Source organism: Microbacterium songi, assembly GCF_042747925.1.
GTDB lineage: Bacteria > Actinomycetota > Actinomycetes > Actinomycetales > Microbacteriaceae > Microbacterium.
On the sequence record NZ_JBHZIE010000005.1, the window covers coordinates 1 to 111,236 of the forward strand.

The 111,236-nt window shown below is 69.4% G+C and carries 104 protein-coding genes and 1 tRNA gene; 37 read left to right on the forward strand and 68 right to left on the reverse strand.

Annotation, left to right across the window (positions count from 1 at the left end; all coding sequences use genetic code 11):
• Nucleotides 1-92 precede the first annotated feature (92 nt).
• Complete coding sequence (locus tag ACFM35_RS08120; protein ID WP_378840716.1) at nucleotides 93-1,046, reverse strand: FKBP-type peptidyl-prolyl cis-trans isomerase; 954 nt, start codon at nucleotides 1,044-1,046, stop codon at nucleotides 93-95.
• Nucleotides 1,047-1,255: 209 nt separating this feature from the next.
• Between ACFM35_RS08120 and ACFM35_RS08125 the strand changes: the two genes are divergently transcribed.
• Nucleotides 1,256-1,972, forward strand: coding sequence for a lysophospholipid acyltransferase family protein (locus ACFM35_RS08125; RefSeq protein ID WP_378840952.1), 717 nt, complete (start codon nucleotides 1,256-1,258; stop codon nucleotides 1,970-1,972).
• A gap of 16 nt (nucleotides 1,973-1,988) precedes the next feature.
• Here the strand turns inward: ACFM35_RS08125 and ACFM35_RS08130 are convergent, their stop codons facing one another.
• On the reverse strand, nucleotides 1,989-2,471 hold the full coding sequence (locus tag ACFM35_RS08130; protein ID WP_378840719.1) for an OsmC family protein: 483 nt from the start codon (nucleotides 2,469-2,471) through the stop codon (nucleotides 1,989-1,991).
• Nucleotides 2,472-2,528: 57 nt separating this feature from the next.
• Here ACFM35_RS08130 and ACFM35_RS08135 point away from each other — a divergent pair, with 57 nt between their 5' ends.
• A complete protein-coding gene (locus tag ACFM35_RS08135; RefSeq protein WP_378840721.1) occupies nucleotides 2,529-3,518 on the forward strand; it encodes an asparaginase in 990 nt (329 codons plus the stop codon).
• A gap of 32 nt (nucleotides 3,519-3,550) precedes the next feature.
• On the forward strand, nucleotides 3,551-4,666 hold the full coding sequence (ald, locus tag ACFM35_RS08140; protein WP_378840724.1) for an alanine dehydrogenase: 1,116 nt from the start codon (nucleotides 3,551-3,553) through the stop codon (nucleotides 4,664-4,666).
• Between the two features lie 61 nt (nucleotides 4,667-4,727).
• Here the strand turns inward: ald and ACFM35_RS08145 are convergent, their stop codons facing one another.
• The 18 genes from ACFM35_RS08145 to prmC form a co-directional block, all read right to left on the reverse strand.
• On the reverse strand, nucleotides 4,728-6,269 hold the full coding sequence (locus ACFM35_RS08145) for an APC family permease (protein ID WP_378840726.1): 1,542 nt from the start codon (nucleotides 6,267-6,269) through the stop codon (nucleotides 4,728-4,730).
• A gap of 22 nt (nucleotides 6,270-6,291) precedes the next feature.
• The gene (locus ACFM35_RS08150; protein ID WP_378840729.1) at nucleotides 6,292-9,159 is read right to left on the reverse strand and encodes an FtsK/SpoIIIE domain-containing protein; all 2,868 of its coding nucleotides are present in this window, start codon (nucleotides 9,157-9,159) and stop codon (nucleotides 6,292-6,294) included.
• A gap of 98 nt (nucleotides 9,160-9,257) precedes the next feature.
• Nucleotides 9,258-10,046: a PP2C family protein-serine/threonine phosphatase gene (locus ACFM35_RS08155; RefSeq protein WP_378840731.1), complete on the reverse strand. Its 789-nt coding sequence runs from the start codon at nucleotides 10,044-10,046 to the stop codon at nucleotides 9,258-9,260.
• Nucleotides 10,047-10,160: 114 nt separating this feature from the next.
• Nucleotides 10,161-11,141, reverse strand: coding sequence for an aldo/keto reductase (locus ACFM35_RS08160; protein WP_378840734.1), 981 nt, complete (start codon nucleotides 11,139-11,141; stop codon nucleotides 10,161-10,163).
• Between the two features lie 75 nt (nucleotides 11,142-11,216).
• Nucleotides 11,217-12,020, reverse strand: coding sequence for a DUF5684 domain-containing protein (locus tag ACFM35_RS08165; protein ID WP_378840737.1), 804 nt, complete (start codon nucleotides 12,018-12,020; stop codon nucleotides 11,217-11,219).
• Nucleotides 12,021-12,191: 171 nt separating this feature from the next.
• Complete coding sequence (locus ACFM35_RS08170) at nucleotides 12,192-12,941, reverse strand: YaaA family protein (protein ID WP_378840739.1); 750 nt, start codon at nucleotides 12,939-12,941, stop codon at nucleotides 12,192-12,194.
• Between the two features lie 81 nt (nucleotides 12,942-13,022).
• Nucleotides 13,023-13,283 carry a F0F1 ATP synthase subunit epsilon gene (locus ACFM35_RS08175; protein ID WP_378840742.1) on the reverse strand — a complete coding sequence of 87 codons (261 nt, stop codon included), beginning with the start codon at nucleotides 13,281-13,283 and terminating at the stop codon, nucleotides 13,023-13,025.
• Between the two features lies 1 nt (nucleotide 13,284).
• A complete protein-coding gene (gene atpD, locus ACFM35_RS08180; RefSeq protein WP_378840744.1) occupies nucleotides 13,285-14,751 on the reverse strand; it encodes a F0F1 ATP synthase subunit beta in 1,467 nt (488 codons plus the stop codon).
• Nucleotides 14,752-14,782: 31 nt separating this feature from the next.
• Nucleotides 14,783-15,682 (reverse strand): F0F1 ATP synthase subunit gamma, encoded by a 900-nt coding sequence (locus tag ACFM35_RS08185; RefSeq protein WP_378840747.1) that lies wholly within the window; start codon nucleotides 15,680-15,682, stop codon nucleotides 14,783-14,785.
• A 20-nt stretch (nucleotides 15,683-15,702) separates the two neighbouring features.
• On the reverse strand, nucleotides 15,703-17,340 hold the full coding sequence (gene atpA / locus ACFM35_RS08190; protein WP_378840749.1) for a F0F1 ATP synthase subunit alpha: 1,638 nt from the start codon (nucleotides 17,338-17,340) through the stop codon (nucleotides 15,703-15,705).
• A 77-nt stretch (nucleotides 17,341-17,417) separates the two neighbouring features.
• A complete protein-coding gene (locus ACFM35_RS08195; protein WP_378840751.1) occupies nucleotides 17,418-18,209 on the reverse strand; it encodes a F0F1 ATP synthase subunit delta in 792 nt (263 codons plus the stop codon).
• On the reverse strand, nucleotides 18,209-18,775 hold the full coding sequence (locus tag ACFM35_RS08200; RefSeq protein ID WP_378840753.1) for a F0F1 ATP synthase subunit B: 567 nt from the start codon (nucleotides 18,773-18,775) through the stop codon (nucleotides 18,209-18,211). Before ACFM35_RS08200 ends, ACFM35_RS08195 begins: the two co-directional genes overlap by 1 nt.
• A 25-nt stretch (nucleotides 18,776-18,800) precedes the next feature.
• Nucleotides 18,801-19,037 (reverse strand): F0F1 ATP synthase subunit C, encoded by a 237-nt coding sequence (gene atpE / locus ACFM35_RS08205; protein WP_127095047.1) that lies wholly within the window; start codon nucleotides 19,035-19,037, stop codon nucleotides 18,801-18,803.
• A gap of 40 nt (nucleotides 19,038-19,077) precedes the next feature.
• Nucleotides 19,078-19,893 (reverse strand): F0F1 ATP synthase subunit A, encoded by an 816-nt coding sequence (atpB, locus tag ACFM35_RS08210; protein WP_378840955.1) that lies wholly within the window; start codon nucleotides 19,891-19,893, stop codon nucleotides 19,078-19,080.
• A 117-nt stretch (nucleotides 19,894-20,010) separates the two neighbouring features.
• Nucleotides 20,011-20,520, reverse strand: a complete 510-nt coding sequence (locus tag ACFM35_RS08215) for a Cg1360 family ATP-synthase-associated protein (RefSeq protein WP_378840756.1) — start codon at nucleotides 20,518-20,520, stop codon at nucleotides 20,011-20,013.
• Nucleotides 20,517-21,674 (reverse strand): MraY family glycosyltransferase, encoded by a 1,158-nt coding sequence (locus tag ACFM35_RS08220; protein ID WP_378840759.1) that lies wholly within the window; start codon nucleotides 21,672-21,674, stop codon nucleotides 20,517-20,519. Before ACFM35_RS08220 ends, ACFM35_RS08215 begins: the two co-directional genes overlap by 4 nt.
• Complete coding sequence (locus ACFM35_RS08225) at nucleotides 21,671-22,369, reverse strand: L-threonylcarbamoyladenylate synthase (RefSeq protein ID WP_378840762.1); 699 nt, start codon at nucleotides 22,367-22,369, stop codon at nucleotides 21,671-21,673. Before ACFM35_RS08225 ends, ACFM35_RS08220 begins: the two co-directional genes overlap by 4 nt.
• Before the next feature lie 68 nt (nucleotides 22,370-22,437).
• Nucleotides 22,438-23,340 carry a peptide chain release factor N(5)-glutamine methyltransferase gene (prmC, locus tag ACFM35_RS08230; protein WP_378840765.1) on the reverse strand — a complete coding sequence of 301 codons (903 nt, stop codon included), beginning with the start codon at nucleotides 23,338-23,340 and terminating at the stop codon, nucleotides 22,438-22,440.
• A 117-nt stretch (nucleotides 23,341-23,457) separates the two neighbouring features.
• Between prmC and cysK the strand changes: the two genes are divergently transcribed.
• The gene (cysK, locus tag ACFM35_RS08235) at nucleotides 23,458-24,396 is read left to right on the forward strand and encodes a cysteine synthase A (RefSeq protein WP_378840767.1); all 939 of its coding nucleotides are present in this window, start codon (nucleotides 23,458-23,460) and stop codon (nucleotides 24,394-24,396) included.
• A gap of 4 nt (nucleotides 24,397-24,400) precedes the next feature.
• Nucleotides 24,401-24,979, forward strand: a complete 579-nt coding sequence (gene epsC, locus ACFM35_RS08240) for a serine O-acetyltransferase EpsC (RefSeq protein ID WP_378840770.1) — start codon at nucleotides 24,401-24,403, stop codon at nucleotides 24,977-24,979.
• Nucleotides 24,980-25,015: 36 nt separating this feature from the next.
• Here the strand turns inward: epsC and ACFM35_RS08245 are convergent, their stop codons facing one another.
• From ACFM35_RS08245 to ACFM35_RS08290, 10 genes are all read right to left on the reverse strand, one after another.
• Nucleotides 25,016-25,414: a hypothetical protein gene (locus tag ACFM35_RS08245; RefSeq protein WP_378840773.1), complete on the reverse strand. Its 399-nt coding sequence runs from the start codon at nucleotides 25,412-25,414 to the stop codon at nucleotides 25,016-25,018.
• 261 nt (nucleotides 25,415-25,675) lie between these two features.
• A complete protein-coding gene (gene prfA / locus ACFM35_RS08250; protein ID WP_378840775.1) occupies nucleotides 25,676-26,755 on the reverse strand; it encodes a peptide chain release factor 1 in 1,080 nt (359 codons plus the stop codon).
• Nucleotides 26,756-26,775: 20 nt separating this feature from the next.
• A complete protein-coding gene (gene rho, locus ACFM35_RS08255) occupies nucleotides 26,776-28,917 on the reverse strand; it encodes a transcription termination factor Rho (RefSeq protein ID WP_378840777.1) in 2,142 nt (713 codons plus the stop codon).
• A gap of 179 nt (nucleotides 28,918-29,096) precedes the next feature.
• Nucleotides 29,097-30,023, reverse strand: a complete 927-nt coding sequence (gene thrB / locus ACFM35_RS08260) for a homoserine kinase (RefSeq protein ID WP_378840957.1) — start codon at nucleotides 30,021-30,023, stop codon at nucleotides 29,097-29,099.
• Nucleotides 30,024-30,052: 29 nt separating this feature from the next.
• The gene (gene thrC, locus ACFM35_RS08265; RefSeq protein ID WP_378840779.1) at nucleotides 30,053-31,141 is read right to left on the reverse strand and encodes a threonine synthase; all 1,089 of its coding nucleotides are present in this window, start codon (nucleotides 31,139-31,141) and stop codon (nucleotides 30,053-30,055) included.
• A gap of 1 nt (nucleotide 31,142) precedes the next feature.
• Nucleotides 31,143-32,456, reverse strand: coding sequence for a homoserine dehydrogenase (locus ACFM35_RS08270; RefSeq protein ID WP_378840782.1), 1,314 nt, complete (start codon nucleotides 32,454-32,456; stop codon nucleotides 31,143-31,145).
• Nucleotides 32,453-33,904: a diaminopimelate decarboxylase gene (lysA, locus tag ACFM35_RS08275; protein WP_378840783.1), complete on the reverse strand. Its 1,452-nt coding sequence runs from the start codon at nucleotides 33,902-33,904 to the stop codon at nucleotides 32,453-32,455. The genes ACFM35_RS08270 and lysA overlap by 4 nt, the downstream gene beginning before the upstream one ends.
• A gap of 126 nt (nucleotides 33,905-34,030) precedes the next feature.
• A complete protein-coding gene (locus tag ACFM35_RS08280) occupies nucleotides 34,031-34,804 on the reverse strand; it encodes an LmeA family phospholipid-binding protein (RefSeq protein ID WP_378840785.1) in 774 nt (257 codons plus the stop codon).
• Nucleotides 34,805-34,946: 142 nt separating this feature from the next.
• Complete coding sequence (gene argS / locus ACFM35_RS08285; protein WP_378840786.1) at nucleotides 34,947-36,614, reverse strand: arginine--tRNA ligase; 1,668 nt, start codon at nucleotides 36,612-36,614, stop codon at nucleotides 34,947-34,949.
• A gap of 77 nt (nucleotides 36,615-36,691) precedes the next feature.
• Nucleotides 36,692-37,531, reverse strand: a complete 840-nt coding sequence (locus ACFM35_RS08290; protein ID WP_378840788.1) for a transglutaminase-like domain-containing protein — start codon at nucleotides 37,529-37,531, stop codon at nucleotides 36,692-36,694.
• A gap of 135 nt (nucleotides 37,532-37,666) precedes the next feature.
• Between ACFM35_RS08290 and ACFM35_RS08295 the strand changes: the two genes are divergently transcribed.
• Entirely contained in the window at nucleotides 37,667-38,464 is a 798-nt protein-coding gene (locus tag ACFM35_RS08295; RefSeq protein ID WP_378840789.1) for an SGNH/GDSL hydrolase family protein, read from the forward strand.
• Between the two features lie 6 nt (nucleotides 38,465-38,470).
• Here the strand turns inward: ACFM35_RS08295 and ACFM35_RS08300 are convergent, their stop codons facing one another.
• The 6 genes from ACFM35_RS08300 to ACFM35_RS08325 form a co-directional block, all read right to left on the reverse strand.
• Nucleotides 38,471-39,463 carry a hypothetical protein gene (locus tag ACFM35_RS08300; RefSeq protein WP_378840791.1) on the reverse strand — a complete coding sequence of 331 codons (993 nt, stop codon included), beginning with the start codon at nucleotides 39,461-39,463 and terminating at the stop codon, nucleotides 38,471-38,473.
• A 180-nt stretch (nucleotides 39,464-39,643) separates the two neighbouring features.
• Nucleotides 39,644-39,719 (reverse strand) — tRNA-Arg (locus ACFM35_RS08305).
• Between the two features lie 51 nt (nucleotides 39,720-39,770).
• Entirely contained in the window at nucleotides 39,771-41,063 is a 1,293-nt protein-coding gene (locus tag ACFM35_RS08310; RefSeq protein WP_378840793.1) for a hypothetical protein, read from the reverse strand.
• A gap of 99 nt (nucleotides 41,064-41,162) precedes the next feature.
• Nucleotides 41,163-42,047: a CPBP family glutamic-type intramembrane protease gene (locus tag ACFM35_RS08315; protein WP_378840959.1), complete on the reverse strand. Its 885-nt coding sequence runs from the start codon at nucleotides 42,045-42,047 to the stop codon at nucleotides 41,163-41,165.
• 10 nt (nucleotides 42,048-42,057) lie between these two features.
• Nucleotides 42,058-42,747 carry a tRNA (guanosine(46)-N7)-methyltransferase TrmB gene (gene trmB, locus ACFM35_RS08320; protein ID WP_378840962.1) on the reverse strand — a complete coding sequence of 230 codons (690 nt, stop codon included), beginning with the start codon at nucleotides 42,745-42,747 and terminating at the stop codon, nucleotides 42,058-42,060.
• A 113-nt stretch (nucleotides 42,748-42,860) separates the two neighbouring features.
• Nucleotides 42,861-43,694, reverse strand: coding sequence for a DUF3097 domain-containing protein (locus ACFM35_RS08325; protein ID WP_378840796.1), 834 nt, complete (start codon nucleotides 43,692-43,694; stop codon nucleotides 42,861-42,863).
• Between the two features lie 164 nt (nucleotides 43,695-43,858).
• On the opposite strand from ACFM35_RS08325, the gene ACFM35_RS08330 reads away from it, so the two are divergent.
• The 4 genes from ACFM35_RS08330 to ACFM35_RS08345 all read left to right on the forward strand — a co-directional run bounded on the left by ACFM35_RS08330 (nucleotide 43,859) and on the right by ACFM35_RS08345 (nucleotide 48,140).
• Entirely contained in the window at nucleotides 43,859-45,883 is a 2,025-nt protein-coding gene (locus tag ACFM35_RS08330) for a TPM domain-containing protein (RefSeq protein ID WP_378840799.1), read from the forward strand.
• Nucleotides 45,884-45,981: 98 nt separating this feature from the next.
• Complete coding sequence (locus ACFM35_RS08335) at nucleotides 45,982-46,725, forward strand: PspA/IM30 family protein (protein WP_378840801.1); 744 nt, start codon at nucleotides 45,982-45,984, stop codon at nucleotides 46,723-46,725.
• Between the two features lie 111 nt (nucleotides 46,726-46,836).
• Nucleotides 46,837-47,688 (forward strand): arginase family protein, encoded by an 852-nt coding sequence (locus ACFM35_RS08340; RefSeq protein ID WP_378840804.1) that lies wholly within the window; start codon nucleotides 46,837-46,839, stop codon nucleotides 47,686-47,688.
• Nucleotides 47,685-48,140 carry a Fe-S oxidoreductase gene (locus tag ACFM35_RS08345; protein WP_378840806.1) on the forward strand — a complete coding sequence of 152 codons (456 nt, stop codon included), beginning with the start codon at nucleotides 47,685-47,687 and terminating at the stop codon, nucleotides 48,138-48,140. Before ACFM35_RS08340 ends, ACFM35_RS08345 begins: the two co-directional genes overlap by 4 nt.
• 23 nt (nucleotides 48,141-48,163) lie before the next feature.
• Here ACFM35_RS08345 and ACFM35_RS08350 read toward each other — a convergent pair whose 3' ends face one another.
• The 3 genes from ACFM35_RS08350 to ACFM35_RS08360 all read right to left on the reverse strand — a co-directional run bounded on the left by ACFM35_RS08350 (nucleotide 48,164) and on the right by ACFM35_RS08360 (nucleotide 49,889).
• The gene (locus ACFM35_RS08350) at nucleotides 48,164-48,625 is read right to left on the reverse strand and encodes an SIP domain-containing protein (protein ID WP_378840808.1); all 462 of its coding nucleotides are present in this window, start codon (nucleotides 48,623-48,625) and stop codon (nucleotides 48,164-48,166) included.
• A gap of 65 nt (nucleotides 48,626-48,690) precedes the next feature.
• Nucleotides 48,691-49,416: a tyrosine-protein phosphatase gene (locus tag ACFM35_RS08355; RefSeq protein WP_378840811.1), complete on the reverse strand. Its 726-nt coding sequence runs from the start codon at nucleotides 49,414-49,416 to the stop codon at nucleotides 48,691-48,693.
• Nucleotides 49,413-49,889 (reverse strand): carboxymuconolactone decarboxylase family protein, encoded by a 477-nt coding sequence (locus ACFM35_RS08360; protein WP_378840813.1) that lies wholly within the window; start codon nucleotides 49,887-49,889, stop codon nucleotides 49,413-49,415. The genes ACFM35_RS08355 and ACFM35_RS08360 overlap by 4 nt, the downstream gene beginning before the upstream one ends.
• 124 nt (nucleotides 49,890-50,013) lie before the next feature.
• Here ACFM35_RS08360 and ACFM35_RS08365 point away from each other — a divergent pair, with 124 nt between their 5' ends.
• The 8 genes from ACFM35_RS08365 (at nucleotide 50,014) to ACFM35_RS08400 (ending at nucleotide 57,571) form a co-directional block, all read left to right on the forward strand.
• Nucleotides 50,014-50,976, forward strand: a complete 963-nt coding sequence (locus ACFM35_RS08365; RefSeq protein ID WP_378840816.1) for an alpha/beta fold hydrolase — start codon at nucleotides 50,014-50,016, stop codon at nucleotides 50,974-50,976.
• A 132-nt stretch (nucleotides 50,977-51,108) separates the two neighbouring features.
• Nucleotides 51,109-52,620, forward strand: coding sequence for an ABC transporter substrate-binding protein (locus tag ACFM35_RS08370; protein WP_378840818.1), 1,512 nt, complete (start codon nucleotides 51,109-51,111; stop codon nucleotides 52,618-52,620).
• Nucleotides 52,617-53,567 (forward strand): ABC transporter permease, encoded by a 951-nt coding sequence (locus ACFM35_RS08375; protein ID WP_378840821.1) that lies wholly within the window; start codon nucleotides 52,617-52,619, stop codon nucleotides 53,565-53,567. The genes ACFM35_RS08370 and ACFM35_RS08375 overlap by 4 nt, the downstream gene beginning before the upstream one ends.
• Nucleotides 53,564-54,442 (forward strand): ABC transporter permease, encoded by an 879-nt coding sequence (locus ACFM35_RS08380; RefSeq protein ID WP_378840824.1) that lies wholly within the window; start codon nucleotides 53,564-53,566, stop codon nucleotides 54,440-54,442. The genes ACFM35_RS08375 and ACFM35_RS08380 overlap by 4 nt, the downstream gene beginning before the upstream one ends.
• On the forward strand, nucleotides 54,439-55,236 hold the full coding sequence (locus ACFM35_RS08385; protein WP_378840826.1) for an ATP-binding cassette domain-containing protein: 798 nt from the start codon (nucleotides 54,439-54,441) through the stop codon (nucleotides 55,234-55,236). The genes ACFM35_RS08380 and ACFM35_RS08385 overlap by 4 nt, the downstream gene beginning before the upstream one ends.
• The gene (locus ACFM35_RS08390) at nucleotides 55,233-56,057 is read left to right on the forward strand and encodes an ATP-binding cassette domain-containing protein (RefSeq protein WP_378840828.1); all 825 of its coding nucleotides are present in this window, start codon (nucleotides 55,233-55,235) and stop codon (nucleotides 56,055-56,057) included. The genes ACFM35_RS08385 and ACFM35_RS08390 overlap by 4 nt, the downstream gene beginning before the upstream one ends.
• A 10-nt stretch (nucleotides 56,058-56,067) precedes the next feature.
• Nucleotides 56,068-57,132, forward strand: coding sequence for a M4 family metallopeptidase (locus tag ACFM35_RS08395; protein WP_378840831.1), 1,065 nt, complete (start codon nucleotides 56,068-56,070; stop codon nucleotides 57,130-57,132).
• Nucleotides 57,116-57,571, forward strand: coding sequence for a protealysin inhibitor emfourin (locus tag ACFM35_RS08400; protein ID WP_378840833.1), 456 nt, complete (start codon nucleotides 57,116-57,118; stop codon nucleotides 57,569-57,571). Before ACFM35_RS08395 ends, ACFM35_RS08400 begins: the two co-directional genes overlap by 17 nt.
• 77 nt (nucleotides 57,572-57,648) lie before the next feature.
• Here the strand turns inward: ACFM35_RS08400 and ACFM35_RS08405 are convergent, their stop codons facing one another.
• The 4 genes from ACFM35_RS08405 to ACFM35_RS08420 all read right to left on the reverse strand — a co-directional run bounded on the left by ACFM35_RS08405 (nucleotide 57,649) and on the right by ACFM35_RS08420 (nucleotide 60,343).
• Nucleotides 57,649-58,260, reverse strand: coding sequence for a GNAT family N-acetyltransferase (locus ACFM35_RS08405; RefSeq protein ID WP_378840835.1), 612 nt, complete (start codon nucleotides 58,258-58,260; stop codon nucleotides 57,649-57,651).
• A gap of 35 nt (nucleotides 58,261-58,295) precedes the next feature.
• Nucleotides 58,296-58,988 (reverse strand): uracil-DNA glycosylase, encoded by a 693-nt coding sequence (locus tag ACFM35_RS08410; RefSeq protein ID WP_378840837.1) that lies wholly within the window; start codon nucleotides 58,986-58,988, stop codon nucleotides 58,296-58,298.
• 1 nt (nucleotide 58,989) lies between these two features.
• Entirely contained in the window at nucleotides 58,990-59,481 is a 492-nt protein-coding gene (locus tag ACFM35_RS08415) for a phosphoribosyltransferase (protein ID WP_378840840.1), read from the reverse strand.
• Nucleotides 59,482-59,551: 70 nt separating this feature from the next.
• A complete protein-coding gene (locus ACFM35_RS08420) occupies nucleotides 59,552-60,343 on the reverse strand; it encodes an SDR family oxidoreductase (protein WP_378840843.1) in 792 nt (263 codons plus the stop codon).
• A gap of 127 nt (nucleotides 60,344-60,470) precedes the next feature.
• On the opposite strand from ACFM35_RS08420, the gene ACFM35_RS08425 reads away from it, so the two are divergent.
• A complete protein-coding gene (locus ACFM35_RS08425) occupies nucleotides 60,471-61,793 on the forward strand; it encodes a bifunctional o-acetylhomoserine/o-acetylserine sulfhydrylase (RefSeq protein ID WP_378840846.1) in 1,323 nt (440 codons plus the stop codon).
• Between the two features lie 64 nt (nucleotides 61,794-61,857).
• On the opposite strand, the gene ACFM35_RS08430 is transcribed toward ACFM35_RS08425, so the two are convergent.
• Together ACFM35_RS08430 and ACFM35_RS08435 are read right to left on the reverse strand one after the other, a co-directional pair.
• Nucleotides 61,858-62,385 (reverse strand): hypothetical protein, encoded by a 528-nt coding sequence (locus ACFM35_RS08430; protein WP_378840848.1) that lies wholly within the window; start codon nucleotides 62,383-62,385, stop codon nucleotides 61,858-61,860.
• A gap of 122 nt (nucleotides 62,386-62,507) precedes the next feature.
• A complete protein-coding gene (locus ACFM35_RS08435; RefSeq protein WP_378840851.1) occupies nucleotides 62,508-63,206 on the reverse strand; it encodes an SDR family NAD(P)-dependent oxidoreductase in 699 nt (232 codons plus the stop codon).
• Between the two features lie 104 nt (nucleotides 63,207-63,310).
• Here ACFM35_RS08435 and metX point away from each other — a divergent pair, with 104 nt between their 5' ends.
• On the forward strand, nucleotides 63,311-64,516 hold the full coding sequence (gene metX / locus ACFM35_RS08440; RefSeq protein ID WP_378840854.1) for a homoserine O-acetyltransferase MetX: 1,206 nt from the start codon (nucleotides 63,311-63,313) through the stop codon (nucleotides 64,514-64,516).
• Between the two features lie 3 nt (nucleotides 64,517-64,519).
• Here metX and ACFM35_RS08445 read toward each other — a convergent pair whose 3' ends face one another.
• From ACFM35_RS08445 to ACFM35_RS08460, 4 genes are all read right to left on the reverse strand, one after another.
• Complete coding sequence (locus ACFM35_RS08445) at nucleotides 64,520-65,713, reverse strand: MFS transporter (protein ID WP_378840965.1); 1,194 nt, start codon at nucleotides 65,711-65,713, stop codon at nucleotides 64,520-64,522.
• A 116-nt stretch (nucleotides 65,714-65,829) separates the two neighbouring features.
• On the reverse strand, nucleotides 65,830-66,150 hold the full coding sequence (locus tag ACFM35_RS08450; protein ID WP_378840856.1) for a thiamine-binding protein: 321 nt from the start codon (nucleotides 66,148-66,150) through the stop codon (nucleotides 65,830-65,832).
• A 3-nt stretch (nucleotides 66,151-66,153) separates the two neighbouring features.
• Entirely contained in the window at nucleotides 66,154-67,419 is a 1,266-nt protein-coding gene (locus tag ACFM35_RS08455) for a hypothetical protein (protein ID WP_378840859.1), read from the reverse strand.
• 83 nt (nucleotides 67,420-67,502) lie between these two features.
• Nucleotides 67,503-68,423, reverse strand: coding sequence for an ADP-dependent NAD(P)H-hydrate dehydratase (locus ACFM35_RS08460; RefSeq protein ID WP_378840861.1), 921 nt, complete (start codon nucleotides 68,421-68,423; stop codon nucleotides 67,503-67,505).
• A 33-nt stretch (nucleotides 68,424-68,456) separates the two neighbouring features.
• Between ACFM35_RS08460 and ACFM35_RS08465 the strand changes: the two genes are divergently transcribed.
• Nucleotides 68,457-69,530 carry an NADH:flavin oxidoreductase/NADH oxidase gene (locus ACFM35_RS08465; RefSeq protein WP_378840864.1) on the forward strand — a complete coding sequence of 358 codons (1,074 nt, stop codon included), beginning with the start codon at nucleotides 68,457-68,459 and terminating at the stop codon, nucleotides 69,528-69,530.
• An 8-nt stretch (nucleotides 69,531-69,538) separates the two neighbouring features.
• Here the strand turns inward: ACFM35_RS08465 and ACFM35_RS08470 are convergent, their stop codons facing one another.
• The 3 genes from ACFM35_RS08470 to guaB1 form a co-directional block, all read right to left on the reverse strand.
• The gene (locus ACFM35_RS08470; RefSeq protein ID WP_378840867.1) at nucleotides 69,539-70,594 is read right to left on the reverse strand and encodes a hemolysin family protein; all 1,056 of its coding nucleotides are present in this window, start codon (nucleotides 70,592-70,594) and stop codon (nucleotides 69,539-69,541) included.
• Nucleotides 70,587-71,927 (reverse strand): hemolysin family protein, encoded by a 1,341-nt coding sequence (locus ACFM35_RS08475; RefSeq protein WP_378840967.1) that lies wholly within the window; start codon nucleotides 71,925-71,927, stop codon nucleotides 70,587-70,589. Before ACFM35_RS08475 ends, ACFM35_RS08470 begins: the two co-directional genes overlap by 8 nt.
• A 145-nt stretch (nucleotides 71,928-72,072) precedes the next feature.
• Entirely contained in the window at nucleotides 72,073-73,539 is a 1,467-nt protein-coding gene (gene guaB1, locus ACFM35_RS08480; protein ID WP_378840869.1) for a GMP reductase, read from the reverse strand.
• 179 nt (nucleotides 73,540-73,718) lie between these two features.
• On the opposite strand from guaB1, the gene ACFM35_RS08485 reads away from it, so the two are divergent.
• Both ACFM35_RS08485 and ACFM35_RS08490 read left to right on the forward strand, forming a co-directional pair.
• Nucleotides 73,719-77,483, forward strand: a complete 3,765-nt coding sequence (locus ACFM35_RS08485) for a multifunctional oxoglutarate decarboxylase/oxoglutarate dehydrogenase thiamine pyrophosphate-binding subunit/dihydrolipoyllysine-residue succinyltransferase subunit (protein WP_378840872.1) — start codon at nucleotides 73,719-73,721, stop codon at nucleotides 77,481-77,483.
• 72 nt (nucleotides 77,484-77,555) lie between these two features.
• On the forward strand, nucleotides 77,556-78,446 hold the full coding sequence (locus ACFM35_RS08490; protein WP_378840874.1) for a diacylglycerol kinase: 891 nt from the start codon (nucleotides 77,556-77,558) through the stop codon (nucleotides 78,444-78,446).
• A 31-nt stretch (nucleotides 78,447-78,477) separates the two neighbouring features.
• Here ACFM35_RS08490 and ACFM35_RS08495 read toward each other — a convergent pair whose 3' ends face one another.
• The 4 genes from ACFM35_RS08495 to ACFM35_RS08510 all read right to left on the reverse strand — a co-directional run bounded on the left by ACFM35_RS08495 (nucleotide 78,478) and on the right by ACFM35_RS08510 (nucleotide 83,313).
• The gene (locus tag ACFM35_RS08495) at nucleotides 78,478-79,770 is read right to left on the reverse strand and encodes an alpha/beta hydrolase (RefSeq protein ID WP_378840877.1); all 1,293 of its coding nucleotides are present in this window, start codon (nucleotides 79,768-79,770) and stop codon (nucleotides 78,478-78,480) included.
• Nucleotides 79,767-82,307 carry a bifunctional lysylphosphatidylglycerol flippase/synthetase MprF gene (locus ACFM35_RS08500; protein WP_378840879.1) on the reverse strand — a complete coding sequence of 847 codons (2,541 nt, stop codon included), beginning with the start codon at nucleotides 82,305-82,307 and terminating at the stop codon, nucleotides 79,767-79,769. Before ACFM35_RS08500 ends, ACFM35_RS08495 begins: the two co-directional genes overlap by 4 nt.
• 104 nt (nucleotides 82,308-82,411) lie before the next feature.
• Nucleotides 82,412-82,654 (reverse strand): zf-HC2 domain-containing protein, encoded by a 243-nt coding sequence (locus tag ACFM35_RS08505; protein ID WP_378840881.1) that lies wholly within the window; start codon nucleotides 82,652-82,654, stop codon nucleotides 82,412-82,414.
• Entirely contained in the window at nucleotides 82,651-83,313 is a 663-nt protein-coding gene (locus ACFM35_RS08510; protein ID WP_378840884.1) for a sigma-70 family RNA polymerase sigma factor, read from the reverse strand. The genes ACFM35_RS08505 and ACFM35_RS08510 overlap by 4 nt, the downstream gene beginning before the upstream one ends.
• A gap of 53 nt (nucleotides 83,314-83,366) precedes the next feature.
• Here ACFM35_RS08510 and aroA point away from each other — a divergent pair, with 53 nt between their 5' ends.
• From aroA to bcp, 3 genes are read left to right on the forward strand one after another with little or no spacing between them, the layout of a single operon-like run.
• The gene (aroA, locus tag ACFM35_RS08515) at nucleotides 83,367-84,728 is read left to right on the forward strand and encodes a 3-phosphoshikimate 1-carboxyvinyltransferase (RefSeq protein ID WP_378840887.1); all 1,362 of its coding nucleotides are present in this window, start codon (nucleotides 83,367-83,369) and stop codon (nucleotides 84,726-84,728) included.
• A gap of 31 nt (nucleotides 84,729-84,759) precedes the next feature.
• Nucleotides 84,760-85,800: a ribosome small subunit-dependent GTPase A gene (gene rsgA / locus ACFM35_RS08520; RefSeq protein WP_378840890.1), complete on the forward strand. Its 1,041-nt coding sequence runs from the start codon at nucleotides 84,760-84,762 to the stop codon at nucleotides 85,798-85,800.
• A gap of 44 nt (nucleotides 85,801-85,844) precedes the next feature.
• Complete coding sequence (gene bcp / locus ACFM35_RS08525) at nucleotides 85,845-86,336, forward strand: thioredoxin-dependent thiol peroxidase (protein WP_378840892.1); 492 nt, start codon at nucleotides 85,845-85,847, stop codon at nucleotides 86,334-86,336.
• Here bcp and ACFM35_RS08530 read toward each other — a convergent pair.
• Nucleotides 86,323-86,709 carry a histidine kinase gene (locus ACFM35_RS08530; protein WP_378840895.1) on the reverse strand — a complete coding sequence of 129 codons (387 nt, stop codon included), beginning with the start codon at nucleotides 86,707-86,709 and terminating at the stop codon, nucleotides 86,323-86,325. The two genes, bcp and ACFM35_RS08530, sit on opposite strands and share 14 nt — an antisense overlap.
• A gap of 250 nt (nucleotides 86,710-86,959) precedes the next feature.
• On the opposite strand from ACFM35_RS08530, the gene ACFM35_RS08535 reads away from it, so the two are divergent.
• A complete protein-coding gene (locus tag ACFM35_RS08535; protein WP_378840897.1) occupies nucleotides 86,960-87,208 on the forward strand; it encodes a WhiB family transcriptional regulator in 249 nt (82 codons plus the stop codon).
• 66 nt (nucleotides 87,209-87,274) lie between these two features.
• On the opposite strand, the gene ACFM35_RS08540 is transcribed toward ACFM35_RS08535, so the two are convergent.
• From ACFM35_RS08540 to ACFM35_RS08550, 3 genes are all read right to left on the reverse strand, one after another.
• The gene (locus ACFM35_RS08540; protein ID WP_378840900.1) at nucleotides 87,275-88,768 is read right to left on the reverse strand and encodes a sensor histidine kinase; all 1,494 of its coding nucleotides are present in this window, start codon (nucleotides 88,766-88,768) and stop codon (nucleotides 87,275-87,277) included.
• Nucleotides 88,769-88,833: 65 nt separating this feature from the next.
• Nucleotides 88,834-90,147 (reverse strand): CpaE/TadZ family protein, encoded by a 1,314-nt coding sequence (locus ACFM35_RS08545; protein WP_378840902.1) that lies wholly within the window; start codon nucleotides 90,145-90,147, stop codon nucleotides 88,834-88,836.
• Complete coding sequence (locus ACFM35_RS08550) at nucleotides 90,144-90,773, reverse strand: SAF domain-containing protein (RefSeq protein ID WP_378840905.1); 630 nt, start codon at nucleotides 90,771-90,773, stop codon at nucleotides 90,144-90,146. Before ACFM35_RS08550 ends, ACFM35_RS08545 begins: the two co-directional genes overlap by 4 nt.
• A 97-nt stretch (nucleotides 90,774-90,870) precedes the next feature.
• On the opposite strand from ACFM35_RS08550, the gene ACFM35_RS08555 reads away from it, so the two are divergent.
• The gene (locus ACFM35_RS08555) at nucleotides 90,871-91,152 is read left to right on the forward strand and encodes a helix-turn-helix domain-containing protein (protein ID WP_378840907.1); all 282 of its coding nucleotides are present in this window, start codon (nucleotides 90,871-90,873) and stop codon (nucleotides 91,150-91,152) included.
• A gap of 28 nt (nucleotides 91,153-91,180) precedes the next feature.
• Here ACFM35_RS08555 and ACFM35_RS08560 read toward each other — a convergent pair whose 3' ends face one another.
• Entirely contained in the window at nucleotides 91,181-91,792 is a 612-nt protein-coding gene (locus ACFM35_RS08560; protein WP_378840910.1) for a hypothetical protein, read from the reverse strand.
• Nucleotides 91,793-91,915: 123 nt separating this feature from the next.
• Here ACFM35_RS08560 and ACFM35_RS08565 point away from each other — a divergent pair, with 123 nt between their 5' ends.
• Nucleotides 91,916-92,353 carry an Rv3235 family protein gene (locus ACFM35_RS08565; protein WP_378840912.1) on the forward strand — a complete coding sequence of 146 codons (438 nt, stop codon included), beginning with the start codon at nucleotides 91,916-91,918 and terminating at the stop codon, nucleotides 92,351-92,353.
• A 15-nt stretch (nucleotides 92,354-92,368) separates the two neighbouring features.
• Here ACFM35_RS08565 and ACFM35_RS08570 read toward each other — a convergent pair whose 3' ends face one another.
• Nucleotides 92,369-93,595, reverse strand: coding sequence for a pyridoxal phosphate-dependent aminotransferase (locus ACFM35_RS08570; RefSeq protein ID WP_378840915.1), 1,227 nt, complete (start codon nucleotides 93,593-93,595; stop codon nucleotides 92,369-92,371).
• A 99-nt stretch (nucleotides 93,596-93,694) separates the two neighbouring features.
• A complete protein-coding gene (gene secA, locus ACFM35_RS08575) occupies nucleotides 93,695-96,508 on the reverse strand; it encodes a preprotein translocase subunit SecA (RefSeq protein WP_378840918.1) in 2,814 nt (937 codons plus the stop codon).
• Nucleotides 96,509-96,729: 221 nt separating this feature from the next.
• Between secA and ACFM35_RS08580 the strand changes: the two genes are divergently transcribed.
• Both ACFM35_RS08580 and ACFM35_RS08585 read left to right on the forward strand, forming a co-directional pair.
• The gene (locus tag ACFM35_RS08580) at nucleotides 96,730-97,329 is read left to right on the forward strand and encodes a PadR family transcriptional regulator (protein ID WP_378840920.1); all 600 of its coding nucleotides are present in this window, start codon (nucleotides 96,730-96,732) and stop codon (nucleotides 97,327-97,329) included.
• Between the two features lie 80 nt (nucleotides 97,330-97,409).
• On the forward strand, nucleotides 97,410-98,726 hold the full coding sequence (locus ACFM35_RS08585) for a hypothetical protein (RefSeq protein ID WP_378840922.1): 1,317 nt from the start codon (nucleotides 97,410-97,412) through the stop codon (nucleotides 98,724-98,726).
• A 96-nt stretch (nucleotides 98,727-98,822) separates the two neighbouring features.
• On the opposite strand, the gene hpf is transcribed toward ACFM35_RS08585, so the two are convergent.
• The 5 genes from hpf to mtrA form a co-directional block, all read right to left on the reverse strand.
• Nucleotides 98,823-99,482 carry a ribosome hibernation-promoting factor, HPF/YfiA family gene (gene hpf / locus ACFM35_RS08590; protein WP_378840925.1) on the reverse strand — a complete coding sequence of 220 codons (660 nt, stop codon included), beginning with the start codon at nucleotides 99,480-99,482 and terminating at the stop codon, nucleotides 98,823-98,825.
• 89 nt (nucleotides 99,483-99,571) lie between these two features.
• The gene (locus ACFM35_RS08595; RefSeq protein WP_378840928.1) at nucleotides 99,572-100,264 is read right to left on the reverse strand and encodes a ComF family protein; all 693 of its coding nucleotides are present in this window, start codon (nucleotides 100,262-100,264) and stop codon (nucleotides 99,572-99,574) included.
• 95 nt (nucleotides 100,265-100,359) lie between these two features.
• Complete coding sequence (locus tag ACFM35_RS08600) at nucleotides 100,360-102,045, reverse strand: LpqB family beta-propeller domain-containing protein (protein ID WP_378840930.1); 1,686 nt, start codon at nucleotides 102,043-102,045, stop codon at nucleotides 100,360-100,362.
• Nucleotides 102,042-103,793 carry an MtrAB system histidine kinase MtrB gene (gene mtrB / locus ACFM35_RS08605; protein ID WP_378840933.1) on the reverse strand — a complete coding sequence of 584 codons (1,752 nt, stop codon included), beginning with the start codon at nucleotides 103,791-103,793 and terminating at the stop codon, nucleotides 102,042-102,044. The genes ACFM35_RS08600 and mtrB overlap by 4 nt, the downstream gene beginning before the upstream one ends.
• Nucleotides 103,794-103,800: 7 nt before the next feature.
• On the reverse strand, nucleotides 103,801-104,481 hold the full coding sequence (gene mtrA / locus ACFM35_RS08610) for an MtrAB system response regulator MtrA (protein ID WP_378840937.1): 681 nt from the start codon (nucleotides 104,479-104,481) through the stop codon (nucleotides 103,801-103,803).
• A 163-nt stretch (nucleotides 104,482-104,644) separates the two neighbouring features.
• Here mtrA and ACFM35_RS08615 point away from each other — a divergent pair, with 163 nt between their 5' ends.
• The 6 genes from ACFM35_RS08615 to aqpZ all read left to right on the forward strand — a co-directional run bounded on the left by ACFM35_RS08615 (nucleotide 104,645) and on the right by aqpZ (nucleotide 111,158).
• Nucleotides 104,645-105,994: a DUF7847 domain-containing protein gene (locus ACFM35_RS08615; protein ID WP_378840939.1), complete on the forward strand. Its 1,350-nt coding sequence runs from the start codon at nucleotides 104,645-104,647 to the stop codon at nucleotides 105,992-105,994.
• Nucleotides 105,991-106,692 (forward strand): DUF4129 domain-containing protein, encoded by a 702-nt coding sequence (locus ACFM35_RS08620; protein ID WP_378840942.1) that lies wholly within the window; start codon nucleotides 105,991-105,993, stop codon nucleotides 106,690-106,692. Before ACFM35_RS08615 ends, ACFM35_RS08620 begins: the two co-directional genes overlap by 4 nt.
• A gap of 44 nt (nucleotides 106,693-106,736) precedes the next feature.
• On the forward strand, nucleotides 106,737-107,894 hold the full coding sequence (locus ACFM35_RS08625) for a DUF4350 domain-containing protein (protein WP_378840944.1): 1,158 nt from the start codon (nucleotides 106,737-106,739) through the stop codon (nucleotides 107,892-107,894).
• Between the two features lie 74 nt (nucleotides 107,895-107,968).
• Entirely contained in the window at nucleotides 107,969-108,892 is a 924-nt protein-coding gene (locus ACFM35_RS08630; RefSeq protein WP_378840969.1) for an AAA family ATPase, read from the forward strand.
• A gap of 59 nt (nucleotides 108,893-108,951) precedes the next feature.
• Nucleotides 108,952-110,259, forward strand: a complete 1,308-nt coding sequence (locus tag ACFM35_RS08635; RefSeq protein WP_378840947.1) for a DUF58 domain-containing protein — start codon at nucleotides 108,952-108,954, stop codon at nucleotides 110,257-110,259.
• 107 nt (nucleotides 110,260-110,366) lie between these two features.
• A complete protein-coding gene (aqpZ, locus tag ACFM35_RS08640; protein ID WP_378840949.1) occupies nucleotides 110,367-111,158 on the forward strand; it encodes an aquaporin Z in 792 nt (263 codons plus the stop codon).
• The last annotated feature ends 78 nt before the right edge of the window (nucleotides 111,159-111,236 follow it).

Here is a 111,236-nt window from a genome sequence, read left to right on the forward strand (position 1 = left end):
CCCCCTGCCGCGTCGAGACCTGCCCTGAGCGGGCAGATCTCGACGCGGCACGGGGGTCTCACTGAGGTCGTCGCCCGCGCGCAGAGCCTGCGCTACTGAGCGGCAGCGGCGGCGTGCTGGACGCCGAGGATGTCGACCACGAAGACGAGCGTCGATCCGCCGGGGATCTTGCCGCTGTCGGCGTCGCCGTAGCCGAGCGCGGGCGGGATGACGGCCAGAACCTGCGATCCGACGGTCTGACCCTCGAGCGCCTGCTGGAAGCCGGGCACGACTCCGGTGGTCTGGAACGATGCCGGAGCGCCGTTCTGCCAGCTGGAGTCGAAGACGCTGCCGTCACTCCACAGGACGCCCGTGTACTGCACGAGAACGGTGTCGCCGGATGCGACGACCTCGCCGTCGCCCTTCTTCAGGTCGGCGAGCTGCAACTCGGCGGGGGCGTCACCCTCGGGGATCTCGATGGTCGGCGCCCCGGTGTCGTCGAGCGTCACCGTGGGGAGGCCGGCCACCGCCGGCTGGGGGTCGCCCCATGCCGCGTTGGGCACGGTCGCGAGGAGGTCGACGATGTAGACCTCGCTGGAGGTGTCTTCCGATGCGGGGAAGGTCGCGACGATCCGCGTGCCGGGCGTCGCACAGCCGATGATCTGCCCGAGCGGGTTGTCGGGCGAGATCTGAGCGGGCAGCACCTCGCCGGGCGTGTATCCGATCGAGCCGAGCTTCTCCCCCGTGTCGGCGCTGAACGCCGTCAATGCGTAGGAGATGAGCTCGCCGGAGGCCACGGGGTCGCCCTCGCCTTCGGTCACGACCGTGCGCTGCAACTCGGTGACGTCGATGGGCGACGTGAACGTCGCGGTCGACTCCGTACCGAAGTCGCCGGTGACGGAGACCGCATCGGATGCCGCGCCGGAAGGCGCCGCCGTCGAGCAGAGATCGGCGGCCGAACCGCTCGGACTGGCGCTCGCGTCGGGAGACGACGATCCGGAGCAGCCGGCGAGCAGAAGCACCGCGGCGGCGGCGACGGACAGGGTGGCAAGCGGGCGGAAGCGCACGATGAAACCTCGAGAAAGATGGGGGAAAGGACCTCCATCCTCCCTCATCCTTCCTCTGACCTGGCTGGGAACGGACCATGCCGATGACGGAATGGAAACGGGAGTACCCTCGACGGGTGACATCCGAGGAGACGCCCGTGCCCGAGAACGGTCACGACTCCCCGGCGGAATCGGCTGATGCCGCGTCCCCTGCGACGCCCGCGACGCGCATGGGCGCGACCTACTTTCTCGGACGCTTCATCATCCGCCCGCTCGCACGGGTGATCTACCGACCGCGCGTCGAAGGCACCTCGCTGGTTCCCAAGACGGGACCCGTCATCTTCGCGAGCAACCATCTCTCCTTCATCGACTCGATCGCGATCCCGGTGGCTGCGCCCCGGCCCGTGCACTTCCTCGCCAAGTCGAGCTACTTCGACGGCAAGGGTGCTTCGGGGTGGGTATCGCGTGAATTCTTCACCGCGATCGGAGCGATCCCCGTGAAGCGTGGCGCGGGTCAGGCCGCGTTGGACGCTCTCGAGCAGCAGCGTCAGCTGCTCGCCGACGGCAAGACGGTCGCGCTCTACCCGGAAGGCACGCGGTCGCTCGACGGGCGCCTGTACAAGGGCCGTACGGGCGTCGCGTTCCTCGCCCTCCAGACCGGCGCCCCGGTCGTGCCCGTCGGCCTCATCGGCACCGACGAGGTGATGCCGGTCGGCGCGAAGCGGCCCGCGATGAACAAGCGCATCACGGTGCGGTTCGGCGAGCCGCTCCACCTGGCGCACCACGGCGCGGCCGAATCGGGTAAGGCGCGCCGCCTGGCCACGGACGACATCATGGCGGCGATCCACCGACTGTCGGGCCAAGAGCTCGCCAACGCCTACAACGAAGTCCCCGCGGCGACGCCGATCGAACGCATCAAGCAGGTGCTGCCGCACGAACGGCTCTGACTCGCGCGCCCCGGGGTCAGTTCGCCGACGACGCGACGAGTATCGTCGGCTCGTGGCGCACGGGGAAGTTCACCGAGTTTGCGATGAAGCACAACGCGTTCGCCTCCGCATGGGCAGCGGTCGCGGCATCCGTCATCGATTCCTCTGCGATCGTCACCCGCGGGCGGAGCATGACCTCTGTGAAGGCGCCTCCGCCGTGACCGTCTTCCTGCATGACCGCGGATGCCTCGTCTTCGTAGGCGACCACCACGACGCCGGTCTTCACGCAGGCGTAGAGGTAGGAGAGCAGATGGCATTCGCTGAGGGAGGCGAGCAGGAGGTCCTCGGGATTCCAGCGGGCGGGGTCGCCCCGGAACGGCCTGTCCGCAGAGGCGAGCAGCTGCGGCTTGCCGTCGACCTCGATCGTCACTGACCGGTCGTAGTCGCGGTACCCGGTGGTGCCGGTGCCGCGGTCACCCGTCCACGTCGTGCGCAGGGCGTATCTGTGCTCTCCTGACATGCCCTCAGTGTGGCATGGGCACCCGGCCGCGGGGATGCCCGGCGCTAGGCTGAGCGGGTGCCACAGACCTTCGCCGTCGCTGATGCCGTCGAACTCGCCGTGGTCGAACGGAGCGGCTTCGTCGAGTCGCGGCATGCCGGGAGCGCCGTCGTCCTCGCGCCGGACGGCACCGTCGCAGCCGAGATGGGCGATGTCGGCACGCCGATCCTCCCGCGCTCCAGCATGAAGCCGCTGCAGGCCCTGGGCTGCTTGACAGCGGGAGCACCGCTCGCGGACGAGCGACTGGGTCTGGCCACGGCCAGCCACTCCGGCACTGATCGCCACGTCGCCGTGGTGCGGGACATCCTGGAGAGCGCCGGGCTCAGCGAAGACGCGTTGGCGTGCCCTGCCGCGTGGCCGGGCGACCAGCCGACGCGCGACGACATGGTGCGGGACCTCGCGCAGCCGGCCCGCATCCGCATGACGTGTTCGGGCAAGCACGCAGCCATGCTTCTGACGTGCGTCACGAACCAGTGGGACACCGACGGATACCTCGACCCCGGGCATCCGCTGCAGTCGCATATCCGCGAGGTGGTCGAGCGCCTCGTCGGCGAGCGCTCCTCCACGGTGGCGATCGACGGATGCGGCGCGCCGATCTACGCGATGAGCCTCTCGGGCCTCGCCCGGGCGATCCACCGCGTCGGCACCGCGTCGGAGCGATCGCCGTTCGCGTTGCACCGCAGCGCGGGAACCCTGGTGCGCGCCGTGCGCGAGCACCCGTGGACGATCGCAGGCCCCGGCACACCGGACACGATCGTCATCGAACGTCTGGGCGTCTTCGCGAAGTTCGGCGCGGAGGGGATCATGGTGATGACCGCCCCCGACGGCACGACCGTCGCCGTCAAGATGCTCGACGGCGCCGGACGAGCGGTCACCGCCGTCGCGCTGCGGCTGCTCGAGCGGGCGGGCGCGCTCGCGCCCTCGGACGTCGCCACAGCCCTCAGCGCGCTCCCCCTGACCGTCCGTGGCGGCGACACAATCGTCGGGGCCATCCGTCCCGCGTTCTGAGACGCTCCCACGAGGAGCGGAAAGGAAGTCCGGTGAAGATCTCCGTCCCCTCCGAGGTGAAGAACAACGAGTACCGGGTCGCCCTGACGCCCGCCGGCGTGCACGACCTGACCCTCGCAGGCCATGATGTGGTCGTGCAGCGCGGCGCCGGTGCCGGCTCGTCGATGCCCGACGCCGAGTACGCCGCAGCGGGCGCCACCCTGCTCGACGATGCGGCCGACGTCTGGGAGCACGCGGACCTGCTGCTGAAGGTGAAGGAGCCGGTCGCCGGCGAGTACGACTACTTCCGCGACGACCTCGTGCTGTTCACCTACCTGCACCTCGCCGCCGATCGCCCGCTCACCGACCGGCTCCTCGGCGAGCGGGTGACTGCGATCGCCTACGAGACCGTGCAGGTGGCGGGCGGTGGCCTCCCGCTGCTGGCCCCCATGAGCGAGGTCGCGGGACGCCTGGCCCCGACGGTGGGAGCGGCGACGCTGATGCGCTCGGCGGGCGGGCTGGGCCTTCTCATGTCGGGCGTTCCGGGAACGCGACCGGCGACGGTCACCGTCATCGGCGGCGGTGTCGCGGGAGCGAACGCGGCGGTCATCGCGGTCGGGCTGGGCGCCGACGTCACGGTGTTCGACACGAACATCCAGCGCCTGCGGTACCTCGACGATCACTTCCAGGGGCGGGTGAAGACCGCGGCATCCAACCCGCTCGATCTCGACCGCGCCGTCGTGAACTCCGACCTCGTCATCGGGTCGGTGCTCATCCCCGGCGCGAGGGCGCCGAAGCTCGTCACGAACGACATGGTGGCGCGCATGCGCCCGGGAAGCGTCCTCGTGGACATCGCCGTCGACCAGGGCGGATGCTTCGAAGACACACACCCCACGACCCACGCCGACCCCACCTTCGCGGTGCACGACACGGTGTTCTACTGCGTGGCGAACATGCCCGGTGCGGTGCCGAACACGTCGACCTCCGCTCTGGTGAACGCGACTCTGCCCTACGTCCGTCAGATCGCCCGGCGCGGGTGGAAAGACGCGTTGCGGGCGGATGCCGCGCTCGCGCTCGGGCTGAACACGACCGCCGGTGAAGTCGTCAACCGCGGGGTGGCGGCCGCGCACGGGCTGATCGCGACACCCATCGAGGACGTTCTGTCCTGACCGCCCGCCCGCCACGCGTCGGCACCCCGCCGTGGGATGCCGACGCGGCGGCTCGTTGGCCTCAGATGCCGCCGTCGATCGAGCGGGTGTACTCGGATGCGTCGTCGGGCACGAGCACTTCGGTGTCGCGATTCAGGCTCTCCCCCCGGAAGAACTTCTTCGAGCGGGGGAACATGAACCAGATGAGCATCAGCACGATGCCGAACGCGAGCGAGCCGATACCGAGTACGAAAGTGCCGCCGATGCCGAACAGCACCGTGTAGCCGTAGTCGACGTCGAACATGTCGATCGCCGACTGCACGAATGCGAACGTCAGCATGAGCGCGCCGAGGAGCGGCAGAAGTCCCTTGTAGAAGAAGTTTCGCGCCGATGTGAACAGCTGGCGTCGGTAGTACCAGACGCAGGCGTAGCCCGTCAGGGCGTAGTAGAACGCGATCGCGAGACCGAGCGACAGGATCGAGTCCTGCAGGATGTTGTCGCTGATCAGCGTCATGCCGACGTAATAGACGATCGCGACGCCGCCCATGACCAATGTCGAGAACGACGGCGTCTTGTACGTGGGGTGCACGGTGGCGAACCTGCGGGGCAGGGCTTTGTAGGCGGCCATCGCGAGAGTGCCCCGGGCCGTGGGCAGGATCGTCGTCTGGGTAGAGGAGATCGCCGAGATCATCACCGAGACGACGAGCACCCAGCCGAAGGGACCGAGCAGCCCGTCCTTGATGGCGAGGAAGAAGTCGTCGGCGTTCGCCTCGTTGCCGAGCCCGGTGCCGGTCTCGCCGAGGCCGGCGTACATCATCGCCGCAACGGTGACGCCGACGTAGGTCACCAGCAGGATGACCGTCGTCAGGAGCGCGGCGCGGCCCGGGATGCGCTTGGGGTCCTTGGTCTCCTCGTTCAGGGCCAGACAGGTGTCCCACCCCCAGTAGATGAAGATCGCCAACAGGACGGCTTCGGTGAAGGCGTGCCAGTCGGTGAACGCGAGCGGGTTGAACCAGTTCCAGTCGAACGGTGTGGGGTCCGGGGCGGTGCCCGCGAAGAACTGCCACAGTGCCGCCACGACGAAGATCGCCAGCGCCGCGTACTGGATGGTGAGCAGGATGTTCTGGATGCGCTCGCCGATCTCCACTCCGCGCCAGCTCACGTAGGTCATGGCGGCGATGAACACGACGCCTGTCGCCGTGACGAGCGGGACGTTCTCGGCGAGCGTCCCGTCGCCGAACAGCGACCAGAAGTAGATGGCCGCGATCTGCGCGAGGTTGGCGAGGACGACCATCCCCGCCACGGCGACACCCCATCCGCCCATCCACCCCACCCACGGCCCGAACGCCTTGGTGCCCCACGTGAACGTGGTGCCGCAGTCGGGGACCTCGTTGTTCAGCTCCCGGTAGGCGAACGCGATGAAGATCATCGGAATGAACGCGAGCACGAAGGCGATGGGTGCTTGGGCGCCGACGGCGAGCACCACGAATCCGAGGGTCGCAACGAGCGAATAGACGGGTGCGGTCGATGCGAGACCGATCACGGTGGAGCCCCACAGCCCCAGGGTGCCGGCTGCGAGACCTTTTCCGTCGGGTCGGGTGAGGTCGATCGGAGTGGTTGCCATCTGCCGAAGGTAAGGGGCGCGGTCACACGAGGTCAAGAACGGCTGCCGCCGAGCCGTCCGGAAGGATGATGCGTTCGGACGGTCCGTCCGCCCGTCGCAGCCAGGCACGCGATCGACCCGGTGCGCAGTAGGGCGGCAGTTCGCGCTCGCCGGTGAGGATGCGGTACTCCGGCGCGCAGGTCGCATCGATCACGAGGTCGTGTTCGCCGCGCACCACCGCGAACACGCTCCAGTGCCGCTGCCACTCGTCGGGGTCGCCGGCCACGACCGTCGGGGCAGCCACGGGCCCGCCCTCGATGACTGACAGGGTGGCCGCAGCATCCGCTAGCGGCACGATGCGAGCACCTCCGCCCCGCCACGCCTCGAGCACGGCCCTGGTGGCCGCAGAGCGTCGGCCGACGTATCCGGTGACCGGCATCGACGGATGCCACGCAGGAGCCTGCTCGGCCGGCGGCACGCGGTGCGGGCTCGATGCCACCGGCGCCGAAGGCACGAGCGCGAACTGGATCGCCTGCCCGTCGAGTCGTCCGCGGCCGGGCGGAGTGCGCGACGTGAAGTGCGACGGATCGCCGCCCGCCGCGATGTGGTCGGCGCGGGTCGGCAAGCCGAGGATTGCGCGGTGCGTGAGCAGGTCGGTGACGCGCGCGGTCGCCGGAGACGGGCGCTGCGCGGTGACGACGATCGACGTGCCGCGAGAGCCCGAAGCCCGCACCACCTCCTCCACCCGCTCGAGGACCGTCCGCCCGTACTCGTGCGGAAAGCGCGCAGCGAGAGCGTCGATGTCGTCGATGAGGAGGACTTCGGGGATGCCGCGACCCTCGCGCAGGTGGGACACGGCATCCCATGCCCTCTCCGGATCGCTCGGCAGCCAGACAGCCTCGCACTGCGCTGCAATCGTCTGCAGCACAGCGCTCTTGCCGCTCCCCCGGGCGCCGACGACGAGGAGCCCGCGCCCGACCTCGGTGAGCTTCGCCGGGCGCTGACGCTGCCTGTCGGGCTCATCGATGAGGCCCAGTACGACGAGACCACTCTCGCCGTGCCCGCGCAGCTCGTCGAGGCCGATCCGGTCCGGCAGGTCGGGGAGCCAGGGGCGCCGCGGCCGCGGACCCGCGGCTTCGCCGACCCCGTCGATGTCTTCCGCGGTGCTCAGCGCAATGCGGATCGGGTGCGGGGCCGCGTCGGAGGCCCGGCGGACGAGAGCGAGACCACGACCCTCTGCGCTGCCCGGCAGAGCTGCGGCCTGATCCGTCCCGACGACCGCCCGACTGTCGGCGGCGTCGGTGACCCGCAGACTCAGCCGCAGCGGGCAGTTCGTGAGGAGCGCGTCGCGGATCACGCCGGCGACGCGCTGGGTGCCGAGGATGAGGTGCATGCCGAGAGCGCGCCCGCGCGCCGCCACGTCGGTGAAGACCGCCTGCAGCTCGGGGTGTGCGTCCACGAGCGCAGCGAACTCGTCGACGACGATCACCAGCCGCGGCAGTCCGACGCGATCATCGGAGACGTCACGAGCGCCGGAGCGTGCCAGCTCCGTCTCCCGCCACCGTACTTCCGCTCGAAGACTCTCGATGGCCCGCCTGGCACCGGAGCCGTCGAGGTCGGTGATCACACCCGTGACGTGCGGCAGGCCGGCCAGTGCGTCGAACGCCGTCCCGCCTTTGAAATCGGCGAGGAGGAAGGTCACCTCGCCGATCGTGCGTGTCGCGCACATCGAGAGCACCCACGTGATGAGCAGCTCGCTCTTGCCCGATCCCGTCACCCCGGCCACGACCGCGTGGGGCCCGTCGGCGAGCAGATCGACACAGAACGGTCTGCCCGCCTGTACGCCGATCACCGCCTCGAGTCCCGCCGTCGTGGGCGTCGAATCCGCCAGCAGGTCCGCCAGCGCGATCGGCGCCGGGCCGTCGCGCGCCGTCGTCGCCTCCACCGCCCATCGCTCGGCCAGTGCGTCGCCGATCTGCGCGGCTTGAGCGGCCGCCAACGCCTCCGGCCGCACATCGACGACCTCGCCCACGTAGTCCAGTCGCCCATGATCGGGAGAGGCGACCGTCAGGAGAGCCGTGCAACGCGGCGCCCCGTGCGGCGTGAGCGCTCGCTGAATCACCAGGTCGGCGTCGGCCGGGACGGGGTCATCCGGCCCGAGCACGGCGAGCGTCGTGCCACCCCGTGAGCCATGATGCGGCATCCGCTCGATCCACACGTCATCACCGGGCGTGCCGACGACGCGCAGCGCGGAGGGCGGGCTCGCCAGACACAGTTGCGTGGCGAGCGCGCGCACCACCGCCGCGGCGAGGATCGGAGGACCGAGGACCGCGACCCCCTCGCTGGCCGCGACCACGATCGGCGCGCCGTCCAGCCGCGCCGCGTCGGCGCGCAGCTCCGCGGAGGCGGCATCGCCGATCCCCCCGGTGACCCGCACGGCGCTGGCGCCAGCACCCGCCCCCACGACGAGCGCGTCCGTCCTGCCGGGAACCGCACGCCAGATCTCCTCCGCTCGAGCGAGGTACAGCGCGACATCCGGGTGGCCGTCCCACAGGCCCGCTCGCTCCCGACCGTGTCGTTCGCGGACGACCTCGGTCAGGCGTGCCCGGGCGGCAGCGGCATCGGATTCCGCCCTCCGCCGCGACCGCCGGGCGGCTCGTCCCGCGTCGACGACGGACGCGAGGGCGATGAGGGGCCCGAGCGCAGCGAACCACAGGGAGAGCACCGAGCCCGTGACGACCCAGAGCCCGATGGCTCCGACCACCGGTACGGTCGCGGCGAGGATCGGCAGGGGTGCCCGGGCCGGCGGTGTCCACGCCGGAGGGAGGCTGAGGGGCTCATCGTCCCCGGCCATCGCCACGGCCGTGTGCGGGGAAGAGGCTCGGGCGCGTGAAGGGGAATCCGTGTGCACGCCGTCAGTCAAACGTGCGCGACACCGGGTCGGTGCGCTCCGGCTCCGGATCGGGCACTACGTCTCGCAGGGGCTCCGTGGGGAGGAACGGCGGGGCCTCAGCCCGCAGGCGCCTCGACGGGATGCCGCGCCACATTCACGACGATGATCGAGATGTTGTCGCGGCCGCCGTTCTCCAGCGCCGCATCGAGCATCGCGGAGACCGCTTCGGCCGGATCTGCATGCTCGTTCAGAAAATGCTGGATGCCGTAATCGGTGAGCTCTTTCGTCAGCCCGTCCGAACAGATCACGAAACGATCGCCGTCGATGACATCGAGTCGCACGTAGTCGGGCGTCACGCTCTCGCTCGGGCCGACCGCCCGCGTGATGACATTGCCGTACGGGTGGTTCTCGGCCTCTTCCGGACTGAGTCTGCCCGCGGCCATGAGCTCCTGCACGACGGAGTGGTCGGTCGTGATCTGCACGATCGCGTCGTCGCGCACGAGGTACACCCGGGAATCTCCGATGTTGAGGGTCACCCAGTTGACCGTGGCATCGAGCACGTCGAGGAAGACACCGGTGACCGTCGTCCCCGTCCCGTCGTCGGTGGTCCCGGTGTGCGACGAGATATCTTTGACGGCTTTGCCGAGGGCCTTCTCGATGGCCTTGGTGGTCACGGTGCCCGACTCGGCGACCGGACGCAGGCGATCGACGGTACTCGCACTCGCGATCTCTCCCCCGATGTGGCCGCCCATGCCGTCTGCGACGACGAACAGCGGATAGATCGCCAGCACGGCGTCCTGATTGGCCTCACGACGGCGGCCGGTATCGGTGGCTGCTGCCCACGAGAGGTCGATCGTCTCATCGCGCACTATGGAGGAACGGGAGTGGGTGACAAGATCCGGCACGCCGTCATCCTCCCTGTTTTCGCGGCTTCAGCTCACGCACCGACAGCGGGCGCAAGTGCTCACATCCTAGTAGACCGGGAATGCCCCGCCCGTGACCGCGGCCGCGCAGCACCCTCACGCGGCAGGGTCTGCCGGGAGGGGGAAGAGGTCGTCCACGGCGTTCAGGTCCTCGGCCGTGGGCGTCCACCGCGTCGCGGCCTGCGCGTTCGCGGTGACCTGTTCGGCCGACGTGGCACCCGCGATGACACTCGACAAACCCTCCTGCGCGAGCAGCCAACCGAGCGTCGCGTCGAGCATGCTGATCCCGCGATCGTCGCAGAACCGCTGGTAGGCCTCGAGCGCGTCCCAGGGCGCGTCGCGCCAGAGGTGCGGTCGCTGCATCATGATGCGGCTCGACTCCGGTCCGCCCTGGCGGGTGAACTTGCCGGTGAGCAGCCCGTTGTAGAGAGGGAAGAAGGGGAAGAAGCCCAGACCGTAGCGCCGCACCGCCGGAAGCACTTCGCGCTCGGCTCCACGCGCGAGGAGCGAGTAGTGATTCTGCGCCGAGACGAAACGCAGCCCGGGAGAGCCGGCGTGGGCGGCTTCGGCGATCTGCCATCCCGCCAGGTTGGAGTGCCCGTAGTAGCAGATCTTGCCCTCACGGACGAGGTCATCCAGAGCGGCGATCGTCTCCTCGACGGGGGTGTCCGGATCGGGGACATGCAGCTGATAGAGGTCGATCCGATCCGTCTGCAGGCGAGTGAGCGAGGCATCCACCGCCCACCGGATGTAGGACCGAGATCCCTTCGCCTGGGAGATCGGGTGCCCCATATCGCGGCCGGGGTGCCCGAACTTGGTGGCGAGCACGACCTGGTCGCGGCGCCCGCGGAGCGCCTCCCCCATGAGGCGTTCGCTCAAGCCCGGCTCACCGCCGTACATGTCGGCGGTGTCGAGGAACGTGACCCCGGCGTCGATCGCGGCATCCAGGACGGCTCTGGTGCCCTCGAGACTCTCCGTGCGCGTTCCGGGTCGACCGAAATTGTTGCAGCCCAGCCCCACCGCGGAGACGAGGAGACCGGATGCCCCGACCCGGCGGAGCGGTGAAGTTGTCGTCATCACCCCACGCTAACGCCGACTCACCATCATGCGACGACGAGCCCCTCGCATTCGCGAGGGGCTCGTCTTATCAGCTCACTGCTTGGGCTGGTCGTCCGCGGACGGCGGCGGCGTGTAACCGGCCGGCGGTGCAGGCGGTTCCGCGGGCGCCGCGCTCGGCGGAGGTGCGTATCGGGCGGGCGGAGCCGGCGGAGTCTGTCCGGCAGGCGGAGCGGGCGGGGTCGATCCAGCGGGCGGCGCGGGCGGGCTCGTCGGAGCGTTGTATCCGGCAGGCGGGGCAGGCGGTTCGTATGCCGCCGGCGGCGGCTGATAACCGGCCGGCGGCGCCTGGTAGCCGGCGTACGGATCGGTGATGGGGTTGGCTGCGTACCCGCCGGCCGCGGCCTGCACAGGAACGCCCTGCCAGACCGTCTTGTCGGCGAGGAAGTTGCCGGCCCAGGGGGCGGCGGGCACCGCTGTGTTCCAGCGCGACTTGTCGAAAGCATTGATACCCATCCACACGATGGCGAGGAAGAAGTACAGGATGAGCCAGACGGCCTCCTTCTGCAGTTTCAGCCCCACGCGCCAGGCGGCCATCAGCGTGTAGACGAACGCCGCGAGACCGATGAGCTGTCCGACGACCGGGATCCACCCGAGGACGCCGGCACCCAGCCAGAGGACGAGGAGCCACCACGGATTCAGGTCGCCGAGCTTGACGAAGATGAGGGTGTTGTAGATGGGCACCCATGCGCGCCACTTCCCCTGCACCCCCGCCTTCTCGAAGATCTTCATCAGGAACCATGACGAGATCAGGTAGCCCGCGATGGCGAGGATGAACAGGAAGCCGTAGAAAACGGCGAGCGCTGCGAGAACCGCGGCGTCGCTCGGATCGGAGTTCATGCGAGTCTCCTTCAGTGAAAACGTCGATCGGCTTCAGTCGAAGACGTCGATCGGCGGAGCCTGTGCCCCGCGTCACCACATGTTAGCGATATCGATCGACGCGTGGTGTTCACCCTGGAGCGGCCGAATGCCGTGTCGAACACGTCTGTGCTCGAGCTGCATCTGCCGAGCTCAGACGACCAGCTCGGTGACGCCGTCACCTCGTGATCGCAGAACCACCCCGCTCGCGTCGGCCCACGTCCTGAGATCATCGAGCGTCCGGACCCGCGGGCGGTCGACGGCGAGACGTCGCACCAGCGCTCCCTTGGCGTGCTTGTTGAAGTGGTTGAGCGCCCGCGTGCGGCCGTCGGACTCCGCGCTCACGACGCGGAGGTACGTGGCTCGCACGCCGGCCGGGACCGGTCCGAGCGCGACATAGGCCTCGGAGCGCAGATCGAGGACGAAGGACGATCGCCGTGCCGCGATCGCCGCGGACACCGGCGCCGACCAGAGCCGGGTGAGCGGGCGAAGTCCGGGGAGCGAGATCCCCGCCCCGAGTCGGTACGAGGGGATGCGGTCGAGCGCACCCACGGGCCCGAACGGCGCGGAGTGGATGAGGACATGCCTGCCCAGCCATCGCCGGGCGGCGGGAGGGAGGGATGCCGCGTCCAGGGCGTCGTAGAGCACACCGGTGTACCGGTCGATGGCCGGCAGCGTCGGTGCGGAGACGAGCTCGGCATTCGCGCGCACCTCGCCGCGCCGGCCGGGGCCGAGGCGCAGCACGCGAGCCGCCTGTTCCTCGTCGTCCGAGAGCGCCACCAGAGCTCGCACGACCTCCTCCCGCTGGAGGGTCAGCTCGGGGAACGCGAGAGACGCCAGGTCGAGCGTCCGTGCACTGCCTCCGGGACGCTTGGTCTCGGAGGGTGGCAGGAGAAGGAGCAAACGCGGCCTCCTTCGGACTCGACGGGCGGGAAGACGAACGCACCGTGGATGCAGCATCCACGGTGCGTTCACACGCTGCTTCTAGGAGACGAGCGCTGCGTTTCCCGCCACGATGGTTAGCTCATCGCTCTCCATGGACAAGAAGCCGTCCTGAGCGTTCGCGACGATCTTCGCGCCGTTGGTCTGCGTGATGCGCACCTGGCCTTCGGCGAGGATCGCGAGCACGGGCTCGTGACCCTGCATGAAGCCGATCTCGCCCTCGACGGTCTTGGCGATGACGATCGACGCCTCACCCGACCAGACCTCCGCGTCTGCGGAGACGAGGCTCACCTTGATGGGCATGTCAGCCGTTTTCCTTCTGGATCTTCGCCCACTGCTCTTCGACGTCGCTGATCCCACCGACGTTGAAGAAGGCCTGCTCGGCCACGTGGTCGAAATCGCCCTTCACGATGGCGTCGAAGGACTCGATGGTCTCCTTGATCGGGACCGTCGACCCCTCCACACCGGTGAACTTCTTCGCCATGTACGTGTTCTGCGAGAGGAACTGCTGGATGCGACGCGCACGCGACACGACGATCTTGTCTTCTTCGGAGAGCTCGTCGACGCCGAGGATCGCGATGATCTCCTGCAGTTCCTTGTTCTTCTGAAGGATCTGCTTGACGTTGGTCGCAACGCGGTAGTGGTCCTCGCCGATGTAGCGGGGGTCGAGGATGCGGCTCGTCGAGGTCAACGGATCGACGGCCGGGTACAGGCCCTTCGACGCGATCTCGCGCGAAAGCTCGGTGGTCGCATCGAGGTGCGCGAACGTGGTCGCCGGAGCCGGGTCAGTGTAGTCGTCGGCAGGCACATAGATCGCCTGCAGCGAGGTGATCGAGTGACCGCGCGTCGAGGTGATGCGCTCCTGAAGCACACCCATCTCGTCGGCGAGGTTGGGCTGGTAGCCCACCGCGGACGGCATGCGACCGAGCAGCGTCGAGACCTCGGAGCCGGCCTGCGTGAAGCGGAAGATGTTGTCGATGAACAACAGCACATCCTGCTTCTGCACGTCACGGAAGTACTCGGCCATCGTCAGCGCCGACAGGGCGACGCGCAGACGCGTTCCCGGCGGCTCGTCCATCTGGCCGAACACGAGTGCCGTCTTGTCGAAGACTCCCGCCTCCTCCATCTCGGCGATGAGGTCGTTGCCCTCACGCGTGCGCTCGCCGACACCGGCGAACACCGACACGCCGCCGTGGTTCTGCGCGACGCGCTGGATCATCTCCTGGATGAGGACGGTCTTTCCGACGCCCGCACCTCCGAAGAGGCCGATCTTTCCGCCGAGCACGTACGGCGTGAGCAGATCGATGACCTTGATGCCGGTCTCGAACATGGTGGTCTTGGACTCGAGCTGGTCGAAGCTCGGGGCCTTGCGGTGGATGGGCCAGCGTTCGGTGATCTCGACCTGCTCGCCGGGCTCGGCGTTGAGGACCTCGCCGATGACGTTGAAGACCTTGCCCTTGGTGACGTCGCCGACCGGAACTGTGATCTGATCGCCGGTGTTGCGCACTTCCTGACCGCGGACGATGCCGTCGGTGGGCTTGAGCGCGATGGCGCGCACGAGGTCGTCGCCGAGGTGCTGTGCGACCTCGAGCGTGATCTCGTTCGACTCGTCGCCGATGGTGATCGTCGTCTTGAGGGCGTTGTAGATGTCGGGCAGCGAGTCGTGCGGGAACTCGATGTCGACGACGGGCCCGGTGACGCGGGCGACGCGGCCGACGGCCGGAGACGTCGTCGTCGATGCGCTTTCCGTGGGGATGGCGGTGATTGTCATTGTCTTGTCTCTCTCGATCTGGATCGAAGGTCTATTTGCTCGACGACAGGGCGTCGGCACCGCCGACGATCTCCGCGATCTGCTGCGTGATCTCGGCCTGGCGCGCGTTGTTGCGCAGACGGGTATAGGTGGTGATGAGCTTGTCGGCGTTGTCGCTGGCGGACTTCATCGCCTTCTGGGTGGCCGCGTGCTTGGCCGCCGAAGACTGCAGAAGCGCATTGAAGACGCGGCTCTGGATGTACACGGGGAGGAGGGTGTCCAGGACAGTCCCTGCCTCGGGCTCGAACTCGTAGAGCGGGTACACCTGCGCAGGTCCCGAGGACTCCTCCGCCTCTACGACCTCGAGAGGCAGAAGACGAACGGTCTCGGGGCTCTGCGTCATCATGCTCACGAAGCGGTTGTAGACCAAGTGGATCTCATCGACGCCGCCGTCCGACCCGCTGCGCTCGTAGGCGTCCAGAAGCACGCCGGCGATCTCCTCCGCGGTGCGGAAGTGCGGCTGATCCGTGTCGCCCGTCCATTCGGCGGCACTCTCGATCCGACGGAACTGGAAGAAGCCGACGGCCTTGCGGCCGATCAGGTAGTAGACCGGCTCGCTGCCCTGCTTGCGGACCAGCTCCCCCACTTCGAGCCCCTCGCGCAGGATCTGGGAGTTGAACGCCCCGGCGAGGCCGCGGTCGGAAGCGAAGATGACGACCGCGGAGCGGCGGATGGTCTCCCGCTCCTGCGTGAGCGGGTGCTCGACGTTCGAGTGCGTCGCGACGGCCGACACCGCGCGCGACACCGCGCGCGAGAAGGGCGAGGAGGCGCGCACGCGCGCCATCGCCTTCTGGATACGCGAAGCCGCGATGAGTTCCATCGCCTTCGTGATCTTCTTGGTCGTCTGAGCAGTGTTGATCTTCTGCTTGTAGACCCGGAGTTGTGCGCCCATGGTGTGGAGTCCGGTTCCGCCTAGCGGCGGCCCTTGACGATCTTCTCCTGGTTGACGTCTTCGACCTCGGAAGCGGCGTACTGCTCGCTGCCGGGGCCCGTGATGCTCTGACCCTTGCCCGCCTGGAACTCCAGGACGAAGGCATCGGTCTTCGCGGTGAGCTCGGCGAGGGTCGCGTCGTCCAGCACGTTGGTGTCACGCAGCGTGTCGAGCACCGTCGTGTTGCGACGCAGGTAGTCGATCAGTTCGCGCTCGAACCGCAGCACGTCCTCCACCTCGAGGGTGTCGAGCTTGCCGTTGGTGCCTGCCCAGATCGAGACGACCTGCTCCTCGACGGGGTACGGCGAGTACTGCGGTTGCTTCAGCAGCTCGGTCAGGCGCGCACCGCGGGAGAGCTGACGACGGGATGCCGCATCCAGGTCGCTCGCGAACATCGCGAACGCCTCGAGGGAGCGGTACTGCGCCAGTTCGAGCTTCAACGTGCCGGAGACCTTCTTGATCGACTTGACCTGCGCGTCACCACCCACGCGCGACACCGAGATGCCGACGTCGACCGCCGGACGCTGGTTGGCGTTGAACAGGTCGGACTGCAGGAAGATCTGGCCGTCGGTGATCGAGATCACGTTGGTCGGGATGTACGCCGACACGTCGTTGGCCTTCGTCTCGATGATCGGAAGACCGGTCATCGACCCCGCACCGAGCTCGTCGGAGAGCTTGGCGCAACGCTCGAGCAGACGGGAGTGTAGGTAGAACACGTCACCCGGGTAGGCCTCGCGCCCCGGCGGCCGACGCAGCAGAAGGGACACGGCGCGGTAGGCCTCGGCCTGCTTGGTCAGGTCATCGAAGATGATCAGGACGTGCTTGCCGTCGTACATCCAGTGCTGCCCGATGGCCGATCCGGTGTACGGAGCCAGGTACTTGAAGCCGGCGGGGTCGGATGCCGGAGCCGCGACGATCGTCGTGTACTCCATGGCGCCCGCGTCCTCGAGCGCGCCCTTGACGGCGGCGATCGTGGACCCCTTCTGGCCGATGGCGACGTAGATGCAGCGAACCTGCTTGTTCGTGTCGCCCGACTCCCAGTTGGCCTTCTGGTTGATGATCGTGTCGATCGCGATCGCCGTCTTGCCGGTCTGGCGGTCGCCGATGATCAGCTGACGCTGGCCACGCCCGACGGGGATCATGGCGTCGATGGCCTTGATCCCGGTCTGCAGCGGCTCGTGGACCGACTTGCGCTGCATGACGCCGGGCGCCTGCAGCTCGAGCGCACGCCGACCGTCCGTGGCGACCTCGCCGAGGCCGTCGATCGGGTTTCCCAGCGGGTCGACGACACGTCCGAGGTAGCCGTCTCCGACGGCGACCGAGAGCACTTCGCCGGTGCGCGTGACCTTTTGGCCGGCCTCGATGCCCGAGAACTCGCCGAGGACGACGACACCGATCTCGTGCTCGTCGAGGTTCAGCGCAAGACCCTGCGTGCCGTCCGCGAAGAGGACGAGCTCGTTGGCCATGACGCCGGGGAGTCCCTCGACGTGCGCGATGCCGTCGGCGGCATCGATGACGGTGCCGACCTCGGTCGCCGCGGCGCCGGTGGGCTCGTATGCAGCGACGAAGTCCTTCAGCGCGTCGCGGATGGCGTCGGGGCTGATGGTGAGTTCTGCCATGGTCTTCCTTCGTTCGGTGGAGCCGCAGCTCCAAGTCTCCGCTCGACCCTGTGCCGGGACAAGCGGGAAGTGATGTGTCAGCCGGCCAGTCGGTGGCGCAGGTCGGCGAGGCGGGCGGAAACGCTGGCGTCGATCACATCGTCGGCGATCTGCACACGCAGACCTCCGACCACCGTGGGGTCGACGACCGCATTCAGAGAAACGGTCGTGCCGTAGCGCCGAGCGAGGACACCGGCGAGACGCTCGGTCTGAGCCGCGCTCAGCGGGACCGCCGAGACGACCGTCGCGACGGTTCGCCCGCGTTGGTCCGAGACCAGATCCATCGCCCGCGTCAGCAGCTGGCGCACGCGGCGTCCGCGTGGCTGCTGAGCCAACGACGAGACGATCAGCGTCGCCGGCTCGCTGGCCCGGCTCCCGAGGAGGGTCTGGACGAGCGGACCCTTCGCGGCATCGTCGCCGAGCCGGCTCCCGAGCGCGAGCTCGAGTTCGGGGTTGGCTGCGACGACCTGCGAGAAGCGGAAGAGATCTCCCTCGACATCCGCCGCCGGGTCGGCGAGCGCGGCGGCGCGAACAGCGAGCTCCTCGATTCCGTCGATGAGGTCGGACGCCGACGACCAGCGCTGTGTCACGACGGTGGTCAGCAGTGAAACGGTGACGGGCTGGAACGGTCCGCCGAACACGGCGGACACCACGTTGGCACGGGCCTCGCCCGATGCCGACGAATCGGCGAGCGCGCCGCTCAGCTGCGGCGAGTCCCCGATGGCACGCGCCGCAGCGAAAAGCTCGCGTGCGGTGTCGATGTCGACGGTGGAGACGGCGGCCAGGGCGGTCGTCGCTGCCGCAGTGGCCTGAGTGGTCGCGCTGCCCATTACTTGGATGCTCCCTGAGCGTTCTCGGACGCTTCGAGCTCGGCGAGGAAGCGGTCCACGACCGCCTGCGCCTTCGCGTCGTCCGACAACGTCTCGCCGATCACACCGCCCGCGAGATCGAGCGCGAGGGTGCCGACCTCACTGCGCAGCGAGACGAGCGCCGACTGACGTTCGGCCTCGATCTGCGAGTGCGCAGACGCCGTGAGACGCGAAGCCTCGACGGACGCGGCGTCCTTCGCCTCAGCGACGATCTTCTTGCCGTCCTCACGGGCGGCCTCACGGATTTCTCCGGCCTCCTTGCGGGCGTCGGCCAGCTGCGCGGTGTACTCCTGCAGGGCGGCCTCGGCCTTCCGCTGGGCCTCGTCTGCTTTGGCGATGTTCCCCTCGATCGCGGCGGAGCGGGCATCCAGCAGAGCCTGCATCTTGGGCAGGACGACGCGCCAGAACACCGCGAGGATCACGATGAAGCACACGCCCGACCAGATGATGTCGTACCAAGCCGGAATCAGAGGATTCGTCGGAGTGCCAGCCTCCTCCGCGGCGATCGTGACAAGAGTGCTCAGCATCCTGTCTCCTTACGTCGAAAGCGGATCAGAAGCCGAAGATGAAGCCGGTGGCGATACCGATGAACGCCAGCGCCTCCGTGAAGGCGATACCGATGAACATCAGCACCTGGAGGCGGCCGGCCAGCTCGGGCTGGCGCGCGACGCCCTCGATCGTCTTTCCGACGACGATGCCCACACCGATGGCGGGACCGATGGCGGCCAGGCCGTAGCCGATCGTGGCGACGGAACCGGTGACCTCGGCGAGAACCGTAGTTGCATCCACGGGGTTTTTCCTTTCGTTGTGGGCGGCTGACGCCGGCCCGCTAGTGCTCTTCCGCGACCGCGAGCTGGATGTAGACCGCGGTGAGGATGGCGAAGACATACGCCTGGAGGAATGCCACCAGGAGTTCGAACAGGGTGAAGACGAATCCGAAGGCCAGGGTCCCGACCCCGAGGAGCGACCACAGGCCACCCAGCCCGAAGATGAAGAACTGCGTCGCTGCGAAGAACAGCACCAGCATCAGGTGGCCGACGATCATGTTCATCAGCAGTCGCAGGGTCAGCGTGACCGGACGGATGATGAAGGTCGAGAGGAATTCGAGCGGAATGATCAGGATGTAGAGGAACCACGGCAGCCCGGGGGGCATCAGCGAGTTCTTGAAGAAATTGCCGGGGCTCTTGCGGACACCCGCGTAGATGAAGGTGACGTACGCGACGACGGCAAGCAGGAGCGGCACGGCGATGACGCTGGTGCCGGCGATGTTCAAGAACGGGATGATGCCCGTCAGGTTCATGAACAGGATCATGAAGAACATCGTGGTGAGGATCGGCAGGAAGCGATTGCCGTCTTTGCGGCCCAGCAGATCGTGTGCGATGTTGACGCGGACGAAGTCCAGCCCCATCTCGACGATGCTCTGAAAACGACCAGGTACGACCTTCATGCGGCGGGTGCCGAGGACGAAGATGATCACGAGCACGGCCGTGGCCAGCATCTGGATCAGGTTGATGCGGGTGATCGCGAAGATCGTCCCCTCGAAGAGGAGGGCATCGGGGAAGAATTCCTCGATCGACGGCGGGTGGAACCCACCGTCATCGGTGCTGGCAAAGGGGGCGATCAGGGTCGCAGCTTGGGTGAACAGCGCTGGCTCCAGCTTCGGGGCGACGGAGGGTACCGTTGCGACGATGGTCGGTAAGCGTCAAGGCGCAAGTGCTCGCGGGGCGAACAGGCGCGTTTCTACCCTATCAAAGAAAGCCCTCTACGATTGCCCCGGATCGCCTTCCGCGGCCCGTCGATCGGAGATCGGCGCACGGTCCTCCTCGACCACCGTGGGCAGCGTGGTGTCGCTCACCGCCGGGATGCGCATGCGCATCAGGACGATCACATCGACCACGAGCGATGCCAGCACGCTCACGACGATCGCCACGAAGAAGACCGTCGGCTGCACCCATGACTGACCGCGCAGAAGCAGCAGGGCGACGATGAAGATCACGAGTTTGAGGATCCAGCCGCCGAGCACGATCCCGAAGAACACCGGAACGTACAGAGCGTCGCCGTACCACCGGTTGGCGACGAGGATGCTGGCGCCGGTGATCGCGAGGAAGATCGCGGCCACGAGCACTCCGGTCAACGCGCTGAACAGTCCCGGTGCGCCGGCGACCAGGTAGCCGATGACGCTCCCCAGGACCGCGAGCACCGCCGTGACGGCGCCGGACCACACCAGGGTCGTGCGGAGGATCGGATTGCTGGAGACGGGATTGGGGCTCATCGGGCGGGCTCCTCGGTGAGGGCAGGGCGCGCGCTGCGCCGTGCGGGCAGAAGGGTGACGACCAGGCACGCGGCGATGCCGATCAGTCCGAAACCGACACCGGCGAGATACTGGCCGGGCCAGTCCTCCCGCGTGCCGAGGTACATCAGGAGGACGGCGAGACCGACGACGGCCGTCCAGGCGTAGAAGATGAGGACTGCGTCACGATCCGAGTGACCCATGTCGAGCATCCGGTGATGAAGATGCTTGCGGTCCGGGGAGAACGGCGATTTGCCCGCGCGGAGGCGGCGGATCACGGCGAGGCCGAAGTCCAGCAGGGGCAGGAGCACGACGACGATGGGCAGCAGGATCGGGATGAAGGCACCCAGCAGCTGCGAGCGCCCGAACTGCTCCGGGTCCATCATCGCGGGGGTCAGCAGGCCGGTGACGGCGATCGCCGAACATGCCATCAGCAGTCCGAGCATCAGTGCGCCCGAGTCGCCCATGAAGAGTCGGGCCGGACTCCAGTTCATCGGGAGGAAGCCGATGCAGGCACCGATCATCGCCGCCGCCATGAACGACGCCAGGTTGAAATAGGTACTCGAGCCGATGTCGCGCACGAGCAGGTAGGAGTACGCGAAGAAGATTCCATTCGCGATGAGGCATACGCCCGCGACCAGGCCGTCGAGGCCGTCGATGAAGTTGACCGCGTTCATCACGATGACGATCGAGAACACGGTGAGGGTGAAGCTGACCCAGCCCGACCCGACGGTGAGACCGCCGATCGGCAGCGAATAGATCTGCAGCTCCCCGAACCACGCGATGATGCCGGCAGCGAGGAACTGCGCGCCGAGCTTGATCATCCAGTCGAGGTCCCAGAGGTCGTCGGCCACGCCCACGACCACGATGATGAATGTCGCGATGAGGATCGCGATGACCGTCTTCGGGTCCTCCCAGAAGATCGAGAAGTACGGGTGCTGCGACGAGACGACGAAGGCCGCCGTCACCCCCAGGAACATGGCGATGCCGCCCAGCCGCGGGGTCGGCGTCTTGTGGACATCCCGCTCGCGCACGCCGGGGTACAGCTTGTACTGCATGCTGAGCCTCCATACCGTCCACGCCAGGGCGAGGGTGATCGCCCCGGTGAGGATGACGATGAAGACGTACTGCTTCACTCGCTCGAGCTCTCAGGGTCGGGAGGCAGGTCGGGCTCGAGGAGGTCGCCCAGCACGGCGCGCAGCGACTCGCGATCGACCGCCCCATCGCGGAGCACCCGCACCAGCGGCTGCTCCGAGGCGCCGACGAGGCTCGTGGCGTCGATGATCGTGGAGGCCACTCCCCTGGTGGACATCCCGTCCGCGAGGTAGGCGGAAACGCTGTCGCCCAGCATGGTCTGCGCATCCTGCGCAGACACGGCCGCCGCCATGCCGGTGCGATTGGCACTCGAGACGGCGAGCGGACCGGTCTCCTCGAGCAGCTCCAGCACGAGCCTGTGGTCGGGCATCCGCACCGCGACCGTGCCGTGGGTGTCCCCCAGGTCCCACGAGAGGGACGGCTGGGACGGCAGCACGATCGTCAGCCCACCGGGCCAGCATGCCTCGACGAGACGCTCGATCGGCTCGGGGACCTCTGCGACCAGGGCGCGCATCGTGGTGAGACCTGCGACCAGCACCGGGGGCGGAGACTGCCGTCCGCGACCCTTCGCCTCGAGCAGACGCTGCACGGCCGGAGCATTGAAGGCATCGGCCGCGATTCCGTAGACGGTGTCGGTGGGGAGCACGACGAGCTCGCCGCGGCTGATCGCCTGTCGCGCGTGGCGCATACCTGCGAGCAGCTGCGCCTCGTCGCGACAGTCGTAGAGGGGGGACATATCGCCGCCCAGTCTAACCGCGGACGCCCGCGCAGCCTGGGAGCTGCATGCGCTGTCTCCGGCCGGGGTCAGGGGCGGACGGCGGTGGTGACCCGGTCCCGCATCGTCAGGTCGGGATGCGTCGAGGCCGCCCGCCATCCGTCGTCGGTCAGGATGTCCCGGATCGCCGGGCCCTGCCACTCGCCGTGCTCGAGCACGATCACGCCGCCCGGGTGCGCGAGGCGCAGGCCGACCGTGCTGAGGGTGCGGACCACGTCCAGCCCGTCGGTACCCCCGTACAGCGCGGCAGGCGGGTCGAACAGCCGCACTTCGGGATCGCGCGGGATCGCGGCATCCGGAACATACGGGGGGTTGGAGACGACCACCGACACGGTGCCGTCGAGCTCGGGGAACGCCTGTGCGAGGTCGATGAAGGCGAGCTGGGCGTTGTCTGCGCCCACGGCACCGAAATTCTCCTTCGTCCACACGAACGCGTCGACGGAGTTCTCCGCGGCGAACACCCGGGCGTAGGGCACTTCGGTGGCCATGGCAAGGGCGATCGCGCCGCTGCCGGTGCCGAGGTCCACGGCGATGGGCTCGGGGGATGCCGCGGCCGACAGCGCATCGATGGCGAACTGCGCCACGATCTCGGTCTCGGGACGCGGGACGAAGACGCCCGGTCCGACGCGGAGCTCGAGGTGACGGAACGGGGCGGTGCCGATCAGATGCTGCAGCGGTTCGCGCGACGCGCGACGCGCGACGAGCTCGCCGAAGTGCGCCCCCCGATCGCCGTCGAGGACGTCACCGCGGATGGCCGCTGCCTGCACCTGTCCACGGCCGACCCCGAGCACATGCGCGGCCAGCAGCTCGGCGTCGACCACGGCGTCGGAAACACCCGCGGCGGCGAGCCGATCGACGGCATCGCGAAGGGCCGCGGCGAGGGAGGTCGGAGCGGCCGGTCGGGGATCGGACGAGTGCGGGGAGGTCAGCATGGCGGCCTACAGCCTAAGCGCATCCCCGTGCTGTCGGACAACGTCACATGGGGCCATCACGCACACCCCTCGCCTAGGCTGGACCGCGCAAGAACCCGTCCCGCGAAAGGCCCTGCAATGACCGGCATCCATTCCGACATCACCACGGCGTTCGGCAACACGCCGCTCGTCCGGCTCAACCGCGTCGCGGAGGGTGTCGACGCGCAGATCCTCGCGAAACTGGAGTTCTATAACCCCGCCTCGAGCGTCAAGGACCGCCTCGGGATCGCGATCGTCAACGCGGCCGAGGAGTCGGGCGAGCTCACGCCCGGCGGCACGATCGTGGAGGCGACCAGCGGCAACACCGGGATCGCCCTCGCCATGGTCGGGGCGGCCAGGGGCTACAAGGTGATCCTCACGATGCCGGCCTCGATGTCGAAGGAACGACGACTGCTGCTCAAGGCCTTCGGCGCCGAGGTCGTGCTGACCGACCCGACGAAGGGCATGAAACAGGCGATCGCCGAGTCCGAGGAGATCGCCGCGAGGACTCCCGGAGCGATCCTCGCCAAGCAGTTCGCCAACGAGGCGAATCCGGCGATCCACCGCAAGACGACGGCCGAGGAGATCCTCCGCGACACCGACGGGAAGGTCGATTACTTCGTCGCCGGTGTCGGCACGGGCGGGACGATCACGGGAGTCGGTCAGGTGCTGAAGGAGCGCATCCCCGGCGTGCAGATCGTCGCGGTCGAGCCGAAGGACTCGCCGATCCTCACCGAGGGGCACCCCGGTCCGCACAAGATCCAGGGCATCGGGCCCAACTTCGTTCCCGAGATCCTCGACCGGAGCGTCATCGACGAGGTGATCGACGTCGAGTTCGACGACGCCATCCGCCTCGCTCGCGAGACGGCCGTCAAAGACGGCATCCTGGTGGGCATGTCCAGCGGTGCCGCGATCTGGGCGGCTCTGGAGATCGCCAAGCGACCCGAAGCCGCCGGGAAGAACATCGTCGTCATCATCCCCTCGTTCGGGGAGCGCTACCTCAGCACCGCCCTGTACGAGAACCTCCGCGAGGACTGACCCCGTGGGGCTCCGCCTCGTGATCGACCGGGCGCGCGAAGACATCGCCGCCGCCAAGCTGCGGGACCCCGCCGCCCGGTCGTCGCTCGAACTTGCTCTGCTCTACCCCGGGCTGCATGCGATCTGGGCGCACCGCGTCGACCATTGGCTCTGGACGCGTGGCCACTGCTTCGTGGCGCGCACGGGTTCGCAGCTCACGCGATGGCTGACCGGCATCGAGATCCACCCGGGCGCGGTGATCGGACGACGCTTCTTCATCGATCACGGAATGGGCGTCGTCATCGGCGAGACGGTCGAAACCGGTGACGACGTCATGCTCTACCACGGGGTGACCCTCGGCGGACGTCAGCGGGAGGGCGGAAAGCGCCACCCGACGATCGGGGACCGCGTCGCCGTGGGCGCCGGGGCGAAGGTACTCGGCCCGATCACGATCGGCAGCGATTCGGTGATCGGCGCGAACGCCGTGGTCACCCGGGATGCTCCGGCCGACAGCATCCTCGTCGGCGTGCCTGCGACGGCGCGCACACGGCGTCCCGGCGTCGACACGCGGGCCCTGCTCACCACGCCCGAGTACACGATCTGACGCCATCCGGCGAGATGTTCGTCCCCGTCGCGCCTCTCAGTCGCGGCGAGCCTCGACCCTTTTCTTGAGGAAGAGCGGCGGCAGCAGCCAGGTCGCGAGCGCCGTGACGACCCAGACGATGACGGGCGCCAGCACCCATGCCAACGGTTCTGAGATGCCGACACCCGCGTTCGGGATGACCACGACGATGAGGATCGCCACGAACGTGGAGATGATGCCGATGCCGCCGAGCAGAGCCGGGGCATGACGTCGGGTGATCTTGAAGACCCACGGAGCGAGGACGCTCTGGATCACCGCGAAGATCACGACCGCGAGGACGAAGCCCCACCAGTCCCTCCAGTCGATGTGGAAGCCCGGCAGGATGAGGTCGGCTGCGATGAGCCCTAGGGCGGCGGACACCACGAAGATGGCCGCGCGGAGCAGGAACGTGATCACGCCTCGGAGCCTAGCGCGGGGGCATCACGGACCGTGGGACGAGCACCGGCGCCCGGCGAGCGGTCGCGACACGCCGGTATCGTGCGCGGCCGAACCGCGCACGCGGCGTGTTGCGACCGTTCGCGAAACTCAAAGCGCACGAAACTCAAGCGCACGAAACTCAAGCGCGCGAAGCGCGAGCGCACGAAACTCAAGCGCACGAAGCCCGAGCGCACGAAGCCCAAGGCCGCGTAGCGCACGGAGCGCAGTGGCCGCGCGCCCTCAGGCGTCGGCGCCCAGCGCGGCCAGGCGCTCTTCCTCGTCGGCGGCGATGCAGGACTCGACGATCGGCTCGAGCGCGCCGTCCATCACCTGGTCGAGGTTGTACGCCTTATAGCCGGTGCGGTGATCGGCGATTCGGTTCTCGGGGAAGTTGTACGTGCGGATGCGCTCTGAGCGGTCCATGCCGCGGATCTGCGACTTGCGCGCGTCCGACGCGATCGCATCGCGCTCCTCCTGCTGCTTCGCCAGCAGGCGCGCGCGCAGGACGCGCATGCCCGCTTCCCGGTTCTGCAGCTGCGACTTCTCGTTCTGCATCGACACCACGATCCCGGTGGGGACGTGGGTGATGCGCACAGCGGAGTCCGTCGTGTTGACCGACTGCCCACCAGGACCTGAGGAGCGGAAAACGTCGATCTTCAGGTCGTTGGGGTTGATCGCGACCTCGTCCGGCTCATCGACCTCCGGGAAGACCAATACTCCCGTCGTCGAGGTGTGGATGCGTCCCTGCGACTCGGTCGCGGGCACACGCTGCACGCGGTGCACGCCGCCCTCGTATTTCAGGTGCGCCCAGACGCCCTGCGCGGGGTCGGCAGACGATCCCTTGATCGCGACCTGCACGTCCTTGTAGCCGCCGAGGTCGGACTCCGTGCGCTCCAGGAGCTCGGTCTTCCACCCCTTCGACGCCGCGTACTGGATGTACATGCGCAGGAGGTCTGCGGCGAAGAGCGCGCTTTCCGCCCCGCCCTCGCCGCCCTTGATCTCCATGATGACGTCGCGGGCGTCGTCGGGGTCGCGCGGGATCAGCAGCCGTCGCAGACGCTCTTCCGCGGCATCCACCTTCTCCTGCATGCCCGGCACCTCTTCGGCGAACGCGGCGTCCTCTTTGGCGAGTTCGCGCGCGGCTTCGAGATCATCGGATGCCTCGACCCAGGCCTGGTTGGCATGCACGATGCGGTTCAGCTCGGCGTAGCGCCGGTTGACCCGCTTGGCGCGCGCGGCGTCCGCGTGCACGTCGGGGTCGCTGAGTTCCTTCTCGACAGCCTTGTGCTCTTCGATCAGAGCGTTGACGGAGTCGAACACGTCGTGCTCCCTCCTCGGCCTCAGCGGATGTTGTTCTCGTGCCCGTGGGACGTGCCGCCCGCAGGCGTCGGGATCGACTTCTGCATCTGAATGAGGAACTCGACGTTGGACGAGGTCTCCTTCAGCTTGCCGAGCACGACCTCGAGAGCCTGCTGCGTGTCGAGACCCGCGAGGGCACGGCGCAGCTTCCAGGTGATCTTGACTTCGTCGTTCGAGAGCAGCATCTCCTCGCGACGCGTGGAAGACGCATTCACGTCTACCGCCGGGAAGATGCGCTTGTCGGCCAGCTGACGCGACAGTCGCAGCTCGCTGTTGCCGGTGCCCTTGAACTCCTCGAAGATGACCTCGTCCATCTTGGAACCGGTCTCGACGAGCGCGGTGGCCAGGATGGTGAGCGAGCCGCCGTTCTCGATGTTGCGTGCAGCGCCGAAGAATCGCTTCGGCGGATACAGCGCCGACGCGTCGACACCACCGCTGAGCACGCGACCGGAGGCCGGGGCGGAGATGTTGTAGGCGCGGCCGAGGCGGGTGATGGAGTCCAGCAGCACGACGACGTCACGACCGAGCTCGACGAGGCGCTTGGCGCGCTCGATCGCCAGCTCGGCGACGGTGGTGTGATCTTCTGCCGGACGGTCGAAGGTGGAGGCGATGACCTCGCCCTTGACCGTGCGCTGCATGTCGGTGACCTCTTCGGGACGCTCGTCCACGAGCACGACCATGAGGTGCACTTCGGGGTTGTTCGTCGCGATCGCGTTGGCGATCTGCTGCAGCACGATCGTCTTGCCGGCCTTGGGCGGCGCGACGATGAGGCCGCGCTGGCCCTTGCCGATGGGGGCCACCAGGTCGATGATGCGCTGTGTGAGCTTCTCGGGAGCGGTCTCGAGGCGCAGGCGATCCTGCGGGTAGAGGGGTGTCAGCTTGCCGAACTCGACGCGGGTCGCGGCATCCTCCACCGAGAGCCCGTTGACCGAATCGACCTTCACCAGCGCGTTGTACTTCTGGCGGCTGGACTGCTCGTTCTCGCGGGGCTGCTTGATCGCCCCGACGACGGCGTCGCCCTTGCGCAGGTTGTACTTCTTGACCTGACCGAGCGAGACGTAGACGTCGCTCGTGCCGGGGAGGTAACCGCTCGTGCGCACGAAGGCGTAATTGTCGAGCACGTCGAGGATGCCGGCGATCGGGATGAGCACGTCGTCATCGTTGATCTCGGTCTCGAACTCGTCGGAACCGCTCTGCCCGCGACGCTTGGTGTTGCGGGGCTGCCGGCCACGGCCGGTCGTGGTGCCCTCGTCGTCACCGTCGGAGGTCTGCTGCTGCGGTGCCGGGGTGCGGTTCTGCCCGCCCTGGGCCGGCTGCTGACCGTTCTGGCCGTCGCTCTGGGCCTGGCCGTTCTGACCGCCCTGCGCGTTGCCGGAGCGGTTGCGGTTGCGGCTGCGCGACCGGCTGCGACCGCGGCCGCCAGCGGAATCGGATGCATCATTGTCGCTCTGGTCCGTACCGTCGGCGTCGGCCGCGTCGGTGTGGGGCGCGTCCGCGGATGCCTCGGCGACAGGAGCGGCCTCGACCACGGGCGCGGCCTCGGCGACAGGAGCGGCGGAAGCTTCGGCCGCAGGTGCGTCGTCGGCGACGGGAGCATCGGGCGTGGCATCGGCGATCGAGGCGGTGTCATCCACCGCGGTGGCGGGCTCGACCGCGGCCGGCGCGCCGGCGTCGGCCGGAGCCGCGTCGGCGGCCGGAGCCACATCGGCGGCCGGAGCCGCGTCAGCGGCGGGTGCCGTCTCGGTCTCCGCGGGCGGCGCGACGTCGGAGCTCTTCGCGCGGCGCGGGGCGCGCTTGCGGGGCGCCTTGACCGGGGGTGCGACGACCTCGACCTCGGGGGCCTCCTCGATGACGGGTGCATCGGCCGCGAGCAGATCGGGGGCCGGGTCCTCGTCCGGCGTGATGACCGGTGCGGCCTGGCCGGCAGCGTCATCCGCAGCGGCCTCGACGGGAACATCGGCCGGCGTCGGGTCTGCCGCGGGCGCCTCGGGCGAGGCATCCGGAGCGGATGCGGTCTCGGCGATGTTCTCGCCGCTTTCCGTGACGTTCTCGGCGGATTCGGACGCGTCGACGCGCTCGTCCGCCTGGTTGTCAGCGGTGTGGATCTCGGAGATGGACTCCACGAGTACTCCCTTGTGAAACGAATGGATGTGCACGACCGCACACGGACCCGGGCACGACGGGTACTTGCCCACGCCACCCGTGCAGACGCCCGGATCCGTAAGCCGGATTCACGACGATCGTGCTGAGTGGGGGGTGTGCGGTGCTATTCGCAGATTGCGACGGAGGCCAGATTCACGTGCTACGTGGAACCCTCCGCGTACTCCTTCACTGTACCACCCTTGACATCGACGGCCAGCATGAGCGCCTCCCACCGTGTGTCCATGGCGGATGCCGCGACCTCGGCCGCCTCGAGACGGCGGCCGGGTCCGTCCGAGAGCACCAGCACGCTGGGGCCGGCACCGGAGACCACGGCGGCGAAACCGGCGGCCCGCAGCGCGCGGACGAGACGATCGGTCTCGGGCATCGCCTGCGCCCGGTAGTCCTGGTGGAGCTTGTCGGCGGTGGCGGCAAGGAGGAGCTCGGGACTCTGCATGAGCGCCGCGATCAGAAGGGCCGAACGGGAGACGTTGAAGACGGCGTCCTCCCGGGGCACCTGCAGCGGCTGCAGGCTGCGCGCGACGCTCGTGGACATCGTGAATTCCGGAACGAACACGAGCGGGGAGACGCCGCGGTGCACGAGCAGCTTCTTGTGCTGCGGACCGCCTTCGTCCATCCAGGCGATCGTGAGTCCACCGAACAGTGCGGGGGCGACGTTGTCGGGGTGGCCCTCGAGCTCGGTGGCCAGCCGCAGCAGCGTCTCGTCGCCGAGAACGACGTCGCCCTCGAGCAGACCCTTCGCCGCGAGGAGACCCGACACGACGGCCGCCCCGGAAGACCCGAGACCCCGCCCGTGCGGGATGACGTTGCGCGCCTCGAGGCGGACTCCGGGCATCGGCCGACCGACGGCCTCGAAGGCGTAGGCCATGGCCTTGATCACGAGGTGGGAGGCATCGCGGGGCACGTCCTGTGCGCCCTCACCGTCGACCTCCACCTCGATGCGGCCGGGCTCGAGCGCCGTGACGGTCAGTTCGTCGTACACGCTCAGCGCGAGCCCGAGGGTGTCGAAACCGGGACCGAGGTTCGCGCTCGTCGCCGGGACACGCACGGCGACGGCGCGCCCCTCCATCGGCGCGGTGGCGGCGGTGCCGCCCGTGGTCACGCCGACGTCTCCTGCGCGACCAGGCCGAGTACCGACGCCACCTCGGACGTCGCCGCGTCGACCACTGTCGGGGTGACCTGACTGCCGTCCGGGTTGCGGAGCGCCCACTGCGGGTCTTTGAGGCCGTGACCGGTCACCGTCAGGACCACCTTGGCGCCGGCGGGCACGACACCCGCCTCGACGCGATCGAGCAGTCCGGCGACGCTGATGGCGGACGCGGGCTCGACGAAGATCCCGACCTCGGAGGACAGCAGCTTCTGCGCCGCGAGGATGCGCTCGTCGTCGATCGCGCCGAACCAGCCGTCGGTCGCGTCGCGCGCTTCGAGGGCGAGCTCCCACGATGCGGGGTTGCCGATGCGGATCGCACTCGCGATGGTCTCGGGATGCCTGACGACCTCGCCGCGCACGAGCGGCGCGCTGCCCTCGGCCTGGAACCCGAACATGCGGGGGACGCGTGTGGCGACGCCGCGCTCGGCCTCCTCACGGTAGCCGCGCGAGTAGGCGGTGTAGTTGCCGGCGTTGCCGACGGGGATGAAGTGGAAGTCTGGGGCATCCCCGAGCACCTCGACCACCTCGTAGGCGGCGGTCTTCTGCCCTTCGATGCGGTCGGGGTTGACGGAGTTGACCAGATGCACCGGATAGTGATCGGCCAACTCGCGCGCGATCTCGAGGCAGTCGTCGAAGTTGCCGCGGATCTGGATGAGCTCCCCGCCGTGGGCGACGGCCTGGCTCAGCTTGCCCATCGCGATCTTGCCCTCGGGCACGAGCACCGCGGCGGTGATGCCGGCGTGCGCGGCGTACGCGGCTGCCGACGCCGATGTGTTGCCCGTCGAGGCGCAGATGACCGCCTTGGCCCCGTGCTCGACAGCGCGTGAGAGCGCGACCGTCATACCGCGGTCCTTGAACGAGCCCGTGGGGTTCATGCCCTCGAACTTGACCCACACGTCGGTGCCGGTGAGGCGCGACAGCGCGGGAGCGGGAAGCAGCGGGGTGCCGCCCTCCCCCAGCGTGACCACGGTCGAGGTGTCGGTGACGCCCAGCCGGTCGGCGTATTCGCGGAGTACTCCGCGCCAGAGGTGTGCCATGTCAGTCTCCTTCTACTCGCAGGACGGACGCGACGCGCTCGACGACGCCGCTTTCGGCGAGACGGTCCACCGTGTCGCTCAGGTCCTGCTCACGGGCTTTGTGGGTTCCGATCACCAGGCGCGCACGCGCCTCGTCGGTGACGGTCTGCTCGACGGTCGCGATGGACACGCGGCCTTCACTGAGGATGCGGGCGACCGTCGCCAGGACTCCGGGCTGATCGTCGACCTCGAGGGTGATCTGGTAGCGCGTCGTGACGCGGCCGATCGGAAGGATCGGAAGATTGGCGAGCGTGGACTCCCCCACACCCACCCCGCCGGCGATGTGTCGACGGGCCGCGGACACGACATCGCCGAGGACGGCCGATGCGGTCTGGACGCCGCCGGCGCCGGCACCGTAGAACATCAGGTTGCCCGCGGCGGCCGCCTGCACGAAGACCGCGTTGTTCGCGCCGTGCACGGTGGCCAGGGGGTGCGTCCGCGGCACGAGGGCCGGGTAGACGCGCACGGAGATCGCTTCGCCGGATGCCCCGGCATCCGCTTCGCCCTGCATGCGCTCGCACACCGCGAGCAGTTTGATGACGTACCCGCCGTGGCGTGCCGACTCGATCATGGCCGCGTCGATCTGGGTGATGCCCTCGCGGTGCACGGTGTCGAGCGGGACCGTCGTGTGGAACGCGAGGCTCGCCAGGATGGCGGCCTTCTGCGCGGCGTCGTAGCCCTCGATGTCTGCCGTGGGGTCGGCTTCGGCGTACCCGAGCGCCTGAGCTTCGGCGAGAACGTCCGCGAAGTCCGCTCCCTCGGTCTCCATCCGGTCGAGGATGTAGTTCGTGGTGCCGTTCACGATGCCCATGATGCGCTCGACACGGTCCCCGGCGAGGGAATCGCGGAGCGGACGGATGATGGGGATGGCACCGGCGGCGGCGGCCTCGTAGTAGACCTGGGCGCCGACCTGATCGGCGGCGTCGAAGATCTCGGGTCCGTGCGTCGCGAGGAGCGCCTTGTTGGCGGTGACGACGTCAGCACCGGAATTGATCGCCTGCAGGATGTAGGTGCGTGCCGGTTCGATGCCGCCCATGAGCTCGATCACGATGTCGGCCCCGACGATCAGCGACTCGGCGTCGGTCGTGAACAGCTCGCGAGGCAGGTCGACGTCGCGCGGAGCATCGAGATCGCGCACGGCGATCCCGACGATCTCGAGTGCGGCGCCGGCACGGTCGGCCAGTTCGTCTCCGTGGCGCAGCAGCAGCGAGGCGACCTGCGAGCCGACGGCTCCGGCTCCCAGCAGCGCGACGCGCAGTCTGCGGTAGTCGATCACTTCGACTCTCTCCGCTCGCTCAGTACAGGCATGCCTGCTCCTTCGTTGGATCCATGCACCCCGGCGTCGCGCGCGAGGAGATCGGCGATGCTCTCGCCGTGCACGATCACGCGTGCCTCTCCGTCGCGGACCGCGACGACGGGAGGTCGGGGCACGTAGTTGTAATTGTTCGACAGCGCGAAGCAGTAGGCACCGGTCGCCGGCACCGCGAGCAGGTCGCCGGGGGCGATGTCGGCGGGCAGATAGTCGGCGTCGACGACGATGTCGCCCGATTCGCAGTGCTTGCCGACGACCCGGGCGAGGGCGGGAGCCGCGTCGCTCGTGCGCGACGCGATCCTCGCGGAGTACTGAGCGCCGTACAGGGCCGGGCGGGCGTTGTCGCTCATGCCGCCGTCGACGCTCACGTACAGTCGCGTCAGTTCATCGGTGACCTGCACGGGCTTGGTGGTGCCGACCTCGTAGAGGGTCACCCCGGCCTGCCCGATGATCGAGCGACCGGGTTCGAAGGCGAGATCCGGAATCGGGATGCCGCGCACATCGCATTCCCGCGCGACCGCCTCGACGATGCCGGTGGCGAGCTCTTCGATCGGCGTCGGATCATCGGCTGTCGTGTAGGCGATGCCGAAGCCGCCGCCCAGGTTGAGGACGGGGATGTCCCCGCCTGCCAGCAGCTCGGCGTGCAGCTCCACGAGCCTGGAGGCAGATTCCTGGAAGCCGCTCGCACCGAAGATCTGCGATCCGATGTGGCAGTGCAGCCCGATGAAGCGGAGTCCCTCGACCTCTCTGATGCGCGCGACGGCGGCCGCAGCATCCGATCGGGGGAACCCGAACTTCTGGTCCTCGTGAGCCGTCGCGAGGAAGTCGTGCGTTTCGGCGTGCACACCGCTGTTGACCCGCACGAGGACCGACTGCGTGACGTCGGCGCGCTGCGCGATCGCGGCGAGGCGCTCGAGCTCGATCCAGCTGTCGATGACGATCGACCCGATGCCGATCTCGACGGCGCGTTCGAGCTCGGCGACCGACTTGTTGTTGCCGTGGAAGCCCAGCCGCCGAGGGTCGGCGCCCGCGGCGAGCGCGACCTGCAGCTCCCCGCCCGTGCAGACATCGACGGCGAGTCCTTCTTCGGTGACCCAGCGCACGACCTCGGTGCTGAGGAACGCCTTGCCGGCGTAGTACACGCGCGCCTGCACGTCGTGCACCGCGGTCGCCGAGCGGAAGGCATCGAGCGTGCGCCGCGCTCGCGCGCGGACGAGGTCTTCGTCGAGGACGTAGAGCGGAGTGCCGTACGCCGAGCGCAACCCTGCGACGCCCACCCCGCCGAGCACGAGCGCGCCGTCGAAGTCGCGGTGCGCGGACTCGGGCCAGATCGCCTCGGGGAGCGCGTTGACGTCGTCGGGAACCGCGAGCCACGAGGGTGCGGACGGTGGTGCGGACGGAGCGGCGGACACGCGGTGGGGCCAATCGGGAGGAAGCGACGCGGGGATCCGGGCGGGATGGGCACACGCCGGAAGCTGACTTGCAGTCTAGGGCACCCCGTTCGCGGCGCCCGTGCGACGCGTCACATGCGAGGCGGTTCAGGCGCAGGTGCCGTTGGCCTGCAGGGACGGCTCCGTGATGATCGCCCCGTCGATGTCGAGGCGCGCGACGACGGTGTCCCCCACGACGTCCACCTGCTGGAGGGCGACGCCTGCCGGGATGTACTGCGCGATGCAGACGTTCCAGTCGCGCACGACGACGTCGGCGAGCGATCCGAAGCGGTCTCGGAGGTCGCCGGCCGAGATCTCCGCGCCCCCCAGCTGCAGCGAAGCGGGGCTGAGCACGATGTCTCCGTCCGCTGCGCTCGGCGTGAGCGAGACTCCCACCGGGATGGCGATGCCGAACACCCGGAGTTCCGTCGAGACGGTGACGTCGGGCGCGGCGAGCCCGAGTGAATCCGCCGGAAAACCGTCGACGGTGGCCATCAGGGTCTGCAGCTGCCCGGTATCGAGCGTGACGGTCGCCGTGCCGCCCCCGGCCGGTGCATCGCCCCGCACGGGCACGTCGGTCGCGGTGAGTGCGATGTCGCCCGTCAAGGAGCCGAGTGCGACGTCGTCGGATGCGACGGAGACGTCGTGCAGTTCGCCGCCGATGAGCTGCGGGAGGACCGCGCCCCGGACGTCGACATCCACCCGGTGGTCGGCGGGGAGCGCGAGACGCGTGACCACCTGGTCGCGGATCGTCTTGGTGACGAGGTCGCGGGCGATCGACTCCCCCACGAACCACGCGGCGACGGCAAGCGCCGCGACGATGACCGCGGCGACGAGCCAGGGAAGGAATCTCCGACGCCGGTGCGCCGGCGGCGCCTGCACGGAAGCCGCCCGCAGTTGCGGGGCGTGCGGCCGCGGTGGCGGTGGCGGTGGCGGTGGCGGTGGCGGTGGCGGTGGCGGTGGCGGTGGCGGTGGCGGGGGCTGCGTGTCACTCATCTCACGTCTCGAATCCCACGGCCGCGGCTCACATGCGCTCGGGCGCGCTCACGCCGAGCAGGTCGAGTCCGTTGCGCAGCACCTGGCCGGTGGCGTCGTTCAGCCACAGGCGGGTGCGGTGCACCGTCTCCACCGGGGCGTCGCCCAGAGGGATGACTCGGCAGTTGTCGTACCACCGGTGGTAGAGGCCCGCCAGCTCTTCCAGGTAACGGGCGATGCGGTGGGGCTCGCGCAGTTCCGCCGCGAATGCCACAAGACGCGGGAACTCCTGCAGCGCTCCGAGGAGAGCAGATTCGGTCTCGTGGTCGAGCAGCTCGGGGGCGAACTCCGAACGGTCGACGCCCGAGCCGAGCGCATTGCGCGCGACATTATGCGTGCGGGCGTGCGCGTACTGGACGTAGAACACGGGGTTGTCATTCGTGCGCCGCTGGAGGATCTCGGGGTCGAGCGTCAGTGGTGAGTCAGCGGGGTACCGGGCGAGCGAATAGCGCAGGGCGTCGGTGCCCAGCCAGTCACGCAGGTCGTCGAGCTCGATGATGTTGCCCGCCCGCTTGCTGAGCCGGGCGCCGTTGATCGAAACGAGCTGGCCGATCAGCACTTCGATGTCCTTCTGCGGGTCATCGCCTGCCGCACCGGCGACCGCCTTGAGGCGATGCACGTAGCCGTGGTGGTCGGCGCCGAGCAGGTAGATCTTGTGCGCGTAGCCGCGATCGCCTTTGTTGAGGTAGTAGGCGGCGTCCGCGGCGAAGTAGGTGTACTCGCCGTCGGACTTGCGGATGACGCGGTCCTTGTCGTCGCCGAAGTCGGTCGTGCGCACCCAGACGGCGCCCTCCGCGTCGAACACATGGCCCTGGGCGCGCAGACGCTCGACGGCCTCGTCGACGAGGCTGGCGCCGCCGTCGGCCGGCGGCGCATGCAGCGTCCGCTCGCTGAACCAGACGTCGAAGTGCACGTTGAACTTCTCGAGCGAGCTCTGCAGATCGCCGAGCTGCAGCTGGTAGCCGGCCTCGCGCGCGAGCTCCAACCGGCTCTCGGCGTCGAGCCCGGTGATCTCGGGATGCGCGATGAGCACTCGCTGTGCGAGATCGGTGATGTACGTACCCGGGTAGCCGTCCTCGGGGGTCGGCTCGCCGAGGACCGCGGCGAGCACGGAGCGCCCGAAGCGGTTCATCTGCACGCCGGCATCGTTGATGTAGAACTCGCGGACGATCGTGGCACCGCTGGCCGCCAGCACCCGGGCGATCGCATCACCCAGCGCCGCCCACCGGGTGTGGCCGATATGCAGCGGACCCGTGGGGTTGGCGCTCACGAATTCGAGATTGATGGTGTTGCCGCGCTGCGAGGCGTTGGATCCGAAGGCGGCGCCTGCCTCGACGATGGTCCGGGCGAGAGCTCCCGCGGCCCCGGCATCCAGTCGGATGTTGATGAAACCGGGGCCTGCGACCTCGACATTCGCGATGCCGTCGACACCGCGCAGGCCCTCGGCGATCTCGGCGGCGAACTCGCGGGGGTTCGCCCCCACGTTCTTCGCCAGCTTGAGCGCGGCATTCGATGCCCAGTCGCCGTGGTCGCGGTTCTTGGGCCGATCCAGCGGGAGGTCGGCCGCGGTCAGCGCGGCGGCCGAGCCCTCGCGTCGCGCCTCGGCGAGCGGGGTGACGACGGCGAGCAGGGCGGCGGAGAGCTCTTCGGGATTCATAACCGGCTCAGTCTACTTGCGCGTCCTCGCCGTCCCCTGAGTCGGCACCGGGGCGACGGCCGCGGTCGGGGCCGGCGTCAGGCGATCTGCACGAGCGACACGAAATCGTCGTCGCCACCGGCACCCGCGTCGTCGCCGACGAGCCCGTCGTCGGTCACCGACTCGGGCATGACCCACGCGTCGACGCGCATGTGCGAAAGGCTGAGGTGTCCGCCGTGGTAGCTCAGGAAGGCGCAGTCGGCGGCATCGCGACCGGTGGCGATGCGCACGAGGGAGCGCCGGTCGGCCAGCTGAGTGGCATCGATCACGTACCACGCTCCGTCGTAGTACGCCTCGGCGACGGCGTGGAAGTCCATCGGCTGCAGTCCCGGGGCGAAGCACGCGGCGTAGCGTGCGGGCATGTCCATCGCCCGCAGCAGCGCGATCACGACGTGCGCGTAGTCGCGGCAGACGCCTTGACCGGTCATCAAGGTCGTCACCGCACTGTCGGTGCCGCCGCTCAGGCCGGGGGTGTAGGTCGTGCTCGTCGACACGAACTCGGTCACCGCGGCGATGAGCTCATGTCCGGTCAGTCCCTTGAACTGTCGTCGCGCCTGCGAGAAGACCTCATCCGACTGCGCGTATCGGCTCGGACGGAGGTAGGTGATCGCTTCGAGGTCGCTCGTGCGAGTCGTCGCCGTCACGCCCTCGACGGTCGCCTCGTAGCGCACTTCGAGACGACCGGCCTCGCCGGTCAACCGGTGCAGGCGGCTGCCGGACTGGTCGACGATCTCGGTGGGCGTGTATTCGCGATCGCCCTGCCTGAAGGTCAGGACTTCGCTCGAGAGCGGCACCGGTTGCGCGGTCGTGATGGAGAAGATGAGGTCGATGGAGGAGCTCAGTTCGAGGTCCAGTTCGGCGGTCACGACGCGTTGCACCGGGTCATCCTCGCACGCGCGAACCCGGCCCGGAAACACGGGCCGGAAACTCTGTGAGTCGGTCGTGTTTCACGGCGGATCGGGCTCCCCGGACTGTGGCGTGGCGACACCTCGCACGTGATCTACCCTCAGAGGATGTCCCCGCCCGAGCGCCCCGATCTGCGGCGTCCGCGCGGGGGGATCGTCGCCCTCGCGCTGACCGTGGCCCTGATCTGCGGCCTGGCCCTGTGGCACCCCTGGGCACGGACGCCACCGACGTCGTCGGCGAGCGCGGGAGGGACGGATGCCGCGGCATCCGCACCGGCTCCACTGGCTGTTCCCTCCGGCGCACGGGTGCTCATCTTCGGCGACTCGTGGACGTACGGGTCCGCCGCATCCGACCCGACGCTCGGGTACGCCTACATCATCGCCCGCGATCTGGAATGGGACGCCACGGTCGACGGGGTCCGCGGCAGCGGCTATCTGCAACGGGGTCTCGGCGGCGGCACGTTCGCCGAGCGCATCGCCGGGCTCGACCCCGCACTCGACCCCGACCTCGTCATCGTCGAGGGCTCGATCAACGACCGGCGACTGCCGTCGACCGGATACCGCGCCGCCGTGACTGCCGCCTGGGACGCCCTCGAGGTCCTCTATCCCGAGGCATTCATCGTCATCCTGGGCCCTGCCCCGCAGGTACTCCCGGTCGAGCCGGCCACGGCGCGGATCGACGGGGACCTCGCCGCGCTGGCCGCCGCGCGAGGTTGGTGGTACGTGTCACCGCTCGCCGAGGACTGGATCCACACCGGCAACTACGCCTCGATGATCGACACGTCTGCGATCGGCAACAACCATCCGTCGACGGAGGGCCATGCCGCCCTCGCACACCTCCTGGAGGACGCCCTGGCGGCCATGTCGCCGTCGAGTGAAGTGATCGCGGAGGCTCCGCTCGACTGACTCGCGTCACTCGCGAGGGTCGTCCGCAGACGGCGTGGCGGCGGTGGACAGATCCCGGTGGCCCCGTTCCGTGACCTCGAGCGTGTTGATCGGGACGGATGTCACGGATGCCGCAGCCACCCCGTACTCCTCCCGGATGGTGACCACGACGGCGTCCACGTCATCGACCGGAACCGCCATGACGACACCGGAGCGCTCCACCTCCACGATGTGGGCGTGCTCCGCGACGATCGACATCAGCTTCCGGTTGAGGGCGTCGACCGTGCCTGATCCCCACGCGGCGCGGAGGAGCGGGCGATCCGAGATCGCCACCTGGAGGCGGACGGCGCCGGCGGAAGGAGCCGGGAGAGACGGCGGGCGCTGCACGGCGCGCGCGAGGAGGATCGTCCCCACGGTGAGCGCGATCACGTTGGCTGCGCTCAGGATCGTGGTGGGACCGATGGCGAAGAACACCCGATACAGATCGGCCCCCACTCCGACGCCGAGGAGAACGCCGAGCCGCGCCACGCAGTACGCGGCGTAGATTCCGCTCGCGCCGCGTATCACCGCGACGCCGGGGCGTCGCCTCACGCCGGGAACAGAGGTGACCAGGACGATGAGCGCGCTGTAGACCGCAAGGAACACGACCTTCACGACGAGCGAGGCGGGCTGCGGCACTGCAGCGCTGCAGAACGCGACGACGGTGGGCCCCGCCAGGGCGAGCATCAGCCACCACCTCGACCGAGCGGAGAGCCGAAGAAGCGCCATCCACAGGAGCGCCGGAGCGAGAGTCATGCCGACATCGCCGACGGCGAGCGCGAGAGTCGTCGGGTCTCGGAAGTAGGCGAAGTACATGTAGCTCGACGCCGCGGCCGCCACGCCGGCGGCGCCGGCCACGCCGAGGAACGAGCTCACCTCTCGCGGGAGCCGGTAAGCCAGACGGACCTGCAGGACGAGCACGAGCGCCGGCACGACGACGCAGAGCACCATCAGACCCACCGCCACCGCGTGACCGTACATAGCCTCCCCCTCGGCTCCGCGTCCCCCCGGACACGAACCCCCGAAACCTCGACGATAGCGCGGCCTCTCGCGGGATCCGGGCCGGCTCTCGGCCGGCCCGGCGTGCGCCCCGTGCGGTCACGCTGCTCTCACGAGAAAGGGATCGCAAGGCCTGAATGGCCCGCGATCCCTTGTCCCGACTGGTGCCCCCGACTGGAATCGAACCAGCGACCTTTGGTACCGGAAACCAACGCTCTATCCCCTGAGCTACGGAGGCGTACCGATCGAGGTTATCACCAGGGTGTTGCCACGTTCGCCCACACCGGCATCACGGCCAGCCGATGGTCCACAGGAGCAGGATCGCCACGACCTGAAGGCCGATCGCGACCCACAGCGACCACTGACGGCGCCGCGGCGAGGAGGAGAGTCGTTCGTCGGCGAGGAGCGGCGCCAGCGGCAGGACCAGGCGGAACAGGCTCTGCTGTGGCAGGAAGACGGCGAAAAGATACGCCCCATAGGACGCCGCGAAGGCGACCACGACGACGCCCATGCGTCGGACGGCGGCCGAGCACAGCCAGGCGACGAATGCCGTCACGATCACCAGCACGATGATCACTCCCACCACACCCAGATGGGTTCCCGCGAGGCGGAACCACTGGGTGAAGGGCACGAATCCGCCCGTGCCGATGAACGGCACCCACCACGAGGTCTCGGTGCGCAGATAGGCATCGGTCACGCCCGTGACGTGCTCGGCGATCACCGGCCAGGTGAGCCCCGCCACCGCCGTCACGAGCCCGGAGACGACGAGGCCCACCTGCTCCCTGAGCGTGAACGCGTCGTCGGCGCGACGGATCCATCGGACGACGAACAGGATGCCCAGGGCGAGCGCGAGCGCGAGCACTCCGGGCCGGGTGAATGCGGCGATCGCCCCGAGGGGCGCGATCCACAGGTAGCGCCGGTCGACCGCCAGCAACAGGCTCGCGAACAGCAGAAGGAGGAAGAGCGATTCCGCGTAGGCGAGCACGAAGATGAAGGAGAGAGGCCCGACACTGAAGAGCACGACGCCCCACCACGCGGCATCCGGAGTCGTGAGCCTGCGAAGCAGCAGGAACAGCATGAGGGTCGCCCCGGCGCTCGCGAGCACGCTGATGATGACTCCGGCGAGCTGCCACGGCATGCCCGTGATCTCGGAGAGGCCGCGTTCCAACGCCGGGTAAACCGGCAGGAACGCCCAGTCGTTCGGCTGGACGATGCCGAAAGAGTCGATGGGGAGCGTCTCGGGGTAGCCGATCTGCGAGATGCGTCCATACCGGGCGCCGTCCCAGTCGGACAGGAAGCGGAGGAATGTGGTCGCCGGCAGCTGGTCGGGCCCGAATCCCCACTTCCCGGCGACGGAGAGCTCGTAGTACGCCCAGAGAAGAGCGATGTTCAATGCTCGGGCCGCACCCCAGAGCACGAGCACCCGCGAAATCGTGCCCGCGACGATGGGCTGGACACCCGCGCGGGGCCCGCTCAGCTGATCGATCGCGGAACGCAGAGCACGTGATCCGCGAACCAGTGCGGTCGGGGGAAGGGGCCGGGTGGATACGGCCGTCGAGACTTCGCCGTCCTGCGTACTCACTCATCACCCCCATCGCGCGCCGCACGTCCTCGACATGCGCCACCGAGGGGAATCATGCCATACGCAGGTGTCAGCCGGATGAACCCGAGCGCCGGGGGCTCAGACGAGGAAGAACCCGTCAAGGGCGCCGGGATTGTGCGCGTGCACGAGGACGAGGAAGACGACGGCGTCGAACAGGAGATGGACGATGACGACGTAGGTCAGCGACCGCGTCTTCATGAAGATGAATCCCTGGAGGAACGCGAACGGGATCGTGAGCAGAGGCCCCCACGCCTGATAGCCCAGTTCCCAGAGGAACGACACGAAGACGATCACCTGCAGGGCGTTCGCCTGCCAGAACGGGAAATGCCGGCGCAGCAGGGCGAACACCGTGCAGACGAAGAACAGCTCGTCCCAGATGCCCACGGCGCCGACCCCGACGAACAGCCGCGCAATCAGATCGGGAGTGTTGACCACTGGCCAATTGAGGTACACACCGCTCGTGATGAAGTAGAACGGGAGGATCAGCCAGCCGAGCACCAGTACGAGCACCAGCCACACCCACTGGAATCTCGTCCACCTGCCGCCTCCGCGCCAGGGGAAACCGGTCGCCCGATCCCGGTATACGAAGCGCGAGACCAGATAGGGAACGGCCACCGCTCCCCCGAGCACGAGCCCGAAGCGCAGCATGGCGATGTTGTCGAGCTCTGCCTTCAGCGGAATCGCGCTGACGATGAGCAGTCCGAGAGCGACCAGCGAAAGATCGCGCAGCAGGCTCGGGGTGCGCGTGACGGATGCCGCGGCATCCGCTCGGTCGCTGCGTCCAGCCGGAGTCTCGCGGGAGTCGCGCTCGAAGAGCCACGCACCGAGGAGCGCCGCAGCCAGAAGCAGCCACCCGAGCCACGGGACCCGGACCACGAAGAACGCCGGCGCCGCCAGGCACGCGAGCAGAGCGGGGACGAGTCGCCACGACCAGGCCGGAAGGACGGCGGGTAATGGCGCGATCCCGGGCAGGTCAGACCCCCTCGGTCGAGGCGGCGGCCGGATGGTCGGTGCGCCGATACGCGAGATCGCGGATCGCGCGTCCCACCCGGGCCCCCTTCTGCTCGAACGCCGTCAGAACGCGCCCGTCGAATCGCGGCGCCCAGTCATCGGCGAAATCGCGCACGAACCCCGGCGCGGCGTCGAGCACGGTGCGCATCTGCAGCGCATAGTCCTCCCAGTCCGTCGCCATCCGCACCGTCCCGCCCGGCCGCACCGCGGCCGCCGCGATGGCGGCGAAGTCATCCGTGATCATCCGACGTTTGGTGTGCTTGTTCTTGTGCCACGGGTCGGGGAAGAAGATCCACAGCTCGTCGACGGATGCCGCGGGCAGCAGATGCGCGAGGACCTCGGGGGCGTTCGCCTCCACCAGACGCAGGTTCTGCACGCCCGCGCGGTCGGCATCGCGCATCGTGCGCGCGAGCCCCGCCAGGAAGACCTCGATCGCGAGGAAGTCGTCGTCCGGACGCGTGGAGGCCGCGTGCACGATCGCGTGCCCCTGACCCGATCCGATCTCGACGATCAGCGGGGCCACGCGGCCCCACACGGCGGACGGATCGATCGTCGATCCCGGCAGGATGCTCGTGATCGCGGCATCGCGTGGGACGTCGAGGAGGTAGCGCGGCCCGAGTGCGCTCCACGCCCGCTCCTGACCGTCGGTCATGCGCCCGGTCCGGCGGGCGAACGAGACGGGCTTGTCACGGAACGCGGTCGGATCGGCGGGCGTGTGATTCACCCGCTCCACAGTACCGGGGCGGCTCGCCGGGTCCGGGGTGATCAGCCCGTGACGAAGTCGATGAGCTCTTCCACCCGGCCGAGGAGCGTGGGCTCGAGGTCTCGATACGAGTGCACGGAGCCCAGGATCCGCTGCCACGCCCGGGCGATGTCCGTCTGGGTGTCCGACGGCCACCCCAGGGCGCGGCACACCCCCACCTTGAACTCGATGCCGCGCGGCACCTCCGGCCACCGGGCAATTCCCACCGCCCGGGGAGTGACGCACTGCCAGACGTCGATGAACGGGTGGCCGACGATGAGGACGTGGGCTCCGTGCGGGCCGCGCTCGACAGCCTGCGCGAGCCGCGACTCCTTGGAACCCGGCACCAGATGGTCCACCAGCACGCCGTAGCGCCGCTCCGCTGACGGAGGGTCGGTCGCGAGTGCATCATCGAGCAGATCCACGCCCTGCAAGTACTCCACCACGACGCCTTCGGCGCGCAGATCGTCTCCCCAGACCTTCTCGACGAGCTCCGCATCGTGGCGTCCCTCGACCCAGATGCGGCTCGCCCGGGCGACCCGGGCTCGCTCGTCCTGAGGCGCGAACGAACCCGACGCCGTCCGCTTCGGCGTCGTGGGAGCACGAGGCGCCGGGGGGATCAGCACGACGTCCTGACCGTCGATCAGGAAGCCGGCCCCGAGGGGGAACTGCCGGCGTCGTCCTGACCGGTCCTCGAGCTCGACGAGACCGGATTCGAGGCGGGTCACCGCCCCGCAGAACCCGTCGGCGGCGACCTCGACGACCAGGTCGCGGGATGCTTCGACCCGCGCGAGCACACGCGCGCCGCGATCGCGCCAGCCGCCGGCCAGCACGTCCGTGCCGTATCTGTCGTCCATGAACCCTCCGAGGTGCCGAGCGTACGATTTCGTCGGCGCCCCGCCACGACGACCCGCCGGTGCCGTGAGAAGGTCCTGTGTACCCTGCGTCCGGCTATCCGCGTGCGCGTCCGTCTGAATAGACTCGCAGGGAGGCGGGTGTTCGGCCTCGCGGAGAGGAACCGATGCGCGCGCGGTGGGCAGTGGGGCTCGTGGCGGCCCTCTCGATGGTCTTCGGCGGGGCGGCGATGTCCGCATTCGCGACCGCTCCCCCGTCACTGGGTGCGGGCTACGTCCTCGACGACGTGAACGTCCTCTCCTCCTCCGACGCGGCCGCCGCGCAGACACGTCTCGAGCAGCTCAAAGCCGACACCGGACTCGACCTGTGGGTCGTCTACGTCGACACGTTCACCAGTCCCTCCGACGCCGCGGGATGGGCCAACCAGGTGGCGACGGACAACGGACTCGGCCCGACCCAGTATCTTCTCGCGATCGCCACCGAGTCGCGCCAGTTCTACCTGTCGGGCGACTCCGCCGGGCCGGTCGACGAAGAAGCGCTCGGCGCGATCGAGCAGCAGCGCGTGCAGCCCGCTCTGCAGAGCGGCAGCTGGCTCGGCGCCGTCGACGCCGCTGCCGACGGTCTGACGGATGCCGCGAGCGGCGGCAGTGGCGGAGCGGCGGGTGATGCGGGCGGCGGCGCCCTCACGGCGGTGCTCGTCGCCGTCTTCGTCGTCGTCGTGATCATCCTCGTGATCGTCCTCGTCACGCGGAGCCGTCGGAAGAAGGCCGGTGCGGGGGCGCCGGGTGCCGCGATCTCGCCGCCCGTGGATCTCGAAGAGCTCGGACGCCAGGCGTCCTCGGCCCTCGTCGCGACGGACGACGCCGTCAAGACCAGCGAGCAGGAGCTCGGCTTCGCTCGCGCTCAGTTCGGCGATGCCGCCACCGGCGAGTTCGAACAGGCCATCGCGTCGGCGAAGACCGACCTCAACCAGGCGTTCACCCTCAAGCAGCAGCTCGATGACGGACAAGAGGACACACCCGAGGAGTCCAGGGCGTGGAACGAGCAGATCATCGCGCTGTGCGCCCGGGCGAACGACGGGCTCGATGACAAGGCCGCGGCCTTCGACGAGCTGCGCAAGCTGGAGCAGAACGCCCCGGAGGCGTACGCGCGAGTGCAGGCCGAGCGCGACACGGTCGCCTCGGCGATCGACGGCGCGCGCGCGCTTCTCGCGCAGCTCGGTGGCGCGTACACCCCGAACGCGCTCTCGACCGTCGCCGACAACCCGGCGCAGGCCGCCGACCGCGTCGCGTTCGCGGATGAACGCCTGACGGCGGCGCAGGCCGCGATCGGCGCAGGCAACGGCGGCGAGGCGGCCGTCGAGATCCGGGCGGCCGAAGAGGCGATCTCGCAGGCGAGACTGCTCGAAGACGCCGTCGCGAAGATGCAGAACGACCTCGCCGGGCAGGAGTCCAGCGCCGGGGCCCTCCTCACCGATCTCGAGTCCGACATCGCGACCGCGTCCGCGCTCGATCCCCAGGGCGCTCTCGCGCCGGTCATCGCATCGACGCGACAGCGGGTCGATGCCGGGCGGGCAGCGCTCGCAGGTCCGGTGAAGGACCCGCTGGCCGTTCTGCGGAGCCTCGAGGCGGCGAACGCGCAGATCGATGGCGTAGTACAGGGCGCGCGGGATGCCGCGGCTCAGGCCGATCGGACGCGTCAGATGCTCGGCCAGTCCATCCTGCAGGCGCAGGCCCAGGTCTCCGCCGCCGAGGATTACATCACCGCGCGCCGCGGCGCCGTCGGTGCCGAGGCGCGCACACGGCTCGCCGAGGCGGGCTCGTCGCTCGTGCAGGCGCAGCAGCTGCAGAGCTCGGCGCCCGATCAGGCTCTGCAGCAGGCGCAGCGCGCGAACCAGCTGGCCGGTCAGGCGATCCAGTACGCGCAGAACGACGTCGGCGCCTTCTCCGGCGGCGGCTCGATGCTCGGCGGCGGCTCCACGGGCGGAGGCGGCGGTAACGGCATGCTCGGCGCGGTGCTCGGCGGGATCGTCATCAACTCCCTCCTCGGCGGAGGAGGCGGCCGCTCCTCCGGCGGAATGGGCGGCATCTTCGGCGGAGGCGGAGGCGGCCGTTCCTCCGGCGGAGGCATGAGCCCGGGCAGCTTCGGCGGCGGCGGTACCCGTTCCCGCCGCGGGGGTGGACGCTTCTGACCCGCGCGCACCGGGGGCGCAGCATCCGCCCGCCTTCACGCCCCGACATCCTCACGACTCGTCCCATGAACCCGTACCACCGATAGGAAGGAACCCCGATGGCAAAGCAATCCATCTTCGGTCGCATCTCCACCCTCATGAAGGCGAACATCAACGCGATGCTCGACTCCGCCGAGGACCCGCAGAAGATGCTCGACCAGCTCGTCCGCGACTTCACCAACAACATTGCCGACGCGGAATCCGCGATCGCGGAGACGATCGGCAACCTGCGTCTGCTCGAGCGCGACAACGCGGAGGACGTCCAGGCCGCCACCGAGTGGGGCAACAAGGCGATCGCCGCGAGCCGCAAGGCCGACCAGCTGCGCACCGCCGGCAACACCGCCGATGCCGACAAGTTCGACAACCTCGCGAAGATCGCGCTGCAGCGTCAGATCAGCGAAGAGAATCAGGCGAAGGCCACCGCCCCGCAGATCGCCGCCCAGACCCAGGTGGTCGATCAGCTCAAGGACGGGCTGAACGGCATGAAGGGCAAGCTCGAAGAACTCAAGTCGAAGCGCTCCGAGCTGCTCGCGCGCGCCAAGACCGCCGAGGCGCAGATCAAGGTCGTCGATGCCGTCAAGTCGATCGACGTCATGGACCCGACGAGCGAGCTGGGTCGCTTCGAGGACAAGATCCGTCGCCAGGAGGCTCTCGCCGCCGGCAAGCAGGAACTGGCCGCGTCGAGCCTGGACGCACAGTTCAACAGCCTCGACGACGTCGGAGAGCTCACCGAGGTCGAGGCGCGCCTGGCTGCGCTGAAAGGCGGCACGCCCGAGCGCGCCGCCATCGACGCCGCGCCGTAACCTGCGCTTCGCCGCGCTCCCGAGCCGGGTGTCCCTCCGGGCACCCGGCTCGGGTCGTCTCTGCGCGTGGTCACCGTCGGAGCAGCGCGGCCGGTGGGGCAAGATGAACGCATGACCCGTTTCATCGTCGTGCCGCAGTGGCAGGGTTCCTCGTCCTCCCGCGCAATGCAGCTCGTCGACGGCGCCGGCGCGATCGCCGGGGATCTGCCCCGGGCGCGGTCCACCGTGGTCGAGGTGCCGCTCGAGGCCGGGGAGTCGCTGGACTCCGGCATCCGTCGCTTCAGCGCGCTCCATCAGACGTCCGGCCTGCAGCTCGACGCCCTCACGTCGGTCGGCGTTTCCGACGGGCCCGTCGTGACCATCGGCGGGGACGCCGGGGTCGCCACGACGAGCGCCCTGTGGACGGCGGGCGCGACACGCGGCGCCGTCGATCCGGGCGTGGTGGTCCTGTGGCTGAGCGCCCACGCCGGCCTGCACGACCCCGAGTCCTCGCCCACGGGCGCCTTCGACACGATGGCCGCGCGCGCCGTCGTGGATGCCACGGTGCCCCGGGTGGCCGACGCCCTGCCGCACTCGGCGCTGCTGTCCGCAGGCCGGCTGATCCTCGCCGGCGTGCGCTTGACCGACGACGCGGAACAGGACGCCGCGGAGCGCCTCGGCGTCCGGATCGTCAGCGCCGACGAGCTCACGCCCGCCGCGCTGGCCGCCGCCGTCCGAGACGCGGGGGCATCGGGGGTGTTCGTCCACGTCGACCTCGACGTGCTGGACCCGTCGGCGCTCAGCGGCCTGAGCGACCCTGTGCCGTTCGGTGTCGACGTCGCCACCCTCACGGCGAGCATCGCCGCCGTCCGCGCGGTCGCCCCGCTCGTCGGTGGAGCGATCACCGAGTTCTCCCCCGCATCGCCCGACGCCGCGGTCGACGACCTCGGCGCGATCCTGCGGATCATCGGAGCGCTCGCATGACTCCCATCCCGGCGCCTCCCGCAGGGTGGCGCACCGAAGCCGAACGCCGGGTGCAGCGCGGCAGGCGGATCGACCGGGTCATCCCGGCGGTCCTCCTCGATTCCCCCGTCAGCTTCATCGGATACCTCTACGGCTGCGCTGTCGGGTGGACATGGGGCGGGCTGTGGAGCACCGGACGGGTGCAGAAGCGCCAGGGACTGTGGGTGTTCCGCGGTATGCCGTCCTGGGCCTTCGGTCGCGGTGGCGTCTGCGTGGGCAACTGCTACCTGACGGGTGAAGCGGACGTGACCGATCGGGTCCTCGTCCACGAGGCCGTGCACGCACGTCAGTGGCGCCGATACGGACTGCTCATGCCGCTGCTGTACAGCCTCGACGGCCGGAATCCGTTGCGGAACCGCTTTGAGATCGAGGCGGGGCTGGAAGACGGCAACTACGTGCCGCGAGGTTCCTGACGCTCGACCCGCGGCGACTCTGTTCAGCGAGCGGTGGCGAATCCGAAGCGCTCGGGAGTGTGTATCGATGTGCTCGCGACACTCAGGCTCGACGTGAGGTGGTCGACGATGTCGGCGGTACCCAGATAGCCGCCGAGGAGGAACACCCGGGTGTGATCATCCTCCGCGCACAGCATCTCGTCGGCGTAGGCGTTCACCGCACGGGACAGTGCCGCCCCCGGTGCGCACAGTCGCCCCGTGCCGGCGGCACCCGAACGCGCCGAACGGTCCAGCCACGTCACCGTCATGCGGGCCGGCGCCGCGATGGCCGTCTGCCACGAGGCATCCGGGATCTCGATGAAGACCCGGCCCGTCGAGCAGATCGGGAGCGTCGCCAGCAGGACCTCGAGCTCGGTGAGCGACGATTCATCGGCCGTGATGAGGTGCTGGACGCGCGCGTGACGCGACGTGCGGCAGGCGCTGGCGTTGTGCTCGGTGGAAGGCATGACAGGGCCAGTATACGCATGACAAAGGGTTGCCTAACCTTGTCTGCGGTCTTACGGCCGGACTCTCAGTCTCGCGTCGTGACCAGCACGCGCCGCAGTTCGGCCAGCTCGTCATCTCCGAGACCGTGGGCGCGGAGATAGTCCGCCGCGCCTCCGTGGGTATCGGCGACGTGTGCGAGCAGTGCGCGCATGACGGGCGCCGGCGACCGCGTCGCCACCTCCTCGACGTGGCGGGAATCGGGATGCAGCGCCCGCAGCCGCGAGACCACGAGCCGGTTGCGGGCCGCGGGGAGCAGCGCTTCGGTGCGGGCGTAGTCGTCGACGACGGCGTCGAGATCCACTCCGGCCGCAGCGAGGGCGAGGGCCACGGTGAGACCCGTGCGATCCTTACCCGCCGTGCAGTGCACCAGGACCGGCTGGTCGACGAGGATGCCGCGCACCACGGCCGCCACCTGCGCGGCCGAGTCCTCCACGATCTCGCGATAGAAGGCAGTCAGCGAGGCGTCCCGCTCGAAGAACGACTCGATCGACCCGACATAGAGCGGCACGCGCTGCGTCTCCACGCCCAGGCCCTCGACCCTGCTGGGGGCGTAGCGCACTTCGTGGTCGTCGCGTAGATCGACGATGCGTCGCAGTCCCAGGGCGCGGAGGGTCTCGGCTCCCGCGTCGTCGACCTGCGCGAGGTTGCCCGACCGGTAGAGCACCCCCGAACGGGTCACGGCGTCGCCCGCGGGCAACCCGCCGACGTCCCGGAAGTTGAGGGCGCCCGAGATGAGCGATCCGGCGGTCACGCGGATGCCGCGCCCACCGGCGGCACCGGATACCGTCCCGCGATCACGAGGCGGTTGAAGGCGTTGATCGAGACGAGCACCCAGCTGAGGGCCACGTACTCCTCCTCACTCAGGATGCCGCCGACGTGGTCGTACACCTCGTCCGGCACGCCTCCCTCGTGGATGAAGGTGAACGCCTCCGCGAGCTGCAGAGCGGCGCGCTCCCGCTCGCTGAAGACGCCCGACTCCTCCCACGTGGGAAGCTGGGAGATCTCGTCCACGGTGACACCCGCCGTGAGCGCACGATCCACGTGGATGCGGACGCAATAGGCGCAGCCGTTCAACTGCGACGCGTGGATCTGCACGAGCTCCTTCAGCCGGTCGTCGAGACCGTTGGCCGAGGCCAGCCCACCCACCGTCTTGGAGAGCGCGTCCAGCGCCTTGTACGCGTCCGGCGCGGAACGGGACAGGTGCACTCGGCGTTCTGCTGTCATGCCGCCAGCCTAGAGCCGGCAAGGGCATCGGCGCCGGGTGGGTGCGCCCTCGTACCGGTCCGGGAGGGTCGAAGGGGCAGAATGGATGCCGCGCCCTCGGGTGCCCACCAGCACGAGGAGCCGCATGACCGCCGAAGACGTCGATGAATTCTCCTTCTTGGGGGCCCAGGCCGCGGACGCCGGGATCGAGGGACCACTCCCCCACGTGGAGCGCCTGAGCGTCGCCCTCCCGGACGGGCGCACGCTGAGCGCTCTGCGGTTCCGCCCCCAGGGAGATGATCGCTCTCCCGAGGTCACGTTCTTGCACGGCGCCGGCCTCAACGCGCACACATGGGACACCACGATCCTCGCGCTCGGCCTGCCGGCGCTCGCGATCGACCTCCCCGGCCACGGCGACTCCTCCTGGCGCGACGATCTCGCGTACGTCGCGCGCCCCCTCGCCGCCGACGTCGTCGTCGGGATGGACGCATGGACCGACCGCCCGCAGCTGCTCGTCGGTCAGTCGCTCGGCGGCCTGACCGCCGCGGCGGTCGCGGCATCCCGGCCGGATCTCGTCGACGAGCTCGTCGTCATCGACATCACCCCCGGAATCGACCCGAACGGCAACGCCACCCAGATCCGCCGGTTCTTCGCGGGTCCGACGGATTGGGCGACCCGAGACGAACTCGTCGACCGCGCCGTCTCATTCGGGCTGGGCGGCACGCGACAGTCCGCTGAACGCGGCGTGTTCCTCAACTCCCGCGTGCGCCCCGACGGCCGCGTCGAATGGAAGCATCACTTCGCCCACCTCGCGGCCGCGATGGCCGCAGCATCCGATCGCGAGCCCTCCGACGCGCCGCGCCCTGAGACGGACGCCGTCGCCACGGTTCTGAATGGAGATTCGGGCTGGGAGGACCTCGGCGCGACGGCCCGTCCGATCACGTTGATCCGCGGCGACCACGGCTACGTGACCGACATCGAGGCGCGCGACTTCGCCTCACGGCTGCCCGCCGCGCGAGTAGAGACCGTCGCCTCGGGGCACAACGTCCAGGAGGAGCTGCCCGCGCTCCTCGGACGGCGGCTGCGGGAGCTCGTCGGGAAGAGATGACGTCCGTGTGTCGTTGCGAGATGCCACGGCCCGCGACCCGGAGCCGGTGACTCTAGGCTGTAAGGCGCACTCGAGTCGCCGAACCGCATCCTCCACAGCCCTGGGATGCGCGGCCCCTGCGAAAGGATCCCCATGCCCCGCCGTTCCACCCTCGCCGCTGCAGCGCTGCTCGCGGCGAGCGCACTGCTGCTGACCGCCTGCACCGGCGGCGCCGAGCCCGCACAGAGCGGCAGCAGCGCCCCCGACGCCGACGCCACCCTGACGGTCGGCCTCGTGCTCGAGCCCACCAACCTCGACATCCGGCACACCAGCGGGGCGGCGCTCGAGCAGGTGCTGATCGACAACATCTACCAGGGCCTGGTGACCCGCACCGAGGACAACCAGATCGCCCCCTCCCTGGCGTCGGACTACACGGTCTCGGACGACGGCCTCACGTACACCTTCACGCTCACCCCCGGGGTCACCTTCCACAGCGGCGACCCGCTCACGGTAGATGACGTCGTGTCGTCGCTGACCCAGGTGAAAGACGATGAGACGGTCATCGGCCACGCCGACTTCGCGGGCGTCTCGACGATCGCCGCGGGCGGGGACGACACCGTGGTGGTCACGCTCGCCGCCCCCGATCAGAACTTCCTGTTCAACCTCACGGGTCCGTCCGGGCTGATCTTCCGCGCCGGCGACACGACCGACATGAAGACGGCCGAGAACGGCACGGGGCCTTTCACTCTTGCGCAGTGGACCCAGGGCGACAGCATCGAATTCACCCGATGGGATGACTACTGGGGCACTCCGGCCGGTGTCGCCGAAGTCGTGCTGCAGTACATCCCCGATTTCACCGCGGGAGTGAACGCCGCCCTCGACGGGAGCCTCGACGTTCTGACCGCCGTCGACCCGACGCTCTCCTCCCAACTCGACGGGCAGCAGGGCTTCACGCTCACCACCGGCAAGACGACCGACAAGGGCCTGCTGGCGTTCAACAACAAGAAGGCGCCCCTCGACGACAAGCGGGTGCGGGAGGCGCTGCGCCTCGCGATCGACCACGACGCGCTCGTCGGAGCCATCGGTGCGGGGCAGACGCTGTACGGACCGATCCCCGAGCTCGACCCGGGCTACGAAGACCTCTCCGACGTCGTGTCCTTCGACCCCGATCGGGCGAAGCAGCTGCTCACCGAGGCCGGCGCCGAAGACCTGCAGCTCACGCTCACGATCCCGTCGTTCTACGGCACGACCGTGCCCCAGGTCCTCGTGTCGTCGTTCGCCGACGTCGGAGTCGACCTCACCGTCAAGTCCGTCGAGTTCACGACGTGGCTGCAGGACGTCTACACGAACCACGACTACGACCTCAGCTTCGTGCTGCACGTCGAGCCCCGTGACATCGGCAATTTCGCGAACCCCGACTACTACTTCGGCTACGACAACCCCGAGGTGCAGTCCCTCTACGCGGAGGCGCTGGCCACCGTCGACCCCGACGCCTCCGCGGACCTGCTCGCCCAGGCGGCGCGCATCGTGTCGGAGGACATGGCCGCCGACTGGCTCTACAACGGCGCCACCCTGACCGCCGTGCAGTCCACCGTGCAGGGATTCCCGGTCGACTCGATCAATTCCCGCATCGATCTCGCGGGCGTCACGGTCTCGGCCGGGTGATCCGTTACGCGCTGACGCGAGCAGCCCTGCTCCTGGTGGGGCTGCTCGTCGCCAGCGCGCTGATCTTTCTGTCGCTGCGGGTGTTGCCCGGTGACGTCGCGCAGCTGATCGCCGGCACCGAGGGTACTCCCGCGCAGGTCGACGCCATCCGCGAGGGACTGGGGCTGAACCAACCTCTGCTCGGCCAGTACCTCTCGTGGATCGCAGGTGTCGTGCGTGGGGACCTCGGCACCTCCCTCGTGTCCGGGCTGTCCGTGGGCGGCGAGCTCGTGGAGAAGGCGCAGGTCACGGTGCCTCTGGGCGTCATGGCGCTGACGATCGCGGTGCTCATCAGCGTGCCTCTCGGCGTGCTCTCCGCGATGCGGCGCGGCAGGCCCGACGGAACCGCGCTGACGGTGGGAGCACAGGCCCTCGCGGCCGTGCCCGTCGTCTGGGCGGGCATGGTGCTCGTCATCGTCTTCGCCGTATGGCTCGGGTGGCTGCCCGCGCAGGGCTTCCCGCGGGGCGGGTGGCAGGATCCGGGGGCTGCCGTGCGGTCCCTGCTGCTGCCGGCGCTCACGATCGGCATCGTGGAGGGCGCCCTGCTCATGCGCTTCGTCCGCAGCGCGACCCTGCAGGCGGTCGGGCAGGACTACGTGCGAACAGCCGCGGCGAAGGGCCTGACCCGCAATACGGCCCTCATCCGGCACGGCCTTCCGAACGTGGCGCTCTCGGTGATCACCGTGCTCGGTCTGCAGGTCGCGGGCATCATCGTCGGCGCGGTCGTCATCGAGCAGCTGTTCACGCTCCCCGGTATCGGACGGATGCTGGTCGCCGACGTCGGACAGCGTGATCTGCCGAAGGTCCAGGGCGAGCTGCTCGCGCTGACCGGCTTCGTGCTCGTGGTCGGTTTCGCGGTCGATCTGCTGCAGCGACTGATCGATCCCCGTCAGCGGGAGGCCTCATGACGTGGCTGCGTCGGCTGTGGAGACTCTCGACCGGACGTTTCGGCCTCCTCGTCGTCGCCATCGTGGCGTTGACCGCGGTGCTGTCACTCGTCTGGACGCCGTTCGACCCCCAGCGGGTCGATCTCGCCGACCGCTGGGCGACGCCGGGGTGGCCGCACCTCCTCGGCACGGACGGCTCGGGGCGAGACATCCTGAGCCTTCTGATGGCCGGTGCGCGCACGACGGTCGTCGTCGCCATCGGCGCGGGCGTGATCGCCACCGTGATCGGCGTCGCACTCGCTACCCTCGGCGCCCTCGGCACACGGTGGGTGCGCGAGTCGATCGCTGTGCTGGTCGACATCCTCATCGCGTTCCCGGTCCTGATCATCGCGATGATGATCTCGGCCGTCTGGGGCGGTTCGCTGTGGGTGGTCATCTGGTCGGTGGGGATCGGCTTCGGCGTGAACATCGCGCGCGTGACGCGTCCGGAGCTGCGGCGGGTGCTGCAGAGCGATTTCGTTCTCGCCGGGCGCGCATCGGGACTGACACCCGCGCAGAACCTGTGGCGGCACCTCATGCCCAACGTCGCGCCCGTGTTCATCGTCCAGCTCTCGTGGGGCATGGCGGTCGCGGTCCTCGCGGAGGCCGGCCTGTCCTACCTCGGGTTCGGCGCCCCGGTCACGGACCCGTCGTGGGGGCTGCTCCTCAGCGACGTCCAGCGCTACATCGGCGTCCATCCCCTGTCGGTCGTGTGGCCGGGTCTCGCGATCACCCTCACGGTGCTCGGGCTCAACCTCCTGGGCGACGGGCTGCGGGAGGCCACCGATCCGACGCTCAGCCGTCGGGACGCGGCATCCGGCGATGCGCGTCGCCATGTACCGGCGGTGGTCTCGTGAGCCTCTCGGTACGCGATCTGACGGTAGAAGTGGGCGGCCGCACGGTCGTGGACCGCGTGTCGTTCGACGTCCCGGACGGCGCTCGCGTCGGGCTGATCGGAGAGTCGGGGTCGGGCAAATCCCTGACCGCGCTCGCCGTCCTGGGTCTCCTCCCCGACGGGGCGCACGCGCAGGGCAGCGTGCGTTGGAACGACCGCGAGCTGATCGGACTCCCCGACCGTGAACTCGCCCGGCTGCGCGGCGACGAGATCGGCATCGTCTTCCAGGAGCCTCGGACCGCGCTGAACCCGATCCGGACCGTCGGAAGGCAGATCGCCGAGTCCATCCGCATCCACGAACGCGCGGGTCGGAGCGAGGCCATGCGACGGGCGGTGGTCGAGGCTGCCCGCGTCGCACTCCCCGACCCCGAGAACATCGTGCGACGCTACCCGCATCAGCTCTCGGGCGGCCAGCGCCAGCGCGTCGCGATCGCGATGGCGCTCGCCTGCCGCCCGCATCTGCTGATCGCCGACGAGCCGACGACCGCGCTGGATGTCACCATCCAGGCGGAGATCCTGCGGCTGCTGCACGGGCTGGTCGAGGAGACCGGCATGTCGCTCATCTTCATCACCCACGACCTCGCCGTGCTCTCGCAGATCGCCACGCACGGCGTCGTCCTGGATCGGGGCAGGGTCGTCGAGGACGCCCCGATCTCGCGCCTCCTGACGGCACCCGCATCCACCGTCACCCGCGGGCTGCTGCGCGACGCGACGGCGACCCTCTGGCGGCCGCAGGGCATCGAGGACGAGAGATGAGCGGTGACCTGCTCCTGAGCGGACGCGGGCTCGGGCGCATCCACGTCCACGCGCGCGCGTCCCTGTTCGCACCGAAGACCGAGACCGTCGCGCTCGTCGACGCCGACGTCGACGTCCGCGCCGGGTCGGCACTGGGGATCATCGGCGAGTCCGGCTCCGGGAAATCGACGCTGGTGCGTCTGCTCCTCGGGCTGGACGTCCCCACGTCGGGCACCGTCCAGTTCGACGGCCGGCCCGTCGATGCCCGCGCGTCGGCACGCGATCTGCACTGGCTTCGGCGCGGTACGGGCGTCGTATTCCAGGACCCGTACGCCTCCCTCGACCCTCGCATGAGCGTCGGACGCATCGTCGGCGAGCCGCTCTGGGCGCTCGGCATCGACGGCGATCGTCGCTCCCGTGTGCGCGAGACACTCGGCCAGGTCGGGCTCGAGCCAGAGATGGCCGAGCGGTTCCCCCATGAGTTCTCCGGCGGGCAACGACAGCGCATCGCGATCGCCCGGGCCATCGTGCACCGACCACGCCTGCTGGTGGGCGACGAACCGCTCTCGGCGCTGGATGTGTCCGTCCGCGCGCAGATCCTGGAGCTGATCGGAACGCTGCGCGCGCTCGAGGGCCTGACCCTCGTGATGGTCTCGCACGACATCGGCGTCGTGCAGAACCTGTGCGACCAGGTGATCGTGATGAAGGACGGCCGTGTCGTGGAGGAGGGACCGACCGAGAAGGTCCTGCTGCAGCCGCAGGGCGCCTACACGCGCAGCCTGCTCGCTTCCATCCCCGTCATCGATCCCGGCGCGGGGGAGGATGTCGCCGGGGCGGGCTAGCCTCGGACACATGACGCACGCGATCGTTCCCCCCTACCTGCTCGCACGCATCGCCTCCGTGCAGGAGCCGGCGATGGCCAAGGCCGCGCTGGCCGCCCGGGCGACGCTGGCCGCTCCCGGTCCGCACCGCGATGCTCCCCGCACGCGTGTGCGCCTCTCGATCGAAGAGCCGGGCACTCTCGTCGTCGAGTCGGCGCCCGCACCGGAGCGCACCGTCTTCGACGCGGAGAACGGCGAGGAGCTGCCCGGGACGAAGGTGCGCGGCGAAGACGACGGGCCCACGGGCGACGAGGCCGTCGACGAGGCCTTCGATGGTCTCGGCAAGACCTTCGACTTCTACTGGGCGGCGTACGAGCGCAACGGCATCGACGGCAGCGGGGCCGCGCTGCTCGCCACCGTGCACTATGGGAGCGACTATGACAACGCCTTCTGGAACGGTGAGCAGATGGTGTTCGGCGATGGCGACGGCGAGGTCTTCACGGGCTTCACCAACTCGCTGACGGTCATCGCGCACGAGCTCACCCACGGCGTCACCGAGAACGAGGGCGGTCTCGAGTACCAGGGTCAGTCCGGCGCCCTCAACGAATCGCTGTCCGACGTCTTCGGCGTGCTCGTGGAGCAGTACGCCCTGTCCCAGACCGCCGATGAGGCCAGCTGGCTTATCGGCGAGGGCATCTTCACCGACGCCGTCCAGGGCGACGCGCTGCGCTCGCTCAAGGCCCCGGGGACGGCCTATGACGATGACGTCCTGGGGAAAGATCCTCAGCCCGCCCACATGGACGACTATGTGCAGACGACCGACGACAACGGCGGCGTGCACATCAATTCGGGCATCCCCAACCACGCCTTCTACCTGGCGGCGACGACTCTCGGAGGCAACGCATGGGAGCGGGCGGGCCTGGTCTGGTACCGCACCCTCACGGGCGACCTCTCCCCCACCGCCGACTTCGACGCGTTCGCCGCCGCCACGGTGGCAGCCGCGACCGAGGAGTACGGTGAGAGCTCGGAGGTCGTCGATGCGATCCGCGCCGGGTGGGTCGGAGTCGGCGTGATGGAGGATGACACCAGCGCATGACATGACGGATGCCGCGGCATCCGCCCCCTCGTCGGACGACGACGCATCGGGGTCGTCCCCCGCTGCGCCGCTCGATGTCGTCGTGATCGTCGTACGCACCGGCGGGATCGCAGGACTTCGCCGGGAATGGCGGGCAGAACCGCCGGCTACCGCCGAACCTCGATGGATCGCCCTGATCGAGAGCTGCCCCTGGGACGACGAGGTGGATGCCGCGGAGGGGGCGGACCGGTACACCTGGCATATCCACGTCCAGTACGGGCCCCTGCAGCGGGACGCCGAACTGCCGGAGCAGGCGGTGAAAGGCCCGTGGCGGCAACTCGTAGACGGGGTGCGCGACCTGACGCCTCCCCCGTCCGCGCGGTCGTCCGCGCCCGGCCCTGCACCGTCGCCCGGCCCTGCACCGTCGCCCGGCCCCGCACCGCATCCACCCCTCCGTTGACCCCGCGTGTGCACGTTTCGCCGGTTCGCGGACAGAGGATCATGCGCAATGCGGACACGGCGATCCGACCGGGACCGTCACTCGCGGCGGAAGAGGCTTTTCTTCTTCGGCGGCTTCAGGTGCTTCTGCATCGAGATGGTGCCGAGCCAGCGCCCGAACTTGAAGCCGACGCGGCCCATCCGTCCCACTTCGACGAAGCCGAGCTTCTCATGCAGCGCGACCGACGCCTCCGCTCCCTTGTCGCTGATGACCGCGACCATCTCTCGGATCCCCGCCTCCTCCGAGGCGGTGATCAGTGCCTCGAGGAGAGCGCGACCGAGCCCTTTGCCCGCGGCCGCGTGGCCGAGATAGATCGAATTCTCCACGCTGAAGCGGTACGCCGACTTCGTCGACAGCGGGGCCACCAGCGCGTATCCGAGCACCGAACCGGCGGGTGACTCCGCGACGAGGAACGGCATGTTCAGCTTCTTGAGGTGATCGAACTTCTCGCGCCACTGGGCGAGGGTCCAGCGCTTCTCATCGAAGGTGACCACCGAGTTGGTCACGTAGTAGTTGTAGATTTCACGGATGTCGGGGATGTCGCGGAGCTCAGCCGCCCGGATGGTATAGGCGAACGGCGCTTCGGGCGCGGGACGTCTGCGCAGGTGGCGCGGCAACACGCGCGGTCTGTCGTATTCCTCCTCGAGCATGCCGAAATCCTACGCCGCGCAGCGTGGCCGCGACCTCATGCGGGCAGGCGCCAATCCACAGGCTCGGCACCCTGCTGCTCGAGCAGGGTGTTCGTGTGTGAGAACGGACGCGACCCGAAGAACCCGCGACTCGCCGACAGCGGCGAGGGATGGGCGGACTCGATGATCGGCGTGCCGCCCAGCAGGGGACGCAGGTTCGCCGCATCCCGCCCCCAGAGGATTGCGACGAGCGGCTGATCGCGCTCGGCGAGCGTTCGGATGGCGTGCTCCGTGACCTTCTCCCACCCCCACCCGCGATGAGACGCCGCAGCGCCCGGGGCGACCGTGAGCACCCTGTTCAACAGCATCACGCCCTGATCGGACCAGCCCGACAGGTCACCATGCGTCGCCGGGGGGACGCCGAGGTCATCGCTCAGCTCCCGGTAGATGTTCGCCAGGCTGCGCGGGAGCGGACGCACGTCGCGATCCACCGCGAAGGAGAGGCCGATCGGATGCCCCGGCGTGGGATAGGGATCCTGGCCCACGATAAGCACCTTCACGTCGGCGAGCGGACGCTGGAACGCCCGGAGCACGTTCTCCCCCGCGGGCAGATAACGGCGACCGGCGGCGACCTCGGCGCGGAGGCGCTCGCCGATCGCGGCGATGTCGGGCGCGACCGGCTCGAGAGCCTCGGCCCAGCCGGCATCCATCCGTCCGGACGCCGCCAGTTCGGTGAGCGTCATCGCCATCTCAGGCCCCGACGGCATCCTCGTCCCACACGGGACCCTGCCACGACCACGGGAAGTCGATCCAGAGGGACGTCTCCTTCCAGGCGTAATCGGGCATCGCGACCGACCCCGGTTTGGTGTAGATCGTCACCGAGCGCACCACCGCGCCGCAGCCCGTGAGCAGGTCGACCGCGAGCGCGAGCGTGCGCCCGCTGTCGGCGACGTCATCCACCAGCAGTACCCGTCGACCGTCGAGGTAGCTCAGATCCAGCGCGGGCGGAAGGACCTCCGGCGCATCGAGGACTTCACCGATGCCGGTGTAGAACTCCACGTTCAGCGCCCCGCAGTTCTTCGCACCGAGTGCGTAGGCGATCGCGCCCCCGGGGAGAAGACCGCCGCGGGCGATCGCGACGACGACCTCGGGCTCGAAGCCGTCGGCCACGATCTTGCGTGCCAGATCACGGGCCGCCTCCCCGAAGCCGTCCCAGGTCAGGGTCTCTCGTTCGTCGGTCACCGGCACTCCCTCTCGAAGCTGCGGAGTCCCGTCGCTCGGGTGAGCGCGGGCCAGATCTGGCGGATGGGGCTCACGCCGGTCGCGTGTCGGCGGTGCGCGGACGAAGCGGGCCGCGCGCGAGCAGATGCTGAGCGGACTGGGCGACCGGACGCATCGTGATGAGGTCGAGGTTGACATGGCCGGGGGCGTTCAGCGCGTAGACGATGACGTCCGCGACATCCCCCGCCACCAGCGGCTCGACCACACCGTCGTACACGCGCTCCGCCGCGTCGACATCGCCTCCGAGACGGTTCAGGGTGAACTCCTCCGTGTAGACCATCCCCGGAGCGACCTCGACGACGCGGATGGGTTCACCCCCGAGCTCCTGACGCAGCACGTGCGGGATCATCGCCTCGGCGGCTTTCGCGGCGTTGTAGCCGCCGCCGCCCGGGTAGGGGGTGAAGGCGGCGGTCGAGGTCACGAATACCGTGTCGGCGTGCCCGTCGACAGCCGAGGCCTCTCGCAGTTGAGGCAGCAGCGCCGCGAGCAGGCGCTGCGTCGCGAGCACGTTGACGTCGAACATCCACTGCCAGTCAGCCGCTGAGCCGTCTTCGATGCGATCGGTCCCGCGGGCGCCGCCCGCGACGCTGACGAGAGCGTGTACCGCTCCCGTCTCGGCGAGCCAGGACGTGAGGGCGTCGACGTCGGCCGGGACGGTGAGGTCGGCCGCGAACACGGCGGCACCGGTCTCCTGCTCGATCGCGGCGAGGCGGTCCGCCCGTCGGGCGACCCCCACCACGTCCCATCCCGCCGTCCGGAGCGCACGAACCGTGGCCTCTCCGATTCCCGAGCTCGCGCCCGTCACCACCGCTCGTCGTGTCATGTCTCCAGGCTACCCGCGGAGGTTACGTCACATTTCTCCGGCATTGTCGAGCGGATGCCGCATCCGTAGCCTTCTGCTCAGGCCGCGACGCCCGCTGCGCGGCCCTCACAGACCCAGGAGCACGACGATGTCCGCACCCGAGAACTGGCAGTTCGAGACCAAGCAGATCCATTCGGGCGCGCAGCCCGACCCGGTGACGAAGGCCCGGGCGACGCCGATCTATCAGACCACGTCCTACGTCTTCGACAACTCCGACCACGCGGCGAACCTCTTCGCCCTGGCCGAGTTCGGCAACATCTACACGCGCATCCAGAACCCCACGCAGGACGTCGTCGAGCAGCGCGTCGCCGCGCTCGAGGGCGGCACCGGCGCCCTCCTCGTCGCGAGCGGCCAGGCCGCCGAGACGTTCGCCGTGCTCAACATCGCGCAGGCGGGCGACCACATCGTCTCGTCGTCGTCGATCTACGGCGGCACCTACAATCTGTTCAAGTACACGCTGGCCAAGCTCGGCATCGAGACGACGTTCGTGGAGAACCAGGACGACGCCGCCGAATGGCGCGCCGCTGTCCGGCCGAACACCAAGCTCTTCTTCGCCGAGACGATCGGCAACCCGCAGATCAACGTGCTCGACATCCGGACCGTCGCCGACGTCGCACACGAGAACGGCGTGCCGCTGATCGTCGACAACACGATCGCGACACCGTACCTGATCAAGCCCTTCGAGCACGGTGCCGACATCATCGTGCACTCGGCGACGAAGTTCCTCGGTGGTCACGGAACGACAATCGGCGGCATCATCGTGGACGGCGGCACGTTCGCCTGGTCGCAGAACGTCGAGAAGTTCCCCGGACTCACCGAGCCCGACCCGAGCTATCACGGCGCGAGCTACACCACCGCCGTCGGAGACGGACTGGCGTACATCATCAAGGCGCGGGTGCAGCTGCTGCGCGACCTGGGCTCCGCCATCGCGCCGATCAGCGCGTGGCTGCTCATCCAGGGCATCGAGACGCTGTCCCTGCGCATCGAGCGCCACGTGCAGAACGCCCAGGAGATCGCGGAGTGGCTCGAGAACCACCCCGATGTCGCGTCGGTGAACTATTCGGGCCTGCCCACCAGCCCCTGGTATGCGAAGGCCAACGAGTACGCCCCCAAGGGCGTCGGCGCGGTGCTCTCGTTCGAGCTCAAGGGCGGAGTCGCGGCCGGGCGCGAGTTCGTCAACTCGCTCACACTGTTCAGCCACCTCGCGAACATCGGCGACGTCCGTTCGCTGGTGATCCACCCCGCATCGACCACCCACTCGCAGCTCACCCCCGAGCAGCAGCTGACGACCGGCGTCACCCCGGGCCTCGTGCGCCTGTCGGTCGGCCTCGAGAACGTCGAAGACCTCAAGGCCGATCTCGACCAGGCACTCGCGGCTGCCCGCCGCGTCGCCGAGGCTGCCCGCGCGTGACCGCTTCCTGATCGGACACGACGGATGCCTCGACCCCGCCGGGTCGAGGCATCCGTCGTTCGCCCTACCGAGGATCGTCCGCCGACGGGGGGTCGTCGCCCCTGAGGCCGGCCACTTCGGTGACGCGGAACGCGGTCGCCGCGAGCACGTAGAACACGATGTCTGCGGAGACCTTGCCGACCAGGAGCGCCCACGCCACCTGCGGGACGAAGTGCACCGCCAGCGTGAGGAACAGTGGTCTCAGCAGCAGGGTGTCGAGAAGCTCGGCGGGCCCGAACTCGAGGAGCATGAGCTTGAGCAACCGCAGCGCGAGGCGCACCCGCCCGAGGGCGGGGAAGCGGTGTCGCTGCTCACGCCAGACCCAGAGTCCTGCCACGAGGTAGAACCCGACGTTCTCGCCCTGCGCGCCGGCGAGGCCGACGACGACGGGAGGAGCGCCCAGCGCTGCCACGCCCAGACCGGCGACCAGCATCGTCGCCGTGCCGGCGAGTTCGGCCGGAAGGTAGCGGCGCACCCAGAAGAGCAGTCGTCGCAGCCGCGCTCGGCCTCGTTCGCGCGAGGACGCCTCGACGACGGGTGACGGCGGTGCCATACCCGCTCAGAGCGAACCCGACCGTGCGGTGATACGACGCAACCCCGGCCGCGTTCCCGGTCATGCCGCTCCTCGACGAGGGAGAACCGTGCTCCGAGGGCCATCCGGGGCCGTGCGTCGGATCAGCCGCGCATCTTGGGGCGCACGTGCGACAATCCGCCGTCGACGCCGAGCACTTGACCGGTGATCCAGTCGTTCGCGGGATCGAGCAGGAACACCACCGCACGGGCGACGTCGTCGGGCTCGCCCAGCCGGCCCAGGGCATGCATCGACTCCGAGATCTTGCGCGACCCCTCGGTCGCGGTGAGGTTCTCGGTCAGGGGGGTCATCGTGAGGCCGGGGGCCACCGCGTTGACGCGCAGGTTCTGCGAGGCGTAGGTCGCCGCCGACGACAGCGTGAGGCCGATCACGCCGGCCTTCGCGGCCGCGATGGCATCGTGATTCGCGAGGCCGGCGAGGGCTGCCGCCGAAGAAACCAGCACGACCGCGCCGCCTCCCCGCAGGTGCCGGCCGGCCGCCCGCACCGTGGCGAACGCCGTTGTCAGCGATGCCGCGATGACACTGTCGTACTGCTCGCGAGACGTCAGATGCGCGGGTTTGAGCACCATCGACCCCGCGAAGGCGGCGATGCCGTCGAGCGGACCCGCCCCTGCCACCGCCGCGTCGACCGCGTCGAAGTCGGTGGCGTCCAGCACGAGATCGGGGTCGATCTTCGTCGCGTCGCGCGCCGTCGTCACCAGCTCATGGCCGGCCGAGCGCAGCTGCGCCGCAGTCGCCTGACCGATACCGCTGGATGCCGCGATGAGCAGATAGCGTGCCATCGATCCTCCTTCGTCAGACCTATTCTGGGGCCCCGTCGACGAGGAGGCTCCGGCGAGGTCGTAACACGTCGCAGGCAGCCCGCCGGGCACGCGAGAATGAGCACATGGACTGGCAGACCTCGGAAGACACGGTGCCCTCGGCGCCCGTGACCGAGGCCGATGCGCGCCAGCTGCTCGGTCGCCCGCCCGTCACCGGGGCCTGGCAGGACGGCGACCCGGTCGGCGATCGGCTCTTCGCCGCGTTCGGCGCATTCCGCACCGAGGGCGGCCGCGAGCTCCCCGGTCTGCGGCTTGCATACGAGTCGTGGGGCGAGCTCAACGCCGCACGGGACAACGCCGTCCTGGTGCTGCACGCCCTCACGGGGGACAGCCACGTGAGAGGCCCGGCGGGGCCGGGGCATCCGACCGCGGGCTGGTGGGACGACATCGTCGGGCCCGGTGCGGCGATCGACACCGACCGCTGGTTCGTGGTCGCGCCCAACATGCTGGGCGGATGCCAGGGCTCGACCGGGCCCGCCAGCATCGCTCCGAGCGGCTACGAGTGGGCCGGTCGGTTCCCCTACCTGACGATCCGCGACCAGGTCTCCGCGCAGCGGCTCCTGGCCGACGCCCTCGGGGTCGATGTGTGGGCTGCGGTCATCGGCGGCTCGATGGGTGGCATGCACGCGCTCGAGTGGGCCGTGGGTCTTCCTGATCGGGTGCGTCGCGTCGGTGTCCTGTCGGCGCCGCCGGTCAACACGGCCGACCAGATCGCGCTCAACTCCGTGCAGCTGGAGGCCATCCACATCGACCCCCGGTTCCAAGGCGGCGAGTACTACGACGCCGGGCACGGCGAAGGACCTCACCGCGGACTCGCCCTCGCGAGGCGCATGGCGCTGCTGAACTACCGCAGCCCGACCGAGCTCAATCAGCGGTTCCAGAGGTCGTGGCAGTCGGGCCTGAGTCCCCTCGGGCACGGCGGACGCTTCGCCGTCGCCTCATACCTCGATTTCCACGGCAACAAATTCACACGGCGGTTCGACGCGAATTCGTACATCACGCTGGTCGAGGCGATGAACTCCCACGACGTGGGGCGTGACCGTGGCGGCGTGGAGGAGGCGCTTCAACGGGTCACCGCGACAGCTCTCGTGCTCGGCATCGACAGCGACAGGCTCTTCCCCATCGACGGCCAGCATCGGATCGCCCGCAGCATCCCCCGCACGATCGACGGTGACCGCGCGGTCGTCCTGGCCAGCGACTTCGGCCATGACGGCTTCCTGATCGAGACGCAGGCCGTCGGCAGCCACCTGCGGCGGCTGCTGGATTCCTGACTCCTACGCCGCGACGAGCGCGTGCGCGTCCGTGCGCGCCTGCAGCCGGAAGCTCACGGCGGCGACCGCGAACCCGGCCAGGGCGAGGGCGACACCCACCCACGGCGGCGCGACGAAACCCCACCCGATCGCGATGACCGTCCCACCCAGGAAAGCCCCCAGGCTGTTCCCGATGTTGAGTGACGAGTGGTTCAGAGCCGCGGCGATCGACTGATTGTCGCCCGCGACGTCCATCAAACGCGTCTGTATCGCGGGACTCAGCGCCGCCGACACCAGGCCGGTCGCGAAGACGAAGAAGCCGACCGCGACGATCCACTGCGACGTCACGGCGAGCAGCGCCAGCACGAGCGCGAGAAGCAGCAGGCCGCCCAGCATCGTCCTGCGCAGATCGACGTCGGCGAGATGACCTCCGACGAGGTTGCCCACCGTCATGCCGAGGCCCATCACGACCAGGATGATCGGCACCACCCACTCGGGCGATCCGGCGACCTCCGTGATCATCGGCGCGACGTAGCTGTACACGGCGAAGAACCCGCCGAACCCGATGGCGCCGATTCCGAGCGTCAACCAGACCTGTCCGATGCGGAACACCTTCAGCTCGGCCCGGAGGGTACGGCCCGCGTCTCCCGGGTGCTTCGGCACGAAGGCGGCGATGGACGCGGTGGCAAGGGCGAAGATCGCGGCGACGATCACGAAGGCGAGGCGCCAGCCGTACTGCTGGCCGAGGAACGTGCCGATGGGAACCCCGACGACGTTCGCGATCGTGAGCCCCATCAGCACGAACGCGACGCCCTTCGCGCGGTTGCCCGGTCCGAGGACGTCGGCGGCGACGAGCGCCCCGATGCCGAAGTACGCGCCGTGAGGAAGTCCCGCCAGCAGCCGCGACAGAGCCACCCACTCGAACGTGGGGGCAAGGAAGGTCAGGGCGTTGAAGACGGTGAGGGCGAGAGCCAGGCTGATCATCACGGTGTGCCGCGGATAACGCGCGACCGCCGCGGCGATCGTGGGTGCGCCGATGACGACGCCGAGTGCGTAGAGACTGATCAGCCAGCCCGCCTGCGCGATCGCGTCGGCCGAGTCGACCGCGGAGGCCGCGGGCAGGAGATCGCGGGCGATGTCGGGGAGCAGCCCCATGGTCACGAACTCGGTCATGCCGATTCCGAAGCTGCCGATGGCGAGGGAGAGGAGCGCCCACATCGCCGCACCCCTCGAGAGTGTCGAGGAGGTCACGTGATCATGCTACCCGCGGGCGGAGGTGCTCAGCGAATCGATTCGAGCGGATGCGGACATGCCGGGTGAGGAGCCTGAGAGGGTCAGTCCTCGCCGACCACGTCGTCGCCGATCGCCGCTTCGCGCCGAGCGATCTTCGCGTCGATCTCACCGGTGAAGCCCGGGCGGATGTCGGCCTTCAACACCAGCGACACACGCGACCCGAACGGCAGGACCGCCTCGGTCGCGCCCTTCACGACCGCCATCACCTCGTCCCACTCGCCTTCGATCTCGGTGAACATCGACGTCGTGCGGTGCGGGAGCCCGGAGTCGCGCACGACCCGCACGGCCGCCGCGACGGCGTCGTGCACAGACCCGTCGGCGCGACCGGTGCCGCTGGGTGCGACCGAGAAGGCGATCAGCATCTCTCAGCCCGCAATCGCGACGGCGTCGGCACGGGCGAGCGCGGGTGTCGAGGTTCGGGTCCTCACACGCGTGAGCTTGGCGATCGACCACACGAACAGAACGGCGACGAGGGCGTTGCGCGCGGTCAGCAGCAGGGCGACGAACGCGTCGGGCGTATCTCCGAGAAGCCAGTTGTAGAAGATCGGGTACAGCAGCTGCGTGAGTGCGGCGATGGCCAGGCCGAGGACGGCCGGCTTCCACCAGTGGTGCCGATCGAACACGAGACCGATCGCGAGGGGCACGGCGATCCACGCCAGGTACTGGGGCGAGCCCACCTTGTTGAACAGGATGAACGCGGTGACGAGACTGAGCGACAGCGCAGGGAAGAGCGAGAGGTAGCTTGCCCCGCGCCACACCTTGAGCGCGCCGAGTGCCGCCACCGATCCGATGGCGATCACCAGGATGGGCGTCATGACCGCGATGAGCGGATCGACGTTCGGGCCAGTCAGCTGGAAGGTGAGCAGCTTCGGGCTGTAGTACACGTACGAGCCGGGAATGTTGAAGACCGCCCGCCACAGGTAGAAGGCGCCGACGGGGGCTTCGAGCTGGATACCGCGGTCGGTCTGCTCGGTGACGAAACCGAGGGCGTACTTCCCGCCGCCCAGGACGATCACGGCGCCGAGCGTCACCGCCGACACCAGGATCGCGCTGCCGACGACCGCGAAGCGCCGCCGCATCACGATCACCGCCGCGAGCAGGATCGCCGCCGGCCACACCTTGATCCAGGTCGCGACGGCCAGCAGCATCGACCCGATCCACGGGCGGCCCGCCAGCCAGAGACACCCCATGATCGCCAGCGGCACCGTCACGCCATCCAGGCGATACATGCCCACGGGGCCGAGCAGCGCGATGAACGCCAGCCAGAACCAGGCGGAGACGTTGCGGCCGGTCGAGCGACCACGGCCGACCAGGACGGCGAACGCCGCGGCGTCGATCAGCGTGATGAGGATGGCCCAGGCGGGGATGTACCCGACCGCCCACGCGAACGCCCATGCGAGCGCCATCGGGATGAAGGCCAGCTGCGGGTACACCCAGGGCTCGGTGATCCCCACGATCTGGTGACCGCCGGTGCCGCAGTACGCGTACGTGCCGAAGAGCGCGCATCCCGACCAGGGTTCGTAGACGTTCGGGACGTCGCCCATCGGGAGATTGGGGAGGACGAAACCGAGAACGGCGACGCCGATGTGCACGGCCCCGAAGGCTATCCAGAGGGCGGCACGTTTCGACACGCTGCCGAGTCTAGACGGGTCGACATTTCCGGCTCATGGGAGGAACCTGTGTGAGACGCGTTCCATCCGCGGGCCGCGCTCCGTCAGTCCGCCGCCAGTGTCCAGGCCACGACGGACGCCAGAGCATCCGCGACATCGAGCGCGGTGATCGGTCCGCCGAACACCTCATCGCCGCCGCCGGTGACGTTCCGTGCGAACGCGACGTCGCCGGGAGAGCGGTCCGCCGCCGTCAGCGCTGCGCGGCGTGCGGCACAGCCGTGCAGCCATGCGCCCGTGGCGGCGACCGCACCGAGCTGCTCCAGATCACCGCCGCGCTCTTCGTCGAGGTGGGCGCCCGCGAGCACTGCGCCGATCGTGCCACCCAGCACATCACCCGTCCCCGCGGTGGCGAGCCAGGGTGTCCCGGTGTGCACGAGCCGCACCCTGCCGCCCGGCGTGGCCACGATCGTCGAGGCACCCTTGAGGAGCACGACCGCCTCGAGAGCGCGCGCGGTCTGCAGAGCGGATGCCGCACGCGCACGCTCGTCGGCGCCCTCGGGCAGTGCGTCGAGCCCCAGGCCCTCGCGCAGGCGGGCGTGCTCACGATCGTGGGGCGTCAGGATCCGAGGTGCGGCAGCCCCGACAGCCAGATCCAGCGCCCCGGCGTCGACCACCACGGGGACCGCCCCCGCGAGGATGTCGCGCAGGGTCTGCGTCTCGACGTCGCTGCGGTCCGCGGCATCCGTTCCCGACCCGATCAGCCACGCCTGCACCCTGCCGTCGGCACTCACCGTCTCGGGCCGACGCTGCAGGATCAGGGAGGTCGGGCGCTCGTCCCCGAGGTAGCGCACCATACCCAGACCGGTGCGCCACGCGGCTTCGACGCCGAGGACGGCGGCGCCGGGGTAACGCTGCGACCCCGTACGCACGCCCAGCACGCCCCGGGAATACTTGTCATCCGTGGCCGTTGGCCTTCGAAGCACAGCGCGCGCGTCGGCGCGCGACCACTCCGTCATCTCGACCATGGCGACACCCTACCCCGGCCCCGGAGCACCCTCATGAGCATCCTCTTCTCCCCCTTGACCGTGCGCGACGTCACGACGCGCAACCGCCTCTGGGTCGCGCCGATGTGCCAGTACAGCGCGGTGGACGGCGTGCCGCAGGAGTGGCACCACACGCATCTGGCGCAGTTCGCGTCCGGTGGCGCCGGCCTCGTCGTCGCCGAGGCGACCGCCGTGTCGCCCGAGGGACGCATCTCGCCGGAAGACGTCGGCATCTGGAACGACGAGCAGCGGCGGGCATGGGAACCGATCACCGCCGCCGTCCGCTCCCGCGGTGCCGTCGCGGGTGTGCAGCTCGCGCACGCCGGACGCAAGGCGTCGACCTGGTCGCCGTTCGCGGGCGGTTCCGGTTCGGTGCCCGCGTCGGACGGCGGCTGGGAGGCCCTTGCCCCGTCCGCCCTCGCCTACGAGGGGTATGCGACACCGCGTGCCCTCGACACCGCCGGCATCGACGCCGTCGTGGCGGATTTCGCGGCCGCCGCAGCACGGTCGATCGACGCGGGGTTCCAGGTGCTCGAGATCCACGCTGCGCACGGCTACCTCCTGCACGAGTTCCTCTCCCCGCTCTCGAACGAGCGCACCGACGAATACGGAGGGTCGCTCGAGAATCGCGCGCGGCTGCTGCTGCGCGTCGTGGGCGCCGTGCGGGATGCCGCGCCCCGCGCGCCCCTCTTCGTCCGGTTCTCGGCGACGGACTGGGCGGACGGCGGGTTGGACGTCGATGAGACGGCGACGGTGGCCCGCTGGGCGGCCGATGCCGGCGCCGACCTCTTCGACATCTCCAGCGGTGGCCTCGTCGCACACCAGCGGATCACTCCTGCGCCCGGCTACCAGGTCGGCCTCGCCGACCACGTGCGCCGCGAGGCGGGCGTTCCGGTCAACGCCGTCGGCCTCATCTACGACGCGGCGCAGGCCGAGCAGATCCTTCAGGACGGTGAGGCGGACGCCATCATGGCCGGGCGCGAGTGGCTGCGCGACCCGCATTTCGCACTGCGCGCCGCGGGCGAGCTCGGCGAGGAGATCTCCTACTGGCCGAAGCAGTACGTCCGGGCCCGTCGCCGGCTCGCGTAGAGTCCGGGTCAGCGCCCGCGACGCGTCGCGTCCTGCACCTCGCCCACGAGCTCCTCGATGATGTCCTCCAGGAACAGGACCGCGGTGGTGTTCCCGTCCGCATCGCGCACCTGGGCCAGATGTCGGCCGGCACGCCGCATCAGCGCCAGCGCGTCCTCGAGATCGGTCGCCTCGGTCACCGGCACCATGTGATGGATGCGCTTGGCCGGGATCGGAGTCGCGACGTCGGTCGCGGAATCCGGCCCCTCCGCCGCCCGCAGGATGTCCTTCAGGTGCACGTACCCCTGCGGGACTCCCTCCGCGTCGACGATGACGTAACGCGAGAACCCGTGCGTCGCGACCGCGCGCTCGATCTCGGCGGGCGTCGTCTGCTCGGGGAGCGTGACCAGATCAGCCAGAGGGACCGCGATGTCGGTCGCCTTCTTGTCGGTGAACTCCAGCGCCGCCGCCAGCGTGCCCGAGGAATCGTCGAGGACTCCCTCGATGCGGGACTGGTTGACGATCGTGGTGACCTCCTCGATCGTGAACGTCGACGCCGCCTCGTCTTTGGGCTCGACGCCGAAGAGCCGCAGCGCGTGATTCGCGATCCAGTTGAGGGTGACGATCACGGGGTGGAAGACCTTCGACACCCACACGAGCGGGGTGGCGAGCATCAGGACCGCGCGGTCGGGCACGGAGAACGCGAGGTTCTTGGGCACCATCTCGCCGAACACGACGTGCAGGTAGGAGACGAGCAGCAGGGTGACGATGAACGCGATGATGTCGACGGTCGCCTCCGCCCACCCGGTGAGCCCGAGCGGCCCGGCCAGGAGGTGGTGGATGGCGGGTTCGGAGACGTTCAGGATCAGCAGCGAGCAGATCGTGATGCCCAGCTGGCTGGTCGCGAGCATCAGCGTCGCGTGCTCCATCGCATAGAGGGCCGTCTTGGCCGAGCGGGAACCACGTTCGGCGGCGGGCTCGATCTGCGAGCGGCGTGCCGAGATGACCGCGAACTCCGCGCCGACGAAGAACGCGTTGAAGGCCAGCAGGACGACCAGCCAGACGATTCCCGCCCAGTCACTCATCGAAGCCCCCCTTCTGCGCGATCGCCGCTTCCATGGCGGCATCCGTCGCGACCGGCGTGAACTTCACGCGCTCCACCCGGCGGCCCTTCATGCGGTGCACGGTGAGCGTGCCGTCTTCGATCTGGACGGTGTCGCCGACGGCGGGGATGCGCTCGAGCACGCTCATGAGGTATCCGCCGACGGTGTCGTAGACATCGCCGTCGGGCACGCGGATGCCGGTGCGGTCGAGGATCTCGTCGGGGCGCAGGTCGCCGGGAAGGGTCAGGGAGCCCTCGCCGCGCACGATGCCGGCGCGGCGCCGGTCGTGCTCGTCGAGCACTTCGCCGACGATCTCCTCGACGAGGTCTTCGAGGGTGACCACGCCGGCGGTGCCACCGTACTCGTCGACGACGATCGCCATCTGGTAGCCGCGGGCACGCAGCTCAGCCATGAGGGTGTCGAGGTGCACGGCTTCGGGGACGCGCAGGGGCTCCGTCGCGAGGGCCGCGGCCGGGACGTCGGCCCGGCGGCCGCGCGGCACACTGACGGCGGCCTTGAGGTGCACGATGCCGACGATGTCGTCCATCGAGTCGTCATAGACCGGGAAGCGGCTGTGCCCCGTGCGTCGCGCGAGCTGGATGACGTCGTCGGCGCTGTCGTCGGCGGCGAGCGCGTGCACGCTCGGACGCGGCGTCATGACATCGGCGGCGCTCAGCCGCGCGAACGTCAGACTGCGGTCGAGAAGCGTCGCGGTGTCCTCTTCGAGCACACCGGCACTCGCCGACCGGCGCACGAGGCTCGACAGCTCCTCGGCGGTGCGTGCACCGGAGAGCTCTTCTTTCGGCTCGATGCCCATCGATCGCAGCACACCGTTGGCGCTCCCGTTGAGCACGATGATGGCCGGCTTGAAGACCATCGTGAACGCCACCTGGAACGGCATCACGAGCTTCGCGGTCTGGCGGGGCAGGGCGAGCGCGAAGTTCTTCGGAACCAGCTCGCCGAGGATCATCGAGAGCACCGTCGCCACCGAGACGCCGATCACCACCGCGAGGGGTGAGACGAGTCCGTCGGGCAGTCTCCACGCGGCGAACACCGGTCGGAGCAGGTTCGAGATGGCCGGCTCCATCGTGTAACCGGTGAGCAGCGTCGTGAGGGTGATGCCCAGCTGCGCGCTCGACAGATGCGTCGACGTGATCTTGAGGGCGCCGATGGTGGTCGCCAGTCGCGACTCGCCTCGGGCCTGACGCGCCTCGAGGTCGGCTCGGTCGAGGTTGACGAGGGAGAACTCGCTCGCCACGAACAACCCGGTGCCGATGATCAGCAGGAGCCCCACGCCCAGCATGACGTAGTCCATCACGCGTCACCCCCTCTGGCGGGGGTGGGTCGGTGGGGCCACGGTCTGCTACTGGGAGGGTCGTCCATCGTGTCGTCGAGTCTACGGCAGGGCCGCTGAGTGCCGACCGGTCGGACGGAGTCCTCCGGCGGATCCCCCGCGGGCGCTACCAGCTGACGGGCAGCGCCTTGCCCTCGTCGTAGCCGGCAGCGGATTGGAGACCGACCCGGGCGCGATCGTGGAACTCGGCGATGTTCGACGCCCCGGCGTAGGTGAACGAGGACCGCACGCCCGACGTGATCATGTCGAGCAGGTCCTCGAGCCCGGGACGCAGGGGGTCGAGGTAGATCTTCGACGACGAGATCCCCTCCGCGAACAGCTCCTTGCGCGCCAGCTCGTACGGATCGAGCCGGCCGAACCGGTCGTGCACGGCCTTCGTCGAGGCCATCCCCCACGATTCCTTGTAGACGCGCCCGTTCGCGTCCGTCTGCAGCTCGCCGGGCGCTTCGATCGTGCCGGCGAACCACGAGCCGATCATGACTGATGCCGCGCCCGCCGCGAGCGCGAGTGCGACGTCGCGGGGGTAGCGCACACCACCGTCCGCCCACACGTGCGCGCCCATGATCCGGGCGGCCTCGGCCGTTTCCAGCACTGCGGAGAACTGGGGTCGCCCGACGGCGGTCATCATGCGCGTCGTGCACATCGCGCCCGGACCGACGCCGACCTTCAGGATGTCGGCGCCCGCGGCAACCAGATCGTGCACGCCCTCCGCGGTGACGATGTTGCCCGCCGCGATCGGGATTCCCAGGTCGAGCTCCGAGACGGCGCGCAGGGCCCGCAGCATGCCCTCCTGATGGCCGTGTGCGGTGTCGAGCACGAGAACGTCGACACCCGCGGAGGCGAGCGCGCGCGCTTTGGACTGCACATCGCCGTTGATACCGACCGCCGCGGCCACGATCAGTCGTCCCGACGCGTCGACGGCGGGACGGTACAGCGTCGTGCGCAGAGCGCTCTTGCGCGAGAGCGTGCCGATCACGAACCCGTGGTGCAGCACGCACACCGTCTCCGCTTCGGTGGCGACGATCAGATCGAACGCGTGGCGGGCATCCGTGACGTCGTCGGCGTCGATCGAGACCGTCCGACCACGGGCCAGATCGCCGAGCCGGGCGTCAGGCAGTGCGGTGCCGAGCCGCTGCGCCGACACCACACCCCGCACGGCGGAGATCGGCAGGCCCCCGTCGACCCCGTGCGCGTCGTCGGCGACCACGATGCCATGACCGTCCGTCACGGGCAGCAGACGCGTGGCATCCTCCACCGTGGCTTCCGGCGGGAGGACGAGGGGCGTGTCCCACGGCACCGGCTGCGCCTTCACCCAGCGGATGGCCGCGTCGAGTTCCTGCAAAGGCATGTCCTGGGGGAGCACACCCAGCCCGCCGCGCCTCGCCAGCGTCGCCGCCAGGCGGGGTCCGGTCACGGAGTTCATGTTTGCGGATACGACCGGAATCCGCGCCGTGGTGCCGTCGCCCGGTGAGAGGTCGACGTCCAGCCTGCTCGTCACCTCGGACCGTCGGGGGACGAGGAACACATCCGAGTAGGTCAGATCGAGGTCGGGCTGGTCTCCGTAGAACTCCATTCTGTCAAGGGTAGTGATTCTTGCGACGCGGATAATGATGCCAAATCGTGCGACGCCGGGGGTGGTCCCGCCGGAGAGGGACCGGGCAGACTGGGTTACGCTTAACAATCGTGTTCACGGGCCCGGAAAGTCGCGTGTGACACTCCACATACTTCACTGATGAGAGCAGGCGATTCTGCGTGTCGAGCCAGGTGACGGGCGTCGGAACTTCGAGCGAGGGAGAGTTCGGGGCCAACGAATGGCTGGTCGATGAGCTTTACGAGCAGTTCACGGCCGACAAGAACTCCGTCGACAAGGCCTGGTGGCCGATCCTCGAGGCTTACCATCCGGTGGACGTGAGCGATGAGGCGGACACACCCGCCTCCGCGAGCAGCCCCGCCGCCGAGGCCCCGACGGCGCCGTCGCCGGCTCCTGAGCCCGCAGCCGCAGCGACCTCCGCAGCCGCTCCATCCACGGCGTCCGAGCCCCGCCCGGTCACCGCGCCGGTCCCGGTCATCGGTTCTCAGCCGGTCGCCCGGACCACCACCAAGCCCGCCGCGCGCCAGCCGATCCCCGCGCAGGCTCCGACGACCCCGAGCTCCTCCCCCAAGGAGAGCAGCGAAGAGGACGTCGTGACCCCGCTGCGCGGGATGACCAAGACACTGGCAGCCAACATGGACCAGTCGCTGACCGTGCCCACCGCGACCAGCGTCCGCACGGTCCCGGCCAAGCTGATGATCGACAACCGGATCGTCATCAACAACCACATGTCGCGCACGCGCGGCGGCAAGGTCAGCTTCACCCATCTCATCGGGTGGGCGCTGATCCAGGCGTTGAAGGAATCGCCCAGCCAGAACGTGTTCTACGCCGAGATCGACGGCAAGCCGTCGGTCGTCGCGCCCGCGCACATCAATCTCGGCATCGCGATCGACCTCCCCAAGCCCGACGGCTCGCGGGCGCTCATGGTGCCGAGCATCAAGCGCGCCGACACCTTGACGTTCGACGAATTCCTCACCTCCTACGAAGACCTCGTCGTCCGCGCCCGCGCGAACAAGCTGACCGCCGCAGATTTCCAGGGCACGACGATCTCCCTCACCAACCCGGGCGGCATCGGCACCGTCCATTCCGTGCCGCGGCTGATGAAGGGTCAGGGGTGCATCGTCGGCGCCGGCGCTCTCGAGTATCCGGCCGAATTCCAGGGGTCGAGCGAGAAGACGCTCGTCGAGCTGGGCATCGGCAAGACGATCACGCTGACCAGCACCTACGACCACCGTGTCATCCAGGGTGCAGGCTCGGGCGAGTTCCTCAAGAAGGTGCACGAGCTGCTGATCGGGCAGCGCGGCTTCTACGACAACATCTTCGCCGCCATGCGCATCCCGTACGCTCCGATCCACTGGGCCTCCGACATCAACGTGGATCTCGCCGAGCGGATCGACAAGGCTGCGCGCGTGCAGGAGCTCATCAACTCGTTCCGTGTGCGCGGACACCTGATGGCCGACGTCGACCCGCTCGAATACAAGCAGCGCACCCACCCCGACCTCGAGATCGAAGAGCACGGGCTCACCTTCTGGGACCTCGACCGCGAGTTCGTCGTCGGCGGCTTCGGCGGCAAGCGTCAGATGAAGCTCCGTGACATCCTCGGCGTCCTGCGCGACTCCTACTGCCGCACCATCGGTCTGGAGTACATGCACATCCAGGACCCCGAGCAGCGCCGGTGGTTCCAGGAGAACGTCGAGGTCAAGTACCAGAAGCCCGGCCACGACGAGCAGCTGCGCATCCTCAGCAAGCTCAACGAGGGTGAAGCCTTCGAGACGTTCCTGCAGACGAAGTACGTCGGCCAGAAGCGCTTCAGCCTCGAGGGTGGCGAGTCGCTGATCCCCCTGCTCGACGAGATCCTGCAGGGCGCTGCCCAGGCGGGCATGGACGGCGCGGCCATCGGCATGGCCCACCGTGGTCGATTGAATGTGCTGACCAACATCGCCGGCAAGACCTACGGCCAGGTGTTCCGGGAGTTCGAGGGCTCCGTCGCCGTCGGGTCCAAGAGCGGCTCGGGCGATGTGAAGTACCACCTCGGCACGGAAGGCACCTTCGTGGACGACCGGGGCGACGAGCTTCCCGTCCTGATCGCCGCGAACCCCTCGCACCTCGAGACCGTCGACGGTGTGCTCGAGGGCATCGTCCGCGCCAAGCAGGACCGCAAGGCCATCGGCACCTTCTCCTGGCTGCCGATCCTCGTCCACGGCGACGCGGCCTTCGCCGGCCAGGGTGTCGTCGTCGAGACCCTGCAGATGTCGCAGCTCCGCGGGTACCGCACCGGCGGCACGATCCACGTGGTCGTCAACAACCAGGTGGGCTTCACCACGGTGCCGGGTGACGCCCGCTCGTCGGTGTACGCGACGGATGTCGCGAAGACCATCCAGGCCCCCGTCTTCCACGTGAACGGCGACGACCCCGAAGCCGTCGTGCGCGTCTCGCAGCTCGCCTTCGCCTACCGCGAGCGGTTCCACCGCGACGTCGTCATCGACCTCGTCTGCTACCGCCGTCGCGGACACAACGAGGGCGACGACCCGTCGATGACGCAGCCGCTGATGACCAACCTCATCGAGGCGAAGCGCTCAGTCCGTCGGCTCTACACGGAATCGCTGGTCGGTCGCGGCGACATCACCGAAGAGGAATACGAACAGGCCAAGCGCGATTTCCAGAACCGTCTCGAGATCGCCTTCGCGGAGACGCACGCGGCGGAGACCGGCACCACGAACGTCGTCGATGCGGATGCCGACGACGCCGAACCCGTCGCCGGTGAGCCCGAGTCCACCGGAGTGTCGCGCGACGTCATCCAGCTGATCGGCGACACGTTCGTCAACCAGCCCGAGGGCTTCACCGTGCACGCGAAGCTGAAGCAGCTTCTCGACAAGCGTCTCGACATGAGCCGCAACGGCGGGATCGACTGGGCCTTCGGCGAACTCCTCGCCTTCGGATCGGTTCTCCTGGAGGGCACCAACGTGCGCCTCGCCGGGCAGGACAGCCGACGGGGGACGTTCGTGCAGCGGCATTCCGTGCTGCACGACCGCAACAACGGCCAGGAATGGATCCCGCTGACCAACCTCAGCGAGAACCAGGGTCGCTTCTGGGTCTACGACTCCCTGCTCAGCGAGTACGCCGCCATGGGCTTCGAGTACGGCTATTCCGTGGAACGACCCGACGCGCTCGTGCTCTGGGAAGCGCAGTTCGGCGACTTCGCCAACGGTGCGCAATCCGTCATCGACGAGTACATCTCGGCCGCGGACCAGAAGTGGGGCCAGCAGTCGAGCGTCGTGCTCCTCCTCCCCCACGGCTTCGAGGGACAGGGTCCCGACCACTCGTCAGCGCGCATGGAGCGGTACCTGCAGATGTGCGCGCAGGACAACATGATCGTCGCGCGGCCCTCGACCCCGGCATCCTATTTCCACCTCCTTCGCCGTCAGGCGTACGCGCGTCCTCGTCGACCGCTGATCGTGTTCACGCCCAAGGCCATGCTGCGGCTGCGCGGAGCGACCAGCCCGGTCGAGGACTTCCTCGACGGGAAGTTCGAGCCGGTGATCGACGACGGTCGTGAGATGGACAAGTCAGCGGTGAAGCGCGTGCTGCTGCACGCCGGCAAGATCCACTGGGATCTGGCCGCGGAACTCGAGAAGAATCCGAATCCCGCGATCGCCCTCGTTCGCCTCGAGCAGTACTACCCCGCCCCGATCGCTGAGCTCAACGCGGTCATCGACAGTTATCCGGACGCCGAACTCATATGGGTGCAGGACGAGCCGGAGAACCAGGGCGCTTGGCCGTTCATCGCCCTGGAGGTCGTCAAGCACCTGCACGGTCGCACCATCCGCTGCGTATCCCGGACGGCCGCGGCGTCGCCCGCCACCGGCTCGCCCAAAGTGCACGCACGCGAGCACGCCGCCCTCATGGCCGCGTCGCTCACCATCTGAGTTCGCAGACCACGAACGACGGCCCCTCCGCCCACGGCGCGGGGGCCGTCGTCGCTCTGTCAAGCTGATGCCGTGAACATCGTCGTCCTCCTCAACCCCGCAGCGCGGGGCGACGTGCACCGTGCCACGAGCGAGACGGTGGCACGCCTCCGTGCGGCCGGCCACACCGTGTCGATCCTGCGGGGAGCGGATGCCGCCGAGTCGACGGCGCTCATCCGGGCGTCGGCCGCTCGAAGCGTCGACGCCGTCGTCGTCGTGGGGGGAGACGGGATCGCTCATCTGGCTCTGCAGGAGCTGGCGGGCACCGACGTGCCGCTCGGGATCATCCCGGTGGGCACCGGCAACGACCTCGCGACGCACCTCGGCATCCCCGAGCACGACCGCGCTCGGGCAGCCGACATCGTGGCCGCGGGCCACGTCCGCCGGATCGACCTCGCGGAGACGACCGACCTCGACGGCACCCGCCGCCTGTTCGGCACGGTCCTCGCCAGCGGCTTCGACTCGTACGTCAACGGACGCGCGAACCGCATGCGGTGGCCGCGCGGACCGATGCGCTACAACATCGCCATCTTCATCGAGTTCCTCTTCCTGAAGTCTGCGTCCTACCGCGTCGAGATCGACGATGAGACCCTGGCGGGCGAATTCATGATGGTGACCGTCGCGAACACCCGCACGTACGGGGGCGGCATCCCCATCTCGCCCGACGCCGATGACGCCGATGGCCTTCTGGACATCACGATCGTCCGTGCCGCCGGGCGGCTGAGACTGCTCGGGCTGCTCGTGCGTGTTCTGCGCGGTACACACCTCGGTCGGCCGGAAGTGATCACTCGACGCGCGCTCTCCGTGCGGCTGGACTCCCCGGGGATGACGGCGTACGCCGACGGCGACCCCATCGGTCTGCTCCCCCTCACGGTCCGCGCACGCCCCACCGTGATCGGGATCTTCGCGCCGGCGCGAAGATGATCGACGACGTCGCGCACGCTGATTCATCCGCTCAGGGCGGCGCGAGCCCCCAGGCCTTGCCCATCGCGTCGAGAGACAGTGCCAGGCCCTGATCGAGCGCTTCGCCCGTGTGTCCTGCGCCGGGGATCTTCTCGAACGTGACCGTGAAGCCCGCGTCGCGCGCGGCGCGGGCGTTGCGCTCCTGCCCGGGACCGAACTCTTCGTCATCCGACCCGGCGGTGAAGACCGCCGTGTGCCCGCGGTACGCGCCGGGCGGGGCGGCCGCCATGACGTTCGCGGGCTTGGATGCCTCGAACGCCGCCGTGTCCCCTCCGAAGACGGCGGCCGTCGTCTCGGCGACCGTCTCAGACCCCGGGAACTCGTTGCCCGACACGTCGATGACATTCCCCCAGATGTGGGGATGCTGTGCGGCCCACGTGATGGCGCACGAACCGCCGTTGGAGTATCCGCCGATGGTCCAGGTGGCCGGATCGGGATCGATGTTGAGCTTGGCGAGGGCGAAGGCGGGGATCTGGGTGTTGAAGTAGGTCGAGACCGCACCATAGGCCGCCGAGTCGCGGCACGCGGGGTCGCGTTCCGGGTCGGTCAGCTGATCGGCGACGATGGCGATCGGTGCGAGTCCCTGATGGGCTGCCGCATAATCGTCCAGTGCGATCGCGAGGCTCGTCGGATCGGGGGAGCCCGGCTGACCCATCATGAAGACGAGGAGCGGAAGCTTCGGCGGGTTTTCGACCAGGGCCGCCGGCGGGAGGTAGATCGCGGGCTCCCTCGCGGCGTAGCCGGGAGACGGTATCGCGTTCGCCCCGCTCAGCGCGCCGAGCATGCCCTGCTGCGGCATGCCCGCCGGCGGCTTCCACGACGAGAAGAGCGTCTGATCGGCGTCGTCGGTCGTCAGAGCGGGCAGGGTGACCGCCGGCGCGGACTGCACGCCCAGGATCGCCGACAGATTGTGGTCGATCCCGTAGACGAAGTTCACGCCCACCACGGTGGTGCACAGCGCCAGTGCGGCGGCGGCGAGCGCGACGAGTCGGCGCCACCACGGGCGGGTCAGCACGCCCGCGACGCTCAGTCCGACGGCGGCGAATCCCACCGACACCCACGCGCCCGCGGCCGGCAGCACGTTGTCGCCGATGGCCTGGGTCACGTCCACGACAGCGAGGGTTGCGAAGGCGAGCACCGCGCCGGCTCCCGCGCCGAAGACGAAGCGCCAGGGATGGCGCGGCCGCGGGAGGACGACGATCAGGAGCAGCAGCGCCGTGGCTGCGGCAGTGAGTGCCAGCACCGGGCTGTCGAGCAGCTCGAGCGACAGCAGCCAGCCGGTCATCGCGAGGCGCCGAGCAGTGTGCGGGCCAGAGCGACGTATTGCCGCGAGGAGGCCGTCGGCAGGTACGCCTGTGCCAGCGCCGAGCCCACGGAGGGGAGCGTCAGGGGGTCGGCGTACGCGAGATGCAGGGAGCGGTACGACGGCGAGAACTTGCTCTTGAACCGGAACAGCGACGCGAAACCGTAGGCGGGTTCGAGCACACGCGCCATCCAGCCCAGGAAGACCGTCACGGCCGTGGGCGAAGCATCCGTCGTCTCTGCGTCCGTCGCCGGCTTCGTCGCGAGCGGCGCGCCGGAGAGGCTGAGCATCGACACGCCGTCGTTCTGCATGAGCTGCGCCGCTTTCGCGAGAAGGAACTCCATCATGCCGTTCGGCGAATCGTCCCGCCGCCGCATGAAGTCGAGTGTCCACCCGTCGACGGCACCCGCGCTCCAGGAGGGGAGCCAGCTCGTCACCGCCTGCACCCGATCATGCGGGTCGATCGCGACGAGGAGGCGCACGTCGTCGTCACGCAGTTCGTCGAGCGAGCCGAGGGTGAAACCCATCTCGGGCAGCGACTTCTCGGCGACCCACTGCTCGCTGATCTCGACGATCTGGCTCGAGATCGTCACGGGAAGGTCGTGCCAGGTCGTCCATTCGGCGCGGACGCCTTCGCGCTCAGCACGATTGAGGGCATACCGCACCTTGCTCCACTTCTTCGCCGACGTGTCCAGGGAGCGGAGGTCGAGGAGGGTCTCCTCCCCCACCGACATATGGCTCCACCCCATCTCGTCGAAGGCGGGCAGGAAGTCGTCGTGGATCGAGTAGAAGACGGGCGTCCACCCCTGATGGACGCAGAACTCCGCGAACGACCGGATGGTCTGCGCCGACTGCTCAGGGGCGCACACGGGATCACCCACGGCGATCGCCACGCCGCGGTGCACTCGGTAGGCGACAGCGGATTGGAGATCATCGCTGAACCAGTGCAGCGTGCCCGGCCACGTGCCGAGGAACCCCAGCGAGCCGCCGTAGCCGCGGCGGAGCAGTGCGCGGAAGAGCCTCTCGTCCATCACAGCCTCGGGAAGCCTGGTCGCACGGTACAGCCGGAACATCGCGATCGCGACCACCGCCCAGAAAGCCACCCCCACCCACTGGTATGTGAGCAGCGCCGCGCCGGTGCGCGGGTACGGAGGCTGCCCGAGCGACTGCAGAAAGACAGGAGGGATGAAGCGTCGCACCGTCTCGACGAGGAGATCGACGACACGCGGTGGGGTGTCGAACGCGCGTCGCGAGAACGACTCGACGACCAGGAATGTACCGGCGCACACCGCGAACGCCACACCGACCGTGGCTGCGAAGCGCGCGACCGCCTGTCGGGGTGCGCGTGCGCGGAACCGTGCCGACGTCGACCAGAGCACGATGGTGACGGCGAGCGGGAGCAGCAGCGACGAGCTGACCCAGAGGGCGTACTCGGGCCAGGTGCCGCTGGAGTCGGCGTCGAAGACGACGGTTCCCGCCCACAGCGATCCGACCGCCAGCAGGATGAGGGCGACGTTGGTGGCGACGGCGAGGATGAATGCCGAGCGCCGCCCACGACGAAGTCCCCACGCGGCGATGACCAGCAGGGCGACGGGCACGAGCGCCATCACCGCCGGGCCTGCACCGCGCGTCACGAGCAGCGCGAACTGGTGATCGCACAACGGCAGGTAGCGCTCGGTGCACCGCTCCACGAGTTCGTCGTTGAACTGACCGAATGACGCGACGGCCAGCGACAGCGGTCCGCGCCCTCCGCCGGCGATCAGCGCCGCCACCGGTCCGAGACCCGTCACCGCCACGATCGCCGCCACGAGCGACCGCGTCTCCCGGGTGGAGCTGCGGTGCATGACCGGCAGCGGGGATCGACTCTCGCCCGTCCGCCGGAACAGGACGACCCCCACGGCGAGCCCGACCAGCGCGGCGATGAGGCGATACCACGAGTCGGCATCGCCGGCATAGAGAGCGAACATCGCGAGCGCGGCGAATCCGGTGACGCGCGTACGCCGTCGCCAGAGCGCCGAGGCGAAGGGGCTGGCGGCCATGATGACCGCGACCGTGGCGATCGTCGGATCGAGGACCGGCATCTCGGACCCCTCGACGGGGCGGAGGTCGGTGATCTGCCAGAGTGCCGCCTGCAGGGCGCTCGAGACCAGAATCGCCGTCGCACCGACCGAAAGACCGATCCAGATGGTGCGAGCGGGCCCGAGCAGCTTCTCGGCGAAGCCGAGGAAGACCACGATCAGCAGAGCGGACGCGATCAGGTCGGTCGGGGAGTCAGACACCAGGAGGGCGGTCAGCGGTGCCCACCATCGGCCCTGCTCGTTGATCGTCGTCGGCCCGGCTGCGAGGGCCTGCGGAAAGCCCCCTGCCACGGCCCACGCGGTCGCCGTGGCCAGGACGGTGAGGATCGTGAAGCCGATGGTCACGGGGCGCCGACGCAGGTCGGCGAGTGCGACCGCGGCGAGCGCCCGTGCCGTCACCCCGGACAGGCCACCACGTCCGCCGGACTCCTTCGCAGCCATTCTCACCTCGAGCGTCACCGAGCCCGGGCAGTCGGCGACCCGAGCAGACAGAGCCTAGGACATGTGTCGATGAGGATGCCGAGAGAGCCCTTCCGGCGCCCGCGTCAGTGGCTGGTCTGGACCGCCCGCAGGCGCGCCATCACCTGATCGCGAAGCTCCTCGGGGGCGGTCTCTTTGCACGCGCGAGCCACCACATCCGTGAGCGTCCGCGCCACGAGTGCCTCGTCCGAGCACGCCGGACAATTCTCGAGGTGGTCGGTGATGTCCTTGTGCGAGGTCTTGCAGACCTCGTGCCGGAGGTACTCTTCCAGGTCACGCCGTGCCTGGTCGCAGCCGCAGTCGCTCATTTCGTACTCCTCGTGGCGGCACTTTCGATGCCGCGCTCCTTTGCGTAGTCGGCGAGCAGTTCACGAAGCATCCGTCTGCCGCGATGCAGACGACTCATGACCGTGCCGATGGGGGTCTTCATGATGTCGGCGATCTCCTGATAGGCGAACCCCTCGACGTCGGCGAAGTACACCGCCAGTCGGAAATCCTCGGGGATGGACTGCAGGGCGTCCTTGACGACGGATGCCGGCATGCGGTCGATGGCCTCCGCCTCGGCGGACCGACTGCTGCTGGCCGTCGTGGATTCCGCACCACCCAGCTGCCAGTCCTCGAGCTCGTCGATCGTGCCCTGATAGGGCTCGCGCTGCTTCTTGCGGTAGGTGTTGATGTACGTGTTCGTGAGGATCCGGTAGAGCCACGCCTTGAGATTCGTCCCCTGAGTGAACGTCTTCCACGACGCGAACGCCTTCACGAACGTCTCTTGAACGAGGTCGGCCGCGTCCGCGGGATTACGGGTCATCCGCATGGCCGCGGCGTACAGCTGGTCCATGAAGGGAAGCGCCTGCACCTCGAACTGGGTGCGGGCGTCTTCGGCGGTCTCTGCCTGGTCGCTCATCACGCGCAAGTCTACGTCCGGCGTCGCCGACGACCGGGAGGGGCGTTCGAGTACGGCGATCATCCTGCTCCTCCCGTCGGGCTTGTTCCGCGACCTGTTCACTAGGCTAGAAACCGATGACTGCGGAAACCTATTCCCACGAGAGCGCGCCGTACCCGCCCGCGCGCGGACGGTGGCAGGCACCGGTCGCCGCCGGCGCACTGCGCGCCGTGGTCACCGTGCCCGGTTCCAAGTCGCTGACCAATCGCGAACTCGTCCTCGCCGCACTCGCCGACGGCCCTGGGCGGCTTTCCTCGCCGCTGCACTCCGACGACTCGGCACGCATGATCGAGGCCCTCCGCGCTCTCGGCGTCGGCATCGAAGAGGTCCCCGGTGACGGATCGTTCGGCGCCGACCTCGTCGTCACCCCCGTCTGGCCCCTGCGGGGCGGGACCGAGATCGACTGCGGTCAGGCCGGCACGGTGATGCGCTTCGTCGCGGGGCTCGCCGGCTTCGCCACAGGCGACGTGGCGATGACCGCCCACGAAAGCGCCCTGCACCGTCCGATGGGCGCGATGATCAAAGCCCTCCGCGACGTCGGCGTGGATGTGGACGACGGCGGACACTGGGGACTGCCGTTCACCGTGCGAGGTCGTGGACACACCCGCGGGGGTGAGATCACGATCGACGCCAGCGCGTCGAGCCAGTTCGTGTCGGGACTTCTGCTCGCCGCGGCGCGCTACGACGTGGGACTGCGACTCATCCACGCCGGCGAGCGCCTGCCCTCTCAGCCGCACATCGACATGACCATCGACAGCCTCGGCCACCGCGGAGTTCACGTCGAGCACCCCGCCCCGGGCGAGTGGGTGGTGCCGTCGGGTCCGATCCGCGCGAAGGACATCGCCATCGAACCCGATCTGTCCAACGCTGCGCCGTTCCTGGCGGCGGCGATGATCGTCGGAGGTTCGGTGTCGGTCACAGGGTGGCCCGCGCACTCGACGCAGCCCGGCGCCATGCTCGGCGACATCCTCTCGCTCATGGGGGCGCGCGTGACGCGGCGCGGTGGCGCCCTGACCGTCACGGCGGGCCACGAGATCGCCGGCGTCGATCTGGATCTGTCCGCGGCCGGCGAGCTGACCCCGACGATCTTCGCGCTGGCCGCCTTCGCCAACGCGCCGACAACGCTGTACGGCATCGGACACATCCGAGGACACGAGACCGACCGCATCGCCGCGCTCATCGGCGAACTGCGGCGTCTCGGCGGCGAGGCGCACGAGCTCGAGGACGGGATCCGCATCGTCCCGCGACCCCTGCAGGGCGGGCTGTGGCACGCCCACCACGACCACCGGATGGCGACCACCGGGGCATTGATCGGTCTGGCTGTTCCGGGCGTCGAGATCGACGACATCGGCACCACCGCCAAGACGATGCCGGAGTTCCCCGAGATGTGGGAGCGGATGCTGCGCACTCCGCCGTCGGATCGGAACGACTTCGCGTGAGGACTCCTCGACCCCGCCGGCAGTCCCACTCATGAGCTGGCTCCCTCCGGACGACGACGACGACGACGAGTTCGACGAGAACGACATCCGCTCGAGGCCCAACCCGAAGGCCAACCGGCCGCGGACGAAGCGCCGCCCTGCCCACGCGGACGCGCAGACCGCGCGTGTGCTGGGCGTGGACCGCGGCCGCTACACGGTCCTCCTGGACGAGGACACCCCCGAGGAGCATCGGGCGCTCGCCAGCCGCGCCCGCGAACTGCGCAAGGTCGCGATTGTCACCGGAGACCGCGCGCGCGTCGTCGGTGATGCGACCGGCGACGAGGGCACCCTCGCCCGCATCATCGGCATCGAAGAGCGCACCTCCCTCCTGCGCCGGAGCGCCGATGACACCGACCAGGTCGAGCGCGTCATCGTGGCGAATGCCGACCAGATGCTCATCGTGGTCGCCGCCGCAGACCCCGAGCCCCGCGCACGACTGGTCGACCGCTACATCGTGGCCGCGCTCGACGCGGGTGTGCGCCCCCTGCTGGTGGTGACCAAGACCGACCTGGCCGATCCCTCCGCATTCCTGCGCCACTTCGAGGGTCTCGACCTCACGGTGTTCACCAGTGCCCAGCTCGACATGCCGCTGGCCGAGATCGGGCGCTCGCTGGTGGGGCACTCGACGGTCTTCGTCGGTCACTCCGGGGTCGGCAAGTCGACGCTCGTGAACGCGCTCGTGCCGAGCGCAGACCGGGCGACCGGGCACGTGAACGAAGTGACCGGTCGCGGACGTCACACATCCTCTTCGACGGTGTCCCTGCGCTACGTGGGTGAAGACGGCACGGGCTGGGTGATCGACACCCCCGGTGTGCGCTCCTTCGGCCTCGGACACGTGGATCCCGCCAGCATCCTGCGGGGCTACACCGACCTCGCCGCCATCGCCCAGGAGTGCCCTCGCGGCTGCACGCACCTGCCCGATGCGCCGGACTGCGCCTTGAACGAGGCTCTCGCCGAGGGGCTGCTCGGTCCTCGCGGGGAAGAACGCCTCAACTCGCTCCAGCGTCTGCTGGCGACCTTCGCCGGCCGGTGAACCGCGCACTCGTCCCTGTGAACGCCGCCCCATAGGCTGGAGCGATGACCCCTCAGCTGCAGACCGGGGCGACCGCGCCCGACTTCATCCTCGACGATCAGGACGGCCGGCCCGTCCACCTGCGCGATCTCCGCGGCACGCGCGTGATCCTGTACTTCTACCCGGCGGCGATGACGCCCGGCTGCACGACGCAGGCCTGCGACTTCCGGGACAGCCTCTCGTCGCTGCAGGCTCTCGGCTACACCGTGATCGGAGTCTCGCGGGACAGCCCCGAGAAACTCCGGGAATTCCGCGAGCGCGATGCCCTTTCCTTCCCCCTCTTGAGCGATCCCGACCATGCGGCGCACGATGCCTACGCGGCGTGGGGCGAGAAGACGAATTACGGCAAGGTCAGCGAGGGCGTTCTACGTTCCACGTTCGTCATCGACGAGGCGGGCACTCTCACGCACGCGCTCTACAACGTCAAGGCCACCGGCCACGTCGCACGGCTGCGCGCCCTGCTCGAGGCCGACCAGGCGCCCGTCACGTCTTCCTGAGGTCGGCGGCCGCGCGTCGGGCGGCCATCACCAGCAGCACGAACCCGACCACCGCGGGGACGGCGAGCCCGAGGCCGATCAGCGGATGCGCATACGCGCCGGTGGCGGCGCCCAGAGCCACCGCCGCGATCAGCACCTGGGTCACGATGCCGCCGGAGCGCCCCCATGACTGCCCGCGAGCGATCGCCACGGCGAAAGCGATGACCGCGATCGCCCCGACGGCGGTCAGCACGACAAGGGCGATCGCGCTGGAGAGGGATTCGGTGTCGCCGTCAGCGAGGGCAGACACCTGCCAGATCAGCAGCGCGACGATGCCGATGCCCTCCGCCCCCACGACGAGCGCAGCCAGTCGATAGACGGATTTCGTCGACATGATCCACGATCCCCTCGGCGCGACCCACTCTGATTTGTCGAGATCCTCCACCTCACGGGGCGGATGCTCAGCATTTCCCGCACATTGACGTGAACGGACTCTTGATTCCCTTTTGCCGCTGTGGAAACATTGTCAGAAGCCATGTGCTCCCACAGCGAAGTGGGGCGAGCAACTGCTCGCACATCCCACAGAGTACCGGATCCGAAACGGCCGCCGGACTCTCAACGACTTCGTAACAAGGAGCACCACCATGGATTGGCGCGACAAATCCGCCTGCCTGACCGTCGACCCCGAGCTGTTCTTCCCCGTGGGGAACACCGGTCCCGCCGTCGATCAGATCGAGAAGGCCAAATCCGTCTGCTCTCGGTGCACCGTCACCGAGGTCTGCCTGCAGTACGCCCTGGAGACCGGTCAGGACTCGGGCGTGTGGGGCGGCCTCTCCGAGGACGAGCGTCGCGCCCTCAAGCGTCGCGCCGCCCGCGCCCGCCGCGCTTCCTGATCCACCGCTGACGAGAGCGACGGATGCCTCGGCATCCGTCGCTCTCGTCATGAGACGGTCAGGGCGTCATGAGGTGGTCGGGGCGATGTAGCGCAGAGGGATGTCGATCGTGACCTCGGTGCCGCTGCCCATGATCGTGTGCCAGTCGATCGTGCCGCCGAGCTCCCCCTGGATGAGAGTGCGGACGATCTGCGTCCCGAGGCCGCGGCCGACCTGACCTTCCGGCAGACCCACGCCGTTGTCGCGCACGCGCACCGCGAGGCGCTCGTCGCTGCGCTCCGCGATGATCTCGACGTCGCCTTCCTTGCCGGCCAAACCATGCTCGACGGCGTTGGTGACGAGCTCGGTGAGGGCGAGCGCCAGCGGTGTCGCGTATTCACTGGGCAGAGTGCCGAACCGGCCGGTGGTGCGGGTGTGCGCCTGCGTCGTGGGCGCCGCGGCCACTTCTGCCGCGAGCTTGAGCACGCGCGCGAACACGTCATCGAAGTCGACGTTCTGCGCGAGGCCCTCCGAGAGCGTGTCGTGCACGACCGCGATCGCCGAGACCCGCCGCATGGCCTGGGTCAGCGCCTCGCGCGCCTCCTCGGAGTGCGAGCGACGGGATTGGATGCGCAGGAGCGATGCGACGGTCTGCAGGTTGTTCTTGACGCGGTGGTGGATCTCGCGGATCGTCGCATCCTTCGTGATCAGCTCCTGCTCCTGATGCCGGATCTCGGTCACGTCGCGGCACAGAACGATCGCGCCGATGCGGTTGCCGTGGTCACGCAGCGGGATCGTCCGCAACGACACCGCGACCCCGCGCGCCTCGATGTCGGCGCGCCACGGTGCGCGCCCACTCACCACGAGTGGGAGGGACTCGTCGAACTGACGTTTCTCGGGGATGATGCTCGTCGTCACCTCGACGAGGGACTCGCCCTCGAGCTCGTCCTCGAAACCCATGCGATTGAACGCCGACAGGGCGTTCGGACTCGCGAAGGTCGTCACCCCGTCGACGTCGATGCGGATCAGTCCGTCCGACGCCCGGGGAGCGCCGCGTCGGGGCGAGGTCGGCGCAGACAGGTCGGGGAAGTCCGCGGACGCCACCATGCCGAACAGGTCGTCGGCGCAATCGTTGAACGTGATCTGTTGCCGAGAGGGGGTGCGGGTCTCGCCGAGGTTGGTGTGCCGGGTGAGCACTCCGATGGCGACAGCCGGGTGATCGGCGCGGCCACGCTCGCGGATGATGGGCACAGCACGGACACGCGTCGGCGTCTCCTCGAACCAGTCCGGCGAGGCCGAGTCGACGATACGTCCTTCGTCGAAGGCCTGGCGCACCTGGGTGCGCCACTGCGGGCGCACGCGGTCGCCCACGATGTCGCGGTAGAACAGCGTCGCGGCACCGCTCGGGCGCGTGTGCGCCACGGCGACGAACGTGTCGTCGGACGTCGGCACCCAGATGACGATGTCTGCGAAAGCGAGGTCGGCGAGGAGCTGACCGTCACCGGCGAGCCGGTGGAGCCATTCCACATCTGCTTCGCTGGAGCGCCCCTGGGCGTAGACGAGATCGCTGAGTGTCGACACGGTCCCAGCCTAGAGTCCGGTCCGCGCTGCGCCGCTCACGGCGCCGGTCGGTGCCTGGGGGCGCGTCATGCGTCGACGGCGACGGCACGCGTCCGGCGGCGGCGCGGTGCACGGCCGACCGACGGGACAGGTCCCGAGACCGGCGGCGAGATGACGGCACCGACGAACCTCCGCAGCGCGAGCGTGAAGGGTGATCGCGGCGCCACCTCCGCGATCGGACGCGCCGCGAGGAGCGCGGCATCCGCGGACCGGGGGTCCATCGGGAGGAACCAGACGTCGTCGATGCCTCCGAAGCGATCCAGCGCTCGCCGAACCTGGCCGCGCGCGTCGATCCCGAGAGCTCCGGGCCGCAGGCGATTTGCCACCACCGCCACGGGCGTGGTGCCGATCGCGGCACGCAGCTCGGTGTAGCCGCGGAGGAATCGCGCGACCCCGATGGGGTCGGCCGCGACGACCGCCACGACGAGATCGGCGCTGCGGAGTGCGGCGAGCGTCGCTGCGTTGCGGCGTGGGCCGTCGAGGTCGCTCACGATCTCCTCATCGCGCTCGAGTGCGGCGCCGACGTCGACGACGGTGTGGTCGGCCCACGTCCTGCAGGCGGCGAGAGCCGCGGTGACACGCGCATCCGAGAGCTCTGGCCACCGCGAGGGGCGGTTGATCCCCGTGAGGACGTCGACGCCGCTGCCGTCCCAAGGCACGCTGATGCGCGTGAGTTCGCGGGCGTCGAGTCCTCCGATCTCGGCGTGACGGCACGCAGCCGCGAACCCGGGTCCTTCGTCGGCGATCCCCAGTGCGATCGCAATCGACGGGGCGTGTGTGTCGGCATCCACGAGCGCGACGTGTCGCCCCCCGCGAGCGAGTTCGAGAGCGAGCTCGATCGCGATCGTGGAACGGCCCGGCGCCCCGGCCGGCCCCCACACGGCCACCACCCGGGATGGAGAAGCCGCGACCGAGGGCGCGACACGGCTCGGCCGGGTGCGCGCGGGGGCGGCGCGGAGGGAGTCGGCGAGAATCCAGGCCTCGACACCGAGTTCATGCCCTTCGCCGACCCCGTAGGCGGCGGCAAGTCGCGCGTCGGCCGGTGTCGCGCAGAGGGGCACGATCCTCGCCCCCTCCCGGTCCGTCAGCGCCACGGCCGACTCGGTCAGCGAATCGCGCCCGACCTGCAGGACGACGATCTCGACCTCTGTGAGATCGCGCAGCAGTTCCGCGCGCGAGAGGTCGCGGGCGTCGTCCGGTCGTTCGTAGAGCGCGCGCGCCTCCCCGGCCCGGGCCAGCGCGGATGCCGCCACGACGGCGACCACGTCGATCCCCTCGTCTCGGAGTCCGTCGGCGAGGACCGCGCCGCGCGACCCGTCCACCGCGACGATCACCCTCACTTCGAGCCACCCGTCGTCGGGACCACCGACAGTGCCGACTCGTCGGACATCGCCTCGAGGACGGCGGCGACATCGGCGCGCGCGATCACGACCTCCAGTGCGGCCGAGCCTCCACCGATCATCGAATCGTCGCGCGACACCGAGATGACGGTGGCATCGACCACCAGGATGCGCGGGGTGTCGTACGTGCCGCTCTCGATCAGCGGCGCCGACCACACCTCGACGACGGTGCCGGCGTCGACCGAGGCGGGGACGTCGACGGAGCTCCGCAGCACGATCGTCGTGACGGTGGCCGCGGAAGGGTCCCCGACGGCGCTCTGCGGCACGAGCTCACCGGAAGGGATCGTCCGCGTGGCGACGAGAGAGCCTTCGAGTGCATCCGGTGCGAGGTAGACATCGCCCATCTGCCCCAGCGCGACGTCGACCACCTGCAGATCATCGCTTGTGAGGGCTTGACCGGGCACGATGGTTCGAGCAGCGGCGAAGACCGAGACGGTCGCCCGCGACGAGGACACGACGAACCACACTCCGGCGATGGATGCTGCGACCAGCACGATCCCGAGAAGGAAGCGCGCGTCGCTCCAGAAGGCGCGGCGCCGGGGACGCGCGATGTCCTGTACCGTCATGCCCCCATCGTCACTCAGATCGCAGAACCGCCCCCGACGTTATCCACAGGAGGCGTGGCCTGCGCCCGACACCGAGAACCGCCGCGATAATGAAGCCATGCCCGATTCCTCCGCGTCCGGCGCGCGCCTGCTCGCCCCCGCCCAGGTGGCCGAGCTGCTGCGTCTGTCCGTCGACGAAGTCGTGGCTCTCATCCTCGAGGGGCAGCTGCGCGGTGCCAGGGTAGGCTCCCCCGCGACCTGGCGGGTCGACGAGTCCAGCGTGGCGGAGTACCTCGACGCGCAGGCCGAGGAGGCCCGTCGGATCGCGCTGTGGCATCAGTCCAACGCTGCGAGCTTTCCCGAGCTCTGGGGCACCGGCATCGTCCGCAACCCCGATTGACAGCGCCCACGCCCCCGGAGCCGGCCGGTCAGTACGCGGATGCCGCGGTTTCCAGCCGAACCCATGCGACCGCGCCCAGGGGGATGACGCGGTGGCCGGACACGATGTCGCTTCGCCGTGGCGCACCCGCGTCATGCAGCGCGATGTCGAGGTGATCGGCGCCGGCTCGATCGATCGTGCCGGTGAGCAGCCGGTTGTTCGCGAGCTGCACGGACACGCAGACGCGCCGGCGAACCAGATCGCGCAGCACGAATCCGAAGGTCATCCGATCGGCCAGCGCCGAGGGCGCCGCCGCGGGCGCCGGGCGGGCGGAGCGAAGCACATCCGCGTGCGCCATCGCGATCGCACACACGGCACCGAGCGGCACGATGAGACTGCGCCCGCGCCCGGCATTCTGGAGAGCGACCCAGTCGACGCCGAGGCCGCTCACCTCCGCCGAAATGGTGGAGCCGTCGACGAATTCGAAAGTCGGCGCCGTTCCGTTCGATCCGTCTCGGCCGATCAGCGCGTGCAGCCGCTCACGAAGCGTCACTCGAGACAGACGCAGCCGTTCGGCCTCGGTGTCGAGCGCCGCGCGCTCCGCCTCCCACTCCGAGGCCAACTGGTCTTCGAGGTCTTCGAAGAATCGATCCCACTGCACCCTGCGACCTTAGAGGCGATAGCACACGAGAACCTTCAGTTATCCACAACACGCTGACGCGCTTCCTGTGAGTTCGCCGAGTGCCCTACTGTCTGAGGACGATCCTCCATCGAAGTGGGAACCATGGTGCGTCAGTCCGCCGGAACGAACCGTGCACATGCCTCCCTGCCGGCCGCGGATCTGACCGAGTTCTTCGCTCCGCAGCGCACCTCCTCCCACGCCCTCCCCGACCCCGAGCCGCTCCTGCGCAACCTCACCCGAGGGGTCCTCGAGGTACTGGCCGGCGTGCGCGAAGTGGATCAGCTCGCACGGTGGATGACGGAGGATGCCTACCGATCGCTCGTGACCCGCGCCAATCTTGCCGTCCGCGCCCGCAGCGCGCGCGGAATCCCGGCGACCCGGCCGGTGCACAGCATCCTGTCCGTTCACACGTCCTCACCGGTGGACGGCGCCGTCGAGGCAGTCCTCATCGTGGGCGGACCCGCGCGCACCCGCGCCGTCGCCATTCGCCTCGAAGGAATGGACCGCCGCTGGCGCGCGACATCACTCGCCCTGCTCTGATTCTCGAGGCTCGCTCTACGGTTTGTAGGACGACAGGAAGTTCCCCAGTCGTTCGACGGCCTGCGTGAGCACGCGCGCCTCCGGAAGCGTGACGATGCGCACGTGGTCGGGTGTCGGGAAGTTGAAGCCCGTTCCCTGCACGAGGAGGACGTGTTCGGCCACGAGGAAGTCGTAGACGAACTTGGCATCGTCATCGATCTCGTACACGTCCGGATCGAATCGCGGGAATGCATAGAGCGCACCCTGCGGCCGCACGCACGACACGCCGGGGATCGCTTCAAGACCCTCCCAGGCCGCATCCCGCTGCTCGTGAAGGCGTCCCATCGGCGCGATCAGCGCATCGATCGACTGGACGCCCGACAGGGCCGCCTGCACCGCGTGCTGCGCGGGCACGTTCGGGCACAGCCTTGTGGAGGCGAGGAGGTTGATGCCTTCGAGGAACCCGGCCGCGTGCGCCTGCGGACCGGTGATCACCAGCCAGCCCGAGCGGTAGCCGGCCACCCGGTAGGTCTTCGACAGACCGTTGAACGTCAGGCACAGCAGGTCGGGCGCAATGGTCGCCATCGGAATGTGCTCGACGTCATCGAACAGGATGCGGTCGTAGATCTCGTCCGCGAGGATCAGCAGCGAGTTCTCCCGGGCGATCTCGGCGACGCCCTCCAGCACCTCGCGGGAGTACACCGCGCCGGTCGGATTGTTCGGATTGATGATCACGATGGCCTTGGTGCGCGGGGTCACCTTCGCGCGGATGTCCTCGAGGTCGGGATGCCACCCGTCGGACTCGTCGCAGCGGTAGTGGACGGGCGTGCCTCCGCCGAGGCTGGTCATCGCCGTCCACAGCGGGTAGTCGGGCGCGGGGATGAGCACCTCATCGCCTTCGTCCAGCAGGGCCTGCATCGTCATCGTGATGAGTTCGGAGACGCCGTTGCCGAGATAGACGTTGTCAGGGTCGACCTTGGGGAAACCCGGGAGCTGCTCGTAGCGATACACCACGGCCCGACGCGCCGACATGATGCCCCGGCTCTCGCTGTAGCCGTGCGCGTGCGGGATCGCCTCGATCATGTCGCGAACGATCTGATAGGGCGCTTCGAAGCCGAACGACGCCGGATTGCCGGTGTTGAGCTTGAGGATCGTGTGACCCTCGGACTCGAGTCGCCCGGCCTCCACGAGCGCCTGGCCGCGGATCTCGTACAGCACGTTCTTGAGCTTGGAGGATTGATCGAGATGACGAAGCGGACTCATCGCCTCAGAATAGCTTCGCCCCGACGAAGCCAATAGCCACGATGTGGACCGCGCGGAACGGGAGCGTGCCCGGCCTGAGCCGCGACGCGATCCCGCTCCCTACTTCTTGTTGGTCGCCCTGCGCTGCGCGCGGTTCTGCGGTGCTGCCGCCGCGGCGGGAGACGGCGTGCGCTGACCGAAGGCACCGCGGGGCGCCTCTTCGGCCGCCGCGGGCTGAGGGGCGCCGGCCTGTGCCGCGGCTGCGGCCGCCTGGCGCACCTTCGTCGTGGCGGCCTGCTGGACCTGTCCGCGCTCGTTGCGCACCTCCACCTCGCCGGCGTCGTTCGCGGCGGAGTACTCCAGACGCTGGCCTTCGGCGGGACCGGCACCCAGGCCCTTCGCCTCGACCTCGGCGACCTGGTCGTTCTCACCCCGTCGCACCTCGACCTCGAGGTTGAACAGGTAGCCGACCGACTCTTCCTTGATCTGCCCCATCATCGACTGGAACATCTGAAAGCCCTCGCGCTGGTACTCGATGAGCGGGTCGCGCTGGGCCATCGCGCGCAGGCCGATGCCGTCTTTGAGGTAGTCCATCTCGTACAGGTGGTCGCGCCAGCGGCGATCCAAGACCTGCAGCACCACACGGCGTTCCAGCTCGCGGGTTGCAGCTTCGCCGAGCTTCTCCTCGCGGTTGCGATAGGCGATGCGCGCGTCCGAGAGGATCTCGCGCTTGAGGCCCTCCGCCGTGATGCGGCCCTTCGTGCCCGCCTCGGCGACGACCTCGTCGATCGTGACGCCGACGGGGTAGAGCGTCTTGAGCTCCGTCCAGAGGGCGTCGAAGTCCCAGCTCTCGGTGTGACCGGAGCCGGTGTGGTCGTCGATGACGGCATTGATGGCGTCCTCGACGAAGTGCTGCACACGATCGGACAGGTCATCGCCCTGGAGCATGTGCCGACGGTCGCCGTAGATCGCCTCGCGCTGACGATTGAGGACGTCGTCGTACTTGAGGACGTTCTTCCGGATCTCGGCGTTGCGGGACTCCACCTGACCCTGCGCGCTGCGGATGGCTCGCGAGACCATGGTCGACTCGATCGCGACGTCGTCCGGGAAGTTGGTGCGGGCGAGGATGGCCTCGGCTGCGCCCGACTGGAACAGGCGCATCAGGTCGTCCGTCAGCGAGAGGTAGAAGCGGCTCTCGCCCGGGTCGCCCTGACGGCCGGACCGACCGCGCAGCTGGTTGTCGATCCGGCGGGATTCGTGACGCTCCGTGCCCAGCACGTACAGACCGCCGACCTCGACGACCTTGCTGCTCTCCTCGGCGACCGTGTCGCGCATGCCCTCGTAGACCGAATCCCATTCGGACTCGTATTCGTCGGGGGTCTCGACCGGATCGAGCCCCTTGGCCTTCATCTCCTGAACGGCCAGGAACTCGGCGTTGCCGCCGAGCATGATGTCGGTGCCTCGACCGGCCATGTTGGTGGCGACGGTGACCGCTCCGAAGCGGCCCGCGCGAGCGACGATCTCGGCCTCGCGGGCGTGGTTCTTCGCGTTGAGCACTTCGTGCTTGACGCCCTTCTTGGCGAGCAGTCGCGAGAGGTACTCGCTCTTCTCCACGCTCACGGTGCCCACGAGGACGGGCTGCCCCTTCTCGTGACGGACCGCGATGTCCTCGACCACCTGGGCGAACTTCGCCTCCTCGTTCTTGTAGACGAGGTCGGACTGGTCCTTGCGGATCATCGGCTTGTTCGTCGGGATCGGGACGACGCCGAGCTGGTAGGTCGACATGAACTCCGCCGCCTCGGTCTCGGCCGTTCCGGTCATGCCGGCGAGCTTGTCGTACAGCCGGAAGTAGTTCTGGAGGGTGACGGTGGCCAGCGTCTGGTTCTCAGCCTTGACCGGCACGTTCTCCTTGGCCTCGATGGCCTGGTGGATGCCCTCGTTGTACCGGCGGCCGACGAGGATGCGGCCGGTGTGCTCATCGACGATCATGACCTCGTCGTTCATCACGACGTAGTCGGCGTCGCGCTTGAACAGCGCCAGCGCCTTGATGGAGTTGTTGAGGAACGAGATCAGCGGGGTGTTCGCCGACTCGTAGAGGTTGTCGATGCCGAGGTAGTCCTCGACCTTCTCGATCCCGGGCTCGAGGACGCCGATGGTGCGCTTCTTCTCATCGACCTCGTAGTCCTCCCCCGCGACGAGGGTCTTGGCGATCTTCGCGAACTCCACGAACCACCGGTTCGCCTCGCCCGACGACGGTCCCGAGATGATCAGCGGTGTGCGCGCCTCGTCGATGAGGATCGAGTCGACCTCGTCGACGATCGCGAAGAAGTGCCCGCGCTGCACGAGGTCCTCTTCGCGCCACGCCATGTTGTCGCGGAGATAGTCGAAGCCGAACTCGTTGTTCGTGCCGTACGTGATGTCGGCGTTGTACTGCGCACGACGGACCTCGGGCGTCTGGCCGGACACGATGACACCCGTGGTCATCCCGAGGGCACGAAGGATGCGGCCCATGAGCTCGGACTGGTAGCTCGCGAGGAAGTCGTTGACCGTGACGATGTGCACGCCCTGGCCGGCGATCGCGTTGAGGTACGAGGGGAACACTCCGGTGAGCGTCTTCCCCTCACCCGTCTTCATCTCGGCGATGTTGCCGAGGTGCAGAGCCGCGCCACCCATGATCTGCACGTCGTAAGGGCGCTGGCCGAGCGTGCGCTTGGCGGCTTCGCGCACAGCGGCGAAGGCCTCCGGCATGAGCTGGTCGAGAGTCTGGCCCGCAGCGAACCGCGCGCGAAGCTCGGCGGTCTCGCCACGCAGCTCCTCGTCGGTGAGCTGGGAGTAGTCCTCCTCGAGGGCGTTGACGGCCTTCACCACCTGCTGCAGCCGCCGGATGACGCGGCCCTCACCGGCGCGGAGCAGTTTCTCGAGAGGATTTGCCACGGAAAGATCTCCATCTGTCGGGTGCGACGTCCTGGTTGCCACATCGCGATGCTGCGTCGTCGGACGACAGGCATACCCGCCCATGTTATCCGTCCGTGACCTTGGAGTGGGCTGAGGATACCGTCGGCCGACGCGCCGGACTGAGCATCCCGGTCCCCTGGAGACGATGTGCCAGACTCGGGAACTGCATACCCGGTATGCATGGAAAGGGGCAGGCGTCGGTGTCGGTACGACAGAGCCTCCTGGCGATCCTCGAGCAGGGCCCCTGCTACGGCTATCAGCTGCGCGCGGAGTTCGACCGCCGCACCGGGTCCACGTGGCCGCTCAACGTGGGGCAGATCTACAACACCCTCGACCGACTCGAGCGCGACGAGCTCGTCGTGAAGGCCGGTGCCGACGAGCACGGTCACGTCTACTACGAGATCACGGCGTCGGGTCGCGCCACGGTGCAGTCCTGGTTCGGCGGCCCCGTTCCGCAGCCGGACGGCACGCGGAAGGAGCTGCCGATCAAGCTCGCGATCGCGGCGACCCTTCCCGGCGTCGATGCCCGGTCGATCATCCGCACGCAGCGCTCCGCATCGACAGCACGACGAGACGCACTCATCCTCGCCGGAGCCAGAGACGAGCGCGAGTCGGATGACAGCGAGGCTCTGGCGAGGGCGCTCGTGCGCGATGCGATGATCTGCGACGTCGAGGCCGACCTCCGCTGGCTCGACCGCGCCGAGCAGCGCCTCGACGGGCAACCGCGCCACGCGCTGGCTCTCGGGCTCGCCGCCGATCGACCCAAGCGCGGCCGGCCGTTGAAAACGGCGACGGCATGAGCGTCCGCGTCGCTCGACCGGCGTCGCGCTCGGAGCGAACACGCGCCGACCCACCCCGCGAGCCCTCGTAGGATTGCACAATGGCGGGATTCTGGGGCAAGCGGCGCAAAGAAGAGCAGGCTCAGCAGGATGCGCAGGACGCCGATCTCGGCCGTCGTGCGCAGGCCGCCCTCGTGCAGGCCGACGAGCGGATCCGACTCACCACCGACGAACTCGCCTTCGCCGAGGCCGAGTTGGGGACGGATGCCACGGCAGAACTCCGCGCCGCTCTCGAGGCCGTGCGCACCCATCTCGCCGAAGCGTTCCATCTCCACCAGCTCAACCACGACGAGATCCCCGACACGCGGGAGGAGCTGCGCACGCGCAACGCCCGGATCGAGCAGTTGTGCACCTGGGCGAACGACCTCCTCGATCAGAAGACGTCTGCACTGGAGGAGCGCATCGCGACCGTCCGGCGCGCACCCGAGATCATCGCGGGCGTCCGAGCCGATGTCGAGCGACTGCGAGAGCGTCTGCCCGACGCGCGGGCCGTGATCGCCCGCGTCGCGAGCAGGTACAGCGACGACGCGGTCCACACCGTCGCCGACAACGCCGACGAGGCCGAGCGACTGCTCGACTTCGCCGTTCATGGTGCCGACGTCTCCGAGCGACGCCGCGCGGCGGAGCAGCGGGAACAGTCGCTGCTGGCGCTGGAGACGGCCACCGAGGCGGTCCGGCGCGCCACGACCCTGTTCGACGCGATCGATGACTTCGAGGTGGAGGCTCTCCGCGCGCAGTCCACCCTCGCCGACATGGTGGCGGACTCGCGCGGCGACCTCGTCGCCGCCCGGACCGCGCCGCAGGTGCCGGCGGTCAAGTCCGCGGTCGCCGCACTCGAGCGGGCGCTGGGCGCGCTCGCCCCCTCCGGCGCGAAAGCCGACCCGTTCACCGAGCTCACGCAGCTGCGTGAGGCCAACGCAGGACTCGACGCAGCGATCGAGAAGGCCCGGGAGCGCGAAGCACGGCCGCTTCCCACCGTGGACCAGATCCGGCACGCGGTCGACGACGCCGACCACCAGCTGGCCGTCGCCCGCAGCGTGATCGCCGGCCACCGCGGGTGGATCGGTGCCGATGCGCGCACGCGACTGGCGGGGGCCGAGCGGGTCCGCATCGACATGGAGGCACTGCCCGACGACGAGGACTCTCGGGAGCAGGCGATGCTCATGGCGCGACGCACGGCGACGCTCGCCAGTGAGGCGCTCCAGCTCGCCCAGCGCGACATCGATTCTTCCCGTCCGCAGGACCCCGGCGGCTGGGGCCAGGGCGGCGGTCGAGGACAGGTCGGCGGCGGGAACCCCATGGGCGGCATCCTCGGCGGTCTTGTCATCGGCAGCCTGCTGGGCGACTTCTTCGACTGATCCCCGCCGGGCCGGGCGCTCTTCACGGCGCGGCGATCGAGTGACCGAGAGGGGGATGCCGCGAGCCGCGGCATCCCCCTCTCGCGTTCTCGTGCGCTACGACGCGAGCTGCTGCGGCGGCGCGAGGGTGGTGAGTGAGATCACACCGTAGTCCCAGCCCTTGCGACGGTAGACGACGCTCGGGTGGTCGCTGCGGGCGTCGATGAAGAGGAAGAAGTCGTGGCCGACGAGCTCCATCCGGTCGACCGCCTCCTCCACCGTCATCCATTCGGCGTCGAAGTTCTTCGTACGGATGACCACGGGGGTGTAGTCGTCCTCGCTCTCCGGTCCCGTGATGATCGGCACCTCTCCGGTGGCGACGGCGCGGAGCACCTCGACGGAGGCAGGCTCGACGTCGATCCCCTGGAGTTCACCGGTGGACTTCTCGAATTTCGCGCCGCGGGGGTGGTTGCGGGCGTCCACCCGCTTGTCCTTCGCGCGGCGAAGCTGCTCCGCCATCTTGTCGACGGCCAGATCCAGGGCCGTGAACTTGTCGCCGTCGACCGCTTCCGCGCGGACGATCGGGCCCTTCCCCGTGAGCGTGAGCTCGACGGTCTCATCCTCGACCCGACCGCTGTGGTACGCGCGGTGGGTCACCTTGATCTCGAGGGTCTGCGCCCGAGGTGCGAGGTGCTCGATGCGGACGGCCTTCTCTTCGACGACCCCGCGGAAGCGATCGGTGATCCCCACTCCCACGCCGACGATACTGGTATCCATCTTTGACCTCCTTGTTCCGGTCGGCCCGGTCAAGGGCGGACCATCAGTCGCCTTGTGTCCCCCAACGCTAACCACATCGTCGTCCGGTGTCACGCGTGAGTTCGCAATGTGTTCACCCCGCGTTCGCCTCGCCGCGTCGTGGCGGCGATCGTGGCCGCGCCGACGACGTCGGCCCCGGCGTGTCGCAATGCGCGCTCTGCCTCGGCGAGCGTCGCCCCGGTCGTGACCACGTCGTCGAGGATCATCACACGCAGCCCGGTGCTCGGCGGCGCCGACAGGCTCCCCGCCACGTTGCGACGGCGCTCGTCGCGGCCCAGTCCCCGCTGGTCGGCTGTTCCGCGGACGCCGTGCAACAGCGGTTCGACGTGCACTCCCGCCCGGTGCGCCACGAGCTCGACGACCCGGTATCCCCGGCGACGGAATGCCGCCCGGGAGGTGGGGAGCGGCACCAGCGTCACCCCGCGAGCCGCCTCGGCCGCGTGATCGTCGAGCGCCGCGACCACCGCGCCGAGCAGTGCGGGGGCGAGGTCTCGCGCCAGCGCCGTGCGCCCGTCTTCCTTGAGGGCCCTCACGACGCGCGCGGCGACACCCTCGAAGGCGAGCCCCGACCAGACGGGAAGACCGGTCTCGAGGCGCTGTCGCCGCACGGAGGGTGCGAGGGTCGCACGACACGACCCGCACAGCGTGACATCCACCGCGCCGCACCCGGCGCACTCCACGGGGAAGGCGAGCGCCAGTGCGCCCGCGAGAGCCTCCCGCACCGGAAGGGGAAGACGTGTCACACCGCCAGAATGCGCGACCCGACCCACCGGCGAGGGGCGGGCGCGGCATCCGTGCGGTTCTTCCGCGTCCGTGCGGGTGGGGAGGAGCGGCGCTCCTACTGGGGTTGCCCCTGCTGGGTCGCGAGCACGTCGATGCCGCTCGCGGTCTGCTGCCAGTTCGACCCCCGGCGGATGTACAGTGCGCCGTCCGAGCCGCGGAGGCGGACCGTCGTGGACTGGTTGGCGCCGGCGATGCTCACCGCCGAGACCGGCGCGTCCGTCGAGGTGACGGGTCCTCCGACGCGCTGCGTCGAGACCACCGAGCGGTCGCCGTCGGAAGAGAGGATGCCGACGGTCGTGTTGTCGAGCCACGTGAGGGCGACCCCGCGACCGACGGCGGGCCCGAGCAGCAGGGTCTCGGCGCTGAGTCCGAGAGGTACGCCCTTCGCGTCGCGCACCACGCCGGCGACCCAGGTGGCGCTGCGGCCTCCGGTGGTGATGACCGCTGCCAGCCGCGCACCGTCGTGCGAGAGCGACATCGCCGAGATCTGACTCGCCCCGCTCCACGTCGCCGGGAACGGGATGGGCTGGCCCGCCTCATCGAAGACGACGGTGGTGGATGCCGCGTCCCGGGGCACGCTCCAGGTGTAGCCGAACGGGTCGACGGTCGGGTCGATCAGGTCGGGGCGGGTGTCGAGGGCCGTGACGGCGCCGTCCGCGTCGACGCGGAACACGCCCTCGCCCGCGAGCCGGACGGCCGCGAAGTCGCGGTTCGGCGAGACCTGGGCCGCGACGGGCGCCGGCACGACCTGCATCATGGCGTCGGACAGGCCGCTGATCGGATCGAGCTCGGCGCCGGTGAGGAAGCCGAAGTCGTCGCCGGTGAGCACGAGGGGGGATGCCGAGACGGACGTCGAGCGCACGGCCTGCGGCTCAGCGGGCAGCGCTGTCGAGCCGACGGTCATCTCGACCGCGGTGATCGTCGCCGTCGCAAGGGTGGCGTCGAGCTGCGTCTGCATCCGGCTGAGCGTCGAGGCGTCGAGGTCGAGCGCGGCGGTGTTGAAGGACACGTCCGCCACATTCGAGATCACCGGCACCGATCTGGGTTCCAGACTCACGCTGTCCGGGAAAGCCGAGGCGACGGCGCCGCTCAGCCACGGACTCGGTCCGTTGAGGAGCTCGGCCGTGAGCACGGTCGCGAGGGTGTTGGTCGGCGGAAACCAGCGCACGTCGGGCACGAGGTACTGCCACGTGGGGTCGAAGAACATGAGGGAATACGGCCGGTACACGCGCGTGAAGAAGTCCTGATCGAGGACGACCCCGTCGGGCGCCGCGGAGATGCGCCACTCCCCGTCCTCCTGGACGAGGGCGAACTGCAGCACGGTGGTCTCGGAGTCCGCGAGCGTATAGGCGCCTCTCTCGTCGACGTTGGCCACCGACGTCAGCGTCAGCGAGACCGCGTCGTCGGCGTTCTCGGTCGCTCGGCGGTCCCCCTGCACGTCGATCGTGACACTGGCGGTGGGATCCCACTGGTTGCGGAACGAATCCGTCAGGAACAGCCGCGCCCTGCTCCAGTCGCCGGCGGGGCCCGACCCCGCGCGGACGAAGCCGTCGACGATCTGCTCCGCGGTCGCACCGGGCTGCGGCCGGTCGGGGACGAACGAGAAGTCCGGGGCCTCGGCGGCGTCCGTGGGCTCCCGCCCGACATTCACCGGTCCGCTCGTGGGCAGCCCCGTGCACGCGGCGAGCACGAGGACCAGCGCGGTCGCCACCAGCGCGGTCATGGCGCGACGGGATCTCATGAGCCCTTCCTCGCTGTCGGCGATGAGGTGTCCGTCAGGATCTCGATGGGCTGGGTCAGCCCGAGGGCGTCGACGGCCGACACCCCGTCCTCCCCCGGATCGAGGTCGATGGGCGACGTGCCGCGCAGGTGCCCGCCCTGCCTCGGGAGGGTGAGCACGAAGTTCGTCCCCCGACCGAGCTCCGACCAGACGCCCAGTTCGCCGCCGTGGAGCCGCGCGTCCCCGAGCGCGATCGAGAGACCGAGGCCGGTGCCGCCGATCGTCCGTCGACGCGACGGGTCGGCCCGCCAGAAGCGGTCGAACACCCGCTCGGCATCACTGGGCTTCATACCGAGGCCGTAGTCGCGGACGCCGATCGCCACGGAATGCTGGTTGCTGTCCACGGTGACGACGATGGGGCGTCCCTCCCCGTGCTCGATCGCGTTGCCCAGCAGATTTCGTGCCACGCGGCGCACTCGGCGCGGGTCCATCTCCACCGGGGAGTATCCGCCGGGGGCCACCAGCCGGAGGTCGGTGCCGTGCTGCTCGGCGAGGGGACTCATCGATTCGATCACGTCCTCGGCCAGATGAGCGAGGCTCGTCGGCTCGAGCTCGAGCTGCACCGATCCGGCGTCGTAGCGGCTGATCTCGAGCAGATCGGTCAGCAGCGTCTCGAACCTCTGCACCTGGGCGTTCAGCAGCTCCGCAGCGCGGGCCGTGCCGGGATCGAACTCGTCCCGATGGTCGTTGATCATGTCGGCGGCCAGCCGGATGGTCGTGAGGGGTGTCCGCAGCTCGTGCGAGACGTCTGAGACGAACCGCTGCTGCACGAGCGAGAGATCAGCCAGCTCTTTGATCTGCGATTCGATGCTGTCGGCCATCGCGTTGAACGACCGGCCGAGGATCGCGAGCTCGTCCTCGCCGCGCACCTCCAGGCGCACGCCGAGGTCGCCCGAGGCCAGTTGCGCGCTCGTCTCGGCCGCCTCGCCGATCGGCGCGGTCACCGACCGCAGCACGAACCAGGAGATCAGGCCGACGATGACGACGAGCGCGAGACCCACGAGCCACAACGTGCCCGTGATGAAGCCGAGTGTCTGCGGCGCGGTGCCGAGGTCGTAGGCGAGGTAGAGCTCGTAGGCACCGACCCCGGGAACCTCGAGCTGCTGACCCACGACGATGCCGGGCACGCTGCCGCCCTCGATCGTGGGGAGGGCGACGGACTGCCAGAACTGCGTCTGCGGCGTGGCACGCACGGCCGTCTGCAGGGGCGCGGTGATCACCCCCTCCTCGCTCAGCGGGAAGGAGGTGAAGTCCTGCGGGGCGAGGGACGACGTCGCGGTGTCGATGCGGAAGGCGGCGATCGACTCGCTGCCGGACTGCTCGACGATCGTGCCCTGCACGCTCGTCATGAGGCTCTGCAGCTGCGCGGAATCGCCCTGCACGGCCGCGTTGTCCAGGGCGAGCTGGGCCGATGCCGTCGCCCGACTCGCGTTGGAGGTGACCTGGTCGAGGCGGGAGGTGAAGAGGTCGTTCTGGATGGCCAGGGCCATCCAGACACACGCGATAAGGATCGCCAGCGCGGTGAGCGCCAGGGTGATGAGCACCGTGCGGAAGCGCAGCGACCGCCTCCACAGTCGCGCGAGCGTCGTGGGCCAGGAGCGCCAATCGCGCCATCCCCCGCTGAACGCCCGCGAGTGCGACGGCCGCGTCGTGGACACCGGTCGGGCGAGGGATGCCTCGCCCTCCGGCAGCGCCGAGCCGCGCGCCATCTGCGCCTCAGACCACGGCGCCGGCGCGGTAGCCCACGCCGCGCACCGTCGTCACGATCGTGGGGTTGTCGGGATCCTTCTCCACTTTGGCGCGCAGCCTCTGGACGTGCACGTTGACCAGCCGGGTGTCGGCCTTGTAGTGGTAGCCCCAGACCTGCTCGAGCAGCATCTCGCGCGAGAAGACCTGCTGCGGTTTCTCGGCGAGCGCGACGAGCAGCTCGAACTCGAGGGGGGTGAGCGCGATCGCGTCGTCGCCGCGGCGCACCTCGTGGGCGGCGACGTCGACCGACAGGTCGCCGATGCGCAGGGTCTCGCTCACGGCTTGCGCTGCGGGGCGCAGACGCGTGCGGATGCGCGCGACGAGCTCTTTGGGGTTGAACGGCTTGACGATGTAGTCGTCGGCGCCGACCTCGAGTCCGCGCACCACGTCGGCGGTGTCGGTGCGTGCGGTGAGCATGATGATCGGTATTCCCGATTCCGCGCGCACGCGGGTGCAGATCTCGATACCGTCCATGCCCGGAAGCATCAGATCGAGGAGGATCAGATCCGGGCGCTCGGCGCGCCAGATGTCGACCGCCTGCGCACCGTCGGCGCAGAACACGGTCTCGAATCCCTCCGTGCGGAGCACGATGCCGATCATCTCGGCGAGAGCGGTGTCGTCATCGACCACCAGGATTCGTGAACTCATCGTGTAACGCGTCATCCTTCTGTGCGTTTCGGTCGCCTATGCGGCGGTGTGCGCTTTCCCCATGCGCTCTCACAGCGTAATCGACGCCGGGCTCGGCAACACCGATCCGGGCCGGGGGTCGTGTGACACGATAGTGAACCAGTCGCACCCCAGAGGAGATCACGTGAGCGCGTACCCGGCCTGGACGCCGGCATCCCGACCGGGAATCATCCCCCTGCATCCCCTGACATTCGGCACCATCCTGGGCCGCTCGTTCGCGGCCCTCCGTCACAACCCGAAAGTGCTGCTCGGCTTCGCCCTCGGAGTCCAGGTGCTGGCGTATCTGCTCCTGATCGTCGGAGTGGGCGCCGCCGCGTGGGCGTCGTTCTCCCGACTCGACACCCTTCGGGTCGGCACGGACGACTACAACGCGGTGCTGGCGGGATCGACCGTCATCACGGCGGTCAGCGCATTCGTGCTGGGACTGCTCGCCGGCGCGCTGGGCGTCGTCGTACAGGGCGTCGTCGTGAGCGAAGTCGCGCACGCCGCGCTCGCCGAGCGGCTGCCGCTGCGCACACTCTGGCGTCGGGTGAAGCCGGTGTTCTGGCGACTCATCGCCTACACACTGATGCTCACCCTGGCCCTCGTCCTGGTGATCGGCATCGTGGTGGGCGGCATCGTGGCGATCGGCTTCGCCGCACTTCCGGTGGCGGTCGGCCTTTCGGTCCTCGTCCTGCTCGCCGCGATCCCCCTGTCGCTCTGGCTGTCGACCAAGCTGCTGCTGGTGCCGGCGACAATCGTGCTCGAGCACGCGCGGATCGGCGAGGCCGTCCGGCGATCCTGGACGCTCATCCGCGGTCGTTTCTGGGTGGCACTCGGCGTCACGGTGATCATCTCGGTCGTCTTCGGCGCCATCAGCCAGGTCATCAGCATCCCGTTCTCGTTCCTCACTTCGGGATTGAGCACCGTGATCGCCCCGACCGGAGACCCGGAACCCAGCGCGATCGTGGCGATCATCATCGGGGCGGTGCTCACACAGGTGGTGACACTGCTCCTGCAGTCGGTGGCATTGGTCGTCCAGGCCACCGTCGCCACGCTCGTCTACATCGACAGCCGCATGCGCCGCGAAGGACTCGACCTGGATCTGCTCGCCTACGTGGAGCGTCGGGACGCCGGAGCAACGGGCCTCCCGGATCCCTATCGCGAGCACGTGGGGCGGCAGATCGCTCCGCGCGCCGCCGTCCCTGCCGGCCCGCCGTACCCGTACCCCGCGCAGGGGTACGGGCCGTACCCGAGCCAGGGGCACGCGCCGGCGGCCCAGGGTTACGCGCCCGCGCCGCAGGGATACGCGCCGCCCCCCCAGGGGTACGCGCCTCCCCCACCCCAGGGGTACGCGCCTCCGGCGGAGGGCACCCTGCCCCCGCCGCCGGGCGACGCGCCGGCGCCCGCGACGCCGACCGAAGCGCCGACGACGGCCGCACCCCCGGCCTGGACGCCGCCCGGCACGGCACCCGCCGACCGCGAGGCGCCGTGATCCTCACCGGCTTAGCCGCCGCGTCGTCGGCGATGTCCGTGGCCGCCGCGTTCGATCCTGTGGCGCCGGACGGCGACGATGCCCGCCGCTGGGCGGAACAGGAGCTGTCCGACCCGGTGTACGCCGAAGCGCAGCCCACAGCCCTCGATCGCGTGGCAGAAGCGATCGGTCGATTCTTCTCCGATCTCTTCCGCACCGACGTGGGCGACGGCTGGGGCTCGGCCCTCGCAGTGATCGCCACGATCGTCGTGGTCGTCCTGATCGTCGTGGCGTTCCTCATCTGGGGTCGGCCCCGCATCACTCCGCGGTCGAGGGCCGGCGCGTCGGATCTCTTCGGCGAGGACGATCGGCGAAGCGCCGACGAGCTGCGCCGCGACGCGGCATCCCGTGCCGCCGCCGGCGACTGGACACCGGCGATCATCCTGCGGTTCCGCGCCCTCGCGCGCGCCGTGGACGAGCGCGGCGTCGTGGACAACCCGCCGGGCGCGACCGTGCATGCCTTCGCGCGTGCGGCCGGTCGCGCGTTCCCCGAGCACCGCGCCGCCCTCGATGAGGCCGCCGCCGCCTTCGACGACGTCCGCTACCTGCGACGCCCGGGAACCGCCGCCCTGTACGTGCGGGTGGGCGACGTCGACGACGCGGTCTCGGCGGCGCGGCCGGTGCCGCCCCGCCTCTCATCCGCCGGCGCGCCGGCGTGACGTTCGCGCCCGCCGGGACCGCCCCCGCACAGACCCCTGCCCCGGTGACCTCCCCGGACACCGGGACCGCCGCGTCCACCCGCCGCAGATCGGCGCTCGCGTGGGGCGCCATCGTCGCCGTTCTGGTGCTCGTCGGCATCGCGGGGACGCTCCTCGCCAGCGCGGGCCAGTGGTCGCAGCGCGGGGTGCTCGATCCCGAGTCCGCGGGCCCGTCGGGGACCCGCGCACTGGTGCAGATCCTGCGGGATCGGGGTGTCGAGGTGACGATCGCGCGCGATCGCGACGCGGCGCGGTCGGCCCTGGCGCAGGGCGAGGCGACTCTGGTCCTCGCAGACACCCCGCTCCTGTCGGATGACACGCTGCGCCGCACCGCGGATGCCGCGACCTCGGTGGTCCTCATCGATCCCCGTGCCCGCAGCCTCCGCGTGCTGCTCCCCGGCAGTTCTCCGGGGGGCGTCGCGGCAGCGGAGGCGCTCGCCCCGTCGTGCGATGTCGGTGCGGCCGACCGATCAGGCGACATCGACGGGGCAGCGCTCTTCCGGCCCGGTGCCGGGGTCGTGGGCTGCTACCCCGAGGGCGAGGGGTACGGTCTGCTCACGGACGGGACGACCTCCGCGGTCGACGGCGCGGCCCTCTTCACGAACGCCGCACTTTCGTCACGCGGCAACGCCGCCCTCGCGATAAACCTGATGGGGCAGCATCCGAAGCTCGTCTGGTACATCCCGTCCGCGGGTGACACCGACCGGACGAGCGGCTCGCTGGGCGCGCAGACCCCCGATTGGGTCGCCCCGAGCATCGTCCTCCTCCTCTGCGCCGGGGTGGCAGCCGCCCTCTGGCGAGGACGACGGTTCGGCCCGCTGGTGGCGGAGCGGCTCCCCGTGACGGTGCGCGCCGCCGAGACCATGGAGGGTCGCGCCCGCCTGTACGCACGATCGCGCGATGCCGTGCACGCCGCCGATCAGCTCAGGATCGGCACGCTGGGGCGTCTTGCGCAGCTGCTCGCGCTCGGACCGTCCGCGGATGCCGCGGTGATCTCGGACGCCGCGGCCTCTCGCCTGAGCGCCGACCGCGGCGTGGTCCGCGCCGTCCTGATCGATGATCTCCCCCGCACCGACGCCGACCTGGTCGCTCTGAGCGACCGCCTGCGCGATCTCGAGAACGCCGTGCGCACAGCCGTGCGGCCGGAAAGGAACCGACCGTGACCGAGCACGATCCCATCCCCCTGCCCGACCCGATCCCCGCCGCCGGACACGACGACGATGCGCTCCGCGAAGCGATGAACCGGGTGCGCCTCGAGGTCGGCAAGGCCGTCGTCGGCCAGGACGGCGCGGTCACGGGTCTGCTGATCGCCGTGCTCGCCCGCGGGCACGTGCTGCTGGAGGGCGTCCCGGGCGTCGCCAAGACGCTGCTCGTGCGCACGCTCAGCCGCGCGCTCGGCCTCGATACGAAGCGCATCCAGTTCACCCCTGATCTGATGCCCGGCGATGTCTCGGGTTCGCTCGTCTACGACGCCCGCACCGGGGAGTTCGAGTTCCGCGAGGGGCCGGTGTTCACCAACATCGTGCTGGCCGACGAGATCAACCGCACGCCGCCGAAGACGCAGGCCGCGCTCCTCGAGGCGATGGAGGAACGCCAGGTGTCCAGCGATGGGGTGACGCGCGCGCTGCCCGATCCGTTCCTGGTCGCCGCGACGCAGAACCCGATCGAGCACGAAGGCACCTACACGCTTCCCGAGGCGCAGCTGGACCGGTTCCTCCTCAAGCTCCTCATCGAGATCCCGTCGCGGGACGCCGAGATCGATGTGCTCCGGCGGCACGCGGCGGGGTTCGACCCGCGCGCCCTCGCCGACGTGCACGCGGTGATCGGCGCCGACGAGATCACCGCCGCGCAGCGGGCCGCGGCGTCCGTCACGGTCTCGGACGACGTCCTCGCCTACGTCGTCGATCTCGCTCGCGCGACGCGCGAGAGCCCGTCCGTCCAGCTCGGGGTGAGCCCCCGAGCGACGACCGGTCTGCTCGCCGCCGCCAAAGCCTGGGCGTGGCTCGTCGGGTCACCCGCCATCACCCCCGACCACGTCCAGACGATGGTGGTACCCGCATGGCGGCACCGCATCCGCCTGCGCACCGACGCCGAGCTCGAGGGCGTGTCGGTCGACGCCGTGCTCGGATCGGTCATGCAGCAGACGCGCGTACCGATCTGACTCCCGGTCGACGCACCTTCTCCTCGCCGCATCCACTCGCTTCCACCGCAAGGATCCGCATGTACCTCACCGGCCGTCTGCCGTTGCTCGTCGGCCTCGGCGTGATCCCGGTGATCCTCCTCGCCGTCGCCGGTGCCGACCCCTGGCTCTGCATGGTCGGCTGGCTGCTGCTGTGCGCGGGCGTCGCCTGCGCGGATGCCGCGGCCGCCGCCGATCCGCGCCTGGTCGACATCGCCCGCACGATTCCCGGTCGGGTGCTGCTCGGTGAGGGCGTGCAGACCGAACTGCGCGTCCGCAACACGGGGTCGCGACTCCTGCGCGGACGCCTCCGCGACGCATGGCAGCCCACCGCAGGCGCCCCTCTCGCACGGGCGGTGATCGAGATCCCCCCGGGAGAGAGCAGGCGGGTGTCCATCCCCCTGCGACCCCGCCGTCGTGGTGAGCTGACCTCGCGGTTCGTGGTCATCCGCGCCGATGGTCCCCTCCGCCTCGCGGGACGCCAGGGGCGTGTCGATGCCCCCGCCGCCGTGCGCGTGCTGCCGCCCTTCACGTCGCGGCGCCACCTTCCTTCGCGCCTCGCCCGCCTGCGGGAGATGGACGGGAACACGAGCGTGCAGATGCGCGGCCAGGGCACGGAGTTCGACAGCCTGCGCGAGTACGTCCGAGGCGACGACGTCCGCTCGGTCGACTGGCGCGCGACCGCGCGCGCGGGCAGCACGATGCTGCGCACCTGGCGGCCGGAGCGCGACCGTCACGTCGTCGTGCTCATCGACACCGGACGCACGTCCGCCGCTCGCGTCGGCGATGGGGTGCGCCTGGACGCCGCGATGGAAGCAGCTCTTCTGCTGTCGGCCCTCGCGACCCGCGCGGGCGACCACGTGCACCTCGTGATGTTCGACCGAGTCGTGCGTGCCCGCGTGACGGGCGTGGACGGAGCTCCGCTGCTCCCGGCTCTCGTGGACGCCATGGCGCCGGTGCAGCCCCAGCTGATCGACACCGATTGGGATGCCGCGTTCGCCCAGGTGCGCGCGCTGACCTCACGGCCCTCGCTGGTCGTTCTGCTCACCGCACAGGACGCACCCGAGGCCGCTCGGGGCCTCCTCGGATCGCTGACATCGCTCACCCGTCGCACGCTCGTACTGGTCGGGAGCGCGACCGATGCCGAGCTGCACGACGTCGCCGGCGCTCGCGGAGACGCCGCCGAGGTCTACCGGGCGGCCTCTGCCGAGCGTGCGATCCGCGACGCCGAGCGTTTCGCGTCCGCCGTCGGCCGGGCCGGCGCCGAGGCGATCGCCGACACCCCCGACGATCTGCCCCCGCGGGTCGCCGACCGGTATCTGGCACTCAAGGCGACCGGTCGGCTCTGAGCTCACCCCGTCACGCGACGTCGCAGGCGGTCATCGATGCTCGTGCCTCACTGTGAATCGGCTGGGAAGCGGCTACGCTCGCGATCGAGGCTGAAAGGAGCTCTCTCATGCCAGATTCGAACCCCGCGGTCAATCCCAGCACCGCGACCAAGCTGATCGCCGAGGCGCTCGGCACCTTCCTGCTGGTCTTCGGTTCCATCGGAACCGCCCTGTTCGCGGCGAACTTCGGCGTGAGCGACAACGGCACCTCGCTCGGTGTCGGCTTCGTCGGCGTCGCGCTGGCGTTCGGCCTGACCCTCATGGCCGGCATCTACGCCTGGGGCCCGATCTCGGGTGGTCACTTCAACCCCGCCGTGACGTTCGGTCTGGCCGCCGCGGGCCGCTTCCCCTGGCGAGAAGCCCCCGGCTACATCGTCGCCCAGATCGTGGGCGGCGCCGTCGGCACGTCGATCATCGTCCTCATCGGGCTCTCCGGCCCCGACGGCTGGCTGAGCGCCGCACAGGACGGCGGCTTCGCCAGCAACGGATACGGCGACAGCTCGCCCGGCGGCTTCGGCCTCGGTGCCGCCATCGTCGCCGAGATCGTGTTCACCGCGATCTTCATCCTCGTGATCCTCGGGGTGACGAACGAGAAGCGCGGTGCCGGACAGCTCGCCGGGGTCGCGATCGGATTCACGCTCGTGTTCATCCACCTCGCGTCCATCCCGATCGACAACACCTCCGTGAACCCCGCCCGGTCGATCGCCACGGCGATCTACGGCGGCGGCGATGCGCTCGGCCAACTCTGGGTGTTCATCCTGTTCCCCCTCGTCGGCGGACTGCTCGCGGGCTTCCTGCACCGCGGCCTGTTCGAGCCGCGTCCGGCGTCGACCCAGCCTTCCGAGGCACGCCAGGGCTGACACCCCACACACGGAAGCGGGGGGGGGGAAAGGGGGGGGGGGGGTTTCGTCTTGGGGGGAGAAAAGAAGGAGGGAAAG

Excerpts from the sequence above, each read along its gene's own strand:
- ACFM35_RS08125 (WP_378840952.1), top strand. The coding sequence starts at position 1,256 with ATGGGCGCGACCTACTTTCTCGGACGCTTCATCATCCGCCCGCTCGCA.
- ACFM35_RS08130 (WP_378840719.1), bottom strand. The coding sequence starts at position 2,471 with ATGTCAGGAGAGCACAGATACGCCCTGCGCACGACGTGGACGGGTGAC.
- ACFM35_RS08145 (WP_378840726.1), bottom strand. The coding sequence starts at position 6,269 with ATGGCAACCACTCCGATCGACCTCACCCGACCCGACGGAAAAGGTCTC.
- ACFM35_RS08160 (WP_378840734.1), bottom strand. The coding sequence starts at position 11,141 with ATGACGACAACTTCACCGCTCCGCCGGGTCGGGGCATCCGGTCTCCTC.
- ACFM35_RS08165 (WP_378840737.1), bottom strand. The coding sequence starts at position 12,020 with ATGAACTCCGATCCGAGCGACGCCGCGGTTCTCGCAGCGCTCGCCGTT.
- ACFM35_RS08175 (WP_378840742.1), bottom strand. The coding sequence starts at position 13,283 with ATGCCCATCAAGGTGAGCCTCGTCTCCGCAGACGCGGAGGTCTGGTCG.
- atpD (WP_378840744.1), bottom strand. The coding sequence starts at position 14,751 with ATGACAATCACCGCCATCCCCACGGAAAGCGCATCGACGACGACGTCT.
- ACFM35_RS08185 (WP_378840747.1), bottom strand. The coding sequence starts at position 15,682 with ATGGGCGCACAACTCCGGGTCTACAAGCAGAAGATCAACACTGCTCAG.
- atpA (WP_378840749.1), bottom strand. The coding sequence starts at position 17,340 with ATGGCAGAACTCACCATCAGCCCCGACGCCATCCGCGACGCGCTGAAG.
- ACFM35_RS08195 (WP_378840751.1), bottom strand. The coding sequence starts at position 18,209 with ATGGGCAGCGCGACCACTCAGGCCACTGCGGCAGCGACGACCGCCCTG.
- ACFM35_RS08200 (WP_378840753.1), bottom strand. The coding sequence starts at position 18,775 with ATGCTGAGCACTCTTGTCACGATCGCCGCGGAGGAGGCTGGCACTCCG.
- ACFM35_RS08215 (WP_378840756.1), bottom strand. The coding sequence starts at position 20,520 with ATGAGCCCCAATCCCGTCTCCAGCAATCCGATCCTCCGCACGACCCTG.
- ACFM35_RS08225 (WP_378840762.1), bottom strand. The coding sequence starts at position 22,369 with ATGTCCCCCCTCTACGACTGTCGCGACGAGGCGCAGCTGCTCGCAGGT.
- prmC (WP_378840765.1), bottom strand. The coding sequence starts at position 23,340 with ATGCTGACCTCCCCGCACTCGTCCGATCCCCGACCGGCCGCTCCGACC.
- cysK (WP_378840767.1), top strand. The coding sequence starts at position 23,458 with ATGACCGGCATCCATTCCGACATCACCACGGCGTTCGGCAACACGCCG.
- thrB (WP_378840957.1), bottom strand. The coding sequence starts at position 30,023 with ATGGAGGGGCGCGCCGTCGCCGTGCGTGTCCCGGCGACGAGCGCGAAC.
- thrC (WP_378840779.1), bottom strand. The coding sequence starts at position 31,141 with ATGGCACACCTCTGGCGCGGAGTACTCCGCGAATACGCCGACCGGCTG.
- argS (WP_378840786.1), bottom strand. The coding sequence starts at position 36,614 with ATGAATCCCGAAGAGCTCTCCGCCGCCCTGCTCGCCGTCGTCACCCCG.
- ACFM35_RS08295 (WP_378840789.1), top strand. The coding sequence starts at position 37,667 with ATGTCCCCGCCCGAGCGCCCCGATCTGCGGCGTCCGCGCGGGGGGATC.
- ACFM35_RS08300 (WP_378840791.1), bottom strand. The coding sequence starts at position 39,463 with ATGTACGGTCACGCGGTGGCGGTGGGTCTGATGGTGCTCTGCGTCGTC.
- trmB (WP_378840962.1), bottom strand. The coding sequence starts at position 42,747 with ATGACCGACGGTCAGGAGCGGGCGTGGAGCGCACTCGGGCCGCGCTAC.
- ACFM35_RS08325 (WP_378840796.1), bottom strand. The coding sequence starts at position 43,694 with ATGGACGACAGATACGGCACGGACGTGCTGGCCGGCGGCTGGCGCGAT.
- ACFM35_RS08330 (WP_378840799.1), top strand. The coding sequence starts at position 43,859 with ATGCGCGCGCGGTGGGCAGTGGGGCTCGTGGCGGCCCTCTCGATGGTC.
- ACFM35_RS08335 (WP_378840801.1), top strand. The coding sequence starts at position 45,982 with ATGGCAAAGCAATCCATCTTCGGTCGCATCTCCACCCTCATGAAGGCG.
- ACFM35_RS08340 (WP_378840804.1), top strand. The coding sequence starts at position 46,837 with ATGACCCGTTTCATCGTCGTGCCGCAGTGGCAGGGTTCCTCGTCCTCC.
- ACFM35_RS08345 (WP_378840806.1), top strand. The coding sequence starts at position 47,685 with ATGACTCCCATCCCGGCGCCTCCCGCAGGGTGGCGCACCGAAGCCGAA.
- ACFM35_RS08350 (WP_378840808.1), bottom strand. The coding sequence starts at position 48,625 with ATGCCTTCCACCGAGCACAACGCCAGCGCCTGCCGCACGTCGCGTCAC.
- ACFM35_RS08360 (WP_378840813.1), bottom strand. The coding sequence starts at position 49,889 with ATGACAGCAGAACGCCGAGTGCACCTGTCCCGTTCCGCGCCGGACGCG.
- ACFM35_RS08365 (WP_378840816.1), top strand. The coding sequence starts at position 50,014 with ATGACCGCCGAAGACGTCGATGAATTCTCCTTCTTGGGGGCCCAGGCC.
- ACFM35_RS08370 (WP_378840818.1), top strand. The coding sequence starts at position 51,109 with ATGCCCCGCCGTTCCACCCTCGCCGCTGCAGCGCTGCTCGCGGCGAGC.
- ACFM35_RS08380 (WP_378840824.1), top strand. The coding sequence starts at position 53,564 with ATGACGTGGCTGCGTCGGCTGTGGAGACTCTCGACCGGACGTTTCGGC.
- ACFM35_RS08390 (WP_378840828.1), top strand. The coding sequence starts at position 55,233 with ATGAGCGGTGACCTGCTCCTGAGCGGACGCGGGCTCGGGCGCATCCAC.
- ACFM35_RS08395 (WP_378840831.1), top strand. The coding sequence starts at position 56,068 with ATGACGCACGCGATCGTTCCCCCCTACCTGCTCGCACGCATCGCCTCC.
- ACFM35_RS08400 (WP_378840833.1), top strand. The coding sequence starts at position 57,116 with ATGACACCAGCGCATGACATGACGGATGCCGCGGCATCCGCCCCCTCG.
- ACFM35_RS08405 (WP_378840835.1), bottom strand. The coding sequence starts at position 58,260 with ATGCTCGAGGAGGAATACGACAGACCGCGCGTGTTGCCGCGCCACCTG.
- ACFM35_RS08410 (WP_378840837.1), bottom strand. The coding sequence starts at position 58,988 with ATGGCGATGACGCTCACCGAACTGGCGGCGTCCGGACGGATGGATGCC.
- ACFM35_RS08420 (WP_378840843.1), bottom strand. The coding sequence starts at position 60,343 with ATGACACGACGAGCGGTGGTGACGGGCGCGAGCTCGGGAATCGGAGAG.
- ACFM35_RS08425 (WP_378840846.1), top strand. The coding sequence starts at position 60,471 with ATGTCCGCACCCGAGAACTGGCAGTTCGAGACCAAGCAGATCCATTCG.
- ACFM35_RS08430 (WP_378840848.1), bottom strand. The coding sequence starts at position 62,385 with ATGGCACCGCCGTCACCCGTCGTCGAGGCGTCCTCGCGCGAACGAGGC.
- ACFM35_RS08435 (WP_378840851.1), bottom strand. The coding sequence starts at position 63,206 with ATGGCACGCTATCTGCTCATCGCGGCATCCAGCGGTATCGGTCAGGCG.
- metX (WP_378840854.1), top strand. The coding sequence starts at position 63,311 with ATGGACTGGCAGACCTCGGAAGACACGGTGCCCTCGGCGCCCGTGACC.
- ACFM35_RS08445 (WP_378840965.1), bottom strand. The coding sequence starts at position 65,713 with ATGTGGGCGCTCCTCTCCCTCGCCATCGGCAGCTTCGGAATCGGCATG.
- ACFM35_RS08450 (WP_378840856.1), bottom strand. The coding sequence starts at position 66,150 with ATGCTGATCGCCTTCTCGGTCGCACCCAGCGGCACCGGTCGCGCCGAC.
- ACFM35_RS08460 (WP_378840861.1), bottom strand. The coding sequence starts at position 68,423 with ATGGTCGAGATGACGGAGTGGTCGCGCGCCGACGCGCGCGCTGTGCTT.
- ACFM35_RS08465 (WP_378840864.1), top strand. The coding sequence starts at position 68,457 with ATGAGCATCCTCTTCTCCCCCTTGACCGTGCGCGACGTCACGACGCGC.
- ACFM35_RS08470 (WP_378840867.1), bottom strand. The coding sequence starts at position 70,594 with ATGAGTGACTGGGCGGGAATCGTCTGGCTGGTCGTCCTGCTGGCCTTC.
- ACFM35_RS08475 (WP_378840967.1), bottom strand. The coding sequence starts at position 71,927 with ATGGACTACGTCATGCTGGGCGTGGGGCTCCTGCTGATCATCGGCACC.
- guaB1 (WP_378840869.1), bottom strand. The coding sequence starts at position 73,539 with ATGGAGTTCTACGGAGACCAGCCCGACCTCGATCTGACCTACTCGGAT.
- ACFM35_RS08495 (WP_378840877.1), bottom strand. The coding sequence starts at position 79,770 with ATGACCGGCTGGCTGCTGTCGCTCGAGCTGCTCGACAGCCCGGTGCTG.
- ACFM35_RS08500 (WP_378840879.1), bottom strand. The coding sequence starts at position 82,307 with ATGGCTGCGAAGGAGTCCGGCGGACGTGGTGGCCTGTCCGGGGTGACG.
- ACFM35_RS08505 (WP_378840881.1), bottom strand. The coding sequence starts at position 82,654 with ATGAGCGACTGCGGCTGCGACCAGGCACGGCGTGACCTGGAAGAGTAC.
- ACFM35_RS08510 (WP_378840884.1), bottom strand. The coding sequence starts at position 83,313 with ATGATCGCCGTACTCGAACGCCCCTCCCGGTCGTCGGCGACGCCGGAC.
- aroA (WP_378840887.1), top strand. The coding sequence starts at position 83,367 with ATGACTGCGGAAACCTATTCCCACGAGAGCGCGCCGTACCCGCCCGCG.
- rsgA (WP_378840890.1), top strand. The coding sequence starts at position 84,760 with ATGAGCTGGCTCCCTCCGGACGACGACGACGACGACGAGTTCGACGAG.
- bcp (WP_378840892.1), top strand. The coding sequence starts at position 85,845 with ATGACCCCTCAGCTGCAGACCGGGGCGACCGCGCCCGACTTCATCCTC.
- ACFM35_RS08530 (WP_378840895.1), bottom strand. The coding sequence starts at position 86,709 with ATGTCGACGAAATCCGTCTATCGACTGGCTGCGCTCGTCGTGGGGGCG.
- ACFM35_RS08535 (WP_378840897.1), top strand. The coding sequence starts at position 86,960 with ATGGATTGGCGCGACAAATCCGCCTGCCTGACCGTCGACCCCGAGCTG.
- ACFM35_RS08550 (WP_378840905.1), bottom strand. The coding sequence starts at position 90,773 with ATGACGGTACAGGACATCGCGCGTCCCCGGCGCCGCGCCTTCTGGAGC.
- ACFM35_RS08555 (WP_378840907.1), top strand. The coding sequence starts at position 90,871 with ATGCCCGATTCCTCCGCGTCCGGCGCGCGCCTGCTCGCCCCCGCCCAG.
- ACFM35_RS08565 (WP_378840912.1), top strand. The coding sequence starts at position 91,916 with ATGGTGCGTCAGTCCGCCGGAACGAACCGTGCACATGCCTCCCTGCCG.
- ACFM35_RS08570 (WP_378840915.1), bottom strand. The coding sequence starts at position 93,595 with ATGAGTCCGCTTCGTCATCTCGATCAATCCTCCAAGCTCAAGAACGTG.
- ACFM35_RS08585 (WP_378840922.1), top strand. The coding sequence starts at position 97,410 with ATGGCGGGATTCTGGGGCAAGCGGCGCAAAGAAGAGCAGGCTCAGCAG.
- hpf (WP_378840925.1), bottom strand. The coding sequence starts at position 99,482 with ATGGATACCAGTATCGTCGGCGTGGGAGTGGGGATCACCGATCGCTTC.
- ACFM35_RS08600 (WP_378840930.1), bottom strand. The coding sequence starts at position 102,045 with ATGAGATCCCGTCGCGCCATGACCGCGCTGGTGGCGACCGCGCTGGTC.
- mtrB (WP_378840933.1), bottom strand. The coding sequence starts at position 103,793 with ATGGCGCGCGGCTCGGCGCTGCCGGAGGGCGAGGCATCCCTCGCCCGA.
- mtrA (WP_378840937.1), bottom strand. The coding sequence starts at position 104,481 with ATGAGTTCACGAATCCTGGTGGTCGATGACGACACCGCTCTCGCCGAG.
- ACFM35_RS08630 (WP_378840969.1), top strand. The coding sequence starts at position 107,969 with ATGAACCGGGTGCGCCTCGAGGTCGGCAAGGCCGTCGTCGGCCAGGAC.
- ACFM35_RS08635 (WP_378840947.1), top strand. The coding sequence starts at position 108,952 with ATGTACCTCACCGGCCGTCTGCCGTTGCTCGTCGGCCTCGGCGTGATC.
- aqpZ (WP_378840949.1), top strand. The coding sequence starts at position 110,367 with ATGCCAGATTCGAACCCCGCGGTCAATCCCAGCACCGCGACCAAGCTG.